Source organism: Kangiella marina (assembly GCF_039541235.1).
GTDB classification, from domain to species: domain Bacteria; phylum Pseudomonadota; class Gammaproteobacteria; order Enterobacterales; family Kangiellaceae; genus Kangiella; species Kangiella marina.
On record NZ_BAABFV010000001.1, the window covers coordinates 1,268,626 to 1,383,968 of the forward strand.

General features: G+C 44.6%; 108 protein-coding genes (2 of these 108 only partly in view). 43 read left to right on the top strand and 65 right to left on the bottom strand.

Annotated elements, in window-relative coordinates; genetic code table 11:
- A protein-coding gene (locus tag ABD943_RS05680; RefSeq protein ID WP_345292211.1) for a serine hydrolase domain-containing protein crosses the window boundary here: on the bottom strand, positions 1 to 138 show its 5' portion. It extends 1,548 nt beyond the left edge of the window; 138 of the gene's 1,686 nt are visible here — the first part of the coding sequence; its start codon is at positions 136 to 138; the stop codon falls past the left edge of the window.
- Between the two features lie 449 nt (positions 139 to 587).
- Here ABD943_RS05680 and ABD943_RS05685 point away from each other — a divergent pair, with 449 nt between their 5' ends.
- The 8 genes from ABD943_RS05685 to ABD943_RS05720 all read left to right on the top strand — a co-directional run bounded on the left by ABD943_RS05685 (position 588) and on the right by ABD943_RS05720 (position 10,062).
- Complete coding sequence (locus tag ABD943_RS05685; protein WP_345292212.1) at positions 588 to 1,154, top strand: TRAP transporter small permease subunit; 567 nt, start codon at positions 588 to 590, stop codon at positions 1,152 to 1,154.
- Positions 1,147 to 2,517 (top strand): TRAP transporter large permease, encoded by a 1,371-nt coding sequence (locus ABD943_RS05690; RefSeq protein ID WP_345292213.1) that lies wholly within the window; start codon positions 1,147 to 1,149, stop codon positions 2,515 to 2,517. Before ABD943_RS05685 ends, ABD943_RS05690 begins: the two co-directional genes overlap by 8 nt.
- A gap of 16 nt (positions 2,518 to 2,533) precedes the next feature.
- Positions 2,534 to 3,319 carry a glutamate racemase gene (gene murI, locus ABD943_RS05695; protein WP_345292214.1) on the top strand — a complete coding sequence of 262 codons (786 nt, stop codon included), beginning with the start codon at positions 2,534 to 2,536 and terminating at the stop codon, positions 3,317 to 3,319.
- Between the two features lie 152 nt (positions 3,320 to 3,471).
- A complete protein-coding gene (locus tag ABD943_RS05700; protein WP_345292215.1) occupies positions 3,472 to 4,806 on the top strand; it encodes a DUF4123 domain-containing protein in 1,335 nt (444 codons plus the stop codon).
- A gap of 9 nt (positions 4,807 to 4,815) precedes the next feature.
- Positions 4,816 to 7,659 carry a toxin VasX gene (locus ABD943_RS05705; RefSeq protein WP_345292216.1) on the top strand — a complete coding sequence of 948 codons (2,844 nt, stop codon included), beginning with the start codon at positions 4,816 to 4,818 and terminating at the stop codon, positions 7,657 to 7,659.
- On the top strand, positions 7,659 to 8,432 hold the full coding sequence (locus ABD943_RS05710; RefSeq protein WP_345292217.1) for a hypothetical protein: 774 nt from the start codon (positions 7,659 to 7,661) through the stop codon (positions 8,430 to 8,432). The genes ABD943_RS05705 and ABD943_RS05710 overlap by 1 nt, the downstream gene beginning before the upstream one ends.
- Before the next feature lie 7 nt (positions 8,433 to 8,439).
- The gene (locus ABD943_RS05715; protein WP_345292218.1) at positions 8,440 to 9,228 is read left to right on the top strand and encodes a hypothetical protein; all 789 of its coding nucleotides are present in this window, start codon (positions 8,440 to 8,442) and stop codon (positions 9,226 to 9,228) included.
- A 183-nt stretch (positions 9,229 to 9,411) separates the two neighbouring features.
- The gene (locus tag ABD943_RS05720; RefSeq protein WP_345292219.1) at positions 9,412 to 10,062 is read left to right on the top strand and encodes a hypothetical protein; all 651 of its coding nucleotides are present in this window, start codon (positions 9,412 to 9,414) and stop codon (positions 10,060 to 10,062) included.
- 279 nt (positions 10,063 to 10,341) lie between these two features.
- On the opposite strand, the gene tssC is transcribed toward ABD943_RS05720, so the two are convergent.
- From tssC to tagH, 10 genes are read right to left on the bottom strand one after another with little or no spacing between them, the layout of a single operon-like run.
- Positions 10,342 to 11,832 carry a type VI secretion system contractile sheath large subunit gene (gene tssC / locus ABD943_RS05725; RefSeq protein ID WP_345292691.1) on the bottom strand — a complete coding sequence of 497 codons (1,491 nt, stop codon included), beginning with the start codon at positions 11,830 to 11,832 and terminating at the stop codon, positions 10,342 to 10,344.
- A 2-nt stretch (positions 11,833 to 11,834) separates the two neighbouring features.
- A complete protein-coding gene (gene tssB / locus ABD943_RS05730; protein WP_345292220.1) occupies positions 11,835 to 12,347 on the bottom strand; it encodes a type VI secretion system contractile sheath small subunit in 513 nt (170 codons plus the stop codon).
- Positions 12,348 to 12,381: 34 nt separating this feature from the next.
- Complete coding sequence (gene tssA, locus ABD943_RS05735; RefSeq protein WP_345292221.1) at positions 12,382 to 13,476, bottom strand: type VI secretion system protein TssA; 1,095 nt, start codon at positions 13,474 to 13,476, stop codon at positions 12,382 to 12,384.
- Positions 13,477 to 13,485: 9 nt separating this feature from the next.
- Positions 13,486 to 14,280 (bottom strand): PP2C family protein-serine/threonine phosphatase, encoded by a 795-nt coding sequence (locus ABD943_RS05740; RefSeq protein ID WP_345292222.1) that lies wholly within the window; start codon positions 14,278 to 14,280, stop codon positions 13,486 to 13,488.
- The gene (gene tagF, locus ABD943_RS05745) at positions 14,267 to 15,034 is read right to left on the bottom strand and encodes a type VI secretion system-associated protein TagF (protein WP_345292223.1); all 768 of its coding nucleotides are present in this window, start codon (positions 15,032 to 15,034) and stop codon (positions 14,267 to 14,269) included. Before tagF ends, ABD943_RS05740 begins: the two co-directional genes overlap by 14 nt.
- Positions 15,016 to 18,588, bottom strand: a complete 3,573-nt coding sequence (tssM, locus tag ABD943_RS05750) for a type VI secretion system membrane subunit TssM (protein WP_345292224.1) — start codon at positions 18,586 to 18,588, stop codon at positions 15,016 to 15,018. The genes tagF and tssM overlap by 19 nt, the downstream gene beginning before the upstream one ends.
- A 14-nt stretch (positions 18,589 to 18,602) precedes the next feature.
- The gene (icmH, locus tag ABD943_RS05755; protein WP_345292225.1) at positions 18,603 to 19,958 is read right to left on the bottom strand and encodes a type IVB secretion system protein IcmH/DotU; all 1,356 of its coding nucleotides are present in this window, start codon (positions 19,956 to 19,958) and stop codon (positions 18,603 to 18,605) included.
- A gap of 15 nt (positions 19,959 to 19,973) precedes the next feature.
- A complete protein-coding gene (gene tssK, locus ABD943_RS05760; RefSeq protein WP_345292226.1) occupies positions 19,974 to 21,314 on the bottom strand; it encodes a type VI secretion system baseplate subunit TssK in 1,341 nt (446 codons plus the stop codon).
- 9 nt (positions 21,315 to 21,323) lie between these two features.
- A complete protein-coding gene (gene tssJ, locus ABD943_RS05765; protein ID WP_345292227.1) occupies positions 21,324 to 21,794 on the bottom strand; it encodes a type VI secretion system lipoprotein TssJ in 471 nt (156 codons plus the stop codon).
- A 30-nt stretch (positions 21,795 to 21,824) separates the two neighbouring features.
- Complete coding sequence (gene tagH, locus ABD943_RS05770) at positions 21,825 to 23,264, bottom strand: type VI secretion system-associated FHA domain protein TagH (RefSeq protein WP_345292228.1); 1,440 nt, start codon at positions 23,262 to 23,264, stop codon at positions 21,825 to 21,827.
- Positions 23,265 to 23,607: 343 nt separating this feature from the next.
- Here tagH and ABD943_RS05775 point away from each other — a divergent pair, with 343 nt between their 5' ends.
- Positions 23,608 to 25,803: a serine/threonine-protein kinase gene (locus ABD943_RS05775; protein WP_345292229.1), complete on the top strand. Its 2,196-nt coding sequence runs from the start codon at positions 23,608 to 23,610 to the stop codon at positions 25,801 to 25,803.
- Between the two features lie 54 nt (positions 25,804 to 25,857).
- Here the strand turns inward: ABD943_RS05775 and ABD943_RS05780 are convergent, their stop codons facing one another.
- Positions 25,858 to 26,964, bottom strand: a complete 1,107-nt coding sequence (locus tag ABD943_RS05780) for a TRAP transporter substrate-binding protein (protein ID WP_425559465.1) — start codon at positions 26,962 to 26,964, stop codon at positions 25,858 to 25,860.
- A 117-nt stretch (positions 26,965 to 27,081) separates the two neighbouring features.
- Here ABD943_RS05780 and ABD943_RS05785 point away from each other — a divergent pair, with 117 nt between their 5' ends.
- Entirely contained in the window at positions 27,082 to 27,816 is a 735-nt protein-coding gene (locus tag ABD943_RS05785; protein WP_345292231.1) for a 2OG-Fe(II) oxygenase, read from the top strand.
- 294 nt (positions 27,817 to 28,110) lie between these two features.
- Here ABD943_RS05785 and ABD943_RS05790 read toward each other — a convergent pair whose 3' ends face one another.
- The 4 genes from ABD943_RS05790 to uvrD form a co-directional block, all read right to left on the bottom strand.
- The gene (locus ABD943_RS05790) at positions 28,111 to 29,244 is read right to left on the bottom strand and encodes a S8 family serine peptidase (protein WP_345292232.1); all 1,134 of its coding nucleotides are present in this window, start codon (positions 29,242 to 29,244) and stop codon (positions 28,111 to 28,113) included.
- A 228-nt stretch (positions 29,245 to 29,472) separates the two neighbouring features.
- Complete coding sequence (locus ABD943_RS05795; protein WP_345292233.1) at positions 29,473 to 31,104, bottom strand: S8 family serine peptidase; 1,632 nt, start codon at positions 31,102 to 31,104, stop codon at positions 29,473 to 29,475.
- A 307-nt stretch (positions 31,105 to 31,411) separates the two neighbouring features.
- A complete protein-coding gene (locus tag ABD943_RS05800; protein ID WP_345292234.1) occupies positions 31,412 to 33,712 on the bottom strand; it encodes a S8 family serine peptidase in 2,301 nt (766 codons plus the stop codon).
- A 248-nt stretch (positions 33,713 to 33,960) separates the two neighbouring features.
- Positions 33,961 to 36,135 carry a DNA helicase II gene (gene uvrD, locus ABD943_RS05805; RefSeq protein WP_345292235.1) on the bottom strand — a complete coding sequence of 725 codons (2,175 nt, stop codon included), beginning with the start codon at positions 36,133 to 36,135 and terminating at the stop codon, positions 33,961 to 33,963.
- A gap of 42 nt (positions 36,136 to 36,177) precedes the next feature.
- On the opposite strand from uvrD, the gene ABD943_RS05810 reads away from it, so the two are divergent.
- Complete coding sequence (locus tag ABD943_RS05810; RefSeq protein ID WP_345292236.1) at positions 36,178 to 36,978, top strand: 2-keto-4-pentenoate hydratase; 801 nt, start codon at positions 36,178 to 36,180, stop codon at positions 36,976 to 36,978.
- A gap of 28 nt (positions 36,979 to 37,006) precedes the next feature.
- Positions 37,007 to 37,954 (top strand): D-2-hydroxyacid dehydrogenase, encoded by a 948-nt coding sequence (locus ABD943_RS05815; RefSeq protein WP_345292237.1) that lies wholly within the window; start codon positions 37,007 to 37,009, stop codon positions 37,952 to 37,954.
- A 104-nt stretch (positions 37,955 to 38,058) separates the two neighbouring features.
- Here ABD943_RS05815 and ABD943_RS05820 read toward each other — a convergent pair whose 3' ends face one another.
- The 9 genes from ABD943_RS05820 to lptM form a co-directional block, all read right to left on the bottom strand.
- Positions 38,059 to 40,491, bottom strand: coding sequence for a hypothetical protein (locus tag ABD943_RS05820; protein ID WP_345292238.1), 2,433 nt, complete (start codon positions 40,489 to 40,491; stop codon positions 38,059 to 38,061).
- Positions 40,491 to 41,138, bottom strand: coding sequence for a hypothetical protein (locus tag ABD943_RS05825; protein WP_345292239.1), 648 nt, complete (start codon positions 41,136 to 41,138; stop codon positions 40,491 to 40,493). The genes ABD943_RS05820 and ABD943_RS05825 overlap by 1 nt, the downstream gene beginning before the upstream one ends.
- A 146-nt stretch (positions 41,139 to 41,284) precedes the next feature.
- Positions 41,285 to 41,941: a response regulator gene (locus ABD943_RS05830; protein ID WP_345292240.1), complete on the bottom strand. Its 657-nt coding sequence runs from the start codon at positions 41,939 to 41,941 to the stop codon at positions 41,285 to 41,287.
- Positions 41,938 to 44,970 carry a ligand-binding sensor domain-containing protein gene (locus tag ABD943_RS05835; protein WP_345292241.1) on the bottom strand — a complete coding sequence of 1,011 codons (3,033 nt, stop codon included), beginning with the start codon at positions 44,968 to 44,970 and terminating at the stop codon, positions 41,938 to 41,940. Before ABD943_RS05835 ends, ABD943_RS05830 begins: the two co-directional genes overlap by 4 nt.
- A gap of 193 nt (positions 44,971 to 45,163) precedes the next feature.
- Complete coding sequence (locus tag ABD943_RS05840; protein ID WP_345292242.1) at positions 45,164 to 45,835, bottom strand: HAD-IA family hydrolase; 672 nt, start codon at positions 45,833 to 45,835, stop codon at positions 45,164 to 45,166.
- Positions 45,836 to 45,839: 4 nt separating this feature from the next.
- Positions 45,840 to 46,736, bottom strand: a complete 897-nt coding sequence (gene xerC / locus ABD943_RS05845) for a tyrosine recombinase XerC (protein ID WP_345292243.1) — start codon at positions 46,734 to 46,736, stop codon at positions 45,840 to 45,842.
- A gap of 16 nt (positions 46,737 to 46,752) precedes the next feature.
- Entirely contained in the window at positions 46,753 to 47,415 is a 663-nt protein-coding gene (locus tag ABD943_RS05850) for a DUF484 family protein (protein ID WP_345292244.1), read from the bottom strand.
- Between the two features lie 54 nt (positions 47,416 to 47,469).
- Positions 47,470 to 48,300, bottom strand: a complete 831-nt coding sequence (gene dapF, locus ABD943_RS05855) for a diaminopimelate epimerase (RefSeq protein ID WP_345292245.1) — start codon at positions 48,298 to 48,300, stop codon at positions 47,470 to 47,472.
- A complete protein-coding gene (lptM, locus tag ABD943_RS05860; RefSeq protein WP_345292246.1) occupies positions 48,297 to 48,470 on the bottom strand; it encodes an LPS translocon maturation chaperone LptM in 174 nt (57 codons plus the stop codon). Before lptM ends, dapF begins: the two co-directional genes overlap by 4 nt.
- 132 nt (positions 48,471 to 48,602) lie before the next feature.
- Between lptM and cyaY the strand changes: the two genes are divergently transcribed.
- On the top strand, positions 48,603 to 48,938 hold the full coding sequence (gene cyaY / locus ABD943_RS05865; RefSeq protein WP_345292247.1) for an iron donor protein CyaY: 336 nt from the start codon (positions 48,603 to 48,605) through the stop codon (positions 48,936 to 48,938).
- A 30-nt stretch (positions 48,939 to 48,968) separates the two neighbouring features.
- Complete coding sequence (locus ABD943_RS05870) at positions 48,969 to 49,646, top strand: alpha/beta hydrolase (protein ID WP_345292248.1); 678 nt, start codon at positions 48,969 to 48,971, stop codon at positions 49,644 to 49,646.
- Between the two features lie 32 nt (positions 49,647 to 49,678).
- Here ABD943_RS05870 and ABD943_RS05875 read toward each other — a convergent pair whose 3' ends face one another.
- From ABD943_RS05875 to ABD943_RS05885, 3 genes are all read right to left on the bottom strand, one after another.
- A complete protein-coding gene (locus tag ABD943_RS05875) occupies positions 49,679 to 50,182 on the bottom strand; it encodes a hypothetical protein (protein ID WP_345292249.1) in 504 nt (167 codons plus the stop codon).
- A gap of 27 nt (positions 50,183 to 50,209) precedes the next feature.
- Positions 50,210 to 50,782 (bottom strand): hypothetical protein, encoded by a 573-nt coding sequence (locus ABD943_RS05880; protein WP_345292250.1) that lies wholly within the window; start codon positions 50,780 to 50,782, stop codon positions 50,210 to 50,212.
- 105 nt (positions 50,783 to 50,887) lie between these two features.
- Positions 50,888 to 52,552, bottom strand: coding sequence for a putative bifunctional diguanylate cyclase/phosphodiesterase (locus ABD943_RS05885; RefSeq protein ID WP_345292251.1), 1,665 nt, complete (start codon positions 52,550 to 52,552; stop codon positions 50,888 to 50,890).
- A gap of 193 nt (positions 52,553 to 52,745) precedes the next feature.
- Between ABD943_RS05885 and ABD943_RS05890 the strand changes: the two genes are divergently transcribed.
- The 6 genes from ABD943_RS05890 (at position 52,746) to ABD943_RS05915 (ending at position 58,850) form a co-directional block, all read left to right on the top strand.
- A complete protein-coding gene (locus ABD943_RS05890; protein ID WP_345292252.1) occupies positions 52,746 to 53,783 on the top strand; it encodes a sensor histidine kinase in 1,038 nt (345 codons plus the stop codon).
- A 22-nt stretch (positions 53,784 to 53,805) separates the two neighbouring features.
- A complete protein-coding gene (locus ABD943_RS05895) occupies positions 53,806 to 54,504 on the top strand; it encodes a LytR/AlgR family response regulator transcription factor (RefSeq protein ID WP_345292253.1) in 699 nt (232 codons plus the stop codon).
- 92 nt (positions 54,505 to 54,596) lie between these two features.
- On the top strand, positions 54,597 to 55,526 hold the full coding sequence (gene hemC, locus ABD943_RS05900; protein ID WP_345292254.1) for a hydroxymethylbilane synthase: 930 nt from the start codon (positions 54,597 to 54,599) through the stop codon (positions 55,524 to 55,526).
- Between the two features lie 13 nt (positions 55,527 to 55,539).
- Positions 55,540 to 56,286 (top strand): uroporphyrinogen-III synthase, encoded by a 747-nt coding sequence (locus ABD943_RS05905; RefSeq protein WP_345292255.1) that lies wholly within the window; start codon positions 55,540 to 55,542, stop codon positions 56,284 to 56,286.
- Between the two features lie 66 nt (positions 56,287 to 56,352).
- Positions 56,353 to 57,618, top strand: a complete 1,266-nt coding sequence (locus tag ABD943_RS05910; RefSeq protein ID WP_345292256.1) for a uroporphyrinogen-III C-methyltransferase — start codon at positions 56,353 to 56,355, stop codon at positions 57,616 to 57,618.
- Complete coding sequence (locus ABD943_RS05915; RefSeq protein ID WP_345292257.1) at positions 57,615 to 58,850, top strand: heme biosynthesis protein HemY; 1,236 nt, start codon at positions 57,615 to 57,617, stop codon at positions 58,848 to 58,850. The genes ABD943_RS05910 and ABD943_RS05915 overlap by 4 nt, the downstream gene beginning before the upstream one ends.
- Here ABD943_RS05915 and ABD943_RS05920 read toward each other — a convergent pair.
- Positions 58,845 to 59,063 (bottom strand): YheV family putative zinc ribbon protein, encoded by a 219-nt coding sequence (locus ABD943_RS05920; protein WP_345292258.1) that lies wholly within the window; start codon positions 59,061 to 59,063, stop codon positions 58,845 to 58,847. The two genes, ABD943_RS05915 and ABD943_RS05920, sit on opposite strands and share 6 nt — an antisense overlap.
- Before the next feature lie 104 nt (positions 59,064 to 59,167).
- On the opposite strand from ABD943_RS05920, the gene ABD943_RS05925 reads away from it, so the two are divergent.
- The 5 genes from ABD943_RS05925 (at position 59,168) to ABD943_RS05945 (ending at position 65,026) form a co-directional block, all read left to right on the top strand.
- A complete protein-coding gene (locus tag ABD943_RS05925) occupies positions 59,168 to 60,526 on the top strand; it encodes a Na+/H+ antiporter NhaC family protein (RefSeq protein WP_345292259.1) in 1,359 nt (452 codons plus the stop codon).
- Positions 60,527 to 60,545: 19 nt separating this feature from the next.
- The gene (gene aroE / locus ABD943_RS05930; protein WP_345292260.1) at positions 60,546 to 61,352 is read left to right on the top strand and encodes a shikimate dehydrogenase; all 807 of its coding nucleotides are present in this window, start codon (positions 60,546 to 60,548) and stop codon (positions 61,350 to 61,352) included.
- A gap of 15 nt (positions 61,353 to 61,367) precedes the next feature.
- Complete coding sequence (locus ABD943_RS05935) at positions 61,368 to 61,787, top strand: DUF6869 domain-containing protein (protein WP_345292261.1); 420 nt, start codon at positions 61,368 to 61,370, stop codon at positions 61,785 to 61,787.
- Between the two features lie 62 nt (positions 61,788 to 61,849).
- Positions 61,850 to 64,555: a DUF2339 domain-containing protein gene (locus tag ABD943_RS05940; RefSeq protein ID WP_345292262.1), complete on the top strand. Its 2,706-nt coding sequence runs from the start codon at positions 61,850 to 61,852 to the stop codon at positions 64,553 to 64,555.
- Positions 64,556 to 64,654: 99 nt separating this feature from the next.
- A complete protein-coding gene (locus ABD943_RS05945) occupies positions 64,655 to 65,026 on the top strand; it encodes a hypothetical protein (RefSeq protein WP_345292263.1) in 372 nt (123 codons plus the stop codon).
- Positions 65,027 to 65,121: 95 nt separating this feature from the next.
- On the opposite strand, the gene ABD943_RS05950 is transcribed toward ABD943_RS05945, so the two are convergent.
- The 3 genes from ABD943_RS05950 to ABD943_RS05960 form a co-directional block, all read right to left on the bottom strand.
- Positions 65,122 to 65,781, bottom strand: a complete 660-nt coding sequence (locus tag ABD943_RS05950) for a hypothetical protein (RefSeq protein WP_345292264.1) — start codon at positions 65,779 to 65,781, stop codon at positions 65,122 to 65,124.
- A gap of 177 nt (positions 65,782 to 65,958) precedes the next feature.
- Entirely contained in the window at positions 65,959 to 66,360 is a 402-nt protein-coding gene (locus ABD943_RS05955; RefSeq protein ID WP_345292265.1) for a VOC family protein, read from the bottom strand.
- A gap of 15 nt (positions 66,361 to 66,375) precedes the next feature.
- The gene (locus ABD943_RS05960) at positions 66,376 to 66,774 is read right to left on the bottom strand and encodes an OsmC family protein (protein ID WP_345292266.1); all 399 of its coding nucleotides are present in this window, start codon (positions 66,772 to 66,774) and stop codon (positions 66,376 to 66,378) included.
- Between the two features lie 127 nt (positions 66,775 to 66,901).
- Here ABD943_RS05960 and crp point away from each other — a divergent pair, with 127 nt between their 5' ends.
- Positions 66,902 to 67,537 (top strand): cAMP-activated global transcriptional regulator CRP, encoded by a 636-nt coding sequence (crp, locus tag ABD943_RS05965; protein ID WP_345292267.1) that lies wholly within the window; start codon positions 66,902 to 66,904, stop codon positions 67,535 to 67,537.
- A 43-nt stretch (positions 67,538 to 67,580) separates the two neighbouring features.
- On the opposite strand, the gene ABD943_RS05970 is transcribed toward crp, so the two are convergent.
- From ABD943_RS05970 to ABD943_RS05985, 4 genes are all read right to left on the bottom strand, one after another.
- Positions 67,581 to 68,435 carry an anthranilate synthase component II gene (locus ABD943_RS05970; RefSeq protein WP_345292268.1) on the bottom strand — a complete coding sequence of 285 codons (855 nt, stop codon included), beginning with the start codon at positions 68,433 to 68,435 and terminating at the stop codon, positions 67,581 to 67,583.
- Positions 68,428 to 69,117 carry a phosphoglycolate phosphatase gene (gph, locus tag ABD943_RS05975; protein WP_345292269.1) on the bottom strand — a complete coding sequence of 230 codons (690 nt, stop codon included), beginning with the start codon at positions 69,115 to 69,117 and terminating at the stop codon, positions 68,428 to 68,430. Before gph ends, ABD943_RS05970 begins: the two co-directional genes overlap by 8 nt.
- 2 nt (positions 69,118 to 69,119) lie before the next feature.
- Positions 69,120 to 69,797 (bottom strand): ribulose-phosphate 3-epimerase, encoded by a 678-nt coding sequence (gene rpe, locus ABD943_RS05980; protein WP_345292270.1) that lies wholly within the window; start codon positions 69,795 to 69,797, stop codon positions 69,120 to 69,122.
- Between the two features lie 114 nt (positions 69,798 to 69,911).
- Entirely contained in the window at positions 69,912 to 70,652 is a 741-nt protein-coding gene (locus ABD943_RS05985; RefSeq protein WP_345292271.1) for a DUF3050 domain-containing protein, read from the bottom strand.
- Between the two features lie 413 nt (positions 70,653 to 71,065).
- Between ABD943_RS05985 and ABD943_RS05990 the strand changes: the two genes are divergently transcribed.
- The gene (locus ABD943_RS05990) at positions 71,066 to 71,536 is read left to right on the top strand and encodes a hemerythrin domain-containing protein (RefSeq protein WP_345292272.1); all 471 of its coding nucleotides are present in this window, start codon (positions 71,066 to 71,068) and stop codon (positions 71,534 to 71,536) included.
- 32 nt (positions 71,537 to 71,568) lie between these two features.
- Here ABD943_RS05990 and ABD943_RS05995 read toward each other — a convergent pair whose 3' ends face one another.
- On the bottom strand, positions 71,569 to 72,702 hold the full coding sequence (locus tag ABD943_RS05995) for a VanZ family protein (protein ID WP_345292273.1): 1,134 nt from the start codon (positions 72,700 to 72,702) through the stop codon (positions 71,569 to 71,571).
- 125 nt (positions 72,703 to 72,827) lie between these two features.
- Between ABD943_RS05995 and ABD943_RS06000 the strand changes: the two genes are divergently transcribed.
- The 3 genes from ABD943_RS06000 to plsB are packed head-to-tail and all read left to right on the top strand — an operon-like array spanning position 72,828 to position 78,206.
- The gene (locus ABD943_RS06000; RefSeq protein WP_345292274.1) at positions 72,828 to 74,408 is read left to right on the top strand and encodes an acyl-CoA ligase (AMP-forming), exosortase A system-associated; all 1,581 of its coding nucleotides are present in this window, start codon (positions 72,828 to 72,830) and stop codon (positions 74,406 to 74,408) included.
- Between the two features lie 33 nt (positions 74,409 to 74,441).
- On the top strand, positions 74,442 to 75,668 hold the full coding sequence (locus ABD943_RS06005) for a pyridoxal-dependent decarboxylase, exosortase A system-associated (RefSeq protein WP_345292275.1): 1,227 nt from the start codon (positions 74,442 to 74,444) through the stop codon (positions 75,666 to 75,668).
- An 18-nt stretch (positions 75,669 to 75,686) separates the two neighbouring features.
- Entirely contained in the window at positions 75,687 to 78,206 is a 2,520-nt protein-coding gene (gene plsB / locus ABD943_RS06010) for a glycerol-3-phosphate 1-O-acyltransferase PlsB (RefSeq protein ID WP_345292276.1), read from the top strand.
- Here plsB and ubiA read toward each other — a convergent pair.
- On the bottom strand, positions 78,168 to 79,040 hold the full coding sequence (ubiA, locus tag ABD943_RS06015; protein ID WP_345292277.1) for a 4-hydroxybenzoate octaprenyltransferase: 873 nt from the start codon (positions 79,038 to 79,040) through the stop codon (positions 78,168 to 78,170). The genes plsB and ubiA overlap by 39 nt on opposite strands.
- Positions 79,041 to 79,052: 12 nt before the next feature.
- Positions 79,053 to 79,592, bottom strand: coding sequence for a chorismate--pyruvate lyase family protein (locus ABD943_RS06020; RefSeq protein ID WP_345292278.1), 540 nt, complete (start codon positions 79,590 to 79,592; stop codon positions 79,053 to 79,055).
- Positions 79,593 to 79,762: 170 nt separating this feature from the next.
- On the opposite strand from ABD943_RS06020, the gene ABD943_RS06025 reads away from it, so the two are divergent.
- A complete protein-coding gene (locus tag ABD943_RS06025; RefSeq protein WP_345292279.1) occupies positions 79,763 to 79,996 on the top strand; it encodes a putative signal transducing protein in 234 nt (77 codons plus the stop codon).
- Positions 79,997 to 80,028: 32 nt separating this feature from the next.
- Here the strand turns inward: ABD943_RS06025 and glpE are convergent, their stop codons facing one another.
- The 5 genes from glpE to ABD943_RS06050 form a co-directional block, all read right to left on the bottom strand.
- Entirely contained in the window at positions 80,029 to 80,340 is a 312-nt protein-coding gene (gene glpE, locus ABD943_RS06030) for a thiosulfate sulfurtransferase GlpE (protein ID WP_345292280.1), read from the bottom strand.
- 10 nt (positions 80,341 to 80,350) lie between these two features.
- Entirely contained in the window at positions 80,351 to 80,965 is a 615-nt protein-coding gene (locus ABD943_RS06035) for a rhomboid family intramembrane serine protease (protein WP_345292281.1), read from the bottom strand.
- Positions 80,966 to 80,970: 5 nt separating this feature from the next.
- A complete protein-coding gene (locus ABD943_RS06040) occupies positions 80,971 to 81,426 on the bottom strand; it encodes a GNAT family N-acetyltransferase (RefSeq protein WP_345292282.1) in 456 nt (151 codons plus the stop codon).
- Positions 81,427 to 81,433: 7 nt separating this feature from the next.
- Positions 81,434 to 82,462 (bottom strand): L-threonine 3-dehydrogenase, encoded by a 1,029-nt coding sequence (gene tdh / locus ABD943_RS06045; RefSeq protein WP_345292283.1) that lies wholly within the window; start codon positions 82,460 to 82,462, stop codon positions 81,434 to 81,436.
- A gap of 158 nt (positions 82,463 to 82,620) precedes the next feature.
- Entirely contained in the window at positions 82,621 to 83,817 is a 1,197-nt protein-coding gene (locus tag ABD943_RS06050) for a glycine C-acetyltransferase (RefSeq protein ID WP_345292284.1), read from the bottom strand.
- Between the two features lie 179 nt (positions 83,818 to 83,996).
- Between ABD943_RS06050 and ABD943_RS06055 the strand changes: the two genes are divergently transcribed.
- Positions 83,997 to 85,016: a hypothetical protein gene (locus ABD943_RS06055; RefSeq protein WP_345292285.1), complete on the top strand. Its 1,020-nt coding sequence runs from the start codon at positions 83,997 to 83,999 to the stop codon at positions 85,014 to 85,016.
- A gap of 47 nt (positions 85,017 to 85,063) precedes the next feature.
- Here ABD943_RS06055 and ABD943_RS06060 read toward each other — a convergent pair whose 3' ends face one another.
- The 15 genes from ABD943_RS06060 to ABD943_RS06130 all read right to left on the bottom strand — a co-directional run bounded on the left by ABD943_RS06060 (position 85,064) and on the right by ABD943_RS06130 (position 100,518).
- Complete coding sequence (locus ABD943_RS06060) at positions 85,064 to 86,581, bottom strand: PH domain-containing protein (RefSeq protein ID WP_345292286.1); 1,518 nt, start codon at positions 86,579 to 86,581, stop codon at positions 85,064 to 85,066.
- Positions 86,559 to 87,053 (bottom strand): PH domain-containing protein, encoded by a 495-nt coding sequence (locus tag ABD943_RS06065; protein ID WP_345292287.1) that lies wholly within the window; start codon positions 87,051 to 87,053, stop codon positions 86,559 to 86,561. Before ABD943_RS06065 ends, ABD943_RS06060 begins: the two co-directional genes overlap by 23 nt.
- An 88-nt stretch (positions 87,054 to 87,141) precedes the next feature.
- On the bottom strand, positions 87,142 to 87,492 hold the full coding sequence (locus tag ABD943_RS06070; RefSeq protein WP_345292288.1) for a rhodanese-like domain-containing protein: 351 nt from the start codon (positions 87,490 to 87,492) through the stop codon (positions 87,142 to 87,144).
- Complete coding sequence (gene thiE, locus ABD943_RS06075) at positions 87,485 to 88,984, bottom strand: thiamine phosphate synthase (RefSeq protein ID WP_345292289.1); 1,500 nt, start codon at positions 88,982 to 88,984, stop codon at positions 87,485 to 87,487. Before thiE ends, ABD943_RS06070 begins: the two co-directional genes overlap by 8 nt.
- Positions 88,984 to 89,766: a thiazole synthase gene (locus ABD943_RS06080; RefSeq protein WP_345292290.1), complete on the bottom strand. Its 783-nt coding sequence runs from the start codon at positions 89,764 to 89,766 to the stop codon at positions 88,984 to 88,986. The genes thiE and ABD943_RS06080 overlap by 1 nt, the downstream gene beginning before the upstream one ends.
- Positions 89,767 to 90,023: 257 nt before the next feature.
- The gene (thiS, locus tag ABD943_RS06085; RefSeq protein WP_345292291.1) at positions 90,024 to 90,221 is read right to left on the bottom strand and encodes a sulfur carrier protein ThiS; all 198 of its coding nucleotides are present in this window, start codon (positions 90,219 to 90,221) and stop codon (positions 90,024 to 90,026) included.
- The gene (locus ABD943_RS06090; RefSeq protein ID WP_345292292.1) at positions 90,211 to 91,275 is read right to left on the bottom strand and encodes an FAD-dependent oxidoreductase; all 1,065 of its coding nucleotides are present in this window, start codon (positions 91,273 to 91,275) and stop codon (positions 90,211 to 90,213) included. Before ABD943_RS06090 ends, thiS begins: the two co-directional genes overlap by 11 nt.
- Before the next feature lie 8 nt (positions 91,276 to 91,283).
- Positions 91,284 to 93,134: a phosphomethylpyrimidine synthase ThiC gene (gene thiC / locus ABD943_RS06095; RefSeq protein ID WP_345292293.1), complete on the bottom strand. Its 1,851-nt coding sequence runs from the start codon at positions 93,132 to 93,134 to the stop codon at positions 91,284 to 91,286.
- A 280-nt stretch (positions 93,135 to 93,414) separates the two neighbouring features.
- Positions 93,415 to 94,011: a hypothetical protein gene (locus ABD943_RS06100; protein ID WP_345292294.1), complete on the bottom strand. Its 597-nt coding sequence runs from the start codon at positions 94,009 to 94,011 to the stop codon at positions 93,415 to 93,417.
- A gap of 110 nt (positions 94,012 to 94,121) precedes the next feature.
- Entirely contained in the window at positions 94,122 to 94,625 is a 504-nt protein-coding gene (locus tag ABD943_RS06105) for a DUF4870 domain-containing protein (RefSeq protein WP_345292295.1), read from the bottom strand.
- A gap of 441 nt (positions 94,626 to 95,066) precedes the next feature.
- Positions 95,067 to 97,064, bottom strand: coding sequence for a tetratricopeptide repeat-containing diguanylate cyclase (locus ABD943_RS06110; protein WP_345292296.1), 1,998 nt, complete (start codon positions 97,062 to 97,064; stop codon positions 95,067 to 95,069).
- An 89-nt stretch (positions 97,065 to 97,153) separates the two neighbouring features.
- Entirely contained in the window at positions 97,154 to 98,314 is a 1,161-nt protein-coding gene (locus tag ABD943_RS06115; RefSeq protein ID WP_425559466.1) for a hemolysin family protein, read from the bottom strand.
- A 69-nt stretch (positions 98,315 to 98,383) separates the two neighbouring features.
- Positions 98,384 to 98,947 (bottom strand): cytochrome b, encoded by a 564-nt coding sequence (locus ABD943_RS06120; RefSeq protein ID WP_345292297.1) that lies wholly within the window; start codon positions 98,945 to 98,947, stop codon positions 98,384 to 98,386.
- 85 nt (positions 98,948 to 99,032) lie between these two features.
- Positions 99,033 to 99,431 carry a DUF2784 domain-containing protein gene (locus ABD943_RS06125; protein WP_345292298.1) on the bottom strand — a complete coding sequence of 133 codons (399 nt, stop codon included), beginning with the start codon at positions 99,429 to 99,431 and terminating at the stop codon, positions 99,033 to 99,035.
- 94 nt (positions 99,432 to 99,525) lie between these two features.
- On the bottom strand, positions 99,526 to 100,518 hold the full coding sequence (locus ABD943_RS06130) for an OmpA family protein (RefSeq protein WP_345292299.1): 993 nt from the start codon (positions 100,516 to 100,518) through the stop codon (positions 99,526 to 99,528).
- Between the two features lie 259 nt (positions 100,519 to 100,777).
- Here ABD943_RS06130 and ABD943_RS06135 point away from each other — a divergent pair, with 259 nt between their 5' ends.
- The gene (locus ABD943_RS06135; protein WP_345292300.1) at positions 100,778 to 101,404 is read left to right on the top strand and encodes a hypothetical protein; all 627 of its coding nucleotides are present in this window, start codon (positions 100,778 to 100,780) and stop codon (positions 101,402 to 101,404) included.
- A gap of 5 nt (positions 101,405 to 101,409) precedes the next feature.
- On the opposite strand, the gene ABD943_RS06140 is transcribed toward ABD943_RS06135, so the two are convergent.
- A complete protein-coding gene (locus tag ABD943_RS06140; protein ID WP_345292301.1) occupies positions 101,410 to 101,856 on the bottom strand; it encodes a hypothetical protein in 447 nt (148 codons plus the stop codon).
- A gap of 76 nt (positions 101,857 to 101,932) precedes the next feature.
- On the bottom strand, positions 101,933 to 102,202 hold the full coding sequence (locus tag ABD943_RS06145; protein ID WP_345292302.1) for a hypothetical protein: 270 nt from the start codon (positions 102,200 to 102,202) through the stop codon (positions 101,933 to 101,935).
- Positions 102,203 to 102,455: 253 nt separating this feature from the next.
- On the opposite strand from ABD943_RS06145, the gene ABD943_RS06150 reads away from it, so the two are divergent.
- From ABD943_RS06150 to ABD943_RS06165, 4 genes are all read left to right on the top strand, one after another.
- Positions 102,456 to 103,421 carry an integron integrase gene (locus tag ABD943_RS06150; protein WP_345292303.1) on the top strand — a complete coding sequence of 322 codons (966 nt, stop codon included), beginning with the start codon at positions 102,456 to 102,458 and terminating at the stop codon, positions 103,419 to 103,421.
- An 8-nt stretch (positions 103,422 to 103,429) separates the two neighbouring features.
- Entirely contained in the window at positions 103,430 to 104,950 is a 1,521-nt protein-coding gene (locus ABD943_RS06155) for a YifB family Mg chelatase-like AAA ATPase (RefSeq protein ID WP_345292304.1), read from the top strand.
- Between the two features lie 92 nt (positions 104,951 to 105,042).
- Positions 105,043 to 105,780, top strand: a complete 738-nt coding sequence (locus ABD943_RS06160) for a hypothetical protein (protein WP_345292305.1) — start codon at positions 105,043 to 105,045, stop codon at positions 105,778 to 105,780.
- Positions 105,781 to 105,838: 58 nt separating this feature from the next.
- Entirely contained in the window at positions 105,839 to 106,735 is an 897-nt protein-coding gene (locus tag ABD943_RS06165) for a surface lipoprotein assembly modifier (protein ID WP_345292306.1), read from the top strand.
- Between the two features lie 32 nt (positions 106,736 to 106,767).
- On the opposite strand, the gene ABD943_RS06170 is transcribed toward ABD943_RS06165, so the two are convergent.
- Entirely contained in the window at positions 106,768 to 108,102 is a 1,335-nt protein-coding gene (locus ABD943_RS06170; protein ID WP_345292307.1) for a S8 family serine peptidase, read from the bottom strand.
- Positions 108,103 to 108,253: 151 nt separating this feature from the next.
- Between ABD943_RS06170 and ABD943_RS06175 the strand changes: the two genes are divergently transcribed.
- The 6 genes from ABD943_RS06175 (at position 108,254) to ABD943_RS06200 (ending at position 112,263) form a co-directional block, all read left to right on the top strand.
- Entirely contained in the window at positions 108,254 to 108,742 is a 489-nt protein-coding gene (locus ABD943_RS06175) for an RNA polymerase sigma factor (protein WP_345292308.1), read from the top strand.
- Positions 108,739 to 109,461 carry an anti-sigma factor family protein gene (locus ABD943_RS06180; RefSeq protein WP_345292309.1) on the top strand — a complete coding sequence of 241 codons (723 nt, stop codon included), beginning with the start codon at positions 108,739 to 108,741 and terminating at the stop codon, positions 109,459 to 109,461. Before ABD943_RS06175 ends, ABD943_RS06180 begins: the two co-directional genes overlap by 4 nt.
- Positions 109,461 to 109,943, top strand: a complete 483-nt coding sequence (locus ABD943_RS06185) for a CC0125/CC1285 family lipoprotein (RefSeq protein WP_345292310.1) — start codon at positions 109,461 to 109,463, stop codon at positions 109,941 to 109,943. Before ABD943_RS06180 ends, ABD943_RS06185 begins: the two co-directional genes overlap by 1 nt.
- 98 nt (positions 109,944 to 110,041) lie before the next feature.
- Complete coding sequence (locus ABD943_RS06190; RefSeq protein ID WP_345292311.1) at positions 110,042 to 111,505, top strand: aminotransferase class V-fold PLP-dependent enzyme; 1,464 nt, start codon at positions 110,042 to 110,044, stop codon at positions 111,503 to 111,505.
- A 57-nt stretch (positions 111,506 to 111,562) separates the two neighbouring features.
- Complete coding sequence (locus ABD943_RS06195) at positions 111,563 to 111,883, top strand: ArsR/SmtB family transcription factor (protein ID WP_345292312.1); 321 nt, start codon at positions 111,563 to 111,565, stop codon at positions 111,881 to 111,883.
- Entirely contained in the window at positions 111,880 to 112,263 is a 384-nt protein-coding gene (locus ABD943_RS06200; RefSeq protein WP_345292313.1) for a rhodanese-like domain-containing protein, read from the top strand. Before ABD943_RS06195 ends, ABD943_RS06200 begins: the two co-directional genes overlap by 4 nt.
- A gap of 17 nt (positions 112,264 to 112,280) precedes the next feature.
- Here ABD943_RS06200 and ABD943_RS06205 read toward each other — a convergent pair whose 3' ends face one another.
- The 3 genes in view from ABD943_RS06205 to ABD943_RS06215 are tightly spaced (at most 9 nt apart) and all read right to left on the bottom strand, a layout consistent with a single transcriptional unit that may run on beyond the window.
- Positions 112,281 to 113,594 carry a hypothetical protein gene (locus tag ABD943_RS06205; protein ID WP_345292314.1) on the bottom strand — a complete coding sequence of 438 codons (1,314 nt, stop codon included), beginning with the start codon at positions 113,592 to 113,594 and terminating at the stop codon, positions 112,281 to 112,283.
- On the bottom strand, positions 113,594 to 114,400 hold the full coding sequence (locus tag ABD943_RS06210; RefSeq protein WP_345292315.1) for an outer membrane lipoprotein-sorting protein: 807 nt from the start codon (positions 114,398 to 114,400) through the stop codon (positions 113,594 to 113,596). The genes ABD943_RS06205 and ABD943_RS06210 overlap by 1 nt, the downstream gene beginning before the upstream one ends.
- 9 nt (positions 114,401 to 114,409) lie before the next feature.
- On the bottom strand, positions 114,410 to 115,343 hold the 3' portion of the coding sequence (locus tag ABD943_RS06215) for an efflux RND transporter permease subunit (protein WP_345292316.1). Its footprint extends 1,580 nt past the window's final position; the window shows 934 of its 2,514 coding nt (coding positions 1,581–2,514); the start codon falls outside the window, past its right edge; its stop codon occupies positions 114,410 to 114,412.

Genomic DNA, 115,343 nt, shown 5'->3' on the forward strand with positions numbered 1-115,343 from the left:
TTCTTCGCTTGAAGCAGCCTTTACGGGAGACTCGTCAGCCGCCACTGAATATGCACTAAAGTAGCTGGTAAAACCCAGGACAAATAGCGCGACAGTTTGCGTTAGTCGCTTAGGTAGATTCATGGTTAAACGTCTCATTGAAGATTCCTTTTTCTAAAATTTTCTAAACTGCTCTTGAGTCAGTTTCGGCTTGCGCTTTTAGTTGACTGTTTAGCAAGATACCTTGATTTAACGAAGAAGGCATAAAATTATTCCAAAAATATTCATCTCTGGTCGTATCTTCTCTAACACATTGGATCTTTAGCATAATTTCCAGTATCTTTGCTTTTCTGTGTTTGATTATTTTTTCCACAAGGGCAGACTTTCTGTGGATAACTTTGTGAAAAAGTTTTGTTAAAGATTATAAATACAGTAAAAATTATACAATCATTGCTTTGGGGAGTAATGAGAGACTTATTAAACCTTATTTATCAATAAGTTATAAAGCCAAGTAAATGCGCTACATTAAGTCACAGCGAGTTCACACTATAACTTCGCTGTGGATAACTTATGGATGATCACTTAAGCACCATCAAAAAGAGATATAAATGCTTAAACCTGTGACACTGAAACTTACCGCTTTTTTGGATGCCATCACTGAGTGGATCGGTCGGACTATTTCATGGCTGACACTGTTTATGGTGTTAACCGTTGTGCTCGTTCTGATGCTGAGAAACTGGTTTGATCTGAGTGCAATTGCCCTTCAAGAGTCGGTGACTTACATGCATGCTTCGGTATTTATGCTTGGGGCTGCTTTCGCTTTAAAACATAATGATCACGTTCGAGTGGATGTGTTTTATCAAAACTTTTCCGCTCGTAAGAAAGCTTTCGTCAATATAGCCGGCTTTCTCTTTTTATTGTTACCGGTCTGTTTGTTCATTTTTATCTACTGCAAGGATTACGTGCTATTCAGCTGGGCCTTGAGCGAAGGCTCAAACCAGCCGGGCGGCATACCTTTGATGTACCTCCTAAAGACTTTGTTGCTCGCTATGCCCATCCTATTGATCATCCAAGGGTTCGCTGACAGCCTCAAGTGCGTCAGCTTCTTATTCGGATGGAGCGATAGCCCAGACTTCATTGAGTCAGCCAATGATGGGGAGCACAGCCATGTTTGAGTTAATGCCACTGTTACTCTTCTTAGCCGTTTGTGCTGTTCTTTTGTGGGGGTATCCAGTTGCCTTTTCTCTCGCAGGCACTTCCTTAATATTTGTTGCTATCGGTGCCATGACGGGAATGTTAGAGCCTGTTCAACTCAACTTTATGGCTGGGCGTTTGTTTAAGATTATGGATCGCAGCACTCTGATTGCGGTACCACTCTTTATTTTCATGGGCTTAATGCTAGAGCGCACCAAGATTGCCGAAGATTTACTGGAGTCAATGGCGACACTTTTCGGCAAACTCCGAGGCGGCATGGGTTTCGCGGTCACTATCGTCGGCATGCTACTGGCTGCCAGCACCGGTATTGTTGGTGCAACGGTGGTCACTATGGGCTTATTATCCTTACCAGCAATGCTCAAGCGTGGTTACAAGCCTGAACTCGCCACCGGTGTTATTTGCGCCTCAGGAACCCTCGGTCAAATTATTCCACCGTCCATCGTGTTGGTCTTGCTCGGCGATGTTCTAGCTAACGCCATGACCGAAGCGAAAAGCCAAGGTTTGCAAACCGAGCAGGTCGCGTCGATTGGCGATCTCTTTATGGGCGCTGTGATTCCGGGCATGCTACTGGTCGTCGGCTATATGATCTATATCGCTTTTGTCGCTTGGCGCCGCCCAACTCACGCGCCAGCTATGGAGATCGATGAATCAGAACTTAAACAGGCCATGTTGCGCGCCTTGAAAAGCCTATCCTTACCGCTGATCTTAATTGTCGCCGTTTTGGGTTCAATTCTTTATGGCATCGCCACGCCTACAGAAGCCGCGGCCATTGGTGCTTTCGGCGCGATTCTTCTCGCTTTGATGCGTAATCAACTGACTCTAAAACGCTTGCGAGACGTGATGCAGTCTACCGTCAAGACTACCAGCATGGTGTTCCTGATTTTGATTGGTGCCTCCATTTTCTCTTTGGTATTTCGTATGTATGGTGGCGATGAGATGATACGCCACTTCTTTACCGAGTTGCCCGGTGGCTTATTTACCGCACTATTGATTGTGATGATCGTGATGTTCTTGCTCGGATTCATTCTCGACTTTATCGAAATCACTTTTGTCGTGGTGCCGATCATTGGGCCGGTTTTACTCATGATGGGTGCCGATCCGATTTGGCTCGGTGTCTTAATCGCCATCAACCTGCAAACCTCTTTCTTAACGCCACCTTTTGGTTTTGCCTTATTTTATCTTCGAGGCGTGGCGCCAAAGCAAATACGAACCGCACAGATATACAGGGGGGTGATTCCTTTCATCGGGATTCAAGCGATTGTGTTAGGCATGATAGCTTTTTGGCCACAGCTTTCGACGTGGCTTCCGGCTTACGTCAACTGATGCAGGACTCAACCTCATGACGACAAATCCAATCGGAGTATTTGATTCAGGTGTTGGCGGCCTCTCGGTTTACCAAGCAATCCGTAAACACCTGCCCAATGAGAATATCGTTTACTTTGCAGACTCGGCCTACGCCCCATACGGGAAATTGCCCAAAGAGAACTTGCATAAACGCTGCCAATATATTGCCGAGTTCTTTTTGAAACACAATGCCAAAGCAATGGTTATTGCCTGCAATACCGCAACGGCACTCATGGCTGACTGGTTACGCGCTGAATACGAGCTGCCCATTATTGCCATCGAGCCTGCCATAAAACCTGCTGCCGCACTGACCCGAAGTGGGCACATCGGGGTTTTTGCGACTGAAAACACCCTTAACAGCACACGCTACCAACGGCTCGTTGCCCAATACGCACGTGATGTCTCAATACACCAAGTGGCATGTCATGGTTTTGTTGAACAAGTTGAAGCCGGGGAGCTCGACACCCCCAAGACTCTAGCGCTAATTGAGTCGTACTTACGCCCTCTGCTCAACTATAAAGTTGATACTCTGGTCCTTGGCTGTACGCACTACCCCTTCCTGGGAAAGAGCATCAAAAAACTCGCGAACTCGGCCCCTTTGAAGCTTCTAGACACCGCCGATGCCGTATCATTACAACTGACTCGTGTACTCGCTACTCATGACTTATTCAATAATGAAGCCCACGAGAACGATCAGTTTTTCACTAGCGCGGACGCCAAAACTGCCCAGGCAGTATTTTCTAAGTTATTGGGAACCAACACAAAAGTTCTAAAAGCTTAACGGCTGTTGGTCCAGCCTCGGAAAACATATCAGATATTTTCAAGATATGTGATATTGTTCACAGTCTACAACAATCAACACTTCTTTAATTAACAGCGCTTACAGCTATCGATAAAATACGCAGGTTGAAACCAGCATGATAGAGGGAAATCTTGCGCCAAGAATATACATGGATCAGTCGCTGCTTAGTCAAACAATCCGACATCAACGGCATTACCCATCGCTACACCATCCAAATTGCCTGTAACGCTAACGATGACGTTGATCTTCATCGTCGACTCCGTGATCTTGCCGCTAACCAGGATTTTGTCATTGAAGCGATTGAATACAGTCGGTTGATCCAAGATCATTTAGACAAGCTGGATTATTATGATCATGAAAGCATCCAGCTCGCTTCCCAGTCAGCGCAACACGGTTATGCGCTGGGCCAGCTTACTGCCACAAATGACACCTCAAGCGGTATCAATCATGATCACCCCTCGTTGCTCAACATCGACGAATACCCGGTTACGCATAAGAAAGACCCGACCAAACCCTCATGGCAACAGCCGTGGATCGATCCCGCTGTAAAAAAAGTTATCTTTGATCACTCCCTCAATGCTCAACTGAAAACGTATCTCCTAATCGACGCCACCAGCCGCAATGCCATCACTTCGACGTTTGATCTTGGTGAATATGATGATCTTCCAATCCAGTCGCTATATTCGGGAGCCTTAGCTCAAGAGCTAAAACAGCAAGCGCCTTACCTGCTTGATGTCACCCTTAACGCTCAACAACTTAGCAACAATGAAGACGTTCCTAGATTTCATCGCGATTTTTTTAGCAAACATTGGGGGCAACATACCGGGATATTTTTTCATAGCTCCGAGCCCATGGATAAGCTGGCGCGACATCTCAAAAAATTCATCAAAATTCGAAATAACGAAGGTCAATGGTTCTACTTTCGTTTCTTCGATCCAAGAACCATGAATCATTATTTACAATCCATTCAGCGCTGGCCACAACGTATCGCTAAATGGTACGGCGCACAACAGGGTACAGAGCTGATCAAAGCCATTCTTTGCGAAGATCAATCAGGTAGCTTACTCAAGCGTTACCAACTTATCCCTGATCATACGCTCAACCACGGCGGACAAATCGAGCTAACGGAAACTGAGTTTCAGTTTTTTCAAGATTACCGCTGGCAACACAACAAACAATTAATCGAGACAGAATTAAAAAACGATTTTCCACTAGAAACTCAACAAATGAGTCATCAACAATTCAGCCTCTGGTGTGACGAAGGAAAGCATAAGGGTTACACCACACCCCGAGCACTGTATGACTATTGCTACTCAGCATTGATGGCTCAAACTCACAACTTTGATCTCTCTGAAATCGAGCACTACTTATCAGAACAAACTACAAGCCACCTAGAGAAATCCAAACTACTGTACCAGAGCACAAAAGACGCCGTGGAGCGTTATACATCAGGAAGCACCCGTTAAGGAACAACTATGCCACGCGAAAACTTATCATCAACACAATCAACCAACGACCCAGTCGCCCCATGCGATCAGAATATCATTCCAATTTTTCCAGTGAGGTTTGCTTTTAAACCCGAAGTTTTAATGGAAGTTGCTAATGAATTTCGTAAAACAGGTGCTGAAGATGATATGCACAATGAAAATGACTATTGTCTTCGACGTATTAGACAAGGTTTCGTCTATATTTACGTTCCTAACACGGTTGACGACCTGGAGTCTTGCTCGGATTGCTCCAAAGGACATTGGCTCGTATTTCGTTATCACACCAGCTCTGAAGATCAAAACTCGTGTGAAATCCGTAATGACACTGAAACTCAAGGAAGCGGTCAATACACCTTCCAAATGTACAAATGGACAGATGGACACGCTGCAGGAAAGTGGGAACTCGATAGCTCAAGAATCTACCCCTATGCTTTTGTTCCAGAAGCCACAACACAAATTGAAATTGGCTATAGCGAGTTTCGCTGGCCATCATACTTCTTTGAAGAAGCCGTACGAAACCCTTCCTTCCGAGAAAATATTTTGACACCTGTAGATCTTAGCGCAGAACAAACCAAGTTTTCCGCACCAATGCGCGATCTTGATCAACATGTTGAAGAATTTAAACCAACGCTTATCGATAAAATATCAGACTATCTAATATCACAAACTGGTATTGCCCCTGAAGATAAAAAAACTGTCGCTTTTTGTGAACATAGCCAAACAAAAGGGCGTATCGTCTCACTTCATGATCCAATGGGACGCATTCTTGACATTAACTCTTTAGCAAAAGTCATTAGTAATACACAGATGAAGTTTGCTTCTGATTATCAATACCCATTAACTATCGCTCAACTCATCGCTAATGTTAAAGATTCCATTGACGAAAGTTGGAACAGTATCAAAGGATGGTTTAGCGATCACCCGATTGATTCTGACACATGGAATAACTTTGTTGACGCTAATGAAAGAATGACCACCATGCAAGAAAACTTGGTCAAACTTCATCGAAATACTCTTTCCCATGATTTAAGTTATTCAATAAAACACCAAAAGACCCAGGCCTTAGAAAACGGTTTTGGTATTAGTGATAAGAGTGACACCGAAATTATCACCTACGTTACCAAGTTAATGGCCCAGGTATCCCTTAATTTGAATAGTTCCAAAGAAGGTTCAAACTATATTCTTGAAACTGTCAATGGAGAAGCCAATCCTGATATAGCAAATATTTACAATTTATTGCTAAGCAAGTGGCACACTATGGCAGCCACAATCCATAAAGGGATTGATACTGGGATGAACGCATCCCTGAGAGCATTAGAGGCGTTTGACTACCTCTTAGAAACAACAGGTACCGAGCTTTCCCGCTCAATGATACAGTTTAATAACACTGTTATCAGGGACGCCACTCTCTCTACTTTTAAGTTTACCGACTTAAATCATAAACCTGTTTCATTAGAAAATGTCACAGAAATATTTAGCGGCCAAACGCCTAGCCTCAATCCAAACTCTGGTACTGTTCAAACGAATCAAATTGAAGTTTTCGCGGATGGACAAAGAATCACTACAGCCAACGCCTCCGCCCAAGAGGTGCATGTACTCCACCTTCAAACCGATGCTGAGATCACCCCTGCTGCAGGATTCCAGAATAAAGCTCTTATACAAGAAAAGTTTCGATTAGCTGGCGCTGGTATAGCTTTCTTTCTAAACTCTGCCACGATTGCCGATTTACACCATCAAAAAAACAATCCATCCAAAGCGAAGACAAATTTTGGCCGGATTGCAGATAACTTCTGGGCTAATATTACTATTGCATACACTTCAGCGGTGACAGATACATACCAAGCAGGAAGAGCCATCTCGCAAGGGGGTTATGCCCAATCTTCAGCAAGAGCCTTAGGTCAGAAACTTTTTCAATCATTATCAAACAATGCCTTGTTCAAAGCTCAATCGACAGTAATCCCAAGATTCTCCCAAAAAGCTATTGCAGTAGCAGACTTTAGCTCCAAATGGCTAGGGCGTCTAGCAGGTGCTGCCGGTGTATTCTTGAGTCTGCTCCAAACAGCAGAAGGTATTAAAACTAGGAACTACTCTAAAGCTTGGGGTAATAGTCTGATCGCGCTAGGTTCGGCTCTCTTCTTATACACTGGATTAACAGGTTACGGAGCCATAGCTGGGGTCGCCCTTATTCTATCCGGTATTGCAATTGAGTATTTCGGCGGATTAAACGACATTGAAGACTGGGCGAAACACAGCTTTTGGGGGTCTTCTGATGAATACTGGGGAGAAGAACGAGTTAAACGAATATCAGACCAAATATTCGAGTCCCGCTCATTCCAGTCAAAAAACGATCCAAAATCTCAAGTTATTCAGGAAGCCTATAAAAAAGAGCTAGAACAGTATCAAAATCTTTTTGATAAATTTATGGTTTTAAAGCCTGAAAGTTCTCAACCGACTACTTTCCAACTCCACTTACCAAATCTTGATCCGACAAAAGGAACCTCTGTATTAGAAGTCGATATAGAAATTGAATACTGGCTCGACTCCTCATACATCTTCGACGACAATATCACCCTCAGCAGGTTTAACTATGAACTTAATTACCAAGAAAAAAAAGCAATAATAGATTTTAGCAAGTTCCTTCCCGAAGGCCCTGGTTACATCAAAGAAATCATTATCAATGCCGAATACCAACAACAAGGACAGTCATCCATGGAAATTGATGATCATCCTCTGTATGAATACAAAGAACCAACAAAAATCATCAGAGACAAATATGATATACAACGCGACGTGCCAAGCAAAATTGTACACATGCCTCAGTGGAGAATATAATGTCAAATAAAGTTAATGACTTGAAGCGCTGCCTTATACCCCGCGCAAGATCGGTCGATATTAAATCTTTTAAAATATTATTTTTTCGATCGAATCATATTTTAATGGGGTTAGTGGTACTAGCTGCACTTTCATACAGCTATTTCTCGGATCCTGAATTTAAAGAATATATCAAAGAAACAATTAACTATGAAGATTCTATAAAGTCTACTTATCAATTTTACAAAGAGGCCATTGACGCAAGAGGAGGTACATACCAAGAATTTTATACCGAACAATTTCCTAATTACTATGATGAATTTATAGCTATTTTTTTGTTGTTTTTTATACTTATTATACCTTGGCTCCTCTACCTTTTCTGGCCACAGCGATGCCCTGTCAGAGTTGATAAAGAGCGTAACCTTATTTACACATGGAGTTGGGGCAAACTATATGCGTCTCGTTTTGATAACCTTAATCCTAAGAAACAAGAAACTGCCCACTTTCTCGAAGTCAGAGGTGGCTGGGGACCATTAGTTATTTCACTCTACCCCGCTGGCTCAAGTAAAGCGAAGCGTGTATCTATCGGTTCCTACATTCCTAAGTTTAATTATCAGAATCATCAACTCTTGGGCTTTATCAAAAACTATCTCAATGGCTTTACTGCTATTCCCAGTGATTTTAAACCCGAACGAGGTCTCCTTGAAAAAACATTGGTTAAAGACAGAGGATTTCCTGAAGAGGAAAAGCTCAACAAAGCCATTAATGAATGGTTAGAAAAAGAATCGAGTTAACAATCTTATGATAAGTAAGACCAATGAATTAGAGCGCTGCCTTATACCCCGGGGAAAGTCAGTCGATGTTAAATCTTTTAAAATATTATTTTTCCGCTCTAATCATATTCTTCTTGGGCTTACCATTCTATCAGTTCTATTATATTTAGTTTTATTCGACCAAGAATTCTACTCTTTTTTATATGACTCCATAAACTATAAAGAGCAGCTTTATTCTCAATTTCTTGAGCATAAAAAAAATATGATATCTTTATATGGTGAAGGTAGCTTTAACACGACTTTCCAGCAATTCCTTAATGAAATGAAAGATACATATATTAATGACTTAATTACCTTGTTAATAATGTCCTTCGTCATTATCTTGCCTTGGCTTCTCTACCTTTTCTGGCCACAACAATGCCCTGTCAGAGTTGATAAAGAGCGCAACCTTATTTATACATGGAGTTGGGGCAAGCTCTATGCTGCTCGCTTTGATGATCTCAATCCTAAGAAACAAGAAACTGCTCACTTTCTCGAAGTCAGAGGTGGCTGGGGACCATTAGTTATTTCACTCTATCCTGCTGGTTTGAACAAAGCCAAACGAGTATCAATCGGTTCCTACATTCCTAAATTTAATTACCAGAACCATCAACTCTTGGGCTTTATCAAAAACTATCTCAATGGCTTTACTACTATGCCCAGTGATTTTAAACCCGAAAGAGGGTTCCTTGAGAAAACATTGGTCAAAGACAGAAGCTTTCCTCAAGAGCAGAAACTTAATAAAGCTATTGATGAATGGTTAGAGCATAAGACCTAATATTATTTATTAATTTGATTATTTAGCATGAAAAACTATAACCACAATTTATTAACTGACTTAGAATTAAAATATGTTAGGCGTGTCTCTCGTTTTCAGATGTGTTTTATCCCAACTGTATTTTGGTGTGGAATATATTTGATCATGTTTTCTATATTTCCAGCCCTTTGGGTGTCAATAGGAATGTCTGTTAGTTTATTTATAATTGGCGCAGCAGTTTTAGGAGTTTGCTTCCTTTGGGGTAGGCCTCACCACTGTGTAATCTATCCAGAAGTTAAGATTTTTGATAGCTATTTTGACACTTATTCAACTGGACTAGGACGTTATAGAAACGTTTATATGACATATGGACATGAATTTATAAAGTGTCATGTAGGGTTTAAGCCAATTTTCTTCGGATTTATGAAAAATGGAAACCCCAATAAAGCACCAAGGCATAAGGAGAGCTTTGAAGCCCGATTTGCTGTTCTTGAGTATAGGACCGGAGACTTTATCAAGAAATTCCACATATTGCTTAACGTTGAAGACTTGTTCTGTATTAAGTGTTTCTATAGAAGCTATCCTTTGGTTAAGCTTTTGATCCCCAGCATAATCTGGGTTATTCAAATTGCATATTCCGGTTTAGTATTCATATTGCCATCAATAATAATTGCTGCCATCTCTTTATCACTCTTAGACGACTTCGACTTAGCTATTGGAATAAGCTCAATTATTGGAATAATAGTGACATTAGGTATAAGAGAGTTCCTGCCTGAGGCTTTTGATAGGCTCTTGATCCGTATACCGACTCCAATCGATAATAAAGTGAAATGCAGAAAAAATCACTTTCAATAATGTTTATTCACAACTTCTATTGTCCCTACAGACATACTCTCCCTTAATATAGTCATATCTATAATTTTCATGTAATTTTTCCTCTTTTCTTTTTTCTAATTCTTTACTGTATAAAGTGAACGCAAAATATAAATAGATACAACCTATAGCTATGGGAACAAAAATATTAATTCTAAGTTTAATATTCTTTATAGACTTTTCTATTTTCAGTTTTTCTAACTGCTCTTTATTCATATAGCAAAAAAGGCTGCCAAAGCAGCCTTTTCTCCGTACAACTCATTATTTATTTTCTGGGATCTTAGCGACTAATCGTAGAGACGTAGAAAGTTCTTCAAGCTGTAGCCATGGTTTTAGCCATGCTTTAGCGTGATAGGCACCTGGATTACCCGGTACTTCTTCAACTTCCACTTTCGCTTCTGCTAATGGATAACGGGCACGAGACTCTTGGCCCGCATCTTCATCAGCGTTGACATAGTTCAAGATCCAACGATTTAACCACGCTTCACAATCTTCTGGCTCCATGAATGAACCAATCTTATCTCGCGCCATTACTTTTAGATAATGGGCAAAACGTGATGTAGCCATGATATATGGGAGGCGTGAAGAAATTTCTGCGTTAGCATTCGCTTCTGGACGATCGTATTTCTTTGGTCTTTGGGTTGTATTCGAACCAAAGAATACTGCGTAGTCCGTATTCTTGTAGTGACATAGTGGCAAGAAGCCTAACTTACTTAGCTCTGCTTCGCGACGATCGGTGATACCTACTTCTGTCGGACATTGCATGTCTAAGTCGCCATCATCGCTTAAGAAGTTGTGCATCGGCAATGAGTCAACTTTACCACCACCCTCGGCGCCACGAATCGCGGTACACCAACCGTACTCCGTAAACGCTTGGGTTAATTTTGAACCCAGAACGTACGAAGCATTCATCCAGCAGTAATCGCTATTTTCTGCATTCTGCGCAATTTTTGTTTCAGGATCGACATTAAGCTCTTCATACGCAAACTCCTCAATTGGGCGAGTCGCTTCACCATAAGGTAAACGCGCTAAAACTCGTGGCGCGGTCAAAGTCACAAAGCGTGAATCTTCTGAGTCACGGAAACCACGCCAGCGGGCATACTCTAGTGAATCGAATACTTTTTCTAAGTCACGAGGTTTAGACAATTCAGTCCAATCGTTAAAACCAAACAGCTCAGGAGACGATGCCGAGATAAACGGTGCGAACGCTGCCGCTGATGCATTAGACACTAACTCTAAAGTCTCAATATCTTCAGGATGATTCGTGAACTCATAATCACCAATTAATGCGCCATAAGGTTCACCACCAGCAGTACCAAATTCATTTTCATAAATTTTCTTAAATAATTGGCTTTGATCAAATTCAACAGCCTTGCTTAAATCCTTGAATAATTCACGCTTACTAATATTCAATATTTTTAATTTCATTGATACCGAAGTATCAGTGTTCTGTACCAAATACTGTAATCCTCGCCATGAACCTTCCAGTTTTTGGAACTTTTCATGTCGCATAATTTGTGACAGTTGGGTCGACAGGGCTTCATCAATCACTTTTATTGCTTCGCGGAAAGTTACAGTCAGATTTTTATTCCATGTCACTGTACCCTTCATCGCTTCTTGCGTTAAGGTTCTCAGCAACTCTTCGGCACGGCTAGATTCAGTTTGTTTTGTTGCTGCAATGGCCTGACCTAAAAGCCCTTCCGCTTCTTCAACAGCAACTTCTTGATTTTCTTCTAGTTTAGTATCAGACATCATTACTCTCCTTTGTCACCGCCAGCGGCCTCAAGTGCCTTCGCCAGCTCATCCAAATCGTCAGTATTTTTGAGAACTTTCTCCATAATTCCTTCAAGCTCTTCAGAACGATCGATTTTAGTCATTAAGTCACGCAGCTGATTTCGTGTATCCATCAGTTTCTTTAGCGGTTCGACCTGCTCTACAATCGCTGCAGGCTCAAAATCATCCATCGAATTAAACTCAAGATTAACCGCCATTTCTGAGCCATCATTTTCAAGTGTATTGTCCACTTTCAAGTTCAAGCCTGGCGACATATTACGCATGACTTCATTGATGTTGTCTTTATCAATTTGAATAAATCGTCTATCTTTTAATGGCTTTAAAGGCTTTGTTGAGTCGCCCGTAAAGTCACCCATAACGCCAACAACAAAAGGTAATTCCTTTTCCAGTACGGCACCATCAGTCTCAACATCATAAGTAATATGAACCCGTGGTTTACGCACCCTTTTCAATCTATCGTGAATACTAGCCATTTCTTATTTCCTCCATAGCCTGTTTAATGAAATTCTATTCTTCCGCTTCCGTTGGAATCCCTGATAACTTAAAGTAGTTCTCTCGAGCATCGTTATCTGGGATCAGTTTTTGTAACAATTCTGGTAAAGGCAGTTGGCTCCACTGCACCGTTTGATTAATCATGTAAGATACTGGCGAATGCGGTTCTGTCTTTCTAAAAAACATCGCAATTTCTTCCAGCCTTTTCAGCGCCTGCTGTCTGTCGGCAACCGCTTTCTGACTATTTGATTGAGTTTCAGGAGTAGGATTCTCACCTTCAGCTTCTAGTGAAGCTTGCTCAATCTCGTCTTTTTGAGCCAACTTATCCTTAGCTAAATGATTTAATGCGTCGTGACATTCTTGTAAGGCATTTTTGATATTGGATGTCGGTTGAGGCAGCTCTTCCGTGACAGCGTCTAATACTTCCGTAAATTTCGCATAAGTTTCCTTCGCTGAGATGAGAGCCTGCTCAAGTGCTTGATAAAACCTTCCATTGGTCGCATTAACGGAACCAATCACTTGATCCAAGGTTGCGCCTCCAGACTCCAGTCGTTTTTGTCGCTTGTCTGGATCGGAAATTTGCTCTATTTGCAGCGATTGCTCGTACTGCCAAACCACATAGTTATTATCTTGAGCAGCGTTAGTCATTGGAATTGACTTGATCGGCATGATCAACGATCCCGCGCCATCGTAACCATTTAAACCACTAATGGGGGATACTCGCGTCATTACTCCATCTTCATCAGCCTCTGGGTATAAACCTTGCTCCCAGTATCGAGTTATTAGCTCTGACGCTAACTCATAACCTTTATTCAACCCCTCGATACCTTGCAAGCGCGTTAATGCTTCGATTAACCATGCCGTAACTTCCAGATCTTTTGTTTTGGTTTTTAACGCTTCTGTCGCTAACTCGGCCAGCTGCTCCCAGCCATCTGCGATATCATCAAAGTTATCGGGGTCAATCAGCGCTTGCCTTTCTTCTTTACGAGCGCTATTGCGGTAATCCCTTAGCTTGTAGTAAATCGATTCCACGCTAGCATCTAAGCGTAAATCTTCACCACAAGGATGCTCTTCAGATATGGGCTGTATTAACTCTTCGACTTCAAACATTTTAAACTCCTACACCATATCGCTTGTTTTTAAGGATTGTGCTGGGATGGTGTAATCATCTTTTTCATCATCCATATCCACTTTGACCGATATTGCAGTAATATTGTCTTTCGCCCCTCGAATAAGCGCGGAATGTATCAACGCCTTATTAATATCGACCACGTTCTCTGTAGTGAAGAATTGCTGTATCTCACCGTCAGTTAACTCTTTATTTAAACCGTCACTACATAACAGAAAGATATCTCCAGAATTGAGGTCTCCATCCAGTCGATCAATATTCAAGTCTTGAGCGGCACCGATGGCTCGTGTAATCACATTAGCCAAAGGGTGTGCCTCCGCTTCATCTTGTGGCAATGCTCCTGAATCAACCAGTTCATTGACATGACTGTGATCTCTGGTTACCTGATCAAGCTTTCCTGAGTTATACAAATACGCTCGACTATCACCCGCCCATAAAATGGTGTATTTATTGTCAAAACACACGAGGACAACGACTGTCGAGCCGACCATGGACTTTTTGCCAAAACGTGAGAATGCCATCTGACGCAGTTTCTGGTTGGTGATACTGAGAGTATCAACAATTTTCTGGATAAAGGCTTCGTTCGAACCTGTTCTTTCTAGTACTGACAGCGCATCAACAACCATTGTGCTTGCGATATCACCCGCGCTATGTCCACCCATACCATCAGCGACAACCCAAAGCCCCAACTCAGGTCGTTCAATATAATTATCTTCATTCACTTCTCGCACTGTCCCCACGTGCGAAGTACCACTTGATATCCATGAGTAATCACTTTGCTGCAAAAGATTCTTCCTCTTCTTTGTTTGTATTATCGTGCCAGCCCCAGTGCGCCCAATCTCCATCGAGCATCGCACTGAATCCTTCAGCAGGCGGCAAACCGCAACAGTATATTAATGATGGCTTGACTGACTTTGATCCTTCTGTCCACCAAATACCTTTACAATGTCTCTCTTCATCACCTTCAAACCAGTAACTCGAAAAACTTTCTCGTTGTTGCCAAAGGTAATTCATAACATCCTTCTCTATGACTCTTTCACTAGCATCTAACCGGTTCAATATTTCAGATACCGGAGGCCTTTCTTCAAACAGTGGAAAACCAGCTTGATTCAAAGCGTCAAAAAAACTTGAGCTTTCACCAGCACCATCAAGTGTGCTTACTGCAAGCTCTTCAAGCTCTTCAAAGCTCTTGCAATGAAGGTCTTCACCACTGAGTTTTCCTTCCTTGAATACTTCAAGCATAAATAATGGATAGTAGCGCCCAACTTTATCGATACTCGGCATCATAAAGCCTACAATATCGGTATCCATTGCTTCATGCTTAATAATGAATCGCCAAATTGGGCTGGTCAGATAATGTTTTAACCAACTCTCTCCAATTTGCTTCTGACTAATATTGATTGCACTCTGTAGCCAGCTATCAAAGTATTCCTGCACTGAATACTCCAAGTTTCTTGAGACAAAATCACCCTTCGCCCGGATCTTACCGAAACAAGCGATCTTCCCTGTCGTCTGCTGCTCTACAAGTTGCTCGGACAACGGAATCCCTCCAACACCGATTTATAAAACGGGTTTTTCACACTGTTGGCCTGCAATTCCAAGATGGCGCTGTAGTCACCTTCTTTAAACTCAACAAAAAATTTGTCGTAAGAAACTGACTCACGAACATCACCCTTATCAAGCAATCGGAACAAACTCCAGAAACCCTTGCCTTGAATGACTTCATTTTTAAAGCCACTTGCTGGCGTAAAAGTCACCGTCGCTAACCCACTGCTATCAGGACCCGGCCAGCGCATCGAATACTGTCGAGCCGGCCCATGACGATAGGACAGAACCTGCCCTTCCATTTCTAGGAAAAACTGCTTCACATTAACGCTTAAACTGGTTGGCTTTAGGGAGAACTTGATATTTGGTTGCTCGCTTCCTTTTGCAAAGAAAGTTTCTCGGATTTTCTTAGCTCGCTCAAACTGACGAAGAGAGTTTCGACTAATTCCAATATCGCGGTGCAGCTTCCAAGGACTGGTCGAAGTATCGACAAACACTTTTAGATGTTGATTGAAGAAGCTATCCATTTTCCCGTAATAGCCGAAAAAGCGACTAAAGTCATCTAATGTAATCTCTTGGGCACTTGACTTATCGACGGGGTAGCGGCCTTCAATAGCGCGACGACATTCCGGCAATAACTCACTGCGCCATGTGTTATTAAGATAACTATAAGTGCCACTCGTGGTTAACGTTTTGCCGCTTTCTTCAATTTTTGTTAACCACTTATTCATCGGCTTCGGCGTTGATCGCGACTGCATTCCGATGTTGTTGATGACGGTCGCAGCTTCAGGGCTACTGGTAGCTTTATACGTTTTTTCTGCTTTGTTATTGGCATTGCTGATCGATTCTAAAAAGGATTTAAGATCTTTCATGGAATCTAGCGTCGTATCCAGTCTTGCTGGCTCATCACTGTCTTTTCCAACGAAATCCACAATATCAACAAAAGCCCGATCCACTACTTTCTCAGGGTTTTCCTCTTGAGAATAAGCATCCATGTTTTTTGGCATCATTCTATTCATTCTAGCGACACGATTACCGACTTTCGTTTGGCGCAATCCTTCTGGCGTATTATTAGCCATTTTAGCCATATCGTTAACGCCACCACCTTCTTCTTTCGATAACATGACATTATCTCTCACTGCACTAAAAATTCTTTTAATGGGTGAGTTCACGCCCGTTAAATCTTCTAGCATCAAAGCACCTTGCGCCGGTGTCGAAAACTCTTGGATTTCGATATCATTGATCAGGTTACGCCATTTATAGATATAATCCTGAAAGTACTTGTTTTGTACCTCTAGTCTTAGTTTCGTGATTTGCCTATTATCCAAAGTCTCGATCTGCTGGTCTGGTAATACCCACGACTCTTCCGCTAACAACTTCGTAATTTTCTCGCTTTCCGATTTAAATACCCCATGATAACCAGCATAGGTAAAGAGCCCCGGAATACCTTCCTCTAAACTCTTGCCACTTTTGCGATAAAAGTATTGCTGCATATTAAGAGGAATATTATTACTCAGCTGGAAACTCGGCATCGCATCGCGGTACTCTTCTTTTAAACGCGCATAAGCTCGATCAACTAAAGACACATCATTTAATTTTCCTTGCGCATAGTTGACCAATTTAATGTCGCGCTTCGGAAATGGAATCTTCAATTCTAGATAGGATGATAAGTGCTGTTGCATATCCTCTCGAAATTGATTGTTTAGTTCACCGCCATGCTCTCGTTTTAGAAACAGCCCAAAAAAGTTTTTAATATCCTGATGGCTCATATGTTCTGTTTCATAGAACATCAAATACAGACGTAACATCTCATAAAGGTAATCTGTATTGTCTTCAGCATTCGCTAACTCGCCCTCAATACTGCTTTGTAAATAAGGCCCGAAAAAATTCTTTAATGCCTTTTGATAGGCTTCTCGTGCCTGACTGCCGAACTTGCTGCCTTGGTATAAGCCAAAACGCATACTCACGGGCGCTTCTTTTTCAGGAGCATAGCCTTCTGGGAATTGTCGCAATACGTTTAAACCATCATTCAACTCAAGAATATTTGAATCAGTTTCTAAGCCTCCCTCAGTCACCGTATCGTACTGCTCGACTAATTGATCAGTGTGCTCAATTAAGTTTTGATTGTTATAGTAACTATTTATCCATAAATAACTGGCGAGAACAGACACTAAAACACAAGCCGCGTAACCGATATAACGAAACAGCTGCTGCCGACGTTCATACCTTATATTGGTCCCAACTAACTCAGACTCTCTAAATATCAAATCGGTAAAGACTTTCTTTATAAAATAGCCTTTACCTGTATTGTCACCATTTTTATGAGCTTTTAATTTAAACCCAAAGTTCTTTGATAAATTACTCGAAATACGATCGATCGGCGATCCTTCTTGAGTCGCACTCACTAAATATATACCGCGCAAGACAAAAGGTTCTTCATACCGGTTTTGCAAAAATACTTCTTTTAGAAAATCATCGATGCCCTTTTGCGCCATCCGTAACTGTCTAGGGAAATTAAAAATCGCTGCTTTTCGTTCAGCATCTCGCTCCTGCTGTAACCGTTTTAAGACCCGAGCCTCAACATCCTTGATTAATTCAACAAAGTAACGGTTGAAGTTTCCGATCGCTCCTTTTTCATGATCGTTATTATCAATGTCAAACGTAAAACCAAAAACTTGCTCACGCTCTTCTTTATTTAAGTCATCAAATGTTTCTTCAAATCCAGCCAATAGATCCGCTTTGGTCAGCATCACATAAACCGGAACATTGACACCTAAGTGGACTTTCAGTTCTTGTATTCGTTGTCGAATTGCTTGTGCATGATCATTTCGCTCCGTCTGTGTTTGACCCGCAATTTCAGCCAAACTAATCGCCAAGATAGCGCCGTTTACCGGACGCATCGGGCGAGTATCTTTCAACAGATTTAAAAAACCATGCCACGCTCGACTGTCTACTTCCTCATAACTATCTTGTGTTGTATAACGGCCCGCTGTATCCAACAGTACCGCATCGTTGGTAAACCACCAGTCACAATTTCGTGTTCCACCAACACCTTTCACGGGTTCTCCACCCATGGAGTCTTTTAGCGGCAATCGGACGCCTGAATTCATGATCGTTGTGGTTTTCCCAACACCCGGTGGCCCTATCATCACAAACCATGGCAGCTGATAAATATTTTTGCCGTTTAACTTATTCTTTTCTAAGACCGATAGCGCCTGCTTCATTCGATCTTGTAAGACATCGACTTCCTCTTTTGAGAGCTTTTCATGTTCATCGTCTTCCAGCGGCTGCTCGACCATGCTCTCGACCAATTTCTTATTGTTTTTATTGGCTTTCGACTTTTGGAAAAAATTGTACAACGCCCATATCATTGCCATTACAAATAAAGTAGCTAATCGCGCAACGTCACTCTCCAATGGCTTAACGTCAGCAATTGAAATTAATGGACCGCCAAACCAAATTAGGGCTACCACTGCTGCGATTACCAATACTGCAACGACCCATTTATTGGTAAAAAATGCTTTTAGTGCTTTCAAAATCTTTCTCATGACATCCGTTTCCTTTACTCGCCTACTGTCTGCGCAGTATTCGCTTCAATTTGCTGGTAATGATTGCGTTGTTCCATAGATACCATGATTTCTACACGGCGATTCTTCGCGCGGTTACTTTCCGAATCATTGGGAAACATCGGCTCGGCATCGCCTCGTCCTTCTGCCGTTATTCGTGTAGCCAGACGATCATTACCACTTAAATACCGTACCACTGAGTTTGCTCTAGCTAATGACAACTCCCAGTTTGAGTGATAGCGTGCGGTAAAGATCTTTTGGTCATCACTGTGCCCAATCACTTCAATGCTCCCTGGTACAGTGGTCAATACTTGCCCGACTTTTTCCAGCAACGGCATATACGACTCGTTTAAGCTGGCGCTAGCAGAATCAAACATCTGACCGTTTAAAATGACGATGCTGACACGGTCAACCTTTTCCACAACTATCAATTTATTTAACTCAATTTCAGTCGACAATAACTGCCGTAATTGCTTGGCATAATCGACATACATCTGACTGTTTTCGGATTCAATCTGAGTTTCAGGTATTAACGTCGCAAATCTTTTATACACAGGGTCCGCTTGTTCACTCAGTTGGTAACTGAGCGTCATATACAACCCAAGCAAAACAGCAGACAGTACTAACCCCACCATCCATACGGGTATGTTTTTACTGCTATTGATAATCTCAGGTACGTTCGATCGCCAACGCGGGGACATCTCTCGATTTAACTCACCCTTTAGTCTTGCTAATTCTCGATATAATCGATCTTTGTATTCGTCCAACTGCTTATAACCGTTCGGATCGACCCTAAATTTTCCCTCAAAGCCTAACTGCAAACACACATACATAAACTCCAGTAAGTTTTTATGCTTTGCCGGGTTTGCCAGTCGCGACTCTAATATTGCGAAAAACTGTTCACCACCCCAGGTTTGCTTGTAAAAAATGCTGAGCAAGCTTTTCGTGCTCCACATACTGTTGGTTCCCCAAGGCGTATTGAGCACCGTCTCATCAATGACCGTACATAAACAATATCGAGCGTCGGCGATATCATCCATATCTACATCCGCTTTGCGCAGTTGGTTTTCAAAATCCCGCATATGGTTAAGGCATTGCTTATGTAGCAAGTCCACATTATTCACCACTGGCGTGTTGCGAAGTTCGACCGCTAAAGCAATTAAGGTAGTCGCCGCGTCCAGGATTGCATTGGTACCAATACCGGACACCGAGAAGGTTGCCCCTAAACTTGTCTTATTTAACTCAGGTACGATGGTTTCATCTTCAGCGGTAGGCTTGGTCACCGCTCTTTGTATACCACCAGGTCTGGGTATAACGATTGTCTTATCTGAGTCATCAAATGTTTGTGTCATGCTATATCCTTATTCCTATTTCCTTACTGCCCAGAACTCTAATTCCAATTCTGGAAACTCTCCTGACACATGAAAGGCAATACCACCAGACGCGCCCAAGTGTTGCCAATGTGGACTGCTTCCATCCAGTTGAAAGTAAACATACTCACGCTTAATCGGAATCTCGCGCGGCGCTACTGGCAAACTGGTTAAACTGATTCCCGGTAATTGGTTATTGACCAAACTTCGTATGTTCTCAACCGTTCCGATTTTGGTTTGTTTAGGGAACTGGTTACGCAAATCATCTATTGGCAGGTCTGCTTTTACTGCTAATACAAATACTGCCTGCTCAAATAATTTTTTATCGTGGACCGTCGCGACTTTGATCCCATAACGCCGTTCTTCTATCGTAATGGGGCTTGCAGCCTCTTCTATCACTGCGCTGAGGTAGTCCTTAAGCACACTATCAATAATCTTATAACTTTGGCTCAGGTCATCGTGCCGGTACATGACGGTGCTATTTCCACGACGACTCGCCGCGTAATAAGTCGCTAACTCACCCTCAAACTGAACCAATAAACGGTACATTATTTCGGGATGCACCAATGGCAATGACAAATAATGCTTAAACAAGCCTTCATATCGATTAAATAGTTGCAGTAACAAGAAGTTTTGAATGGTGTTAGACCCTCCCTGACTCACATTTACCACACGCTCGGATAGCGTCGTTGCCCTCACCGATAATGTTGAAATTAATTGTTTTACAGCCGATAACAGATGGTTGTTCGCTTTGATATCCAACAAAGGAGGAATAAAAGTTTCGTCTAAGATCAAAGAACCGTTGCTAGTGCTTTCTTTAATCTTGGCGATAGGTAACCGAACGTTGCCGTCATCTTTAGTTTGCTCACCTTCTAGAACCAGTTTCACATTAAGGCTTGCTAGCTCCAGCGATTCTGCGGATCGATCACCTTCGTTGTAATCCATCAACTCAATATCAAAGCGGTTGTAGCGAAAACTCTCCTGACTATCCAACCGCTTATTGACCAAGGCTTTATTGTTTTGAAGGCTCGGTACTGCCAAAAATACACGCTTCCCTGCGAGTTGTTTTTCCTCACTCAAATCCAACACCGCCGGCACCGGATCATTTTGCGGTAAATTAAAAACTGTACCGTCTGCAAAAATACCTCTTGCTTCTGACAATGAGACTTGTCCCATGAGCAAAGCATCGGGCTCAATCACTAAACGACGAAACCCCCATTGAAACGGATTAGTCACAGCGACACGTTGGTTCAGTGTGTTTTCAAAGAATCGTTCTTGCTGCTGAAAATGGTGTGGTGATAAAAATATCCCTTCAGCCCATACTACCCTGTTATCCATCAATCACCTTTATAGTTCTTCCGCTGCAACATCGATAGTGACACCCTTTAATGTGAAGACCACCTTGTGTTCCTCACCCGGTATCACCTTGGCGACTGCTCGCCATTTTGCAATTTCTATATCTCGAAAAGCAGCTACAATACCGATATAGTTGGTTTGTGGATCGGTCACTAATCCTTGGTGAATCTCATGTCCCGGGTTCAACTGATATTCTTTCTGCGTCACAATGGCTTTAGCCAAGTCTTTATCAGTCGCATCATAAATCGAGAAAAAGTCCTTTGTTTCAAAAGCCAATTTATCATTCAGTTGATACACTTTGATGACTAACGGTGACGCTCTGCCCGATGGGTCAGGATTAACCTGCTTGTCGACCATAATATCCAACTGTACATCTGCACCATCATCACCACCAAAGAACGAGCAACTTGCAATCATAAGCGATGCTCCGATGATCCAAATACTTCTTAATAGTTGTTTCATTGTTTCCTCTATTACTATTTTTTTCATAAATTAATTGGCGCCTAACTTCTTCAACTGGGCCTCATAAGCCGCAGCAAAATCTTCTGAAAACGTTTTATCCGAGCCTTGTCCCACTTCTTCTTGTACTTCCTTATGCAATGCCGCAAAGACATCCCATAACTTTGCTTTTTTGGTTGCTGGTAAAACTTTATGCAACGCCGATTCGCTTTGATTCGCTCGTGTGATTTCACTTGGATCCAAGGTATCCAGCACCCCTTGTAATGCACCCTGTGTGCCCGCCATGAGTGCTAACTCGTGGGTACTCATGTCTTTAAAGCAACTTTCTATCGCTTGGAACCAAGGCAAAAACCCAGGTACTTGACGTAAAAAGAGGTTTCGCATGGCCTCATCAACGTTGATGGAGAATTTCAAAGGGTTGTTTTCTTGGGTTCTGATGGTCGTCTGCATGACGCGGAATTCACTCTTCATGTCTGAGCGAGCGCGCAATATGTCGAGCATTCCCTGTAACGAGAAACGCAAAGCCCCGCCCATGGCTTCGAACAATGCGGGGGATATTTCCCGCGGCAAATCATCTTCCCGTAACCCTGCTGCATTTAAAAACGCCGTCAGATACGCTTTGGCCTGCTCACTACCGATACTGTCAAAACTGGCTGCAGCATTTGGCGGCGGATGCTGTGGCGTTTGCTGTGAATGTGATCTTGCCCCATAGGCATCAGGCTGTTGTTGTGTTGCAACCACTGACTCTGCGGATGCTCCCTGAGTTGCCGATTGAACTGGGGCGGTCGGCGCCGCTACTCTGGTTTGTTCAGGCGAACTCGCTTCTGTCACTGCCTGCTTTGTTGTGTCAGCAGTATTGTGCTGTTGCACCGCTGAAGGCACTGATTGCTGATCCTCCATCGGCGTATTGAGTTCAGAGTTTGCTCCCGCTTGCGCATCCCAGTCTTCCGGAATTTGTGCCATCGGTGGGGTAAAATTTTCTGCATAAGGATCCTGACTTAATGTCTCAGCATGGCTTGGCTGCGCTTGCTGCGAGTCTACCGTTGTCTGAGCAGCAAAGTCGGGAGCTGCCGCAGCCGGGCGTACCGGCGGTGGTGTATGCAAGTGTTGTGCTTGCCGCGATGGTTGGAGGTCTATCTCGTTGCTTTTTGCTTCAACTACCACTTCGATTTCATAGTCACCAAGCTGCAAATAGTCACCATCCGATAATTCCTGGCTATTTCCCTTACCCAAAGGTTGTACGGCACGATTTACGAATAAACCGTTTGTCGAATTATCGGTAATGTAAAACTGACCTGCTTGATGACTTACATAAGCATGGACACTGGAGATCACTTTATCTGGATCTGGCAATAACCAATCCGATTTAGCCGAACGCCCAATGCTGGCGCCTTGTTCAGTAAATGTTTGCTCAACCACCTGGCCCGGTGTTAAACGATGATAGCTAGTGACCTTTAACTTCAGAATGCTCATCCAGAATATCCCTAATATCTATAAAATATCTTGTATATTTATTGTCCGTTATGGATAAATTTTTATCTAATTAGTCCACATTTTTTAAATTTATTTTAAAACTCGCCCGTTACACTGGCTATAATGCCCGCAAAAAAGCCCCTTGAGATGATTTATTTAAGGCACTTTATGGCTAAAATCCATTTCAAGGCACAGATAATAATATTATGCAAATAATAATCAAGAGCCTATTTCAAATATTGTGAACATATATTCAAGATAAACAAGTAATTGATGATTTTTTTTACTTCATGTAGATTATTGGTCCAATTTGGAAGTCGCTGATCGAAAGTTTGAGGATAAAATGACTGATCAACACCGTAACAAGGAAGAGCAGGCAACATCAGGAAGTACCGAGGAATGTGTCAACGAACGTGGCCAGCAACACGATCAACCGACAAGCCCTATGGAGCAGACTGACCAGGATAACCAGCTCAAGGAAAGCAGCCAACATAGCGCCGAGGAACCGTCGCACAAAGTCACAGCAACTCAACACATCAAGGCTCCACAGCCCGCTTCTGATGACGATGATGATAAAACCATTGTGCAGACTGTAAGTAACCGCTCACAAACAACCCCCATAAACCACGCCAAAATCAGCATCGGCGATACCTTGTCCGAGCGTTACAAGTTGGTGGAAAGCTTAGGCGCTGGCGGCATGAGTGAAGTCTATAAGGCTAAGGACTTGTATGCTGAAAATGCGGGCGATAAAACCCCATTTGTCGCCGTAAAAGTTCTTAGTAACGAATTCGCTGATCATCCTGATGCCGTTACTATTATGCAGCGTGAGGCAAAGAAGACACGTGAGCTATCCCACCCTAACATCGTTCAAGTCTTTGATTTCATTTTCGAAAAGGATTTGTGTTACATCGTTATGGAGTTACTTGAAGGTGAGTCCTTGGATAACTTAATTAAGCGCAGTCGACCCAATGGTCTACCTAAAGCTGGTGTCATGAAAGTTGTTCATCAGATCAGTTCTGCCTTAAGCTTTGCCCACAAAAACGGTGTCCTTCACAGCGATCTTAAGCCCAGTAATATTTTTATAACACACAAACAAGACGTTAAAATTTTTGATTTCGGTGTGGCTCGCGCCTTAAAGCAACAAATTGATGAATACGCCGTTCAGACTCATAGCGATGAACCCGAGTTTGATGTCGGCGGCTTCACACCCGCTTACGCTAGTCCTAATATGCTTTCCAACCAACCTATCGATGTTAGAGACGATGTGTATGGACTGGCCTGCATTACTTATGAAATGCTGACCAGTAAACATCCTTATGATCGCTCCCCTGCAGATAAAGCCTTAGCAAAAGCACTGAAACCTGCTAAATGCAAGAAACTCAATCCGTTTGCCTGGACTGGTCTTAAAAAGGGGCTAGCTTTAAAACATAACGAGCGTGTTGCCACCGTCGATCTGTTTTACCAAGGCTTAAGTAAACAACATGGCAAACCGATCCTTTTGGCGGCAAGTGTCTTAGCGTTAAGTTTTGTTGCCTATAAAATCTGGAGCACAGATCAAACCCGACTCCACCAACTACAGTCTGAGCTTACGGCGCTTCAAAATGAACAGTCGAAACTTGATGCCATTCTTAACACCGAGAGCCATCAGATTGATACCGCATTGAGCAATTTAAGCACTTTGACCGATAACCATAAATCGAGTGCGCTCAACCAATTGCGCCAACCCATTTATCATCACTTTACTGCTAAAGCCACTGAGGCTTTAAAAAATAGTAATGGTAAGTACCCTAATTATCCGGCAGCGCTCGCGGTATTGACACAAGCTGAAGGCTATTTAACGGACTCACAGCAGTTACATGATTATAAGGCCCAGGTTTTATCCAATCGTAACCAGTTACTAAGCAGTATTGAACTTAAATTCAATAACTTACTTGAACTACAAGATTACGCGGTTAAACAAAATGGTGGTGATATTTATAGTTTGCAGGAAGAAATGAAACAAATTGCACCTAAATATCAACCCGACATCAGCCCACAAGCGCAAGAGCTTTTCTTAAGCTCCCTGCAACAGGCGATGGATACTAATAATTTTGTCGAGCTACAGCAATACCAGCACGTCGGCGATAAGATTTTCGCACACAACGACCATTTCCAAACGCTTAAATCCGAAAGCCTACAATACCTTTCGGCTGCGGATAAACTCGGAACATATCAAAAAGATATTGCCGAGAACCCAGAATTGGCCTTCCCTTATGATGCGGCAGCCATCTTTTACAATAAAACCTTCCACAGTTTTGAGCAGCAGATTTCTGAAGCTGAATCGGTCCAAGCTCTTGATAACATTGCACAAGAAATGCAGCCCTTATCGCAGTCTCTACCACCTGACTTCGAACTCTTGGCCGACACACAAACGGCTCTTGGAAATGCTTACATTAAGCTGGCGGATACCTTAAACGGTCGAGGGCGTTATCGACAGGGCGCGAGAACCTTAAAGAAAGGACGAGAAATTTTGGATGGCATCGCTAAAGACCAAAGTTAGGCTCTACAATCAGGAGTGACGAACTTCAGTCACTCCTTTTTCCTCCCACTGGAACTATTGACGTGCTTGATAATAACTTTGTTCGGAAACGCGGTGCCACTCTTTGGCTTGTTCCTTGAACTCGGTAAATGATTTCAAAATTCTTTGGTCAAGCTCAGTTTCCGCCTGCTCGCTAAGCATGCCTTCTGAAATAGCTTCAAGCTCCTGTAATACCTCTTTGGGTAATTCTCGTAGCTCCACACCATGTTTATTGATCAACGTTTGCAACGCCTGATTATTTTTCGCGGTAAAATCAGCCAGTAAATCCGCATTGGCAGTTCGGCATGCCATGGTAACGATTTGCTGCAGGTCTTTCGGCAGAGCTTCATAGGCTTTTTTGTTGATCAAAGCTTCAAGCGTCGTCCCTGGCTCGTGCCAACCCGGGTAATAATAATAACGCGCTGCTTTAAATAATCCGAAGGCCAAGTCGTTATAGGGACCCACCCATTCAGCGGCATCAATCGCCCCAGTTTCGAGCGAGGTAAACACTTCACTTCCAGGCATCAAAACCGGAATGCCTCCTGCGCGTCGCCACACTTCCCCACCGAGACCTGGGATCCGCATTTTCATCCCTTTCACGTCGTCTAACGAATTAATTTCTTTATTAAACCAACCCGCCATTTGAACACCAGTATTACCGCATGGCTCAGGGATCAAACCCAAAGGTTCATACAGTTCTCGCCACAACTCAAGTCCACCGCCATGCAATAGCCAGCCATTCATTTCCTGTGCGTTTAGGCCAAACGGCACAGCGGCAAAAAATGGCGTCATTGGCAATTTTCCTTTCCAGTAATACGACGCACCATGACCTATTTGCGCTGCACCACTAGCCACCGATTCAAACACCTGCAACGCTGGCACCAATTCACCAGAGCCATAGACTTTGACTTCCATCCGTCCGCCGCTTAGCTGGTTGATTAATTTGGCGAGATACTCTGCTCCTTCTCCTAAACCCGCAAAGTTTTTCGGCCAAGTGGTGATCATTGTCCACTTAATGACTTCACCATCCCACTTCTCGACAGGCGCTGTCTGCTCTTGTTTCTCGCCACCTGTGCAAGCACTCAGCCCCGCAACCGCGGCACCAGCCCCTAAAGCCCCAATAAATTTTCTTCTTTTCATGATTAACCTACGTTGAATTTTCCCGAAAACACAAGTTTTTTGGGCGATTTCTGGCATCAATGTACCGACTATACTAAGCTATGGCAACTTTGATTAAAAAAAGACCATGCGGGGGCATTGATGTCGAGTTTTATTAATATTTACGAGCAAGCGCTCGATCCTGAATTCTGTAACAAATGTATTGAGAAGTTTGAAAAAAGTTCTCACAAACGTCAAGGTGAAACCGGCCATGGCGTTGATAAAATCAAAAAAAATAGTACCGATATCACGATTACTCAGTTTCCCGATGAGTGGCAAGAAGAAATGCAGCATATTCAAAATGTTGTTCTTCGCGGCATGATTCATTACGTTCGCCAATATCCGTTCTTATTAGCCGGTGCGGTATCTCTAATGTTCCAAAACCAAGAAGGCGAGATGGAACAGCTGAGCTATGTGGATGTTGAGAAGATGGACGATCAAAGCCTTGCTCAGTTTATTCAGGCAGTTTACCGCTTAGGGCCAGTCAACGCACAAAAATACGATAAAGGCGAAGGGGGTTACTTTCACTGGCACTCAGAACATTATCCTCACCCTAATGATCCAAATCAGGACTCACTGCACCGTACGTTGTTGTGGATGTTCTATCTCAACGATGTTGAAGAAGGCGGAGAAACCGAGTTCTTCTACCAGCAGGTTAAAAGCAAACCCAAGCAAGGCTCTTTAGTCATTGCACCCGCCGGTTTTACCCATACCCATCGAGGCATGAAGCCGGTGTCAGGCGATAAGTATATTTTGACCAGCTGGGTGCAATATCAGCGCGCAGGTGACATGTACGGTCAAAACGCTGATAACAATAATAACCAGACTCAATCTTAAGCGACGCTTCAGTACAATGAGTCTTCAATAAAATGAGTCTCCAATAAAAAGCCCCGCGAAAACGCGGGGCCGAAGACTTTAACACTAAGGGGTAGTATTGGTGTTAAAGTAAAACACTTGTGATGGTTATAAGATAACTTTTATATCCATTATTGTCCCACACCCCTTTATTTTTGAGTCAAATCTGCATTTATTCTGTGATCTCGTTCACCTTTTTCCGCCCATTTCGCGCTTTTGTTATCCTTTAAAAATAAAAAAAGGCCGCCGAAGCGACCTTTTCATCATTCTGATCCGTTACAGGTGAATGATTGGGTCTGGGTTACCGTCTTGGTCATTACCCGCAGTACCGTCTGTGCTTGGATTACCGTTTTTCAACATAATCACAGCACAGGCTGCTGGCGATGCCATAGAAGTACCTGACATGGTTGTTGTGCCACCACCTTTACGCAGAGACAGAATGCTTACGCCTGGCGCTGCATAGTCCACTGGTGGGTTACCATAGTTAGACCATGAAGGCATGTTGTCGTTTGAATCTGTCGCAGAGATTGTGTAAACACGGTTGCCGTTGGCACGTGCTGGCGAGTGATTGCTCGCGTGATCACCATCGTTACCGGCTGCTAGTACGAAGTAAGCACCAGAACTTTGAGCCGCCGCTTTAACCGCGTCATCAAGCTCTTGGCTTACTGGACCACCTAGGCTCATGTTAGCGCAGTCGCCAGCAGATGCATTAGCCGCAACGTGGTCAACACCCGCGATGACGCCTGAGTATGAACCAGAACCGCGAGAGTCTAGTACTTTAACAGGAACAACGGTTGCGCCCGCAGCAATACCAACCACATCTTGAGTGTTGTCGATTGCAGCAATCGTACCCGCTACGTGAGTACCGTGACCGTTACCGTCGTCGGTATCGGCGTCTTTACCTTTAGTGAAGGCGGTAAAGCCACGACTGGTGTCTACATTAAGATCGCCATGATCCGTGTCGATACCGGTATCAAGTACCCATGCTGTATAACCAGCGCCACTTTGAGCGCCACCAACACGAGTCACACTCCAAGGCGTTGTTTGGCTGCCACCGCCGCCACCGCCGCCTGGCTTACCTTTGAAGCTGACGCTGACAACGCCATCAGGAGACATACGCTTAACGTTCATGTTACCGCCGAATGCTTTTTCAGCAGCGTGACAAGGAGCGTTTACCGTGAAGCCTTTGATTGAATTAGTATAAACGTGACGAACCGATGATTGAGCGCGTTGAGCCATTCCTTTTGCTAAACCTTTTACTTCATCACCGTTCAAGCTATCCTGCAACGTGATGATGCAACGATTCTGAACATTTAACTCATCACTTGATGAATACGTTGGTTCCACAGCTAAAGATTGTGTCGATACAATTGCCATGCCTACGGCACTAGCGATTACTGTTTTTTTCATTTGGATATTACCCCATTTGGTTTTTTAGAATTTGGATTTCGCCTGCTATTTTCAGCGTGTTTTTTATAACGAAATCCACACGACTCAAACTTTATAACAACTGGCTATTTTACGATCAAGTATTATTTTTAATTATGCTAACTGGTTGAACCAATTATATTTTTTCATCAATAAAAAAGGCAGGGATAACCCTGCCTTTTGTGTAAGCTTTAACTGTTTAAGCAGTTATTAGCCACATTTTTTAGGACCACCACGACATGGTTCTGGCTCTGGGTCACCGCCGCCGCTGCCGCCGCCGTCAACTGCACCAGTACAACCGTTCGCAGTTAAGTAGTCGCTCGCAAGTTTCGCTTTAACGATACCGTAACCGAAGTAGTCGTCACGTCCTGCTGCACCTTGGTCTTCAGCCGTCGCTTTCATCGCAGTACGAACTTCCGTACCTGAACAGCTAGGATGATTTGACCATACTAACGCTGCAACACCTGCCGCCGCTGGAGTCGCCATAGACGTTCCGCTCATGTAGCCGTAGTCGCTCGCGCCTGAGTTGATGCTTGCATTAGCAGAACCAACGATTGCCGCACGATCTTCAAACGCTGTGCCCACTGCTGGGATACTTGTCGTAACACCAGTAATGTCCATGTTGATAACGCCTTCGCCAGCAACATTGTTAATCACAACAGCACCGATACCACCTGAGTTACCACAGTTGTTGATTTTGTCTGCGAAAGAGATGTTACCACGGTCAATCACACAGACTTTACCGCTAGCGCCTGCGTCAGTTGCTTCAGCTGTACCCATGAAATAAGTTGCACCAGATACTGCGCCTGTGTTGTCAGTTGCCGCTGCTGCTACACCAACACCGTCAACAGTCAAACTTGCAATTGTCGCGCCGCCTGCTGGGTAAGTCGATAGTGTGTTAACACCACCCGCTGTTACTTCTACGCCATAACCGTCATGCGTTTCAGTTGTCGCGTTCTTACCACGACCAGAAGTCATTGTGTTTGATGGGAATTGCGAGAAGTCTGCAATGTTGTTGTTGCCGTCGTTAGCACCAATCATCATCACTGATTTGTAGCCTGCTGGGTATGAACGAACGCTGTTGCCGTCGTTACCCGCTGCTGCCAATACTAGACCACCGTTAGCAGTGAACGTATCGAACGCTGATTCTTCAACGCTGTTCGCTCCGCCGCCACCTAATGACATAGTAATGATGTTTGCGCCAGCTTGAGTACAAAGGTTAGCAGCTTGTGCTAGATCCGATGAATAACCCCAACCTGCAGCGTTGAATACTTTAATGATGTGCATTGGAACGCCAGGAGCCATACCAACAACACCGATACCGTTGTCAGCTGCGCCGACTGTACCAGCTACGTGAGTACCGTGTGGGCCACCGTCACGGAACCAGTCGCCTGTTCCTGAGTCGTTGTCACCGGTGATAACAGACCAATCGAAATCGTTGTTCTTGCCACCAGTCTCACCTTGAGCGCCCGCGATACCAGAATCGATAACACAAACTTTTTGACCGCCCTGAAGCACTAACTGATCCGCTTGTGATTGGTACACAGCATAAGGAGTTAATTGCTGAGCAGTTGGGTCACCTGCGTCATCATTGTAGATAGCCATTGGGAAACGCTTCAGATCTTTTTCCATCTTTTTGAAGCCTTTCTGACCACGGATAGAGCTTTTCCCCTTCTCATCTAAATCTACGGCAAACCAGTTTTTGCCTTGAGCCAATACTTTTTGGCCTTTTTTCAATCCTTGACCATTATCACTATGCGTTACGATTACACGCTCTGCGTGTGCCGCTGTGCCAAGCGCTAAGATAGTCGCTGCACAAGCCATTTTAATTTTAAAATTCATCTCTACCCCTTTGGTATCACTTTAAACAGTATTTCTTTAAACAATAAAAAAGCTCCATCACTATGGGGTGAGGTTTTAACTGTCCATAGTCGATGAAGCTCGTGAATGGATTAAACCAGTTTAGTTAATCTAATGTCAAACAGTATTTTTTCTAATGCTTTAATTTTCGTCAGATTGATACAAAGCGTTACAAAGCATATGTATCTAAGATGCGAGATAAAGCGGTAAGCTATTGTTTTTGTTGGTTTTACCCCACAAAAAAAGGCCGCCGAAGCGACCTTTTTTAGATGCTAATCAAGAGGTCTGATTAGTTTGAGCTACCCGTTAATGTTACTCCTGAGTAAGCACGGTAGCCACGTAACATGATGTGGTAAGTGCCTGCTTGAGCATTTAACGTACAGGTCTCATTGTTACCGTTTCTGTACGGACGGCAATCATAAGTACTTGTTGTTGGCTGGCTGCCATAACGAACGTATAAGTCAGCATCACCAGAACCGCCAGAGATTGAAACACTTACTGAGCTGCGGCCTGCTGGTACTTCTAATGTGAAGTACTGACTGCTGCCCTGAGCACCCGACAAGTTAGACTGGTTAATTGTGTCATTTACTGGCTCACTACCAGCGTCAGTGTAATCTCCAACTAATGTTGTATCAGCATATGAGCTGTAACCACGGATCATAACGTGATAGGTGCCTGCTTGTGGAGAAGCGAACGAACAGTTCTCAGAGTTACCACTCTTATAAGGGCGGCAATCGTAAGTACTAGTCGTTGGCTCTGAACCAAAGCGTACATACATGTCAGCATCACCAGAACCACCTGCCATGTCGAACGATAGGTCAGTTGCGCCTGCTGGTACTTCTAGTGTGTAGAACACTTCAGAACCTTGTGCACCGCTAATACCCGTAACCGTTACACCTTTAGTTAACTCGTTACCACTTGGTGGTGGAGGTGGGTTACCGCCGCCACAGACTGAATCAAGCTCAGCAATCGCTGCTTGTGTCTGGACTAAACCATAACCAGTACGGTCATCACGTCCCGCTACATCAAGGTCAATCGCTGTATCTTTAAGTGCTTGGCGAACTTGAGCCGCTGTACAGGTTGGATGGTGGCTCCATGCTAGTGCCGCAACACCTGCAACGTGTGGCGTCGCCATTGACGTACCGTTGTAGTAAGACCAATCCTGACCACCTTCTTTCGCCATAGTCACGTTTTGACCCGCTTTGTTCGCAAGCTCTAGACCTGTCGCACGATCCACAGAGACCACTGGCGTCGTGCCAATTTTGCTGTTGAAGTCAATAAGGAAAGGATGCTGCAAACCTGGACGGTCAGCATTACTGTAAACCACAACACCTTCAGCGCCTGCGTCCATACACGCATCGACACCACGGTATTCAGGATAGTTATTTTCCGTAGAGCTTGTGTTGTCGCCTTGGTTTTCACCACGCTCAACTAGACAAACTTTACCGGTCATGCTTGGGCAGTTATAAGTCGTGCCTGAAGTCGTACAAACCCCTAGCGTGCCTGACGCAGAACCAACGTTAGCAGCGTTGTCGAAGCTTAGGCTGCTGTTGTAGAAGTTTTGTGGCACAACACCGTTTGCAAAATAATCAACACCGCCAACTTCTAGTTGACCTAGGAAGCCGTCACCGATACCAACCGTCGAAAGAATTGCTTCACCCGGACCGGCTACTTCAACTTGGTTCGTGAACTGCGAGAAATTCGCGTGCTTGTTGCCAGAATCAACCGCTGCAACCGATACTACGGCATCATACGACGCTGGGTAGGAGTGGCTAGAATCACCATCGTTACCTGCTGCTGCGATATTCAATACGCCATTATCAAAATGGTTTTGGAATGCGTTACGCTCTGTCGTAGAAGAACCCGCACCACCTAAACTCATGTTAACCACGTTAGCACCGCTGTTCACACACTCGTCAACCGCAGAGATTAACGACGATGAGTAACCCCAACCTGATTCGTTAAAGACTTTGATCACGTGGATATTAACGTTAGCATTTGGCATCACACCAACAACACCAGAGTTGTTCGTTACTGCTGCAATCGTACCCGCTACGTGAGTACCGTGCGATCCGCCTGGCTCGAACCAGTTACCGGTACCAGAATCGTTAGTACCTGAATGGTTGTTGCTTGATAAATCTGAGTTGTTGATATCGTAACCAGAGTCAATGATACACACTGTACGGTTACCGGCGTTGCTGTCAGAGACAACATCCGCTTGGACACGAGAAATACCCCATGGCTCTACTTCAGTCGTATCAAGATTTGTCGCGTACAACTTACGCTTAAAATCCGGTTCCACATATTCAACATTAGGATTGTTTCGAAGTGCTTCTAGTGCATTTGCAGAAACTTCGATAGCGAACGCATTGTGTTGCTTTAGGCTCACTTTCATCTGGCCGCCAGCTTTCATAGCCATTGCTTTGGCTTGCTTGCCGTGACCAGGTTTGAATTTGACGATAACGCGCTGATTTTCTTTATCAGCCGTAGGCGCTGCGATTGTGGTCTTACCCATTGCGCCTGAGGCATGAGCACTAACGCCCATGGCTAACATTGTGGCTGTGCAAGCCAATTTTAATTTAAAACTCATTAAACCTACCCCTATAAGTATGTGTCTTAATGTAGTGGGATTTTCTTCATAAAGTTTTTCTTTATAAACAAAAAAGCCTTGTTTTTCCCAGAGAGAGTACTTTGACTCTTCCCTAGTCAACAAGGCTGGCACTGATTAAAGCAGTTAATGAATCCACAGATCAAGGATAAGTTTTTATATTTTACAAATTTGCTACCAAGCGTTACAAGACAAATATACCTCAGATTATCTCATTATAAATCAATTACTTATGAAGAAGGCTCTAATTTAGCATATGCTAACATTAGTTTTTTTAACCCATCTTTTTCAAAATTCACCTGCACAGAAGCCTGCGGCCCCTCTCCCTCATAATTAATAATGATGCCCTTCCCGAATTTAGGGTGCTGGACCAATTGACCCAAGTGAAATCCTTCAGGCCCTTTGCGCTTAATCGGTGATTGCTTTTGAAAAACAGGACGTTGTACTTGAGTATTCAAGCGAACCTCCGTCATCAACTCAGCAGGGATTTCATTAATAAAGCGCGATACCGAAGGATAAGTCTCGCGACCCCACATTCGACGCTTTTCAGCATACGTCAGATATAGCTGCTTCATCGCACGCGTAACACCAACGTAGGCCAAACGCCGTTCTTCTTCCAGGCCGCCCGGTTCATCCAACGACATCTGGTGCGGGAACAGCTTTTCCTCCATGCCAGCAATAAAGACCAACGGAAACTCTAAGCCTTTGGCCGAGTGTAAGGTCATCATCTGTACCGACTCTTGATATTCATCCGCTTGGGTATCACCTGCCTCCAGCGAAGCATGCGCGATAAACGCCATTAATGGCGTCATGTCCGGCGTTTCCTCGGGAATCATTTCATCCGGATCAAACTCACGAGTTGCGTTGACCAGTTCCTGCAAGTTTTCCTTTCGCGCCTGCGCCTTTTCGCCCTTCTCTTTACTGACTTTGTCCATCAGACCCGAGTGCTCGATCACCACCTCGGTCTGTTCCCACAAGTCGACTTCCTGCGTGCTCGAATCCAGCTCGTTAATGAGGTGCAGAAAACCTGCCATGGCGGTGCGTGCCCGTGGTGGCAACAATTGATCGACCACCATTTTATTGGCCGCCTGCCATAAAGAGGATTCATCCTCACGAGCTTGTGCACGAATTAAGTCGACCGACTTTTCGCCCAAACCTCGGGCTGGCGTGTTAACCACTCGTTCGAATGATGCATCATCATCACGGTTCGTCATTAAGCGTAAATAGGCCATGGTATCTTTAATTTCCGCACGCTCGAAAAATCGTAAGCCGCCATAAATACGGTAAGGAATATTTCGGTTGAGCATCGCATCTTCTAGGATCCGCGATTGCGCATTACTGCGATACAGGATCGCAATATCGTTATAACTATTCCCCTGCTCTACCCAATCATCAATTCGAGCGGCGATAAAGCGCGCTTCTTCTTGTTCATTAAAAGCTGAGTAAACGGTAATGGGTTCGCCCTCATTGCCCTCAGTCCATAAACTTTTTCCCATGCGGTCGCTGTTATAGGAAATAACCGCATTCGCGGCTTTCAAAATAGTACTGGTCGAACGGTAGTTTTGCTCAAGACGTGAAATTTTGCAGTCCGGGAAATCATTCTCAAATTGCTGAATGTTTTCAATTTTGGCGCCACGCCAGCCATAGATCGACTGATCATCGTCGCCAACAATAGTGATTCGGTTATTGTCGTGGCATAACAAACGGATCCAAGCGTATTGAATGGCGTTGGTGTCTTGAAACTCATCCACCAGAATATGCTGAAAACGCTCTTGGTAGTGCTTTAATAAATGTGGGTTGTTAGCCCAAAGCTCATAGGCACGCAGTAACAATTCATTAAAATCGACCAAGCCTGCCGTTTTACACGCTTCTTCGTAGGCGTAATACACTTTGACCATGGTGCTGACGAAGAAATCGCCATGATGCTGGATATTGCCCGGACGCAAACCATCGTCTTTTTTGGCATTAATAAACCACTGCGCTTGTTTTGGTGGCCACTCGTTGTCGTCGAGGTTCAACTCTTTCATCACACGCTTGATCACGCGCAGCTGATCCTGAGCGTCTAAAATCTGAAAACCTTCCGGCAGACCCGCATCCCGATAATGCGCCCGCAATAAGCGGTGGGCAATGCTATGGAAAGTGCCGACCCACATACCTCGCGCCGGCATTGCGAGCATATCTTCGACCCGCCCAAGCATCTCCTTCGCCGCTTTGTTGGTGAAAGTCACCGCTAAAATCGAGTGTGCCGATACTTGCTCTACTTTGACCAACCAAGCAATGCGGTGTACCAATACGCGAGTTTTACCCGAGCCAGCGCCCGCCAACACCAATAATGCCTTATTGGGCGCGGTCACGGCTTCGGTTTGTGCGTCATTTAACGATTCGATTATGCTTGAGGCATCCATATAGGCTATGCTTGGTCTAATTGTAAATTGATGGGCTATTGTATGAAAAAAGCGACACTATTATTACCCTTTTTCTTATCCTTTTTATTGGCTCCGCTCCTTTTGTCAGGCTGCGGTTCAATGTTAGTGCCATCCGACGAAGAAAAATTGATGCAAGATGCCTATTCTTTACAACGGGTTAGCGTCCTCCAGCATGCCATCAATGATCCCATCGTCGGCTACAAAGCAGGCTTAACCAGCGAAAAAGGGCAAGAGGCTTTTAATGTTGGCGAGCCATTAGTCGGCGCTTTATTCAGAAGTGGCTTTAGTCGCAACCGAGGCGCGTATATTTTAGGTAACTACCACGACTTACGCCTTGAAGTAGAGCTGGGCTATATCTTGAAACGCCCGATCACTCAACCTGTTGAAGCTGACCAATTATCACACTACATCAAAGCCATCGTCCCGATCGTTGAGCTACCTAACCTGCGTTTTGCCCGCAAAGACGAAATGACGGCAGCAACCCTCATCACCAGTAACGTCGGCTCCAACCATTTTATTATGGGCAACACCATGGCTTATGAGCCAGATACAGTGAATCAACTGACCACCTCATTGAGTAAAAACGGCACGATCATCATGCACGGGAAAGCGACTGATGCCATGGGCGATCAACAAGAGGCTCTGGTATGGATGATCAATAAATTACTGGCCATTGGTTACCCGCTCAACCAAGATAACTTGCTGATCACGGGCGCTCTTGGCACAATGTTGCCGGCAGAGAAAGGCCAGTACGAAGCACGTTTCCGCACAGACGCCATGGAAGAGCACGAAACGTACATCATCGCTTTTTCTATTCGCTAATAGACACATTTCAGATTCAGGAGTATTCATGCGCGCCGTATTTCTAGATGCAGACACACTGGGTAACTGGCAAGGCAAATCCAGTCAGCCAGTAGCAGACCTAACACCACTCGCGGAGTGTTTTGACGATTTTGACGTCTATGGCCTGACTAAACCCGAAGAAGTCATCGAACGCTGCAAAGATGCTGACGTTGTTATCACCAATAAAGTCGTGCTAGGTCGTGACACGCTACAGCAGTTACCAAAGCTTAAAGCGATCCAGTTAGCGGCTACCGGCATGAATAATATTGACCTAGAGGCGGCGAAAGAACACAACATCGAATGCTTTAATGTTGCCGATTACTCCACCTTTGCGGTAGCCCAACTGACGCTACAGTTTATGCTCAACTTCGCGACGCGAGCGTGTGAACATTACCAACTCACCGCGCAAGGTGCTTGGCAAAAAAGTCGCATGTTCACCCTGACCGACTTCCCGATTATGGAGCTTGAAGGAAAAACCTTAGCGCTGATTGGATACGGCAACATTGGACAAAAAGTTGAGGAGCTGGCCAAAGCGTTTGGCATGAAGGTTTTGGTCGCCAATATTCCGGGACGCCCGATGCGCGACAATCAAACCACGTTAGAAGAAGCGATACCGCAAGCAGATTTCGTCTCATTGCACTGCCCATTAACGGACGAAACGCAGGAACTTCTGAACGCAGATTTCTTTCAGATGATGAAGAACACCGCTTATGTTATCAATACCGCCCGCGGGCCGATCATTAATGAAGCAGACTTAGCCGTGGCGCTTAAAAATCGTGCCATTGCTGGAGCGGGGCTGGATGTATTATCCGTCGAGCCGCCAACACCTGACAACCCTCTACTGGCTGCTGATGTTCCCAATCTTTCAATCACACCGCATATCGCCTGGGCCAGCCACGAAGCCAAGCAGCGCTTAATTGAAGGCATGGCGAAGAATATCAAAAGCCTGTCATAAGCCAGTAGGTTTTATTCCTATACAAAAAAACGGAGCCCGAAGGCTCCGTAAAAAAGTTAAGGGGTAGGATAACTTTTTAGGGGTTCTACATTTTAGGCCGTGCCTTATTGGACATGCTCACAACGTCCCATTTCTGCGCCAGCTTTTACTTTATTGACAAAGCCGCGAGGGAAACCTGTTTGAATGGATTGACCATTGTCACAAACATAAGCATGATCCATATCAACAAACCAAGTTATTTGTGCACCGGCAAGTCCACCCATCATTTTATTTCCGTTCGCATCAATCGCATACGGGTTGTCCATACCATAAACGGCTTCCACCACACCTTGCGAGGCTAGGAAATTATTCAGGGTAATCCAGCCAAGGCCTTCTAGGTACATCGCACCATGGAAGCCCGTACGGAAGTTGCCTGCACGACCAATCATAACGCTACCATCGTCTGACATATCAGTAACGATCATCGGAGGTATACCCAGCTGCTGTTGCACAAAATCTGCTGGATACTGTTGACACAAATCACCGCCGAAGAACGAAGGTGCGGCAATGTCTTCACAGTATTCTAAGCCACCTATGTTGGTAAATGACTCAGCTGAGTTTGATGGGTTCCACAGAATCACGCCATCACGAATTGTCGTTAAAGCAGTCATTGTGCCATCATAATTTGTACCATAAGCTTCCGTCGCTCCAACCATTTGATTCAAGTTATAAGCCTGACCTTGATACCAACCTACAGCTTTACTGCCTCCGGCGTTACCAACAATCACTTCGCCATTGCCTGAAATAGCATGTGCACGGATCCAAGTATTATTCAAGCCCAGTCCATCAGTTGGCAATTCCGTCATACCTTCTTTCTCGTTCCAGACAAAAGGCACAACTTCTTTCGCAAAGTATTCCTGACATGAGCCATTACCGTTTTTATCCACATAGGCCGTTCCGACAACCGTTTTAGCAGAGTCATCCATCGCCCATGGCGTTGCCGCGTTAATCCCAGTCTGGCTTTGGCCACCACAGGTGTTACCGTTAAGATCACCAAGCAAGGTTAGACCTTTGCCATAGTGATAAATCGCAGGCTCACCGATTCCATTTTGATCCAAGTCAACGCCACCCACTAAGAAGTTCTGGCCATTTCGATCAATATCGGCGCTAGTGGTGCCCCACTCGCTTGGGAATACAGAGAAGCCTTTAACCACATCCCACAAGAAAGCCGTAGGGCCAACATTACCCGCAGCGCGACGACCATTTTTCGACATGTCGGTTAAGAAGCCATTTACGATAGGCGTAAACTGCACACCATCGGTGTAACCATTAAAAATAATATTCGCCTCTTTTTCGACACCTGCTTCGGCTACAATCGCTGTCGATAAGCACGCATTATCATCTGCTGGCGAATGAGTTTCACCGTCATTCCAGTACTCAGCTTCCGACACTAATGCCGTGCGTGCTGTTGGATAACCACCTGAATTGATTTGCTCAATGTAAACAACGTACTGCTCACCTGGTGTTAAGTTACGAATAGTATAACGACCGTCTGGGCCAACTTTACCTTGAGTAGCGCTACCAGACATGTCCGATACAGCATCACCCAATGGGTTATTCACATTACGTGCGATGACGTTGATTCCGCTGTACTCCGTATCGCCGTCTTTAAGCTTTAACGTTCCCGTAATCGTACCTGTCGAAGACGCGTACTCTGGCGTTGGATAAATATTCGAGATCGCCGCGATATCATCAGGCATATCAACAGTGCTTTGAGCACGACCTGCGACACCTCGGTGATTGATGAATGGGAACATGGTTTCGATGTTATTCGGATCCATAGTCTCGCCGACTGACGATGGATAAGCATAATGGTATACCGGATCAACACAGCCTTTCACGCCTGGATATTTTGGTGCAAATAAATAACTTTGATAAGCCATTTGGCCGTTCACTTGTGAGTGTGACAGGTTAATGGCATGACCAAATTCATGCGTAAATACACCAGCAACTTGCTCTCCATTTGGATCGTTCACATCCACGTTCCAACCATTCATCAAAGCTGTTGCTTCAACAATTTCGCCTTTATCATTGGCAAACTCTGGAAACGCGATGCCCAACACTGCTGAACGTGGCACACCAAACATATCTTCCAAAATTGAACCATCAGTGTCGTAGATAACCCAAAAGCCGTAACCGTTCTCGGTGTAATACACTGAGTCCGCATTGTCCGCCGTAATATCAGCAATACCGATTTGCTCTTCAATGGTTCCTGCAATTTGAGCGTTAAATGTTGAGGTAGGAACATTGTTCCACTGATCAAACGCAAACTGCGTGATTTCATTGGCACGCTCAATCGTAATAAAAGGAGTAACGCCATCAAAATCAAAAGTAAAAGCTTCACCACCATCGGTATACACTGGGATTGGGCCATTACTCGTATTCCACTTCAGTGGTTGCGGAGTTTCATCGTCAGTTGTGTACAATGGTCCCGCAGCAAGTGCCGTTCCACCCATCGTTGCTAGGGCGACAGCAGCAGATAATTTCAATAATTTCATTACTTCATCTCCCCATTTTCAATCCAACCTTCAGATACTGCACGGTTCACTAAATTCATGAATGTACCGGCATCAACCGCACCTTCTAACGTCAACATATTTGATTCTTCGCTTGTAAGAAGCGCTTGATCGACATTAACGCCATCAAATAATCCGATGTTGTTAAATTGATTAGAGAGCTTGCCGTTAACCATTGCCAGTTTACCTTGAGCTAGACCGACTGTTGTCTGGAAACCTGTTTTCGATGCTGGCTTATAAAGAAACGCGACTACCGTTTCATCTTTATGCCAACGAGGGAAACCCTCAGGGGCAACGGCCAGTAGTTTTTTACCGTTGTCCATTTCACGTGGCTTGAGTAAGCCAAACTGACGAAAAGTATAGTCACTATCTTTTTTGACTTTCCCTTTCGCGCTATCCGCAACTGAAATAGTAACCTCAGTATAAGGAATACCTTTCTCAGAAATACCATCACTGACTGCTGTTACTGTGCCGTGAATGATGCTGTTAGATTGGTCGATTAATTGCGTCAGGTTTTGTTTTCTAAGCTGAGTGGCATCAACGCTGAATGCACTTAGCAAACCTAACACAATGACGACTTTAGCAAGCATAACCATGCTACTAAGTACTGTGCTTTGTAATTGTTTCATTGACTAACCTCCGTGGGTCTCTCGTGATATGTTTTTTATGAACACATATCACCATAGAGCAGGAGGCTTTCTGAAAATATAGGGGAATCCCTGATTTATTAGAAAATGGGGGATTCCCTTAGAACTCGGATTAGTTAGACTTGTGGTTAACTTTCGTTTTCGATTAGTCCAATACGAATCGCAAAACGCACCAGTCCGGGGACATCGTGAATGCCCAGGCGATCCATCAACTGGGCGCGATGACTTTCAACAGTTTTGACGCTGACAAATAATTTATCAGCAATGTCACGGGTAGCATTTCCTTCAGCGATTAATTGCAAAATCTGACGCTGTCTTGGCGTTAAAATATCGAGTTCTTGGTGCATGCCGCGTTTCTCTTTCGTAAACCGCTTTACCACTTCAGCATCCACATCCTGACTTAAATATTGCTCGCCATTCATCACGGCTTTTATTGCCGTAGCCAACTCCGCAAAAGCTGAGTCTTTAATTAAATAACCATCCGCTCCCGCTTTCCAGGCACGGGCTACATACTCTGGCCCAGCGTGCATCGATAACATTAACACTTTAATGGCTGAATTCTGTTGCTTTATGCGCTGCGCCACTTCTAACCCATTAAGCCCAGGCAGCGTAATATCCAATACGACCAAGGTAGGTGACTCTTGTCGCGCTAAGTTCACCGCATCCAGTCCGTCACCAGTTTCAAAAATTTCACCCACTTCCGGCATTGCTTTGATCAAGGTCTTGATACCCTCTCGTACCAAGGTGTGATCATCTGCCAGAATCAATTTATGTATATGCTTCATCGCGGAATTCTCGCTTCTATAGTGCTACCTTTTCCAGGCTCAGAATATAATTTTATATCGCCGTTAACACCCTTAACTCTTTCCATCATGCCTAATAAGCCTAAATGCTCGCCATGCTTAATCCGTTCATTGACAGCATTAATGTCATACCCATTTCCATCATCAACAATCCGAATACACATCGCTTCATCCTCTACCGACAGACTGATGGTAATCTTTGAGGCATTGGCATGCCGTAACACATTGCTAATAGCTTCTTGTATCACTCTAAAAACAACAACCCTAATATCGTGGGAGTTACCCGAAACGCCCTTGCTAGCCTTAAGCTCAACCACTAAGCCAGTCCGCTCCTCAATAACTTCTAGATAGTACTCTAATGCTGGTACTAGCCCTGCTTCATCCAACAAAGGCGGTCTTAGAGAAAGCGATACATTTCGTACTTGCTCAATCATCCCATCGACCATGCTTATGCTGCGATCCAAACGTTCCTTGATTAAGGCTTCATCATCAAGCGCTCCGATAACCTGTAAATTAATTTTGGTCGCCGTTAGTGTCTGCCCCAGCTCATCATGTAACTCCCGGGAGATATGCTGACGCTCCTCTTCCTTTGCCGTTTCCAATCGATTGGTCAAGTTGCGTAAGCCTTTAAACGCAATCATCAACTCAGCTTCTTTTTCACGAATATCTTGTAACGCCTTTTCCTTTTGCCGTTGCAACGCCATCAACTCTTTATTTCGAGCCTTTAATTTACTGAGTCGCAAACGGTGCAAACTGATAATCAGTGTTGCCAGAATGATTAAGACCAATAGCTTAAACCAATTTTCCATCCAAAATGGTGGTACCACTTCTATATCGATGGATTCTGTCTCGCCCCACACACCAAACACATCCTGTCCACGGATAGCCAGTTGATAGTTATCCGGAGCAAGGTTATAAAAAGTCACTTCGCGTCGCCCACCTAAATCTATCCAAGGTTCTTCTTCACTCATACGATACTGATATCGGTGCGGCTTTTCTGAATAATCTAGCACTGCAAACTCGACTGAAAATACATCCCCGTAATCCATCGTGTGATACTGGGCTACCTGATTCAATTGCTTTTCTTTTGAAACAGTACGTAATTTTTCAATCCCGGTAATCTTTACTGTTGGTTCCGGCGCAGTGATGAAAGGCGTTGCTTTTGGAATCACTAAGACTCCGCCAATCCCTCCAAAGTACAAATTCTTTTCATCCTCTGAAGTCGTTGTTCTATTAAAGTGTGTTATTAACAGACCAGATTCTGCTTTGTAATTTCTGATATTCCCATTTTTTGGATTTAACTGACTTATCCCTTCTCTGCTGGCCAGCCACAATACTCCGTTATCATCCTGCTGGATGCTGGTGACGACATTGGTTGACAAACCATCCGCCTCTCCCCAAGCTCTAAACTGAATCGTACTTTGATCGACCAGCTGATACACACCTGCACCATTGGTCGCGACCCAAACTTCACCGTTATGCGTTTGATGCACATGGGTTATATTGTCGCTTAACAAACCATGCCTAGATTGATTATGCATACCTAATCGCTGGCAACTCCAAGGCGTGATTCTGCACCGGTTGAGCCCTGACGATCGCGTACCCACCCAAAGTGTATTATCATCGCTTTGAAGTATCGTTGTTATGTAGTAGCCGCTGAGAGAGCTTGGATCGTTAGCCTTATTTTTAAAAGATTTAAATTCATCATCTTCATGATTTTTCCAGTACAAACCGTCGGTGCCGGTACCCACCCAGACGCCTTCATTGGTTGCGACTAAACTGTTGATGTATCCGTTGCCAATCGACTTTTCATCATCAATAGAGTGCTGATAATATGTTCCTTGGCCATCTTTTATCTGCCATAAACCGGTAGAAGTTCCCGCATATGTCCAATCACCATATTGCGTGATTGCCAAGACCCCCTCAGTTTTAAAGAGTTCGTTAGTTGCTAACTGCTCGGAAACGGCTCCCGTGTTGACATCAAGTCGCTGCGCTCCGCCACCGAAGGTTCCGACTAGCTGCTCAGTATTATCTTGATACAGTGCTGTCACATTGCGATTATCTAATCTATAACCATCACCGCCATTGCCTAGTACTCTAAAAGGGAGCTGCCCGAGGCGTGCCACATAAACTCCACCACCCCAAGTTCCTACGAATAGTTTTTTGTTGTAATAGTGCAAGGCTAATACGGGTAATGCAGGTAACTGGCCAGCACTGCCGAGTGGGTTTGAATTAAAGGGTTCGTAGCGATTATTCGCTTTATCGTAACGCAATATTCCTCGTTCAATGGTTCCAACCAACAGCTGGTTGTCATCCGTTGTCGCCAGTGTTACCACTCCCGGACGAATCTCACCGGCCTCAATGTCTACGGTTTGTACTTCTCGGGTTTGAGGGTTGTACTGAATAAGGCCCCGGCGTGTTCCTAAATAAAACCCGCCATTAGCTGCCTCTTTTATCGCAAAGACCTCATCATGAAAACTATCACCGGTTATCTCGCTAATCCTGTGACGAATAAACCGGTCTTCACCTTTCACTTTTTTGTTTATGCCACCTCCGACGGTGGTCACCCATAAGTCATCGTTATCATCAATATAGAGGTTATAGATATAATCATGGCTGATGCTGTTTGGGTTATCTTTTTCGAAGTAATACCGTTTAAAAGTATTTGTAGCGCTGTCTAGGTAATTTAAACCAATATCGGTACCAACCCAGTAATTGCCCTCTGCGGTTTCGATGATGTCGTAAACGCTGTCATTACTGATGGTTGTGTGATCGCTGGCATCGTGCCGGTAACGGGTGAATTTTTTAGAGCTGGGATCGTATCGATTTAAACCCGCGGTATTGGTGGATACCCAAATGTTTCCTTCGCTATCTTCATAAAGATTCCGGATATCCGTATCACTGATGGTTTTTTCGTTATTAATCTCGGGCTTGAAGTGAGTTGCGGTATAGCCATCATAGCGAAACAAACCTTCTCTGGAACCAACCCACAAAAACCCTTGTCTATCCACGGTCAAACTCGAGACCACTTCAGCCTCAAGCCCTCGTCCCTGTCCTAAAGGCTGATATACAATCTCTGCATGCAGTAGATTAAAGCCTACTTGAGCTAAGGTTAAGGCAACACATATTATAGATTTGATGATATTGATAGACGTTTCTCGATAAAGGCCTTTATTTGAATATAAGTGAAGTGGTTCATAAAGGTCAATCTAAGAAGTTTTTGAATGCCTCTATCTGGCGATAGTCAATGTGTAAATGTTGGCAGTCAGCGTTGATACTACTTTGGATATCTGTTGCATGACTATCACCAATATGAAGCAACTCTTGTGGCGTGATGTTTTTTAACTCACACACTTTATGCAGCATGTCTGCTGATGGCTTAGCGCGTCCATCAATACCCGCAATAAAATGCTTTTCAAAATAGTCCATCAACCCTAACCAGTATAAATTAGAATTGCCATTACTCACCGCGAATAGGCTGTAACGCTGCTTCAGTGTTTCTAAGAGCTGATAAGTCATCGCTGGGATTTGGATCTGATTGCGCCAATAGTAAAACACGCCAAACGCCTGGTTAACTAAGTTTAAGTCACCAGCGGTTTCTAATAACATATGTTCAATGACAGCTTTACGTAAGGTCGTCATATTCTCAAAATGTGGTACATCTTGAGCGATTAATTGTTCTGATACTCGGTGCATTGCTTCTTTAGAATAATGCTCTGAAAATACGGTATGGTTTCGACATAAAAAATCATACAACTCAGACTCACACTTTTCTATAACGCCTGAGTTATCCCACAAGGTATCATCGAGATCAAAGCTGACCACTTTAACTTTTGCCCAATCTATGGCTCTTAATTGTTCTTGAATGTCTTGCACAATTTTAATCTTTTTTCTTTTTCGCTCTTGGGTGGGCCGCGTCATAGGTTTTCGCGAGATGTTGAAAATCTAAGTGGGTATAGATTTGCGTCGTCGCGATACTGGCGTGACCGAGTAACTCTTGTACAGCACGCAAGTCACTCGACGACTCTAAAACATGAGTGGCACAAGAGTGGCGCAATTTGTGAGGATGCAAGACATCGGTTAAACCTTGACGCTTGCCCCAATAATTTAAACGCTGTTGAATAGCTCGGTTGCCTAAACGCTGGCCTCGGCTACTCAAAAATAACGCTTTCTCCTTGTGGTCTTTTAAAAATACCACACGGCTTTTGATCCATTTTTTTAATAATTTAGAAGCAGCATTGCCGAACGGCACTTCACGAATTTTTCGACCTTTACCTAACACTCGAAGCGTTTGGTCGCTGAAACTAATTGAATCTAGATCCATAGACGACAATTCTGTCAAACGAATTCCCGCTGAATATAACAGTTCGATCATTGCTTTATCACGGATTTCTATCGGCTCTTTTTCAGGCAGACTATCAATAAAATGATTGAGACTATCAACGTCAATATTTTTCGGAAGGCGCTTCGCTTTTTTCGGGCCTCGTAAACCTATCGCTGGGTTCGTTTTTATTGTTTTTTGCGCGACCAAGTAATCCAAAAAACCACGCAGCGAAGATAGCTTTAATCCTATGGTCGCAGCAGAAGCTCCGTTTCGATGATGATGCGCCATCCACAGTCGAATATCTTGACTGGAGACGGTCTGCCAATCAGAAACTCTTTCTTGGATATAGTTCGTGAAGTCTAAAATCTGGCGCTGGTAATTCGAAACCGTATGCTCCGAGTATTGCTTCTGATGCAATAGTCGGTCGCAATACTCTTTCACCACTTTTTTCATGGGGGTTATGCTTAGCCTACTTGGTTAAGCAGGCTTCCGCTACATCTCCAATGAAGCGCAAGAACAAGGTCCCCATATCCGCCGTGAACAACTCGACGTTATGGCTACCTAACGCAATAATCCCGACTTCTGCACCCTCGCCTAGAGGAATCAGCGCATAAGACTCTAGCGGTTTATCGCTTTCAAAAAGTTGTGCGATGCTTTCGGTGACTCGCCCACAGACTGGGTCGTCTTGAATAAATTGTTGGTCGGTAAATTTTCTCAGTGTATCAATATCTGAGGCCTGTACTTTTTCCAGGTTGTCTTTATTGTTGCAAAGCCAGACTTGGCAGTCATCAATATCAAAATAATCGTGCATTTGTTCGATCAAAATATCGATAACCTGCTGCTTGCTTTCTGCTCGAATCACATTGACCGCCAGCTCCGAACACTTGACTAAAAGCTCACTGTTCACATGAGCATTGTCCATCATTTCGTTTAGGCGACTTTGCATGGTTTCTGTTCGTTGTCGCAAATTCAAAATTTGACGCTCAACTAAAGATACCGAACCATAAACCCGGTGGTTAATTTTCAATTCTTCCAAGAGCTGCGGATGGCGCTCAAAAAACTCCGGATTTTTTTCCAAGTAATTTGCAATCTTTCCTTCCACTCGTATTAAGTCTTCAGCAGCTTTGCCCATCTTTCTCTCTCATTCACTTCTTAACGACATTCATTGTTAAAAACAATGCCTGGATTAAACATCAATTTGACCTTCAAAAACCACCTTAGCTGGGCCGGTCATATACACTTGATGCCCTTTACCTGCCCATCGGATCCATAAACTTCCACCCGGCAATGTCACTTTTACTTTTTCATCAAGTAGATTTTGCAAGCGACCAGCAACCACTGCAGCACACGCGCCGGTACCACAAGCCAACGTCTCGCCGACTCCACGTTCGAACACCCTTAGTTTGATTTCATTCGTTTGAACCACTTGCATAAATCCCACGTTTGCTTGCGCTGGGAAATAACTGTGATTACTGAGAATAGGCCCGACTTTTTCCACCGGTGCCACATCCACATCTTCGACCTGTAACACACAATGTGGGTTTCCCATCGATACTGCGCCTACTTTATAACGAATGCCCTCAGCGTCGATCATATAGCTATCCGCTTGCTCAGCAAAACGTAAAGGGACTTTCTCAGGCTCTAGTCGAGGCTTGCCCATATTAATGGTAATCAAACCATTATCTTCGAGCACCGTACTCATGGTCGCCGTATTGGTCGATAACCTCAACTCACGCTTCCAGGTTAATCCTTTTTGACGGACATATTTAGCAACTGCTCGCGCTCCATTGCCACAATGTCCCGCCTCACTGCCGTCCGCATTGAAAATTCTAAAGTGAAAATCTGCTTCGGGATGCTGCGGTGCTTCAATCATCAACAGCTGATCAAAACCAATACCAAAGTTGCGATGCGCTAATTGATTGATCTGACCTTGATTCAAATACACTGGCTGTGAAATCGCATCCACCACCATAAAATCATTACCGATACCTTGCATTTTGGTAAAAGGGACTATCATGGAGCCTCCTTTTGATGCTCGTCTTGATTCACTTCATCAGGTTCAGGTTTTTGATTTTCTGAGCTTTTTTCAGGCTCTTCCTCAGGCATATACAAAGGTCCTTTCTGCCCACAAGCGGCCAAGATCAATACGGTCAAGCTCGCTAATCCCAGCAGCCGTACACGTTTCATCGTCATCATTATCTTTTTTCTCGGAAAATATGTCTTATCTTGCAATAGCTTGGTTTTGACTGCAAGCAAGATTGCAATCAACCTCACATCTGGCACAATATTCAGCCAATTAAGACGCAATAGGTTCATTTTATGAGTACGCTGACTGAATCTGAATTTAACGACAAGATGGATCAGACCATCATTGCCATCGAAGAGGCTTTAGATGAGCTCGACGACTTGGATATCGATTACGAAACCAGTGGCGGCATTTTAACCATCACGCTGGAAAACGGCACTAAAGTTATTATTAACCGTCAGACGCCACTGAAGCAGCTATGGTTAGCCGCCAAAGATGGTGGTTATCATTTAGACTGGAAAGACCAACAGTGGCAGACCGATAAAGAACAAGAGCCGCTTGAAATCTTATTAAACCGAGTCTTAAGTCAGCAGTCAGGCGAAACGGTTGAACTTTCGCTCGACCTATAACCGTATCAATTAAAGATTTTTAGGATATTTATGAGCCAATCACACTCAGAATTATTACCTTGCGTCACAGTAAACCCTTCAGCAGAACACAAAGCTACCGTTATCTGGCTACACGGCCTTGGCGCTGATGGGCATGACTTTGAACCGATTGTTCCTGAGCTTCAACTGCCAGCAGAGCTTGGTGTGAAATTTCTGTTCCCACATGCCCCAGTGATGCCAGTCACCATCAACGGCGGCTATGAAATGCGCGCTTGGTACGATATTCGCGATGCTGACTTAGCTAACCGAGAAGATAAAGAAGGGGTGCGCCAGTCTGCAAACTTGGTCGAAAAGCTTATAGATGCCGAAATTCATGTCGGTATTCCAAGCGATAAGATCGTGTTGGCTGGCTTTTCGCAAGGTGGGGCAATTGCATTACATCTAGCGACTCGTATCAGCCATCAGCTGGCTGGCATTGTTGCCTTATCAACCTACCTCACTATGCCCGAAAGCCTCGTTGATGAGCAGTCCAAAGCGAATAACACAACGCCTATCTTCATGGCTCACGGCTCTCAAGACCCCGTTGTACCAATGCAGCGCGGTCAATACAGTGCCAAAGTACTGCAAGAGAATGGTTTTGACGTTCGCTGGCAAGATTACCCGATGGCCCACGCGGTTTGCTTAGAAGAGATACAAGCTTTGGGGAGCTTCTTAAAAACTATACTTTAAGGGTTTCGGTTTGCCGTGATCATGCCTTATGATCACGGTGCAGCAAACTTGCAGCTGGATTCAACCTCATAACCCAGATAATAATACTCTTGCCAGAACGGCTTTTGCTCGCCAGTCTTATCATCCCATGCATAAAAGTTCATACCTTCTGAAGTAGTACAGTAACTGAATTTATCCGACATCCCATTATCGTTAACATCTAGCCCCTGGGTGATATTTTTTTCAGTTGTTACGACTACAACACCGAGGTTTTCTTCCTTTAGATCCAGGCCACTGACAGATCTTACTTGGTAGAACACATAACCCTCAGCGAGATTAGCTTGCCCTCTATCCCCAATCAAAGGTGCGCAAGACTCTTCCGAAGCTTTGCCTCGGGCGATTACTTCCACATAATTTTGGTCGTTGGTTACTAAAAAGATATGGTTATCTGATTGTAACCCTTCATTAATAGCGACACAGCTACCATGATACCAAGCTAGTTTATATCCACTTTTACCTGCAGAGCGGTCATCCTGACACCCTGTCAAAAGCACCATTACTATAATAATTACGAATCTCAAACTCTATCTCCCGTTATATGACCAATGCGGCGCATCTGACTTAAGCTTTTTAACACCGTATGACTCGCCTAATTTATGCAACATGCTATTACCGTTAACATTTTGCATATATGCGATCGTCATTACTGTTCCGTCTTTTTTCTTAACTTTAAGGTTATTTTTCCAATTAATGGTCATATCAATGGCTTTTCCTTGGATATGATTGCTCGACAATGACGGAGGAAAAACACTCCTAGGTGGAACAGCTAAGCCAAAACCACGAACCATTTCTAATGCTCCAGCTTTGCTTTTAGCCGCATCGCCGTGATCCCAATCAATATCTACCCCAACCATACTTTTTGCATCTTGGGGTTTACACTTTCCTTGTGATATTTTCCATGACCAATGAAATAAGTAAGCTCTTTTGGGACTACGCTTGGTTGTTGATACTGTGACCGTTGCACCTGCATCCTTTAGCGCTTTTATGAATGCATTTATTTTTGGCTGGAATGTTGAATCTAAATCTGAAATTGAATTGCTATTGAGTGCGTTTGAGTTCGCCCAAGTGACCCAATATTTACCACTTTTCGTTGCCATGTGCTTCCCTTCACAAATTTTTTTATTTTATACGTTACATTCCCTTAACACTCAACCTTATATTTATCTTAAATTCATAAATGAGACATAATTCTCGACAAGACCTCACCCCAAACTGGCATAGGTTCCGTTTTGATTTAAGAACCAGCGGCTGAATCTATCTTGTGGTATCGGCTTGGAGATGAAGTATCCCTGAGCCATATCACAGTCGGTTTGTCTTAGGTAATCATAGACTTCCAATGTTTCTACCCCCTCGGCTATGGTCTTGACCCCCATTTTCTGGGCTAGGGTTACCGCAGCATCGACAATATACACGGCGCCTTTATCATGCGGTAGGCGTTTGATGAAAGACTGATCGATTTTAATCAGTGAAGCTGGCAGTCGATGCAAGTATTGCAACGAGGAGTAACCGGTACCAAAGTCATCAATCGAAATTGAGAAATTCGCTTCCGCTAGTTGCATGAGTGTATCTATTGCCTGCTCCATATCCACCACGAGCGCCCCTTCGGTGACTTCCAGCTCAATCCACTTCCCATCCACTTTATATTCTCTTAATAATCTCATTGCTATTTGTGGGAATTGAGGATGAAGCAAGTTTCGAGTGGAGATGTTCACTGAAATGGGGATTTCTACTCCCTGCATACTCCAGACTTTGTGCTGCTTAATCGCTTCTCTTAGTGCGAACTCGGTAATGGTTTGAATTAAGGTGCTTTGTTCAGCTCTAGCGATAAACGAACCCGGCGTCAACAAGCCTCGCCGCGGGTGTTGCCAGCGCAACAATGCTTCTGCGCTACAAATATCTCCAGTTCTCAAGTCGATTTTTGGCTGATAATAAAACAGTAACTGCTCATCATTAATGGCAGTTTGCAATTCTCCTAGTATCGAGATATTTGCTTCTTTTTGCGTTGCCATAGCAGGGTTAAATGCAGTCATGTCAACGGACTTTTCTTGAACTAAAGACAGTGCCGCCTCAGCGCGATGCAAATAAACCTCAGGAGCCTGTTCGACACGATTAAAACTGACATACCCAACACGAGTTTCAATATGTACCGAAATATCGTTATAAGTCACGGCTTCTTTGAGTAACACACTCAAGTTATCTAGAAACCGTTTGTTAGTGATATCGCCTTTGTCTAAAACCATAGCGACTTGCGCTGAATCCGTATGATAAATATCGTCACCACCATTTAGCGCTAGCCGACGGGCCATCTGACGCGTAGCATCATCAATCACGCCAAAGCCGAAAACAGATTTCAGTTCTAAAATATTGTCGATCGCAACAACCGCTAAAATGATCTCATCACCGGTTTTACTTCCTTTTTCCAAACGCTCCATATCCTTAAACAAGGCATGACGATTTGGCAGTTTGGTGGTTGGGTTGTAATTTGATAACCAATGTAAACGCTTGGTATATTTAATAACACAATCACTAGCAAACCCACTTAGCGAACCGATTAAGACAAAAAAGCCCATTCGATATAGCCAATTAGCTGTTTCCTGCATCTCACCACTCACGACGTCAATCGGCATAAAGGGACCAAGTATAATGCCAGCCATTATTGCCATGGCGATACCGCCCTTAGTGCCAAACACTAAGCTCGCGAGTAAAATCGGGATATACATGGAATGTGAATAGACATACTTAATGCCGCCGGTGAAGAACACCAGCAGATAGACAAGCGCGGCCAAAGTTATTATCAGTGGAATCATTAAACGGCGAATTATTATTTTGTGCCGTTCTACCCAGTCTAGGACTTTAGGGGCTTCCATAACCAACCTCCTAATGGCAACTGAGCAGCATCCTTCAGCTATGAGAAACACTGCTACTAATACCATACTAGATCCATGTTTCAGCCTTTACAACCCTTTGCGCTATAAAAACATGCTTATTTTCAAAGGGTTAATTATCACTCTCTATTCATATGTGTGGATTTTTTTACCGATTTAAGCGACTATTAGTCTCATGAATGATGAGCCTGAAACACAGTCCAACGCCACTCAGCTCCCTGATTTTTGTCAGGCAGCCACGGTATACCTGACAATTATTGCCAGTGTACTACTAGCATTATTGCTAAGCCTAGTTACTCCACAGTGGCATACCGGCTTTTGGTACAACCTGAGCTTACACTCGTTATTCGTGTTATGGGTCTCGCTCACCAGCTTAGGAACCTTGTGTTTTTTAAGGCATTACCTTCCGGCGAAAACGTTAAAAAAACTTTCCCTTAAACGCTTTTCGAGCTTGGCTATTGGGGTCATTTTATTGGTAACCCTGTGTTACAGCTTATTGATCAGCTTTTACTTGAGCCAAGAGCCATCGTTATGGTTTTTGCTGCGTAATATTATTATCGCCTTTATCGTTAGTGGCGTACTGTTCCGATATTTTTACCTAAAAGAAGAAAGCGTCCGTCGTATTCGCTCTGAAGCCGAAGCGAGAGTCCAAGCATTACAGTCGCGCATTCGTCCGCACTTTTTATTTAACAGCCTTAATACGCTGGCGAACCTAGCGGCGGTCGATCCGGAAAAGACGGAACACATGATTTTAGACATGGCCGATATTTTTCGAGCCAGCATGAAACGCTCAGATGTGTTAATTCCTTTTTCCGAAGAAAAGCAGCTCTGTCACCAATACCTCAGTCTTGAAACGCAAAGACTGGGGGATCGACTGCACGTTGAGTGGCAGGTCAATCATATTGCTGACAATCTTTTGGTTCCGCCTCTGCTACTTCAACCACTGCTTGAAAATGCGGTCTATCACGGTATTCAAAAACATCCCCAAGGCGGTACTATTCGCATTAAGGGAATCAGTTATCAAAAGCATATTCAGTTGGAAATCACCAACCCTTTGCCACCTTCAGATGCTATCGCACATAAAGGAAACTCGATGGCTTTAAACAATATTCGACAGAGATTAGAAGTGCTCTATGGTAATAAAGCGCAACTCTCGTATCATCAAGGACAGACCGAGTTTTACTGTATCTTAAAAATTCCAAAGCAACTGTAAGCGTACCGGGGAACGCCTAGTTATGTTAAAAACGATCATTGTTGATGACGAACAACCTGCTCGCCAACGTATTCATCGATTGCTTAAGACTTACTCTGAACTAACGGTTGTCGCCGAAGCGAGTAATGGCGAGGAAGCACTCTCATTGATCCAGCAGCACCACCCAGATTTGGTGTTTTTAGACATTTCCATGCCCGTCATGAATGGCGTCGAGTTAGCAAGAATTCTCAGCGATGACTTCCCTCAACTGAAAATTATTTTCACCACCGCCTACGATCAATACGCATTAGAAGCTTTTGATGTTAACGCCACTGATTACCTGTTAAAACCGATCCGTAAAGAACGCCTTGCTAAAGCTTTATCGAAGCTGATTAAACCTCAAGAGCAAGAAGACTTTATTACGGTTCGTGAGCGCGAGGTAGTGCGCAAAGTTTTACTGAAAAACATTCTGTTCTTACATTCGGATCAAAAATACGTCGAGATTCATCTGGCTGAAAAAACCCTACTCAGCAATGAGAGCCTAAAAGATCTGGAAACACGCTTCGCACAGCACTTCTTGCGCATTCACCGCTCGACCTTAATCAACCGCTTGCACTTCTATGGTATTGAACAAGACGATGGCCAATATGTCGCGCTGTTGCGCCATACCGATACCAAGCCAGTCATCAGTCGTCGCCATCAAACTGAAGTCCGTCAATTTTTACAATCTTCCGATGACTAACAGGCTGAAATTAGGCGAACTTGGCGTAATTTATGCTAAACTTGCACCAAATTTCGTAGCAATTATTGGTCTCATCTAACCGACCATTTTTTATGAGCATATCAACCATTCGTATCGCCACTCGACAGAGCCCACTGGCTCTTTGGCAAGCAGAATATATCCAGCAACGACTACAATCCATTCATTCTGGGCTGAGCGTAGAGTTAGTGCCAATGACCACCAAGGGCGACAAAATTTTGGGTACTCCCTTAAGTAAAATCGGTGGTAAAGGCTTGTTCGTAAAAGAATTAGAGCAGGCCATGCTGGAGGATCGGGCTGATATCGCTGTTCACTCAATGAAAGATGTGCCTTATCGCTTTCCAGAAGGCTTAGAACTGAAGGTCATTTGTGAGCGCGAAGATCCTAGCGATGCTTTTGTCTCAAATAACTATCATACCTTAGAAGATCTGCCGGTTGGCGCCACTATCGGTACTTCAAGCTTACGCCGAAAAATGCAAATATTGGCGTTGCGCCCCGATCTTCACATTACCGATTTACGCGGTAACGTCGGCACACGCTTATCTAAGTTGGATATGGGTCAATACGATGCCATCATCCTTGCTTCAGCGGGACTTATCCGATTGAAACTGGCTGATCGTATTGCCAGTCGTTTTGAACCCGAGCAATTACTGCCCGCTCCTGGACAAGGAGCTGTCGGTATTGAAGCTCGAACCAACAGCCCTGAACTTGATCAACTGCTGGCGCCTTTGCAGGATGATGAAACCGCTTTTCGAGTTAAAGCTGAGCGTATCATCACGCAAACCCTTCAAGCCAGCTGCTCCGTTCCGATTGCGGCTTTTTCTACGGTTAATGATGGCCACTTGTCGTTGCGGGCTTTAGTCGGCGGAATCGATAACCAGATGATTGAAGCGACCGCTGATGGCGCGCTTACCGATGCTGAGGCTATTGGTCAAACGGTTGCTGATTCATTACTCGCTCAAGGCGCTAAAGAGATGATCGCAGCCTTGGGTACTGACGCGTAACCCTGGTTTTCTGGTGGTGAGTACTCAGCTGAAAATTGTTGTCACTCGCCCCTCACCCTTTGGTGAGGCGTTGTGCAGTGAATTAGAGCCTGAGAATTTTTTCTGTATTCACTGTCCCTTAATTGATTTCCAGCCTGACAGCAGTTACGACAAAGACCAACGGCTGATACTTCTAAAGCAGTCTCAAACTTGGATTTTTATCAGCCGCCAAGCGGTTAACTTTTGCTTCGAGGTCTTTTCTGAAGCAGAGCAAGCATCCCTACATCAACTCAGTGCCGACAAAAAGATTATTGCCGTTGGTTCAGCGACCGCTGATGCCCTTGCTCAACTTGGTATCGAGGCCATGGTTCCTACGACACCGAACAGTGAAGGCATAATTGCCCTCTTAGGTCAGCATCAACTTGCAACACAAGCCACCCTTTTAATTCGCGGCAATCAAGGCAGAGCGTTATTACAAGAGTATTTCTCGGAAGGACATTTATCCATTCTTCCTGTGTATCAGCGTCATACCACTCAACACCGGCTTCAACCTGTCGATCAAGCCACCGCAATCGTCGTTACTAGCGGCCAGCTCATGGAGTTAGTCGCACAGCAGATCACTGAGCAACAACAACGCCGAGATGTCACTATCATTAGTGGCAGTCAAAGAATCAGCCAAATCGCACAACAATTTGGCTTTACAAATTGTTATACTGCAGAAAATGCTTCAAATACTGCCTTAGTAAAAAGCTGTATTTTATGGCGAAATAGCGTAACTTAACGTCATGATGTAGAACAAAGCGTTGGTTCATCCATAACCATGAATTCATAACTAGAGAAAGCACCGATGAGCAATAAGGACAACCAGACAGAATCACAAGAGCCTCGTCTAGAGGAGCAATCTCAACCATCGACTGATACCACTCAGGACCATCAAAAAACGTCAGAGGCCGATCAAGCGGCAGCAGATTCTGCGTTTGATGAGCCAGAGAAGGGCTCCGATCAGGCTGCCGATAAGCCTCCCAAAAAACCACGGAGTAGTGGTAAATCAGGCACTGGGCCAATTAAGTGGTTTATATTCTTGATCCTGTTTGCCGCCATTGGTTACGCCGTTTATTTTGGCTGGCAAAAGTGGCAAGACTATCAAACTAATCTCAAAAAAGCTGATCGTATCGATCACATTGAGCAACAGCTTTCGCAACAGCAAAGCCGCATTCAATCAAGGTTCTCCGAGCAATCTCGACAACTGACGACACTGTCTACTGAATTGGAGCAAAGCCAGCGCTATATCAGCCAACTGCAAGACCAGTTACGCACTACGCAACGTAAATTTCAGGCTTTAAGCTCGGAAAAGCAACAAGACTGGCTGCTGAATGAAGCTGAATATCTGATTCGCGAAGCTTCTTACAAATTAAGCTTTACTGATGACGCCGCTTCCATTATTGCGTTATTACAAGCCGCCGACGCACAGCTTGCTGAATTTAATGATGGCTCATTAACGCGAATTCGCCAAGCCATCAGCGACGACATCAACGCGGTTCGAGCCAGTGGCAACCTCGATATCGAAGGCATTGCCATTTCGCTTGAGACCTTAAAAACCAATCTCAACCAGCTAGAGCTTGCCAGCATTCAGCTTGATAGTCAGTCGCACATAGAAGACGCGCCTAACAGTGACGAAGAAACTTCCCGTTGGCAGCATTTCAAAAATTCACTGTCGAATGCCGCAAGCAAATACTACACGGTTCATCATTTCGACGAGTCTGCCCAACCTTTTATCAGCCCGCAAAAAGATCGACTTTTACGCGAAAATATACTGCTTAATTTGCAAACAGCCCAGCTAGCGGCACTGCAGAGTAACCAGACTTTGTATCAGTCTAATCTGCTCAATGTTAAGCAGTGGGTTGAACAATACTTCAAACAACAGCCAGCGACGACACAGGCCTACTTGGAGCAAATTGATGAGCTGCTTGCACGCTCGGTTGAACTGGATCTGCCACAATCGTTGCAGTCTTACCAATTGATAAGCCAGCTGTCACAACAAAAAGTGAATCAATGGTTAGAATCGCAAGATAACTCAGAAGACACCACCAACGACGAGGAGCCATCATCATGAAATTGAAGTGGGTTATTCTTCTCGCGCTTTTTGGTGGCCTCGTCTTGGGCCCATTAATCAGCAATGTTCCTGGCTCAACCTATATTTTACTTGATCAGACAGCGATCGAATTTAAAAACAATTTTGCGCTAGGTCTGCTTTTATTATCACTCTTTGGGCTGTGGGTGCTATGGATTCTCGTGCGCTACCTTCTCAAAACCAGCAATATTACTGTCGGCTGGTTTGGCGATCGCAACTTGCGTAAAGCTCGCCAGCAGACCATCGACGGCATGATTGCGCTGGCTGAAGGTCATTGGAAAACAGCAGAAGATTTATTAATTAAGGGCGCTAAATTCCGAGACACCAAATTGATCAACTATCTCGCCGCCGCCCGCGCTGCACAAGAACAGGACGACGATAAAAGCCGCGACCAGTACCTGCAAGCAGCGGCCAAAGCACAACCCGATGCCCATATTGCGATTGGCTTAACGCAAGCTCAATTGCAGATCCAGCACCGCCAGTTTGAACAGGCATTAGCGACATTGACCCATCTTCGCGAGATGTCACCGCACCACCCTTACCTGCTTAAATTGTTGCATCAACTCTACACGCGTCTATTTGAATGGGGACAAGTTTTAGAGTTATTGCCAAAACTGCGTAAGTACCGCGTTTACTCTCCTGAGCGTCTGGATGATCTTGAGGTCATCGCTTGGGCTGAGCTGCTGAGTGTTAAAGCTCAACGTGAAGGACTTCCTGCAGTTAATGATCAGTGGCTTAAACTGCCGAAAAATGTTCGTAAGCGCCCACAAACACAGCTGGCTTATGCTGAGATTTTGGCCAAACATCATCAATACGATCAGTTGGAATTACACATCAAAGACTCGATGAAGCATCAGTGGCAAGAGCCTCTGGCCAAGCTTTATGGCCATATTCAAAGTGAAGAGCCATCGCGAACACTCGCCACCGCTGAGTCTTGGCTGAAGATTAAACCGGGAAATACAACTTTACTAACCGCGCTTGGAAAGCTGTCGCTACGCGCACAATTATGGGGCAAAGCTAAAAATTATCTTGAGCAAAGTATCGCACAAAAACCGACCGCTGAAGCTCATTATTATTTAGGGCAAGCTTATCGTGAGTTAGGCCACCCAATCCAAGAGCAAGAAGAGTATCATCGAGGATTAGCCAACCTGATCCAGCCCGATGCCATACCGCAACTTTCGCCAGCACAACATCCGGAAGATAAAACGCTATAACTCTTTAATTTTGATCACCTGAGCCGGAGTTACACTCGACTTCGGCTCAGCTTCCACCGTTTCATCATCCGTAATACGTTCCACAAAATCGCACTCCACACATTCCCGTATGAAAACGTCATCTTGGTAAAAACAGACAATGGTGTCCATCGCTTTACACTCGGGACATCGAGCGCCAGCGACGAAACGTTTTGGCGTAGTTTTATGGTTCATTGAATTTACTGACCGATTACTATAAGGTGCTTTTTCGACCCTGATTTTTCGCCTCTTAAAAAGAGACGTTTAGGCCCACTAGTCTAACATAAAAACACATACCTATGAGCTGGTTAAGCATTCTACCGCCTATCGTGGCGATTATTTTTGCCATCTGGAAACGTGAAGTTACCATCGCCTTACTGTTGGCTATTTTTACCGCCTCGCTAATTTTCGTCGGCGGCAATCCAGTTTACGCCTTTACCGATACTGTTGATCGGATCATCAATGTCTTCTCCAGCGCGTATAACACCCGTATTTTAATGTTTAGCCTGCTAATCGGCGCTCTGATCCAGCTGATCAAAATATCCGGTGGTGTTACAGCCTTGGTTAACTGGCTAACACAACGAAGTTTAGTTAATAACCAACGCAAAGCAGGCATGCTACCGACGGTTCTGGGCAGCTCAATCTTTATTGATACCAACATGAGTGTGTTGACTGCTGGCCTTTCGTCGCAAGCCCTTTTTGATAAATTTAAAATGAGCCGCTTGCGCCTGGCCTACATTATTGACTCAACCTGTGCGCCGATCAGCGTTCTCATCCTACTTAACGGCTGGGGCGCAGCCATTTTGGGCTACGTCGAAGAAACCGCCGTCACCGACCCAACTTCAGTCATGTTGGGCAGTATCGGGCTAAACTTCTATGCTATCGTCACCCTGCTTATCGTTTTCTACACCGTATACAGCACCAAAGTTCATGGCCCCATGCGAACCATGGAGCAAACCATCGAGACAACCGAGCCAGTCGAGCAATCATTGCCAGAAGCCACCAAAAAGCGTTACATGCTGCTACCGCTTGTCTTCATGGTTGTTAGCATTCTGGTCTTTATGTTTATCACCGGCGATGGTGACTTGCGTAAGGGTTCTGGCTCTGAATCCGTTCTTTGGTCAGTGATTCTGTCCACACTTCTAGCATTCGCCCTGCTGCGTTTCGACGCCAAAAAGCCAACCAAAGAGCTAATGGCACAAAGCTTTAAAGGACTCGGCAATCTCTTACCTTTAGTTACTTTGGTACTGCTTGCCTTTGCGCTATCGTCCGCTATGGGTGATTTAAAAACCGGCGAATTTGTGGCCCAGGCTGTTGGCGAATTTATTCCGCTGTGGCTTATTCCTGCATTAATTTTTGTCCTTGCAGGCTTTATCTCTTTTACCACAGGAACCTCGTGGGGTACCTTCGGGATACTCATCCCCATCGCTATTCCACTAGCGTTAGCCTTAGGCATTTCGCCAAGCTTGGTGCTAGGAGCTGTGTTGGGCGGTGCCGTATTTGGCGATCATGCCTCACCGATTTCCGACACCACCGTGATTTCGTCATTGGCCGCCGGGTGTGATCTACTGGATCACGTTAAAACTCAGTTGCCATATGCCTTAACCGCTGGCGGAATCAGTATTGTGCTGTATATTATTTTTGGTATTTTTCAGTAATTAAGAATTTTAATTTGTCATGAGCAATCCACTATTACGCTACGGCGTGGTCGGTAACCCGATATCACACAGTATGTCGCCGCAACTGCACCAGCAGTTCGCGCAGCAAATAGGCATCACTATCGTCTATTCAAAATACTGCCCAAGTAGATTGGGGTTTAACCGTGTGCTCAATGATTTTTTCCAGACAGGCGGCAAAGGCCTCAACGTAACCGCGCCTTTTAAGCTCGACGCCTTAAACTATGCAGATTTAATTACTGATCGGGCCAAAGACTCTAACAGCGTCAACACACTGGTCTATACGCTCGAAGGTATTCTCGGCGATAGTACCGACGGTATTGGCTTTCTGCGCGACTTATACGCCAAACAAAAACAGCACAGCATCGACTTTCAGAATAAACGAGCCGTTCTTCTTGGCGCCGGTGGTGTCGCCCGTTGTATCGCCCAATCACTATTACTTGATGGTTTCGAGGTTTACCTAATCAATCGCACCCAGAGCAAAGCTGAGCAGCTAGCAAAAGATTTGTCACATTTGGGTACTATTGAGCTATACGAATTCTCTACTCCCAGAGAAGCGATAGCCGTAGACCTCATCGTCAACTCCGTCAGCTTTAACGCCGACAAGTTTCTAACTCAAATTCACTTTGCCGAAAGCGCCGTCGCCTACGACCTTAATTATGGCGACAAAGCCGGCCAGTTCCTAGAAGCCGCAAAACCCCACACCAATCACCAATTTCATGGCCTTGGCATGCTGATTGAACAAGGTGCTGAATCGTTTGGACTTTGGACGGGGAAGTATCCGGATACATCAACTATCAAGCTATAAGAATAGCTCCTATTTATGACAGAAATCGAATTAGAAACTATTGCGAACGACTTTATTAAATATTACGAAGAAGCCGCTGATACACAGACAGCTAATCTCTATAACCTATCGCAATCCTCTCCGTATTTCTGGGCAGAAGAACTTATTATGGATCTCACTTTTGAATCCCCAGACAAGCTTTGGCCAATAATCCTCGCTATTTTCGCAAAAAAACCACCGCAATCAGTCATTGAGGTCTTAGCCGCAGGTCCACTTGAAGATTACCTTGCCACCAATAATGAAGAATTTATTGTTAATGTCGAGAATCGCGCTAAAGAAGATCCAAAATTTGCATCTTTACTAGGAGGCGTTTGGCAAAACGGTATGACTGAAGAAACTTGGACACGCGTGCAGAAGGTTTGGGATCGTTCTGGCTGGGACGGTGTTCCAGAATAACCATTCGCAAAACACGGTAAAGTTTAGTATAAAAACATCATTAGGATAATGAAGGTATAAAGATGGATGGAATAATAGGGTTTCTGCTCTTATTGGCTTTATTTGTAGTGCTCGGTGCTATTTTCGGTTGGGTTGCTTTTTTTCGGACTAGCAGACTAGATGAGGCTTATCAAAGACTTGCTGCCGACTATAAAAAACTTAAGCAACAAGTCAGGGAACAATCATCAACTTCACAACAAACTGTTGATAAAACTAATCAAACCCTAAAACATTCTCCCAGCTCTATGTCTGATAAGCCTAATCCCGAACGTTTGGCTACTAAAGCTGTAACACAACCCACAGCAACAGCATCGACTAAACAGACAGCCCCAAAAACAACTCAAGTACCGTCTACCTCGGCAAAACCTACGAGCACAACACCACCCAAAAAAACCAGTCGCCAACCGAAACCTCAAGCGGATTGGCAGCGTTCCTTGGTCGAAAACTGGATGATCTGGTTAGGCGGTATCTCGGTCGGTTTGGCTGGCATTTTCATGGTCAAATACAGCATCGATGCCGGCATGTTAGGCCCTAAAACACAAATTAGTATGGCCATTATCACCGGCATTGTGCTGCACATAGCCGCGGAATGGCTTCGTCGTCGCAACAAAGGCAGCGACCCAGTGTTCGCTTCGCTCGCGGGCGGTGCCAGCATTACGCTGTACGCTGCTCTATTGGCTGCATTACATGTTTATCACTTGGTTGAGCCCGGAACCATTTTCATCGCCTTAGCGATAGTTTCGTTATTCACAATGGGCATGGCGTTATTGCATGGCCCTGTACTTGCCATATTAGGCTTAATCGGTGCTTACGTTGTGCCTATTTTAGTCAGTACCGGTAGCGGTAACATGGTCGCGGCTTTAATTTACACCCTGATCATCAGTGCTTCGGCGCTACTGCTCACCCGCTATGTTTTCCGAAATTGGTTGTGGTGGAGCATTATCGCTGGCTCATTAGGCTGGTGGGCACTATCCCTCACCACCAATCAGGCAGATGACTTCCGCGCCATCTACTTAGCAATTTTGGCATGGGCGCTTCTCGCCATTCCTTACTTCGACTGGTTGCTCAGCGGTAAGCGAGACTCAAACGAGCACCAGACACTAACGCCTACTATCTCTATTGCCAGCCGCTCTTTTTCTGTGCTGCAACTAGTCCTAAGTCTTATCTTACTCGCATGGGGTATCAGCATGTACGCCGAGGGCTACGGTGCATTAAGGTTTGCCTTATGGTCACCGCTAATTATTGTAAGTTTTTTTGCAGCCCAAGGTCGCAAGCAACTATGCCTGCTACCTTGGCTCGCGCTGGTGATTCAATGGTTCGTTTGGTTTGCCATCGGCTTTGAACAGCAAACTGGGCATGCTGCTTATCAATTCCGTGCCTTACCCGATAATCTCACACAACACTTTCTAACTTTTGCTGGACTGAGCGCATTGCTCTATTCCGGCTTTGCTGTTTGGCAGTGGTTGCGTCAGGGCTTTTCTCACCCTAGAGCATCGTTGGCACTACTTGCGCCGCTTATCTGGTTATCCTTGTCCTATTTACAGGTTCATGGGCATACCCAGTCGCTGTACTGGGGATCGGTCGCGCTTGGCATAGGGCTTAGCTATGCCCTGATTGCCGGGCTTCGCCTTAAGCGCAGTAGCACTGATGACGTTGCATTATGGTTTACGCTGTCAGCCCATTTTGCCTACTCTCTGGCCGCCGTATTATTCTTCCGCGAAGCCATGCTCTCGCTCGCATTAGCCGCGCAAATGGTATCTTTGGCTTGGTTAACGAAGCGTTATTCGTTTCCTTGGTTACAGCTGTTATTAAAAGTTGTGGTTTCCGCTGTGGTCATACGCCTAACGCTAAATCCCTGGCTCGCTGATTACCCTACGGATATCCATTGGTCGATTTACACTTATGGTGGCTCAACTGCCTTCGCTTTCTTGGCCAGCCGTCTCTGCTCCGACGGTGGAAAGATCAAGCTTTGGTTAGAAGCAGCCAGCTTACACCTACTGGTACTAACGCTTGGCACCGAGCTTCGTTATTGGCTTTACGATGGTGCGATTTTCTCTGAGCAATACCATCTCACTGAAGCTGCGATCAACACTTCGCTATGGGCAGGGTTATCGCTTGTTTATTACCGCCGAGCCACTATCAGCGATCAGTTAGCGTCTTTTTACCGATTGTGCTCAAACATTCTATTGATATTGGCCTCAGCCAGCTACGTTATCGCTGTCATCCCTAAAAACCCATGGTGGAACAGCAATGTCATCAGCGACACACCAATATTTAACTTATTGTTATTAGCCTATGGCGCTCCTATCATCCTTGCGTTGTTAGTCGCACTTTACCACCAGCCTAAGTCCCGGTCGTTCGCCTTCAAAGTCAGTGGATTCGCGCTCTTTCTTTTCATCACGCTGGAAATTCGCCACCTGTGGAAAGGCAGCGACATGTTGTTGACATACTCCACCGGCCATGGCGAGCTCTATACCTACTCTGTCGTCTGGATGCTTCTAGCCATAGCCGCAGTCTTGTTTGGCGCAAATTGGCAGAATAAGCTTCTCAATAAAACCGGCATGGCCTTACTCGCCGTAGTCATCGGTAAGATATTCCTTATTGATATGTCAGGACTCGACGGACTTTGGCGCGTCGCCTCATTTATGGGATTAGGTTTAGCGTTACTTGGGCTGGCGTGGTTGTATCGTAGGGTTACCACTGACACAGATAATAACACTAGTAGTTGATTACAAACGGTATCTAGTTATAGTTTATCCAGCATATTCCATTGTAGTGAAAACGACGGTAATATGCTGGTAAAGCCAGCTTGAGCGTTAGTGTTATCCATGAAACGTTTTTTAAAAGAAATTACCTCTAGTAATGAAATTGATCACAGCCCTCACTATTTGTTGAGTCAAGAGCTTGAGTTTGAATTCACAAAGTCCATTTTAACTTTTGCTTTGGCATTTATCGGGGGAATTGTTTCACTAAAAACAGTCCTAACTATCGAAAGCGCCTCCGAAGATCATTTTTTTTATGCCATAGCAGCCGCAATACTTTCAGCTTTATTTGCTTTTGAGTCGCAACAAGGAATTATTAATGATTTAAGGGTAGGGCGTAGTCCCAGTCGAGCTAAACGTTTCTATCGCCGAACAGCAGCACCAATAATGCTTGGTACCGCTATTGGCTTCGCCGTTACCTACTTTGAAGTCATTTAAACATAAAAAGTTAAACGGCCACTCTAATGAGGAAATCTTGATCGTCATTCAATCTTCCGTAACCTTATGAGCTTCGGAGTACCCTATTGACTACGCTAGTAATAATAGTACTCCAAGTTTCTTCCTTCAAAGTCATTCGTGATGATGGCTTCCATTTCCTTTAATAGCTCGAAGTCCGCAAATTCAGTGGCAATAGAATGCATTTTGGGCATTCTGCGCTTCATGTTGTCATCCGTGTCGCTAACTTCGAACCGTAACTTACAGGCCGCTTCCCGACACTCAACCCCTGAAAATATGACGCCTTCTTCAGCTAGCTTATCGTAAATACCATTATCATGGATATAGTTATTGATTGTTGCTTGCTTGGCGCTGCTTTCGGGCGTTTGGTTACTCTTTTCGAAGGCATCGACCACTGATTCTACAGTTTCTGTGATTTCGTCCTCAGACATTGCCTCCCTCAACACCCTTTCAGCCATTTGAACCTCAGCCTTGCTCACGGCAGCATCCAGCTCTTCTTTTGTGTATAACCTTTCCTCTGGTTCACTAGGGGATTCATCTTTAATTACATCGCTTGCACTTTTTGTTGCTTTAGGGCTATGCAAGTAGCTAGGTTTTTTATCTTCTGTAGGCTGCTTAACAACATCGCCATTCTTTATTTGCTCACCCTTTTCACTGACTTCCTTTGGCTTGACTAACAAAACCGTTACTCCGCCGATTAATGCAACGCCTAATAACAACACAATGATTTTCTTCAAACTTTATCTCCTTTTCCTTGTTAATTTTTAGATAATTTTTTTAACTCAATTATTCCAACAGTAGAACACTCTAGCTTCTGAGCTAGGGCAAGGCGCGGAAAAACAGTATGAGAATGCGGAGCGTACTTGAACTACGTGAGCACATTCGAATACTGTTTAATAAAGCGTTGCCGACGATCAGGAGCCAGCAATCGGTGGATGATGAATCATCTGTACTCTATTCCCATCCGGATCAAGACAGTAAAAACTGGTTGCGCCGTCGCGATGTCTGCGTGGTTCAGTCAGCATTTGGACGCCATGTTCTTTCAAAAATTCAAACCATTGCTCCACCTCTTCGGCGTTATTCATAATAAAACCGAGGTGATCGAGCTTTTGACCACCAGACGTGTCTAAATCAGGCTGTTTACGATGCAGCGCGAGGTTGTCGTGGCCTTTCGAGGTTAAGTAGACGTTGTCCTCATCTGGACGCCATTCGACGTCCATACCGAGCAACTCGACGTAAAAATGCTCTGCGGCAGCTAAGTCATCAACAAATAGAGCGAGGTGGCGCATACCAAGATGCTGTGCTGGTCGTTTCATCTGTTTTAAATCCCGTTACACTGGCACGATTTCATAGCTGGTCTTGACCGGCATGTTCGGATCCAACGAGTGCATCACCGAGCAATATTTTTCTACCGATAAATCCACCGCTTTTTTGACCTGCTTAGTGGATAAGTCTTTACCCCGCACCACGAATTTAAGCGTTAATCCTGTAAAGCGACGAGGCGGCTCGTCGGCACGCTCTGAGTCAACTTCACAGTGACAACCGGTAATGTTTTGGCGTGCTTTTTGTAGAATCATCACCACGTCGACCGATGAACAAGCACCGATAGACATTAATAGATTCTCCATCGGTGAGACGTAATCGCCTTCCCCACCGAACATAACGTTTTGTCTTTTGCTGTTTTTGCCAATAAAATTGAGGTCGTTGACCCAGTCGACAGTTACTTTCATGTGATTTGTGACCCAGTTTGAACTTTTAGAGGCTATATAGTGCCACAACAAATTTGATTTTAAAGAGGCACGGCACTAAGATTTCATGCTATATTTTGAAAGATTACAACAAAATAGGAAATAATATATGGCGTTACCTTATCATTTGGCTCAAGACGAGACCATTCAGTGGTTTCTTAATCATTGTCAGAGACGCCGTTTCCCTACTAAAAGTACCCTGATCTACGCAGGCGATTCTTCGAACACCCTGTATTTTCTTCTAGAAGGCTCGGTTACCGTTCTAATTGAAGATGATGAAGGTCGTGAGTTAGTACTCGCTTACCTTAATCCTGGTGATTTCTTCGGCGAAATGGGCTTGTTTACCGAAGAGCATGATCGTACCGCTTGGGTCAGAACCAAAACCGAATGTGAAGTAGCGGAAATCAGCTACGATAAATTCCGCCAGCTGACCAAAGAAAATCCTGATGTCTTATTTAAGTTAGCCACTCAGTTAGCGAACCGCCTGCAAAAAACCAGCCGCAAAGTGGGCGACTTGGCATTCCTAGACGTCACAGGTCGTGTTGCACACGCCTTGTTAGAGCTAGCGAAAGAACCCGATGCTATGACGCACCCTGATGGCATGCAAATTAAAGTCACGCGCCAAGAGTTAAGCCGTATCGTTGGCTGTTCTCGTGAAATGGTTGGGCGTGTCTTGAAAGCACTTGAAGAGCAAGATCATATCCATGTAAAAGGAAAAACCATGGTGATCTTCGGCGCTCGCTAGCCGCAAAAGCTCAATATTTTTAGCCCTGTATATGCAGGGCTTTTTATGCTTGTTTCGCAGACTCAATAAAATTCTTCAGCAACTGATGCCCTTTTTCGCTCAAGATCGATTCTGGGTGGAACTGGACACCTTCCAGCTTTAAGGTTTTGTGCTTAATGCCCATGATGTACTCCAACTCACCTTCTTCGTCTTCGGTCCAAGCGGTAATTTCAAATTCTTCAGGCAAACTTAGTTTATCCACAATAAGCGAATGGTATCGCGTGGCTTCGAAAGGATTTGGTAGACTTTCAAAGACACCGGTATTGTTATGATAAATCGGCGAGGTTTTACCGTGCATGACTTGCTTTGCTTGAATGACTTTGCCGCCGAAGACCTGCGCCATGGCCTGATGACCAAGGCACACTCCCAGTATCGGATAGTCACTGGCTAACTTTTCCAAAATATCGAGCGTAATACCCGATTCGTTGGGAGTGCAAGGACCCGGCGAAATCACGATATAGTCTGGTTTTAAAGCTTCGACTTCCGCAATCGTCAATTCATCGTTTCGTTTGACTAACACTTCAAGCCCTAACTGCCCGAAATACTGCACTAAGTTGTAAGTAAAGGAATCATAGTTATCGACCATCAATAACTTTCGCCGGCTGACCGGTGGTGTTTTTATGACTAGGCTGACGATCAAGAACCCTAAACTTAAAAGCAACATGGTCACTAATGGCCAATGGTTGCCGACAAAGCCCTTGTCACCCTCATAGATCGACTTTTGTGAACAATAGTCATCGTCATAGTGGAAGCTTCCATCGGCCTCAAGGCACTGCTCAATGGCACTCTGATCGCTGACGTAATGGCCAAAAGTTGCAATCACCATCAGCGCTGCAAATATCCACCAAATCTTACGCATAAGCATTCGTCTCCACTGAGATTAAAGGAATCAATTGTTCTAAATTATCGACGACCGTATGAGGGACTTCTTGCGGTCTTATATCGCTTGCCATTAAAGCGTAGCCATAGCTAACGCCTACAAAAGGCATTTTAGCGTTAGCCGCCGCTTGGGAATCTTTCGATGAATCGCCAACCATCCAGCTGTTTTCAGGCTTAATGTCTAACTGACGACAAACGTGCAATAGTGGTTCTGGGCTAGGCTTCTTCTCAGCTAAGCTATCGCCACCCAACACCACTTCAAAATAGCGCTCGATATCAAGATGCTTTAGGATCGGCTCTATTAGCTCATGCGGTTTATTGCTAACCACCGCCATTTTAATATTGGCTAGCTTTAAGCACTGAATAAAACCCTGCACGCCCTCAAACATGATGGTGCGATCGGCAGGTAAGGCTCGGTAGCACTGCATAAAGAGTTCATACGTTTTTTCGAACCATTCGTTTTTGCCAAAATGGTGTAAAGCCTGTTCGACAAAAACCTGAGCACCACCGCCTATCCAGCGTTTAATTTGGGTTAAGGGTTGCTCAGGTAAGTCTAATTCTAAGAACGTATGATTAGCCGCGATCTGAATGTCCGCGGCACTGTCGACGAGCGTCCCATCAAGATCAAAAATGACCAGCTGGGGCGATTTCAATGAGGTCATAATTAGCGTGAAATGCCTTTTGACGCATTGGCTTTCATTTGTTCAACCGTCGCTTGATAGTCATCCGTATTGAAAATGGCCGAGCCGGCAACGAAGGTATCGACGCCACATGCAGCAATTTCTTCAATATTGTCGATTTTAACGCCACCATCAATTTCAAGACGAATATCGCGACCGGTTTGATCGATCAGCTGTCTCACTTCTTGGCACTTGCGCAGCGTCGAAGGAATAAAACTTTGCCCGCCAAAACCAGGGTTAACCGACATCAACAACACTAAGTCTACCTTGTCGATAATATACTCCAGTACGCTCACCGGTGTAGCAGGGTTGAGTACTACGCCAGCTTTGCAGCCATGCTCTTTGATCAAACCAATGGTCCGATCCACATGCTTTGATGCTTCTGGATGGAAGCTGATATAAGTCGCGCCGGCTTTAGCAAAATCAGGAATGATTCTATCCACAGGCTCAACCATCAGGTGTACATCAATTGGCGCGTCAATGCCATAATCTCTTAGCGCTTGGCAGACCATAGGGCCAATCGTTAAGTTAGGAACGTAGTGGTTGTCCATAACATCAAAATGGACCCAGTCTGCTCCAGCCTTTAGGACATTTTCAACTTCTTCGCCTAGACGGGCGAAGTCGGCAGAGAGGATAGAAGGCGCGATAACAATATTCTGCATAATAAAGCCGTTCATTAATTTTTCGACTATTCTACAGAATCTTTATCACGACTTCTATTTTACCATTGAAAGCCTCCCTGCTCTTCAACTTATCAATTGTGTTGAGAAAAGGAGTTATGCCGCTTTTTCTTGCTGTCGATTGATCGCATCAAGTACCGCATTCCAAAGATTAGAGCGTAACTTTAAGCTTGTTACCGCAACCTCTTCAGCACTTTGCCACTTCGCAGCATCCTCACCACACAAGGCTTGCAGACACTTCTCAGCTAATGGCCCATGCTCATCGCCATCCAACTCAATATGACGCTCTAGGTAATAGATCAGGGTTGGGCAATTGACGTTTTCATTCGACATCACATCCTTAATCGCCGTAAACATATCCGGAATTAATTTTTCACGACCGTATAAGAACGCCGAAGCGACTTCGACATCGGTCCCCTCACGAGCTGTTTTTAAATTGTAATCGACGAACTCACGGGCTCCTTCAGGAATCAGGCTCATATCTTGAGTCTTAATAAATTCCTTAATGTGGCTCGTATCAGCACCGACTTCTTCCATTGCTTTCAAGTACAGCGAGTAGTGGCTGATCGCATTGCCGTCCGGATCCAGATCGCTTTCTTCACCAATAACAATTTCATTAATGAAGCGTACAACTTCAGGATCTTGCTTTGACTCAACCCATGGCACATCAACACACGTTAGACGTTGTTGTAGTGACTTAAGTAAGCTCATAAAATCCCAAACGGCATAGATATGATATTCCATAAAAGTACGGACACTATCTAAGCTATCGAGCGATTTATACGTTTCGTGGTTGGACAACTCTTTATTTAAGTCTTCTAATTTATCTTTTAACATGGTGGCTCCTCACAGTGGTTAGCATTCATCTCCCATCAGATGATGCATATTTGACTTTATATTATTCCCTGAACATTTTTTTTAATGTTCTCTTTCTAATAATCACACCACCTCATAAAAATCTATATTTATAGGACTCTTTTTTTATTTTTTTATGACCTGGTTATCATTTAATTTTTATAAACGCCTTTTTCTGCAAATATGAATAGATGTTTATGCAATACTGCATAATGCAAATCCGCATTATTTCCTTATTTATTAATGGGTTATAAATATTGAAAATACACTATATTTAGTGTCTACTAAGAGAATACTAAGACCAAATAAATTTATTTTTAATTAGCTGAGGATCTACAAAAATGGGGTTTATCAAAGATTTTTTTTCTAAGAGACCTAAGGTTGAGCAAAGGCCCATGTCTCCGCCTCAACCAAAGCCAAATGATGCGTCTCCCAAAAAAGGCATTCAATTTGATCCTGGATTAGTCGACAACCTTAAAAATGATCACAGTCACCTAGTAACGCTTTTCGGACAAATGTGGGAACTTGGATATCAAGCCAACAATCCGAAAAAACTGGCCGACTTAGTGACTCAATTTAAGCGTGACTTTCAGGCACACCTTCTTAAAGAAAATGTTAAGTTCTACGTTTATCTTGAACAAAACTTATCGGACGACAGCACTTCAATGGAGCTGGTTCGTGACTTTAGAACGGAGATGAATGACATTGCTCATGCCGTGGTTAAATTCTGTAAGCGTTATTCAAAACCATATGACATGAAAGTGTTACAGAAACACTTCCCGAATGACTACCAGCAAGTCGGTGAAGTTCTTACCCACCGTGTCTCTCTTGAAGAAAACGAGCTGTACACTTTGTATCAACAGTAAGCTCTATTTCAACATAGCCGCTGAAAGGGAGTTCAGCCCGCTCGACTGATTGATTGTAGTCGAACGAGTAAAATACCGATCACTAACGCCATCACGAATAAAGTGATGTCCGGTTTCTTCCCGACAATAAATAACTGCAAAACCGTAATTCCAACCGATAGCACCACTAAAAAGCTTGCCGCCCAAGGATAATTCCGCCACCACTTTGCGTAAAAGTAACCCACGGAAGCCAGTAATAATGATTCCTCGATCAACTCACTCAAGTTATACCAAGTTGACCCTTTCAAGAAATCATCAAAAGGCAACCACTGAAAGCTGTTAATCCCAGATTTAAAAGTCAGCGGATACCAGTTACTCCACAACAAAAGTCCCGTGCTACTGATTGCGATTAATGGAATCATTAGACCGCGTTTTAGTTGGTGGTGGAGCAATATCGCAAGCGGCAGCGCAGTCACTTCACTCCAACCCATCTGCGACCGATACATTGCTAATTTAATAATGATCACAAATACCGAAACCAGAATAATAAAATTCAAACGGTACTCTTTACCCAGCACGCGCTGCACCAAGTGGTAAAAGACTAACCAGAAAAGTACATGCTGTAACCATACCGACATCGACCAGGTGCTTTTTACGATGGTATCCAGACTCTCTCCAAACTGCTTACTTTCAAATACTGGAATGTATGGAAAGAATTGCCACCCGATCCATAAAAACAACACCAGAAACGCTGGCGATATACCCAAGCGCAAACCCTCAGGGATCATTCGTTGAATACGCTGACTGTTAGAGTAAGCAGCGAGTGATATACCAATTAAAATTCCGATCGCATTTAGTAGCGCATCCGCAGCATGCGACACTCTCGAGGGTAGGTAAAATTGAATAAACTGTAAGCAAAACGCAAATAAGATACCCACCGCTAGCATCAACAAGATAGACAGCAGCGTATAACGTCGTTGCTTTTGCTGCACGGTTAACGCGCCAAAGAAACCATAAGGGATGAATAGCAGAATATTGGCAATAACGTCCGAGCGAATGGTTCTCTGCTGCCAATTCATGAGCCATGCACCAAGATCGGCCGGTAATGGGCGTGAGAAATCAAAGTTGAACGGGTACAGGGAGCCGTACGCAATAAATACTATGACGATGTACCAAATCAGTCTCATTTCACTTCCTTCTCTTTCCTCTCACCCTGCCCCAGAGGATGTAATTTTTATGGTGTTTAGCTGACGCAGTTGTCCTAAACCGCTAAAATGTCTCTCAATAACTTATTCATAATAACGGAATACCGATGCTTTACCAGTTTGATGATATCGTTTCCACCAGCTGTCAGCAGTCTGCTGAGCGTATTGCTGTGGACGACAATAAGCAACAGCTTAGCTATCACCAGCTGAATAAAGCCATCGATACACTCACAGATTACTTTCTTAGTCTCGGTCTCGACGCTAACAGTCGTGTCGGTATTTATCTGCCTAAGCAAATCGAAGCTGTCGTCAGTTTTTTCGCCGCGAGTCGCGCCGGACTGGTTTTTGTGCCCATTAATCCGTTGCTGAAAGCACCACAAGTAAGTTACATCGTACAAGACTGTAATATACAGTTGCTTATCACCAGCGCTCAACGAGGCACGATACTACAGAGCATTTATGCCGAATGCGAGGATTTGCATCACCTTTTGCTGGTCGATGAATCGACAAAATTCACAGCGCCCGACGCGTTGGCGACCCATTACTGGTCACAGCTGCCAGCAGCGACAAGCCCTCGTCATCGTCGCCGAATTTCGCGCGATCTGGCTGCGATACTCTATACTTCTGGATCAACTGGCCAGCCCAAGGGCGTTTGCCTCTCTCACCACAACTTAATTGCCGGCGCACAAAGCGTTAGCCAATACCTGCACAATTCCGCAGAGGATGTATTACTGGCTGTATTACCACTTAGCTTTGATTACGGTCTTAGCCAAGTGACCACGGCCCTGCTGGTCGGCGCCAAAGTGGTTCTGATGGAGTACCTCTTACCACGGGATGTCATCCGTCAGGTCGAAAAGCATCAAATCACGGGCTTAGCTGCAGTTCCTCCTTTATGGATACAGCTGGCTTCTCTGGAATGGCCAGAATCTGCTCAACGCACGCTTCGATACCTTACCAACAGTGGCGGCGTTATGCCTGAAGCAACCCTGAGCCAACTCAGACACTCTTTGCCAGATACCGCGCCTTACTTGATGTACGGACTAACCGAAGCCTTCCGCTCGACCTATTTAGAGCCCGCTGAACTGGAGCATCGTCCAAGCTCCATGGGAAAAGCCATTCCTGATGCTGAAATTTTGGTACTTCGGGAAGATGGCAGCGAATGTCAGCCGAATGAAGCGGGAGAGCTGGTACACCGCGGGGTGCATGTGAGCCTCGGTTACTGGAATGATCCCGCGAAGACAGCCGAACGCTTTAAGCCGCTTCCTGGCAAAGCACCTCACTTGCCCGAACTTGCGGTCTGGTCTGGCGACACAGTGAAACGCGACGAAGAAGGTTTTCTGTATTTTATTGGTCGCCAAGACGATATGATAAAATGCTCAGGTTACCGAATCAGCCCTGCTGAGCTTGAAGATACACTTTATCAGTTGGAGCTGATCAGCGAAGTGGTTGCGCTGGGAATTGCTGACGCCCAGCTAGGTCAGGCGGTTCTGATAGCGGTCAAGTTATCAGCGACAGCCCAAGCCGACGACAATGCCACCAATAGTATCAAGCGATATTGTCAGCGTGAGCTGCCCAATTTTATGCAGCCTAAATACATTGAGTTTGTCGATCAATTGCCACGAAACCCCAATGGCAAAATCGACCGCAAAGCACTACAACAAGAGTTCCACTATTTAGCGAACGCTTGAACCGTAACAAGTCCTGATAAATAAGGTTTATCCATGACGACAAAAACACACGCACCCATGACTCAGTTTTCAAACCAAAACAACGAGTTGTTGATTGCAGGAAAGACGGCGAGCCAAGTGGTGATGATTGCCGGTCAGACCCCTTGTTACGTCTATGATAAGGCTGTTATTAAAAGCAATGTGGATCGTTTGCGTCACTTTTTCCCCGATATCAGCATACACTACGCGATCAAAGCCAATCCTTATGCACCACTGGTGTGTTACCTGTCTGATCTGGTTGATGGACTTGATGTTGCTTCTGGACAAGAGCTAGCGCTCGCTTTAGGTACCTCAACTGACACCAACAACCTTAGTTTCGCTGGCCCCGGCAAGTCTCAACAAGAAATAGCCATGGCCATCAGTAGTGGCATTACCTTAAACGTCGAGTCACTCACCGAGTTGCAACGCATTATTGAATTGACCGAGCACACTCAATCGACCGCCGATATAGCTTTACGCCTTAATCCAGATTTCGAGCTGAAGTCCTCAGGCATGAAAATGGGTGGCGGCTCTCAGCAGTTTGGTATCGACGTCGAACAACTGGGCGCAGTGCTCGAATTATTACAACATCCTCGCTTAACGTTACGCGGACTGCACATTTTCACCGGGTCACAAAATCTTCGTCATGAGTCGATTATCAGTGCCCACAACAATATTTTTGCCTTAGTTAAACGTCTGATCGAACAATATAAACTCGAGATTCATCATCTCAATATCGGCGGCGGGTTTGGTATTCCTTACTTCCCAGGCGACACTGAGCTCGATCTTGAGCCTATCGCGCAAAACCTCAATCAGCTACGCCAGCAACATATTCAACAATTCGGTGACTGCGAAATCATTTTAGAGCTCGGCCGCTACTTAGTCGGTAACGCTGGCATTTATGTGTGCCAAGTAACGGATACTAAGATTTCAAGGGGTAAGCGCTTTTTAATCACAAACGGTGGCTTACATCACCACTTAGCCGCTTCCGGTAACTTCGGACAAATTATCCGTAAGAACTACCCTTTAGCCGTGCTTAATAAGATGGACGTTGTTGAAACGGAGGCGGTTGATGTTGTTGGTCCACTTTGCACACCGTTGGATATTTTAGGTAGCAATATTGAGCTACCCGCCGCCGAGATTGGCGATATCATCGGTGTCTTTCAGTCTGGAGCTTATGGTTTCAGCGCCAGCCCGCGCGATTTCTTAAGTCATCCACATCCTGTACAATTACTTCTTTAAAATTGGTTACTTAAGCTTATGTCCTTGTCATCGAGCCTGAAAAGCTTTTCCTTAGCGGTATTGCGTCTTCCTCTAAAACTATTGGTCAGAGAAAAGCGCGCGCCTTCAGATCCCGTTTCCGAGTTTCAGCTATCGGAGCAGGATCACATTGTTTACGTTCTACGCACTCAATCCATGACATCGATCGAGCTGTTACGGCGTCAAGGCGAACAGCTGGGCCTGCCAAAAGGCGCCGCTACCGATTACAAGCGCAATGTTCCATCGAAAGGAAGCTGTTTATTTTTAAACAAACGACCAAGCTTTTTTCGCCGCAACAGAGTCAATGCCGATCATAAGACCAGCTTGGTTAAGCTTTTAAACGCTCAACAAGCGAACCCAAATATCAATTACAAGCTGGTTCCCGTATCGGTTTACTGGGGACGCAACCCTGGTAAAGAACGATCCTTTTTCCGCTACTTCATATCCAGCATCGAAGAGTCGGGCCGTTTCGGTAAGTTTCTAATTATATTATTCTCGGGCCGCCAATGTTTATTACAATACGGTCAACCCATTGCGCTGAACTCTCCCGAACTTGACCTAGAAGCCGACCCAAGTCGTAATGCCCATAAATTAAGTCGTATAATGCGCATTCACTTCAATCGCGCTTGGGTAGCTACGGTGGGACCTCGTACTGAAAATCGTCGTGAATTGATTGCCGGTATCGTCGCTTCTGATCCGGTGCAGCACGTTATTCAGCGTGAAAAGACCAAGGGCAAACGCTCTGAACAGGATCTTAAAAAAGAAGCCGGTAAATACGTCAAAGAAATTGCTGCCAACTTTAGCCCGCGCATGATCCGCTTTCTTTCCAGCATCCTAACCCGCGTGTGGTATAAGATTTATGCTGGCATCGAAGTTAACAACTTAAAGCAAGTGCGGCAGATGGCCAAAGATCACGAGATCATCTATGTGCCCTGCCACAGAAGTCATGCCGACTATCTTCTGCTGTCTTATCAGCTGTATCATGAAGGATTAGCACCGCCGCACATTGCTGCCGGTATTAATCTTAACTTCTGGCCTGCCGGTTCAATCCTGCGTCGCGGTGGCGCTTTTTTCTTACGCCGCAGCTTCCGCGGCAACCGTCTTTACGCCGCCGTTTTTAACGAATACCTCTATCGTCTATTCAACAAAGGTACTCCTGTAGAATATTTCCAAGAAGGCGGAAGAAGCCGCACGGGACGCTTGTTGTCACCCAAGACTGGAATGTTAGCGATGACGGTACAAAGCCTGTTGCGCGGCCTTAAAAAACCAATTCTTTTTGTCCCGGTCTATATTGGTTATGAACGCATGTTCGAAGGCAAAAGCTATGTTGGCGAGTTACGCGGAAAAACCAAACAGAAGGAATCATTCGGCCAATTACTCGGCGTGCGTAAAGCGCTAAAACGCTTTTACGGCAAGGTCTATTTAAACTTTGGTGAACCCTTTAAGCTTCAAGACTTCCTTGATCAGCGCGAGGTGGATTGGCGACAAGCTTCGCTTGACCAAGATGATCGCCCTGAATGGCTATCGAATGCTGTAACTGCCCTTGGCGATGAAATCAATCGACGTATCAATGCCGCAGCCAGCGTCAACAGCGTTTGTTTGGTCAGTCTCAGTCTATTAGCAACACCGCGCCAAGCAATGGACAAACAGGAGTTAGTGTCGCATCTCGATATGCTGCTAACGCTCGCCAAGTCCGCGCCATACAGCGTCTACACCAACTTACCGGAAAATAGTGGTCTAGAACTTTTAAATACCGCGCTTAAACTAGGCATGGTGCAAGAACTGTCCGATCCTGCTGGCGATGTGGTTTTTATTGAAGGTGATGAAGCCGTACTCTCGACTTATTACAGCAATAATATTTTGCACATTTACGCCCTCCCATCGTTAATAGCAGCTATCTTCCAGCGCCATGAACGAGTTTCGCGCATCCAAGTCCTTGACTTAGTCAAACTGATCTATCCTTTCTTGTACCAAGAGTTGTATATCCGCTGGACGTACGACGAGCTTGAGCAACAAATAACGACCATCATTGATAGCTTCATCGCGCTTGGCATGTTGCTTGAAAAGGATAATGAACTGACAGTTCCTGCAGACGAAGATTCAAACTGGTCAAGATTGATGACCTTGGCTCAAGCAGTACAACCTGCCCTACAACGTTATGCCATTAGCTTAACCTTGTTACACAGCCTCCAAGAAGGCGAAACCCTGCGCCGAGCAGAGCTTGAGCAAGAGAGCCAGAAGCTAGCCCAACGCATAGCGGCCTTACACGGCATTAACGCGCCAGAATTTTTTGACAAAAACCTATTCAGGAACTTGGTCAAAGTACTTAAAGATGAGGACTGGGTGGATCACACCGAAGGTGCGGGTATGCGCCCAACGGACGCTTGTTTGCTACTTTACAATACCGTTCTAAGCTTGCTTAGCGTGCCGGTGCAACAAGGCTTACAGCAAGCTTTACGCAGCTTGCAACAAACAAAACAGTTAGCCCAGCCAGTAGTGGAAAGCGAGCCCAAGGAATAAGGCCATTCCAACATAATTATTATTTAAAAAGGCGTTGAAGCATTCGGTCGGATGACGTTTGCGACAGCGCCACATCTGCCGCACAATCAGCGCCGCAGCAATAATCCAACCAATGTAGTAATAAAAAGACAACTCTAATTGCTGTCCCACAAGTAACATGCCAAAGAGAAACATCCCTTGTATGGTGCTTATCAACGCCAAATCCATATCGCCAAACAGAATTGCAGTCGACTTTAAACCGAGCCTTAAGTCATCATCTCGATCAACCATGCCGTATAAGGTGTCATAGGCAAGCACCCAAAGCAGTGTCGCCACATAAATTAACCACACCAAATTTGGTACGTCGCCAGTTATCGCGGCGAAAGCCATCGGGATTCCCCATGAAAACGCTGCGCCTAGAACCGCCTGTGGATAATAGGTATAACGCTTCATAAAGGGATAGGTTGCCGCTAGTAATAGCGCCACTACGCTCAAGCCGATAGTCAACCAATTCAACGTTAATACCAGTGCTAAAGCACATAACACCAGTAACAAAAACAAGGTTACGGCTTCACTACTTGCCACTTTGTTTTGCGCTAAAGGTCTCGATTTCGTGCGCTCAACATGCGCATCAAAATCCCTATCAGCAAAATCGTTAATCACACAGCCGGCAGAGCGCATAAAAAAGACACCCAAACAAAACACGACTAAAATCCACCAATTAGGAATGCCTTCGGCAGCGATCCATAATGCCCATAAGGTTGGCCACAGCAAAAGATACGTGCCGATCGGCTTATGCAACCGCATCAACTGCGCGTAATGTTCCCAGTGTTCTTTTTTTAAGAGTAGTTTCATGATGATAACTTATTAACGGTATAGGGGTGAGTCGGGTAAAAAAACCTCTAACAGCAATAACACCTTTTGTGACTGGGCATTTGACCACAGTGAGCGTCGTGCCCACAGATCGCTAACCCCATCGTTAAAGTTCGCATACTGTTTTGCCATTTGATACAAGCGATGCTCTGGCGTTAGCTGCATCACTTCGAGTGATTCCCTTCTTAACTCGCTCGACGTAAACAGTATGCTGCCCAAAGGCTTCGTACCCAAATCCAGAATTAACTGACCTTCACTCGCCGGCACTAACGTTCGCGCAAAAATCCAAGGCTCTTTTGGCCCATACAGCATAACTTCACGAACTTGGCTCTCATTATCCGTTAAAGCCAGTAACTCAGCTTCTTTCTTTGTCGCCTTTTCGGTCGCTTCTTTCAGTAAATCCAAGCGAACTTCGGGCACATAGTGACTCAGCTTCTGGGTCAAAGATCCAAATTCGGCCACCCACTCAGCAACCTGATAAGGCAATTCACGAATCACATCATCATTGGCACTACGCCATACCTTTAAATCCATGCAGTTATTATGCTCACCCAAAATTTCATTGTCGATTATTGTACTGGATTCATTCTGTAAACCCTAGCCGCAATCATGCTGCAAGCTTCTCATCCATAGCTTGAACTTCTTGAAAAACACTGGCCTGCGTGCCTTAATAGGTAGAGTGAGAGGTTTTACAGGAGCTCATTATGGCGTTAACAAAGGTAGAAAGCTATACGGACAATATGCAAGCGCACATTGCCAAAGGATTACTTGAAGCCCATGGTATAGAAGCAACCATCTTGCACGATGGCTTCCACAGTACTTATGGTTCAGCGATTGGCGAAGTACCTTTAATGGTGGACGAAGAGAACCTGGTTCGTGCCAAAGAAATCCTTCATCAAGAACTCAAGGACGATAACCTGGACTCCTTCTCAGCTTAAGACTAACGGTCGGCTAAGACGGTGCCATCCCTTTAAACTTCAACCGGGTTATTCAGTTTCCACACTTCAAAACCACCATCCATGCTGTAAACCTCTTTAAAGCCCTGAGCAGCAAAGTACTGTGCCGCCGGTTGGCTGCTATGGCCGTGATAGCAAACCACCACTAACGGTGTTTCTTTGTCGGTACTGTCAATATAATCCGCCGCGTTCTGATTATTGATATTCACCGAATCCGGCATATGGCCTGCGGCAAAAGATTGCGGATCACGAATATCAATCACATGGATCGATTGCTTTTCGCTCATCCGATTGACGTCATCAATACTGATACATTTAAAATTCATAGTCAGACTACTAAAACGCTTTTATCTTTGAAGTTAACACACCGAGAGCTCCACCCGATACCAAGCCGATTAAATGTGCCGCGTTGGCAATGCCCATCATGCCTGTAGAGTTGAGCACAAAGCCTAGTACTAACCAAATCATCATAAATTGCATAATTCCTGGGTGCAGCTCGACTCGGAAGAATGGATCAAATTTACGGCGCATGAAGATGAACCCAAGCAACCCATACACCACACCCGACATGCCGCCAAAAATATACCGTGGGCTGACATAGCCTTCCATTAAATACTCAGCAAAATATTGTGCCATGTTAGATGCGATGCCGATCACCAACACCAAGCCAAGCAAGTACCAAGGCCCGCGCTCTTTTTCGATTGAACCACCCAGATCCCATAACCACATCATGTTAAAAATTAGATGAATCGGCAGCGAACCAATCATAAAATGTAAAAAGATTGGCGTCACCAGTCGATGAACTTGGCCCTGTAGTATCAGCTCCCAGTTAAACGTGAAATAATCGGTGACGCTATTGGTACCAGACAAAGTGACAATACTGACCACAACGCTGATGGCGACCAATAATTTAGTCATCCATCCTGCCCGCATTAAAAAGTCTTTCAACATAGCAATTACTTCTCTCTTACCATTCTAATGTGTGGGATTCCATCTTCGAGATACGGCTCTGAAACGGTGTCAAAACCCAGTGACTGGTAAAACGTTTCCAAATACGCCTGAGCACTGACAGTAATCGGCCGCTTAAACTTATGATCAATATGCTCAATCGCACGCTCCATAAGTATTCGTGAAATTCCTTCACGGCGATGAGGCTGAGCCGTACAAACACGACCAATCGCACAGTAGTCTTTTCCCGCTAACCGAGTGTCATACATTCTGGCGTAAGCCACTAGGTTCTCACTGTCATCGCGTACCAACAGATGGGTCGCAGCAGGATCTTGACCATCCACATCTTGGTAAGCACACGCTTGCTCGACCACAAATACTTCAGAACGTAACGCCAAAAGCTGGTAGAGCTCGATGGTATTCAGCTCTTCCCAGCCCTTTATCTCATACAGGTAATCAGCCATTAAACGCTTAAGAATCCCAGCTCAGTACCACTTTACCTGACTGGCCACTCGCCATGGTTTCAAAACCTTCTTCAAACTTATCGATCTCAAAACGATGGGTAATCACTGGCGACAAGTCCAAACCCGATTGCAGCATGGCAATCATCTTGTACCAGGTTTCATACATTTCACGACCATAAATACCTTTGATGATTAAGCCTTTGAATATCACTTGGTTCCAGTCAATCGCCATATCGCTTGAAGGAATACCTAGCATCGCAATTTTACCGCCATGATTCATGGTGTTTAACATCGAAGCGAAGGCTGGTGGTGCGCCAGACATTTCTAGTCCAACGTCAAAGCCTTCGGTCATACCTAATTCATTCATGACATCTTCAAGCTTTTCTTTGGTCACATTAACCGTGCGCGTGGCGCCCATCTGTTTTGCTAAATCCAGACGGTAATCATTCATGTCGGTAATCACAACGTGGCGCGCGCCAACATGCTTAGCAATCGCAGCAGCCATCATGCCAATTGGCCCAGCACCCGTGATCAGAACATCTTCTCCCACTAGGTCAAACGATAAGGCAGTATGCGCAGCATTACCAAATGGGTCCAAAATCGAGGCGACATCATCTGAAATGTCGTCTGGAATCTTGTAAGCATTTTCAGCAGGAATTACCAAGTATTCACCAAAGGCTCCAGGACGGTTAACGCCAACGCCTTCAGTGTTTCGGCATAAGTGACGGCGGCCTGCACGACAGTTACGACAGAAACCACAGGTAATATGACCTTCACCTGAAACGCGATCACCCACTTGGAAGCCTTTAACTTCTTGACCTACTTCTTCGATGATTCCGACATATTCATGACCCACCGTCATCGGCACAGGAATGGTTTCTTGCGCCCACTCATCCCAGTGGTAAATATGCATATCGGTGCCGCAAATTGCAGTCTTCTTAATTTTAATCAACACATCATTGTGCCCAAGCTCTGGCTTAGGATGGTCAACCATCCAGATTCCTTTTTCCGCTTTAGCCTTACTCAATGTTTTCATAGGATTCTCTGCTGTTAATGGTTTCTCGTAATAGCAACCATATTTACACTGTCATCCTGAACTTGATTCAGGATCTTTATAATCGTTAGAGTGCGCCAAACGAGATCCTGAATCAAGTTCAGGATGACACTCTGTTTTGGCTTCACTCTCACAACAATTTACTGTATTACGCCCAACTCTTTGCCCACTTTCTCGAAGGCAGCAATGGCGCGATCAATATGTTCAATGTCGTGTGCTGCTGACATTTGCGTACGAATTCTTGCCTGCCCTTTCGGCACCACAGGGAATGAGAAGCCTATCACGTAGATACCTTCTTGCAGCATTTTATCGGCAAAATTACTGGCTAATGATGCATCGCCCAACATTACAGGAATAATCGGGTGTTCGCCTGGGACTAAATCAAAACCCAAAGCCGTCATCTTTTCACGGAAGTATTCACTGTTATGCTTTAATTTCTGGCGCAATTCATCACCGCTTTCCAGCATATCCAACACACGCAAACTGGCTGATGCAATCACCGGCGCTAATGTGTTTGAGAATAAGTAAGGACGCGAGCGCTGACGTAACCACTCCACAATTTCTTTACGCGCAGAAGTATAACCGCCCGAAGCACCGCCTAACGCTTTACCCAATGTGCCCGTAATAATATCGACACGATCCATGACACCACAATGTTCATGCGTACCACGGCCTTTATCGCCGATAAAGCCAACCGCATGCGAATCATCAACCATCACCAACGCATTGTATTTATCCGCAAGATCGCACACGCTTTCTAAGTCAGCGATAATGCCATCCATTGAGAAAACACCGTCGGTCACAATCAATTTATAACGCGCACCATCAGCATCCGCCTGTTTTAACTGTTTTTCCAGGTCTGCCATGTCGTTATTGCTATAGCGGTAACGCATCGCTTTACACAAACGCACCCCGTCAATAATCGAAGCATGGTTTAACGAGTCAGAAATAATGGCGTCTTCTTTCGACAAAATCGTTTCGAACAAACCAGTATTGGCATCAAAACACGATGAATACAAAATCGTATCTTCCATCCCAAGGAAGTCGCTGATACGGCTTTCTAATTCTTTATGGACATCTTGTGTACCACAAATAAAACGCACCGAAGCCATACCATAGCCTTGCTTATCAAGCGCGGCCTTGCCCGCTTCAATCAATTCAGGACTGTTCGCCAAGCCTAGATAGTTGTTGGCACAAAAGTTTAGAACGCTTTCACCAGAAGTGACGTGGATATCCGCGGCCTGCTGCGAATCGATCACACGCTCTTTCTTGTATAAGCCTTCGGACTTAACGTCCTCAATTTGAGACTGGAGATGACTTAAGAAATCTTTATTCATGGAACACCCTTATGAAATATTACGATCTGACCAACCTTGTAGCTCCGCCAGACCCCTGAAGGTTTACTAAATTGCCGTTATTCTAACATTGATACACCCTAGATTCCTTAGCCTCAATACTTTTTATTGACAGATTAAGATATCTAATTACACTTTCTACTGTCTAACAAGGAGAATATATGGGAACCATTTTTCAAATCATAGGAATCATCGTCGTTAGCCTAATCGTTTTACTCATTTTAGGGTATTTTGGACTCAAATATTACATAAGGCTTAAGGTTGGTAAGCAGCTGTCAAAAGTTATAGAGCACGGCCCCCTCGATCAGCCTGCACGAATCACTTTGGAACAAGCTTTAAAAGATGACATAAAGTCATCGGAATTCCACCAATACGTAAACACCGTTAAATCACTGGATATGATAGAAGTTGGATATTTCACTATACCCCAACTCAATGACACGCAACTTTACGCGGCTTATTCCCCTGATAAAAAAGCTTGTATCGTCATTTATTCCCATATTATAGGTTGTTTCTTTGATGTCGTGGCACCGCTTTCAGACGGCACCAACTTAACCTTCAGCACAGCCCCTTTCGCAGAGGGCATGGATTATCCGCCGGGCGAGGAAAAGCACTTTCTCCCCCAAGAAACCACAGTTAATGAAGCCTATCAAATGCTGTTGGATGATGGTCGCCAGCGTTTGACCCTTGAATTACCGTTTAAAGACTATTTTGAGCAAGCCTATGCTAAAGAGATGGACTGGCGTTTAACCCAAGGAATGACTGAGCATGAAATCCGTAATCAAGCGGCTTTAAATGGTCAGCAGGTATCAGAAGAAGATATCTACGCTGCTCTTGAAGAACAAAATCAACTCTATTCCGAAGAGCTAGATAAGTTAGTAATTGCCAACTTCCTCGATAGCGACCATATTACGGCTAAAGAATGGAATCAGTATCAAGATCATTTATTAGTAGTACACGAGAAGACTTCTTTGGAGTACTTACAGGAAGTTCTTCACTGGCATATCAATGACCTTTCCCCGAATAATACCTTTGCCAATATTATTGATAGAGCAAAAAATTGCTTTGAACTTATTTCAGAGTTAAACAATTATTTGCCCGAACAAAAGCAATTACAACTCATTGGACAGGTGCAAGATCCAGTAGACGCAAAATTCTACTATAACCCTAACTTCTTTTGATAGCTGACTTTCTGTGCCTCACTCAAAACACGCCGTGAGGCACTTATTCACCAAACGAACTGTTTGTTGCTGACGCGATCTACCAATTTATTCTGTATCGTTAATGCGTCGTCCAACATGATATAAGGAATGTCGATATGGTGTGCCCCAACTATCGCTCCCGCAGTATCCACTTCTAATTTAGCCATGCCATAACGGCGGTCAAAGAGACTTTCCTTGACTTGAACGGTTTGGATTTTGCTTAAGCGGACGTAGGTTTCTTTTTTGAAAATAACACCACTTTTGAAGCCGATCATGTCTTGATCGAGGCAATATGCCGTATTTTTAACGTAAGCCTTGGCGTAAAAATAACTTAAGATCGCCAACACTAGAAAGGCAGGAATGATCCAGCCCCAGTGCACCAATGCCAGTGGCGCCGACAACACCGCACTGATCAATACGAGTTTCTTAGTAATTCTTTTTACAGCTAAAGACTCAATGCCCTGCCACTCGATCGCTTGCCAACTAATGTCTGGCTGAATGTCATTGAGTATTTCTGGACGACGCTCTTGTGCAAACAAAGGCGCAACCTCTTTAATCGCCAACCCCTGATTTTCGTGATTTACTCCGCCAGCCGTTTCAACACTCACGGTTAAACGCTTAAACCACCGGTGTAACAGCGAATTGCGTACCGTTAAGGTCTGAATGCGTGACATCGGGATGGTCGCTTGCATTCGTGTCAACAAACCCATGGTCGCCTGCAACTTCCCTTTATTTTTCAGTAATTCGAAATCGTGCAACTTAAACAAAGCAAAGGTAATCGATAGCAGCCATAACCCTAATAGCCCCATGACCGCTAGCACTAGACCATAAACCACGATGGTTAAGGCTCCAAAGTCACCTAGCACACTATCAAAACTGGCGGTTAACCAATTGGCAATGCTGACAATCTTATTTTCAATATAGTCTTTTAACGCACCATCGCTTAACTGCGACAGGAAACCAAACACCACCGCCAGAATCACTAAGCCCTTATTAGTAATGACTCCATAGCGCACAATTTCACTAAAAGGCATCCGCAGCAGCGAGGGTTTGGATGGCGTCACACCCTCGTCTTGTGTTTGCTCATCTTCAGCTTCGCCCTCCTCACTTCCATGCACCAGGCGTTTCAGCTCCTTCACCGCCGCCATATCCACGACATTGATCACCGCTTCAGGCTTGCCCCCCGATGCTGACTCTAACTGCACCGTGACCACGCCCAAAATACGATGTAATGGGTTTTGCGTCAGGTTTAAATTTTGAATACGCTTATAAGGCACCTGACGTTCATTCCTGAAAATAATCCCTTCTTTGACGCGTATCTGGTTGGGCTCAAGCCAATAACGATAAAACCGATACTGAATAACCGAGGCTAGACTCACTAACAGGGCAATCGCTAGCGCAATGTATTCCCAATAACTGCCACCAGGTCCAACTAAAGCAATCAATACCGGAAATAGGATCTTCTTGATATTATCCAAGAGGATAAAAATAGGCGATGTTTTATGGAGCTTTCGTTCTTCCTTAGACTGCATCATCGTCGCCATCTTGTCTGAGTTGCTCCCTGAGATCGTTTGCAACCTCAAATTCCAAGCCATCCAACGGCACTGAGGCATCACGAGTACCGGCGGTATAAACCACCAGCTTGGCCAGCTTATATTTGCGCTGCAAAGGGCCTTGAGCCACATCAGTATGCTGAATACGATTTCGTGGCACTAGTGTTTTTCGACGCCATAATACTCCTCGCTGAATATAGAGGCCTTCCTCCGTCAGCCAATACCAAGTGTACTGATACGATTTTCGCGCCCACACAAACCCCAGCAAAAAGATAAACAACACCGCGGCAGCTATTATCCCGCAAAGTAGCCAACTTGCTGCAATAAACGAGACCACGCCCCCTGCAATCATCAATATCGCAGCGAAAATACCGTGGCTTATTCGTGAGGCTTTTATCGAATCGGGATGCAGCTGTAGCGACTCTTCTGGCCTGACATCAATAAGTGATTGTTTTTCTGACATTATTCTCTCCTTTGAAGGCCATATTATAGTCAGTGATAGACTCTTGACCAGCGCCTAAATGTTACAGTGTTTATCTGACCTAAGGGTCTTAGCGATCCCTCTGTCTTTGTCTCAGCCAAGCTTCAAGACCGCCATGTAAGCTGTAAACACAGCTATAGTCTGACTCAATCAATCTATGCGCGGCATTAAAACTCTTTTGGCCGAGCTGACAAACAATCACCACAGGCTCGTCAGGATCAAGCTCATTAATCAGGTTTGCAAACTCAGTAATCGGGGTTGATAGCGACTTATCAGCAACTAGCTGACTCTCGTCGAGCGCCTGCTCATCACCAGTGACATTGATCACCAGCGGTGCGTCCGACTGCTTCAACCACACTGCCAGCTGTTGCGGCTCAATAAACTGTACCGCTTCGGATTCTTCGGCAACAAACTTAGCCATTCTTCAACAACTCCAACATCGTTCGCGTAACCTCTTCCGGTTCATCAGCATGAGTAATCGCGGAAATCATGGCAATCCCTGATACCCCAGTGTTCATCACTTGTGGCAGTCGCTGGAGATTGATGCCGCCAATTGCCACCCACGGATAATCTGGCAACAAATTCTTCCACTTCATTAAATTATCAATACCATGTGGTATCCACGGCATGTCTTTACTATCGGTGTGGTAAACAGGTCCGCATGCCAAGTAACTCGGCTTAATCGCATGAGCACGAGCCACTTCATAATAGCAGTGCGTGCTTAACCCTAAGCGCAAGCCGGCTTTAGCAATGGCTGTGAGATCAGCCGTTTCCAAGTCTTCTTGCCCCAAGTGCACACCATATGCTCCATGCTGAATGGCGAGAGACCAGTAATCATTAATAAATAATCGTGCTTGGAAATTCTCAGCTATCTGTATCGCCTTTTTGATTTCATCTTCTAAGGCTTGGCCCTGTAAATCCTTCACACGCAATTGAATCGTTGTGACGCCTAATGGTAACAGCCGCTCTAACCAGTCAGCGCGATCAACTACGGGATACAGACCCAACGCACCCTGCTCCGTGCAGCGAGGAAAATCATAGGGGATAGGATCGCTCATATCAGCAGTAAGCAGAGGAACATCTCGCGCCTCATGCGGCCAAGTCAAAGGTTTGAGTGGCCCTTTTTGCTCCCCTCCTTGGCTGGTAATACTGTAGCCGTGTCGTAATCCTTGATTCAGTAACATCTTACCAATGACCACCGAGTCCTCTAGCGTATTCTGATGGGCTAATGCGGCTGTCATCGCTGACGCTAGCACACAGCCAGTGCCTCGGGTATTGACGGTGTTTTGTTTTTTACTGTGCAACCAAAACGACTGTTGATCGGTCACAAAATAGTCGTGTAAAAAATCATCCGTTGCCGTTTCTAAAGATTCCGTATGCCCACCCTTGACCAGCACCGCTTTTACGCCACGATCCAATAATACTTCGGCTGCTTGCACGATCGTTTTTTCGTCTTTAACCTCGACACCACTCAACACACTGAGTTCTGGAATGTTAGGGGTTAACAAACTTGCGTGCGGCAATAACCCTTTGTATTGCACCATGGTGTCTGCATCCACCAATGGCTTACCCGAACTGCTGATCAGCACCGGATCGATAACAACCGAGCCCGAATAGCTTTCGACAAAATCCAGTAACGCCTGAAGGGCGTCTTGAGTTGGAATCAAGCCAACTTTAATTGCAGCTGGGAAAAAGTCAGTTTTGAGCGCTTCAAACTGCACAGCAATCTGTTCGTAAGTAAGAGGGTTTACCGCAATGACGTGGTGATTATTCTGCGCGGTGACGGCAGTGGTTATCATACAAGGATGCACACTCAAAGCTTCCATTGCTCTAACGTCCGCCACTTGACCCGCTAATCCTGCAGTATCCGAACCAGCGACCGTCCATACCACCGGCTTATGATCGGCTACCATTAACCCTCGCCTTTATCCTGTTGCCAAAAAGGAGTTCCCAAAACGGGCGTGCTTGGTTTCGCCATATCCCTTACCGGCATAGCACCCGCTTCAAAAGCTTGGCGGCCCGCTTCCACGCCAGCTTTAAAAGCGCCAGCCATCATCACAGGATCTTCTGCCTGCGCCACGGCTGTATTGAGTAGCACCGCATCAAAGCCCATCTCCATTGCTTGCGCAGCATGCGATGGTAACCCTAATCCAGCATCAATCACCATCGGAACATCTGGCAACCTTTGACGTAGCGTTTGCAAGGCATAAGGATCGCTTAAACCACGTCCAGTACCTATTGGCGCGCCCCAAGGCATTAAAATATGACAGCCAGCATCGAGTAAACGCTGACATAACACCAGATCATCCGTGCAATAAGGAAAGACTTCAAAGCCACGCTTAACCAGTTCTTTGGTCGCCTCGACCAACTGAAACGGATCCGGCTGTAAATTGTATTCGTCACCAATAACTTCTAACTTGATCCAGTTCGTCTGAAACAACTCACGCGCCATTTCAGCCGTAGTTACTGCTTCTTTAACCGTATGACAACCCGCCGTGTTTGGGAGCCAGTGACAATCCAGTTGATTAATTTGTTTCCAGAAATTTTCCCCGCCTTGTCCTTCACGTCGCACTGACACGGTAACAATGTCCGCACCCGAAGCACGTATCGCATCCAGCATGATCTGCGGCGACGGATATAAAGCCGTACCTAAAAACAATCGACTGTTAACATCTTTACCACCGATTTTTAGCATACTTTTCTCTTTAAATATTCTTAAGACCAGACTTAGCTCAAGCCTTAAAGCTAACTCCTAATCCCCTTATATTGAGCTAAGGTTTGTGTAAAACATAGCAAACCGCAGGAAGTCATGTTTACATGACCTCAATATCGGGGTGGCCTTCTTTTGGACACTTTTCTTGGCCAAGCAAGAAAAGTGTCAACTAAAAATTTGATTAGAACAGATTATTCATAATCGACTAAGCCCAAATGCCGGTTAAGCGATTTAAAATTTTAGCCGCCCTGCATCGGCTGAACAATCTCCAACTTATCATTCTCTTTCAACACCGTTTCACCATAAAGCGATCTCGGTACGAACTCCATGTTCACTGCAATCGCAAAATTCCCTTCTTGCTGATACCATTCAATAAATTGTGACAAGGTCATACCTTGTTCAATATCCAACACTTCATCATTCACTTCAATTTGCATATTGAACATTTCCTATTTCTTGATTCACTTCTTGCTCAAACTCTTTAATCGCTTGTTCTACCACTGCCGGTGCTAACAAAATTCCATGGCGATAAAGCCCGTTGATTTTTGTTATGCCACTTTGGGTTTTTACCCAAGGCAAATTATTGGGTAATGCAGGTCGGCAATTGACGACACTATTAATAATTCTTGCTTCACCAAAACCCCGATGCACACTATAAGCAGCGGACAGCAGCTCTAAACTTGAACGCACCGACACTGGGCTATAGTCCTCGCTTTCAATTTCTGTCGCACCAATCAAATACAGATTATTCGGCCTTGGCACTACATAGATTCGATAACGAGGATGAATGAGTCGTGTTAAATGCTTAATGCTCACATCTGGTGCTTGTAACCACAACAACTCGCCGCGAACCGCACGAAGCGGTAAATCATTTTTAGCGCCCAGTCCGCGACAATCAAAAACCCAATCAAACGCTTCAGTAGTTCCTTCTGCTTCGATCTGGCCGTTGCTAAGGGTGCTAATACGCTTCCCGTAATGAATCGTGACGCAATCACTGTGTTCCAACTCATTCATCACACTATGCATCAAACCAACCGGATCAATCTGCCCTTCCGTAGGTAAATATAAACCGTCACCCAAATGGCTAAGATCCTCTTCTTTTTCAGCAACGGCTATTTTCTTAACCAGTGTTTGCGAAGCCTTTTCAGCACCAAGTTTTCGTTGTATCACACGATAAAAATGATCCAGCTCTACCCTGTCGCTGCCATGCGCTGTAACCAATGATCCGGTTTGACGATAAAACACTGGAGTAGTTAACTGTTTTAACCACTGTGGATACAGTTTCATCGAGTGATTACCCAATTCAAAAATATCCAACTCCGCCATTTCAAGTTCAGCCAGCGGTGACAAGATCCCGGCAGCCGCAAAAGAGCAAGCACTTTCCTCACCCTTTTGTTGCTTATCGTAAAGCGTTACTTGATGGCCGCGCTTTGCCAGACGCCATGTTAATAAACGTCCAGCAATTCCAGCGCCGATAACAGCTAGCTTCATCTCAAATGTTAGTCCGTTAATTCAACGTAAATTTCGCCACCCTGCTTTTTAAACTCTTCTGACTTTTCTTGCATCCCTTGCTCGATTTTTTTCTTTTCTGCCGCATAGTCACGCACGTCCTGACTGATTCGCATCGAGCAGAACTTTGGTCCACACATTGAGCAGAAATGCGCTACTTTTGCAGAGTCTTTCGGCAGAGTTTCATCGTGGAATTCACGTGCTGTATCCGGATCCAAACCTAAATTAAATTGATCTTCCCAGCGGAATTCAAAGCGCGCTTTAGATAATTCATCATCACGGTAGCGAGCGCCTGGATGACCTTTCGCGACGTCTGCTGCATGAGCCGCTAACTTATAAGTAATGATCCCGGTTTTCACATCATCACGATTTGGTAAGCCTAAATGTTCTTTCGGCGTCACGTAACATAGCATCGCACAACCGTACCAGCCGATCATCGCTGCACCGATACCTGATGTGATGTGATCGTATCCCGGTGCGATGTCGGTCGTTAATGGTCCAAGCGTATAGAAAGGCGCTTCATCACAAGCTTCTAATTGCTTTTCCATGTTTTCTTTAATCATGTGCATTGGCACATGACCAGGCCCTTCGATCATCACCTGAACATCATGTTTCCATGCAATTTTCGTCAACTCGCCCAGCGTTTCTAACTCGCCAAACTGCGCTTCATCATTGGCATCCGCTAATGAGCCTGGACGCAAACCATCACCTAATGAAAAGCTCACATCATAAGCTTTCATGATTTCACAAATTTCTTCGAAGTGGGTGTATAAGAAGTTTTCTTTGTGATGTGCGATACACCATTTCGCCATGATAGAACCACCACGCGAAACGATTCCCGTGACACGCTCAGCAGTAAGCGGTACATAGCGCAACAAGACGCCTGCGTGAATCGTAAAGTAATCCACCCCTTGCTCTGCTTGCTCAATCAACGTATCTCGGAAAACTTCCCACGTCAGATCTTCCGCTACACCATTTACCTTTTCTAGCGCTTGGTAAATCGGCACAGTACCAATCGGCACTGGTGAGTTACGCAAAATATAATCGCGTGTGGCGTGAATGTTTTTACCGGTCGATAAATCCATCACAGTGTCACCACCCCAACGCGTTGACCAAACTAATTTTTCAACTTCCTCTTCGATGCTCGAAGTCACCGCAGAATTACCAATATTCGCATTAATCTTAACTAAAAAGTTACGACCAATAATCATCGGTTCTAATTCGGTATGATTGATATTAGCAGGGATAATCGCACGACCTTCTGCAACCTCTTTACGTACAAACTCAGGGGTAATCTCATCCGGTGTATTAGCGCCAAACGAATTACCCTTTAATCGCTTTTCGCGTTCTTCAGAGGTTTCGGCTTCTAACCACTCTTGGCGACGTTGATTCTCACGAATCGCAATATATTCCATCTCAGGTGTAATAATGCCTTTGCGAGCATAATGCAGCTGAGTAACATTTTGTCCCGATTTAGCACGCAATGGTTTTCGCTGTAAATCAGGGTTGTGCGTGGCGAAGGCTTTATCGCCATCAGTGTAGCCATTATCAATCGGCTTAATCTCGCGGCCTTCATATTCTTCAACGTCACCACGACCGACGACCCAGCCACGACGAGTTTCTGCTAAGCCTTTGCGGACATCAATCTCAGCATTGGGATCGGTATAGGGGCCTGAAGTGTCGTAAACCGTGACTTTACCTTTGTTGGTTAGCTGAATTTCACGCATCGGCACACGAATATCTTTATGGATTTGGCCCTCGATATACACCTTTTTAGATGCCGGAAGGGGGTCGCGTGTAATGGTATGTTGATTTAATTCAATCGGATCGTTCTTTGCCATGTTGGTCTCCAAAAACTAGGTCTCTACTATTGAGGCTCCAACCGTTGTGACCGACGCAAAAAAGATAATAGGACAAGGGACCGTTCGGAATGTTATTTCACCCTTGAGGCTACTCTTCCCTACGCCGATGCTAATCGGATCAGGTAATACGGGTTCCGAGCTTCATCCTATGCTAGGACTTAGCTCGAGTCTCAGCCTAACGCACGCTCACTTTAATTAAGCATCCACGCTCCGGCACCCCGAGAGATGCAATCATTATAGGGGTTAAGTCGTGGGAATTCTATCCGTCTCGTACGATTTTTATACTTTCGACATAAACCAGTTCACAAGCACCGCCGCCGGTATCATCGCGCTTTAACGAGCTTCTCCACTTCCAGCCATTTTCTCCGTGGACCTCGACCAATTGGCCTTTTATCGTCACAATCTGCCCAGGCTTTACAGCATCTAAATCATCTTTTATCCAGCTTTGCGCTGGGATCATGTGCATATTGGCGCTGTGAGTCTCGATTTCTTTTTGCGGTATTGGCGCTGTTTGATAGCGATAACGATACCAACGTCCCGATTGGCTGAAATTTATGTGCTGCAATACCGCTTCGTCCGACATTCTTCCCCAGCCTAACGCCAAGTCTGTTGGTGAAATAGCGGCACCATCATCAAAACGATAATCTTCCCTCAATATCACTTTAGCTGTGATTGAAAACTCTGCTAATGGCTTGACTTTGAAACCCTTATAGTTAAATTCGATGGGTTGCTCGATCATCACTTGCTCGGGCGCTTGCGGTGCGAACACACCATCACCCAACACCACCTCTTTAGAACTCAAGACCCATATCAGAAGCGCCAGGCCAATCATGACTCCCAAGACTTTTTTCAACATCGCGTTTTAGCCACCTCATTCACTATTTTCAGCGCTTATCATAGCAAATAGAAAGGCGACCGAAGCCGCCTTTGTTGGTGTTAACTAACGTAAGGGAGAGAGTTTACGGGCTATTTCACCAAGTTCATCGAAAATGGATATTTATAGACGCCACCTTCGCTCGCTTTTATAGCCGCCAATATCGTCACGATAAAGTGGAATATAATCAATCCAACCATGATTGGAATTCCGATCAGGATGAAGCACAGCACAAAAGCAATACAGTAAGCGATAAACATCGAGATATTAAAGTTTATGGCTTCAATACCGTTTTGTGCAACCAACGGCATTTCTTCTTTCTTAAATAACCACACAAATAGTGGTCCAAGAACCATGCCAATCAACGGGATTAATGGGACTAAAGCCGCAAATGCCGCGATATGGCTAAGCATTGCCCAATTCTTTTCTTCAGGACTCGCTGCTTCACCGCTAAGCACTTCCGCCTCTCCGTCTACCACATTGTCATCCTGACTGGCTTTTGATTGATGATTGTCTTTCGACTCATCACGTGTTTCTTCGGGTTTACCGGGCTCCTTTTCAGGGCCATTGGTATTTTTGTCATGTTCGTTTGTCATCTGTATGTCTCCTCAATCAATCGACATATTCAGATTACCAATAATTTATATTTCAATGTGTTACCAAAAGTCATGGTTTTTGACGACAAATTCCTACTTTCATTTTGTCACTTTCATGTTTAGAGTTACACTTGTAACCTGTTGAAATACATACGTTTATTATCCTAACGAACATTCGGCCCTAACTATTAGTCAAGGTTGATTAGCGCTTTAGTTTCTTATTAACCTATTGATATTAAAAAGAATAAAATTTTTTTATATGGCCTAACCCAGTCGCAAAATGGGCTAAGTTGTTGTTTTTAATGAAGCTGTGGTGATGAGAAGAGTGCGGCATATCGGCTTTAGACTATTATAATAGCGTTTGCTGCATTCCGTTTCTGGGCAAAAAGCCGTTTCTACCCTAGCCTTATTTGGCAGATTTTGTCTGTTTTTCCATCAATTCTAAGCGCTGGCTTGGTTGGTTCTATTACGACCTTCTTCCTTTGCGGCATACAGTGCTTTATCCGCGCGTCGAATCATCTGCTTCATGGTTTCACCCCGATTAAGTTCCGCGACACCAAGACTGATGGTTAGACTGAGCGACTCTTCACCAGCATCAAACTGTAGTGACGCCACACCGTTTCGTAAGCGCTCAGCCACTTGATAGGCATCTTCCCGCTTTGAGTTTGGCAACACAACCATAAACTCTTCACCACCATAACGGCCGAGTTTATCTTCCTGCCTTAACGCCATTTCACAGAAGTTAGTTAGCCGCTTCAGTACTTCATCACCAACCTCATGGCCATAGTCATCATTGACCTCCTTGAAATGATCAATATCAAACACGATCACGCTAATTGGATTATCGCCCTCGCTGGCATCTTTAACCACACCCTCACCGTATTGCTCAATGTGACGACGGTTAGCAATACCGGTCAAACTGTCAGTCATCGCTAAGCGTTTCATTTTTCGGGAGAGAGACCATTGCTTTAGTGCAAACACCAATAATAAAAGAATAAGAACTAAGCCGAGGATGGTTGCGATCGTTTGCCAGTTTCGAGCCTTGCGTAAGCTTTCGAGCTCTCTATTTTTTAACTCTTGTTCAGCTTGTAGGCGCTTATTCTCCAACTCTTGACGTTCATTATCAAATTGATAACGCAATATTAAGGTCTGCTGTTTGTTCTTCTCTTGATTCAACTTTTTAGACAGTTCTTTATGCTTATCTAAAGCTTCCGCCATTTCCTTATCTTGGCCAAGACTTCTATAATTTTCTGCACGCGCTTCATACAGCCACACCAAGTAGCGATCGTTTCCGCTATCTTTCATCAACTGCTCGGCAGTTTCAAAATGCTCATAAGCCAGCTCAGGTTTTTCTAAGCCATTCAAGGCAATCCCAGCTTCTAGCTCAATCGACTCCATTTTTTCTTTGTTGCCGTAACGAGCATACTGGTTCTTAGCTGCCTCTAATTCTTCCAAGGCATCACTGTAGCGCTTTAACTCATTTAGAGTAGCTGCTTTTGCTTCATGAATACTGCCCAAGTCGAAAAATATCAGATTGTCTTCCGACAGACGCAACGCCTCATTTTGCAATTCCAGGGCTTTCTCAAACTCTTCTTTGGCATGGTGGACGTAGCTTTTCTGAAGTAAGACCTGAATTTTTCCTTCGGTTAAGCCATCCTCTTCGGCGTAACTCAAAGCATCATCAAAGTAGATCAAAGCCTTGTCATAAAAGCCCACTCGTCGATAAGCAATGCCAATATCAAACAGCACTGTTTCAGCGGCCTCTTCGCCCATAACATCTTCAAAAATTGCTTTAGCTTCTAAACAATCTGCCAGTGAATTGGCGTATCGACCGATCAAAGACTCGATAGAACACCTCAAGGCTAAGCTCTGCGCCAGCAAATCATTCTGCTCAATCTCTCGCGCTAAATCGACGGCTTGAGTCGCGGCTTCAACGGCTCGAGACCACTTGGATTCGCCTAAACGAGCACTGGTTAAGCAATAATAAAAGCGTGCGGCGCCTAACTTATCGCCATTTTTTTTCGCCTCAGCAATAAGCTTCGGAACGGTTTCTTCTGGCGTTTCAAAGTCTTCGCCATAACCGGCGAGGCACGCATAATATTGATATTGCCTTTCTCGTTTGGCATCGCCTTCAGGGATGGCTTTTCGCAACTGTTCTAAATAGAAGACAAGCCGATTGATGGTGGATATATCCACTTCTTCATTTTCAACTTGTAAATACAGCTCATCGAAAGTTTCTTGTGGGGACTTTTCTACAACCTCTTCGGCTGCCATAGCGGTGTTCGAGACTATGAGTAGGGTGATAAAAGCTAGCGCGGTTGTTAAGAAAAGTGCTTTCAAGGATCGTGTGGCAGGGCTTTTTAAACCGAATAGGCGGTCGACTGGCGCTTGTTCAACCAATGCTTGGGATTGTGAAATATATGTGTAACGCCTTGACATGTAATAAAAACCTTTCAGTTCTCTCTATGTAACAATAGCACAGTTTCTGTCAAAGGCAAGAGTCACAGTGTCAATTATTTTTACACATTTTATTCCTGGTTTTCCTTCTTTTCCTCTAGCTCATCGACCAATAAACCGCGCTTTTGAGCTCGGTAGAGCCATTGTTCTCGGGCCAGTTTCTGCATGTCGCGAACTTCGTCCATTTCATCCATGATCTCCATTCCTAGTAGCGTTTCCACCAGATCCTCCAGCGTCACCAACCCTCTGGTATCGCCGTACTCATCCACCACCAAAGCAATATGCTGTCGCTGATTGAGCAAAGACTCCAGTAAATTAGGTAATGTCATTTCATCCAGCACACAGACAATTTGTCGTTGAATTTCCTTTAACTCCAACTCATTCTTACCTTGAGCCTGCGCCATCAAAACATCGTCTTTTAGGACAAATGCCGTTATATCGTCGATATCATCACTATAAATTGGGATGCGTGAGAAGTTAGTGCCGACAACGTACTCAAAGATGTCCCCTATCTGATCATTCTCTTGTAAATACTGAATCACGCGCCGCGGGGTCATAATATCTTTGGCTTTTAACGAGCCTAAGCGGAACAGGTTGTCGATAATCCTCGACTCGTGTTCATCTATATCCCCCGTTTTCTTGCCCAAGCCAGCCATCGCAAGAAACTCTTCACGACTAAAGATATGTTGCTGCTTCCCTCTTGAGATGAGCCGAGTTAAGCCCTCTGAAACCCAAATTAATGGATACAGTACCTTAGTCAGCCATCTCACCAGCACCGCGGTGATCGGCGCTAGCTTTTCCCAATACACTGCGCCAATGGTTTTTGGAATGATTTCTGAGAAAAAGAGAATCGCCAGCGTCATCAATGCTGAAAAGAGACCGATCCAAGCATTGCCGAAAACCACCGTTGCCTTAGCACCCGCTGCAATCGCCCCCACCGTATGGGCGATAGTATTTAACGTTAAAATAGCCGCTAACGAACGATCGATATTATCCAAACGCAATTTTTTTAATAGCTCAGCGCGCTTCGGACGCTCCTGTTGCAGACGCTCAATATAAGAAGGCGTAATACTCAGTAAAACTGCCTCAGCAATAGAGCAAAAAAATGAAAACAGTAACGCCACCAGGATATAAACCACTAACAAAATCCAGTCCATGCTGGTCGCTACGGGACTATTGGTGACTTCAGCCGCCACAGATACCTGGGGCAGAAACAGAGCTATCAATACCATTATTTTCGTCAAGATGTGCTTAACCTTATTCAATCTATACTCAAACCGTTCTTTTAACTGACTGCGACATTATTTGTCGTCCCGGCCCCACATTCGAGGCAGAACATTCTCACCTTTTGTGCTGTATTTATGCCAAAAAACCATGCCAATATGGCCAATGATGAATGCCAACAATATCCAGCCTAAAGTGCTGTGAAGCAGACTGCCTAAATCGATCATCCACTGTATTTTTTCACCCTCAAAGCCAGAAAACAACGGTATACCAAACGGCTCGAAACTTCTGCCTGACCCATATTGTCGCAACAGGGCTACTGTCGGGATGGCTAACAAGAATGCATATAAAGTGAAATGCCCTAGACGTGAAATTAGACTCACTGCTGATGGACGATTGGCCATGTTGACCAGAGCCCACACAACACGAACACTCATCAGTAACAGGATTAAAACACCAACAGGTTTATGGGTTGGCCAAAAGAAGGCTTCGATTGCCGTCTCATCAAAGAAGAAGTGCGCCGCCGCACTTAAAAACTGCCAGATGATTAAGAGTGCGATTCCCCAATGCAACAACCGGCTGACTTGGCCATAGCGCGCTTTAGTATCTTTTAGTGCCATCGTATCCTCTTTTTTCGTCATTGTTTCTGCGTCATTTTTTCTACGTCATTTTTTTTACATCATTATGGTTCAATAAATTATAGTATTCGCTATCAAATAACAATCTTCACCTTCGTTTCGGCGGAAAGACCACCCACGTTATTATCACCACTAACGCAAAACCGGTATACAGCATTAAGAATACCCAACTTGGAAAATCCCAGTAGAGCAACTGTTGTAACCAATACTCGATAAAACTTCCGTCATAAGTGGCGCTACCAGCCGATTCCCTTAACCACATTTCGAATTGTGTTAAAGGACATACCACTCCCAACCACGCTTCAGCGACAACAAAGAGTATCGTCCCTAAATGCAATAGCCGAAACCACCAACGGTTGACCCAAGTCCAATGCCGTATATTGCCAACGATGATCAGAATCAATCCGACAACGACAAACAGCACCACAGTAACATGCAGTACTAAAATCGCATCGGCGAGTATCTGAAATAGTAGTTTTTCATCCATCCCTCTAGTCTAGCACTAGAAGCACAGATGTCAGCAGGAAGCTGTGTTAACAATGGAGCCTTAACTCCATTGTTAATCATTTGAAAGGATACATTTACTGAGCAACTAATTCGACCCGTCGATTTTTCGATCGACCGTCATCATCACTATTACTTGCTACTGGAGCTGCGTAACCTACCCCCCAAGGCTTAAGACGTGATGCATTGACGCCATAATCTTCGACCAACGCCTGTTTTACGGAAGCCGCACGACGTTTCGATAAATCCACATTGTAATCAAAGTCGCCCTGGTTATCGCTGTGACCAACAACCAATAGCTTTAAGCTTGGGTTTTCTTTCAGCAGCTTGGCTATTTCATCAAGGGTCGGTTTAGACGCAGCCTTAATCGTCGCCTTATTCGTATCGAAATAGAGACCGTACAAAGCCACCTTACCGCTTTGATCTATTTGCTCTGCCATTTCGCTGGCTTTAATCATCACGACTTTACTTTGCTGAGCTTTTTCCTCGATCACATCCACTTGTACAAACGCTCGTTCGCTGTCTTTTTTACTATTAGTTCGTGCATTCTGGATCACATGCACCGAAATATACGCATCACCTTCTGGACGTGATTTCTTCGCCACCAAATAACGAGTTTGTTCATTCTGCGCGTTCATAAACAACAAGGTAATCGCGCTATATCCTGGCGCAGCATACTTAAAATTATTTCCACTACCTTTGCTAGTACAAGATTGATCGCCGCTGTTGCCGCTGCACTGAAAAACAATCTCTGCATCGTGTTCAACTAACGCCTCTTGGTATGCTCTAAAAACTGCCAAGCTACTCGCGCCCTCTGGTGCACGATACGTAATTCGGGTCAACTTTCCCTCTTTACGCATCATGTGTTGGCCATGCGCATTTTTGTCGTTTGATGTTAGCGGCTCAATAATAAACTGATACTCATCGAAAGCTCGCTCTTCATATTTAATGATTTCTGAACCTTCAAAGCGTCCTGTTAAAGGGTGATCTTTTCCACCGTCAATATCTTCGGCATGGCTGCTTACCGCACCCCCTAAACTCACCATAAAAACAATAAATACCCGCAACATATCCTAACTCCTTGTGGCTGCTTGTTGGTTATCTTTTAATCAGATACAACAATATAGCAGAGCAACACCCTAGAAACTTGGAAAACTCCGCAAATTTTCATATTAGCTGATACACCATAGACCTAAGCGCTTTAGGCCTTTTCATTGCAAAATTTGATAGTTTACTCAGACCGATTTATTTGGACATGCTATCTTGAGCTAAAAATCACTCGTACAGACCAATCTTATAGTGGGTAAATAGCTATAAAAGGAGTTTCACATGAACCGAGTCTCTCAACTTCCTTATAAATGCACAGGGTCGTCTTCAGCACTCATGGCATTTATTTTTGCAGCGCTTATCGTTATAGGTGGCGTGGTGTATTTTGTAAAAGGCAGCGACAATGAATCGCCCTCAGCTCAGCAAACAACCCCACCAAAAACCACCACAGCACCACAAGCCACCCAGCAGTCTAAGGCTCAAAGCCCTAAACCTGAGCCAGTGACTAGCATTGATCCTGATACTTTCTGCGAACGAATTGCGGCGGTAGGCGACATCTTTGGTACCGAGCTCACAGGAGCAACAAGCCGAGAACGAGTCTCCTTCGGACCACAAGTCGGATGCTCTTGGTCCGGCCCATCGGTCTTAGTATTTTTTGGCGACGACTCTTACGAAAGAAGAAACACCGGTTTTGGAGCTGAGAACCTTGTTGCCTATGAAGAGACTGATTTAGAAGCCGTCAAAAAAGATAAGTACGCCATACGATCAGGGTTTGAAATTGAAGTTAAGTCTGACAAAGGCTTGGCATTTAGGGTTAGCCAAGGCACCGGCCGCCAAATTAACCTCACTGCCGAAGAGTATAATCAAATAGCGAATATCGTTAACAATGTTTTGAATGAGTATTATTAACGCCTTTATAACGGGCCGCGTTGCTGCGAAGCAGCGCTTTTAGCGGTCCAGCCCGAAGGGCGATCGTTGATAAACTTGTTAGCACTTTTGCTTGCTACGAATTTCGTTACTGTTACACCTTTACTAACTAGAAGCTGCTGATACTTTGAGAACTCTCGTTCAATGTACGGGATACCCTCGGAGCTGCTGCAACCACCCCTAAGTTCAGTAAACCCTAGATAGACGGAACTACCCTGTGAGCCTAGGTAAGCGAACGTAGAGTATTGATGATGTTGATACTCCTTTAATCCGTTTACTTCTCCGACCTCATTAAAACCTTGGGACCGGAGGAATTCCTCGGCAAGCTCAACAGCCACTATTGGGTCGCTGACTTCTAATGAGTACTGAATATTCCCGCTACTCGATGCACCAAGCGTAAATGTTAATAAAATTAGTAATGCTATCCGTTTCATGTATGAGTGCTAACGCCCAGCACATTGGCGGAGCAACTTGTTGCGACGTCCATTCATGCTGCTGCTTGTTATGTGTTTAGTTGAAATTACCATACATATCTTGGCCTGTTAGTTCGTTAACTTTTTGAAGAAGTATTTCAAAGCTACTAATAGCTGAATAGTTTGCCTTTTTACTTGCGAAGTCCATTGATTCAGACCGCAATTTAGCAGTAAGTGAGTATAAAGACTCTAAAACTTCTTTGTTATTGGGATCTGACTTTAAGACTGTCTTACCTACCAAGTAAGCTTTCTCATATTTTTTCTTGCGAACGAGATTCGCAATTTCTTGCGCTTGCTGATTTTCCATATCTCTCATCTACACATAACATAAGAATACACGAATTCGCTTGTAACTTATTAATTTACTTGAAGTTTTAATTTAAGTTCCAAAAAAGTGGCTAATACCCTAGTAAAGGCGGTCCTGAAGTGCAGTATCGCTCTGAATTCCGATCTTTTAGCGACTAAATGGCTTTTTTCCTACAAGCTAATCCGATAAGTCTTATTTTTGTTTGATTAAATTAATCTTAAGATTACTGTATGTTTTTTATTGAGTCAAAGGAATGGCTAAATCTCCATGTATTCGAACTGTTCGAAATACCTTGCGCGCCAATCATTACAGCTATCAAACAGAAAGGAGCTATATTTTCTGGATTAAAGACTTTATTCGATTTCATAAAATGGAGCACCCGCAAAACCTTTCTGAACAGGATATCAGCGATTACTTGACCTACTTGGCGGTTTCTAGAAACGTATCTTCAAATACTCAAAATCAGTCGCTTAATGCTTTAGTTTTTCTTTATAAGCAAGTGTTAGGCAACCCTTTTGGTAAGTTACCGAGTATTCAGCGCGCAAAGAAGCCTAAAAGATTACCCACTGTTTTCTCTAGAAAAGAAATCGCTTGTATTTTTGCATGTCTCGAGGATGAAGCTCTAACCTTTGCTTCTCTATTATATGGGAGCGGACTTAGAATCTCGGAAGCATTAAGGTTGCGCGTTAAGGATATTGATTTTACAAACTCAAGTATCACTGTTAGAGCAAGCAAGGGAGATAAGGATCGGACCACGATTTTATCAGGTCACTCTACCTCTCTATTACATACCCAGCTGCAAAACAGTCAAAGAGTTTTTATCCTGAACAAGCAAAACAGTCATTGGAATGGAGTCCACTTACCCAAAGCGCTTGGTAAAAAATATCCCAATGCCCACTATCAATGGGGGTGGCAGTTTGTTTTTCCTTCGCGCACCAATCCTCCCGATCTCATCACGGGGGTTCGTCGAGGCTTTCATCGTCATCCAAGAACCATTGGTAAACTACTAAACACCGCTTTTAAACAAGCAAATATTACTAAACACGCTACTAGCCATGCCTTTCGGCACTCTTTTGCCACTCATTTACTTGAAGATGGTTACGATATTCGAACTGTTCAAGAATTATTAGGGCATAAGAATGTTGAAACCACTCAGGTTTATACTCACGTTATGAACAAAGGGGCAAATGCCGTTAAAAGCCCTCTTGATAATTTATAAGGATATTTATGTCACTTGCTGTTGTTTTTTCCCGTGCAGGGATGGGGATCGAGGCACCTTTGGTTACCGTTGAAGTTCATTTATCGCATGGCTTACCCTGTTTGAATATTGTGGGGCTTCCTGAGGCGGCGGTTAAAGAAAGTAAGGATCGAGTGCGTAGTGCGATTATTAATTCTAACTTTGAGTTTCCCGCTCGGCGTATCACGATTAATCTCGCACCAGCTGACTTACCGAAAGATGGTGGTCGTTTTGACTTACCGATTGCGTTAGGGATTTTAGCGGCCTCCGAGCAAATTCCGACAGACAGACTCACGCATTTCGAGTTCATCGGCGAGCTTGCCTTAACGGGTGAGCTTCGCCCTGTTAAAGGTTCACTGCCAGTGGCTTTAGCGTGCACTGCTTCCAATCGCACACTCATCGTTCCCAAAGATAATGCCGATGAAGCCGGACTAGTACCATCTAACAATTCACAGTATGCCTCGCATTTGTTGGAAGTCTGTAAGAGTCTAAGCCAGCAACAGACTCTTCCCGCTTGTGAGTCTAAGACTTCAATCAATGGGCAGGATTTTTCAGTTGATATGGCTGATGTGATTGCCCAAGAGTCGGCTAAACGCGCCATGTTGATTGCCGCCAGCGGCAAGCACCATTTGATGTTTATTGGTCCGCCCGGCACGGGGAAAAGTATGCTAGCTTCTCGAATGCCGACCATTTTATCTAAAATGTCTGAAGCTGAAGCTAAAGAATCAGCCTCTATTTATTCCGTCAGTCACTTAGGGTTCGATGCTCAGAAGTTTTTTAGTCGAAAATATCGCGACCCACATCATTCTTGCTCGGCACCAGCATTAATCGGTGGCGGCAGCCAGCCAAAACCCGGAGAAATCAGTCTCGCTCATAAAGGCGTCCTTTTTCTAGATGAACTGACCGAGTTTTCTCGCCAAGTCCTCGATAATTTACGCGAACCTCTCGAAACCGGTCGCGTCACGATTTCTCGTGCCGCGCATCAGGCTGAATACCCAGCTGACTTTTTGCTGCTTGCAGCGACTAACCCTTGTCCTTGTGGTCATTTTGGTAATCAAAAACAACACTGTCGCTGTACTCCCGATCAAATTCGACGTTATCTTAGTAAGATCTCTGGCCCGCTGCTTGATCGGATCGATATGCAGGTCGAGGTCCCCCTTATTTCGCAAGATGACTTACTTAACGGCAAAAACTCACGCCACATTACCAGCTTCGACCTTCGGCAAAGCGTTGAAGCCTGCCAACGTGTTCAACTGCAACGCCAAGGCCGTCTTAATGGTCAGCTTGAATCATCGGATATCGATGACTTTTGTGTTTTGGCTAAAGGCTCCAAAGATTTATTGACCAAAGCGCTGACCCAACTTAATTTATCTGCTCGCTCCTATCACCGGATATTAAAAGTCTCGCGAACAATCGCTGATCTTGAGCAAGCCCCGCTAATCGAACCAAAACACATCAGTGAAACACTAAACTATCGGAAAATGGAGCGCTATCTAGCACAACTTCCTTAGAACCAGTTCACATTTTTGTATTCTTTGCTGAATAAACTCGAACGCTAGCTCGTCAGCTTAGTGAATTCAGTTGAAACAACGAGGAATACATTATGAAAACTTTTAAATACTCAACACTTTTTATTGCTTTAGCCTTTTCAAGCCATGCTGCAATTTCAGCTAATGCGGACGTCAATGCTGATGTTCAAGCTGAAACCAATGCCTCGGCTAGCACACAAGCACAACAAGAAGCATCGCAAAATGTTGATTCACTGGTAACGACAGGTGCAGAAACTGCTTCTAATGCCTCTGCAACAGCTCAATCGATGGTTGACTCGACTCGCTCTGAAGCAGAACAAGCGGAGGCTTCAGCTAACGCTACCGCGGATGCTGGTCTTGATGCTGCTGGTGAAGTTTCAAATCAGGACTCTGATTCATCAGGTTCAGCGTCGCTCGGTTTAGGCACTACTGCTGATACTGCTGTTAGTGCTCAAAACGGTAACGAAGAAGACGATGAACAAGCTGCAAACAATGCTATTGAAAACAGTACTTCAGTGGTTGCAGAGACTACTCAAAGCGTTACTGGCACTGCCGAACAAACCGTTGATTCGGGCGTTGATACCGCTACTAACGTCATAGCTACTGCTGATGATGCAGCCTCTGACATTTCAAACAGCACTAGTGTCGAAGCCAGTGCAGACGTTAACGCTGAAGTTTCTGCGAACGTTGAAGACTCCGTAGAAAGTAGTGTTGATGCGGCAGTTAACTCTGAGATTACAAACTCAATCACCGACGCTGTTGATGACAATATTACTGATAGCATCACAGACGGTCTTCCGCTAGATAGATAATCCACCATTCAAGGCCAGCTCAGCTGGCCTTCCCTTTTTCATACAAACGGAGTTACTTATGAAGTATGTACTGACCCCAATTTGTTTATTTTGCTTTAGCTCAAGTGTTATTGCTAATACCGAAAGTGATTATGGTGTCACTCTTGAAGCTGGCGCTACTCACAACTCTGAACTTGTTGTTGAAGAAATTGATCAGCGCAGCGCCAATGGTGATCTTGGCCGTTACTTGTCGCTTGATCTTAACGGAGAGCTGACTTTTCAGGAGAGTTTTTCCGTCAAGGCCGGTTACAACATTTCAGATACCGATTACCAAGACACTGATGATTTTGATTTAACGATTCAACGCTTATACGGCGATGCCTCTTATGAATTTTCCGGCTTTACGGTCGGCGTTAACCAGCATCAAATCCTTGCTGATTTAGCAGGCCAAGAGTTTTTAGATATGGATCGTTCCGGCATTTACCTTTCAAAGTTATTGAATAATCGTATTTTTATTCGTTCGGAGTACACCACCACTAATAAAGAGTTTGATGATCTTCCTGATCGCAATGCTTCTAATGATGCTTTAGGAATTGATACTTATTTCTTTTACAACCAAGCTAAAGCTTTTTTTAGCGTCGGTTACACTTCCGAAGACGAGCAAGCTAATGCTAGCGAGCTCAGCTATGACGGTGACGTCTATCGAGCTACCGTATCCAGCAAGTTTGGTGATAATGATGCCCATAAACTGCAACTTAAATGGCGTTACTACAACCGTGATTATCAAGGGCTTTTACCTGAGCTGAACACGCCAAGAAACGATGAGCGTCATGCAGTGACTTTTTCTTGGGATTACTATTTCACGCCAGAGTTTGCATTAGCTACTCAACTTCAAAGAACGACATCGGACTCTAACGTTGAGTCTGCGGATTACACCGCTAATGAAATTGAATTACTGCTTAGGCTAGAACTTTAATTTTTATAGACGTTTAGCAGGGACGCTTTTTTTTATTCCAACTTACCATAACCGTAAATTCGGTCTTTTCCAGGTTCTCCTAAATCTATCACTTCTTGCTGTAGCCGCTCTTTACTGGTTCTAATACTTTTCGCTTGTTGCAATTGGCATGCTATCTTTGCCGTGACTATCGGCGTTGCCATTGAGGTTCCACTTTCGTATCCATACTCATTATTCATTCTTGCCGTTTTGATTGCCACGCCCAGTGCCGAAAAATCAACATACTCTCCTTGGTTGGCCCAACGATAAATTTCATTAGCACTATCCACAGCAGTGGCTGCAATGACGCCTTCATAGGCAGCAGGATATCTTGGTGATGCTGCTGGGCCTTCATTACCAGCGGCCGCAATAACGCCAATGTTTTTTTCAACCACCTGACTGATTGCCGCTTGTAGTAATGGATTGTCTGGCCCCGTTAAACTCATGTTAATAACGCTCACATTCTCTCCTAACAACCAGTCTAGCGCTTTTATGAGATGCATTAATGTAGCGCCTTGAGAGTATTTATTACGCGGATAAAACACTGACGCCGCATACAGTTGTGACTGCGGCAGTAGAGGAACCAGCTGATCCTTGCCGACCAACAAACCTGCCACTGCGGTGCCGTGTGCCTTTGGGACTGAGACACCTTTTTGCATAAAATTTCTTTGCGTCAAATTAGCAGTTTCAAAGGCAGCATGCTCCTCATTGATCGCTGTATCGATCATTCCTACCTTAATCGAATCCTTACAGGTACTTTGCTTTACACCGTTTCCAGCATTATCACTACTGACAGTACTGCTGGCTTCGTATACATGATTTCTACCGAGTTGTTTTGCTATACGATCAGGCAGCTGCCCTCTGATTTTTTCTTCACTTTGATCTTTTGGAATTTTAAATCTAACCACCGTCATGCCTAAATGACTTAACTGTTGTTCTTCCTCGATTTCTACAGCCAGTTTTTTTAACAGTTCAAGATCTCCGTCCTCAATCGTCACTAACCATTCCCTTTCTATGGCGCGCCAGCCATCTTCAACTTCCACCTCGACAAAAATGGTTTCACCTTGAGTCGTCATAATTTGCAGAGCTTCACTACCCAACCTCAATGGATTAAGGCTGTTCTCTGCCAGACTGTCTAATTGATCAATGTTCTGATTAATCTTTTCTAACACTTCATCCGGTACTGCTGGTGTGGTTTCCCTAATTCCTTTTAGCTGATCTTTGAGCACGGTCTGATCCATTATTTTGTCATTAATACCGCCCACTGTTTTACCAACAACATCTGCGGCCGCACCCGCTTGCAAGGATGACACCACCATGACGATACTGAATACGATAGAACTCTTCATATTGATTCCTACATGATTTCTATTAGCACTTTATATAATAACGTCTCTTGTCTGCAATAAATTCTCAACTTCTGTGAATAAAATCTGGAGTTGATACGTCAACTTGATATAGGGTATCAATGTTATAACGTATATGGGTAAAACAGTCGCTATGAACAAAGAACTTAAAGAGCTTATACCGGTGATTAGGCGTTTCGCCTTTTCTTTGACAGGCTCTGACCATGATGCGGATGATTTAATGCAGAATACCTTGGAGCGCATTTTAGATAAAGGCGTTCCAGATGATGCCAATCTCACTAAATGGGCCTTTCGAGTTTGTCGCAACCTGTGGATTGATGAATATCGCTCGCGCAAAGTTCGTCAAGAAGCCACCCAAAAACCCGAGTTACAAGAATCGGCCATCGATGGCGATAAAGTTATTACCAACCAAATTACCATTGCGCAAGTTCAGCGTGCGATGAACCAGATGCCTGAGGAGCTTCGCTCGATACTGTCACTGGTCGTGGTCGAAGGTTTAAGTTATAAGGAAGCGGCCAACACTCTCGATATCCCTGTCGGAACGGTCATGAGCCGAATATCTCGCGCTCGCGTGGCTATGGTTAACTGGTTTAAAGACCATGATATGAGGATCTTCGCATGATGATTACTGACGAACAGTTGTGTGCTTTTATAGACAACGAGCTCTCTAGCAAAGAGATGGACGCTATCCGCGATCAGATTGCTCAAGATGAGTCAGTAGCAGATCGAATTGCTGAACTTAGCATGGTTGACCATGTCGTCAGCTCAACACTGCATGCGATTGACGAAAAACCCTTGCCACAAGCGACCCAGGATTTGTTAACAGGCTCTCCTTCAACGTCAACCTCCAACGTTGTAGAGATGTCGCTTTGGCGAAAAGCAACCAATACGGTGCGTCAGCATAGCGCTTTAGCCGCCGTACTTATCCTTACTTTTGGACTAACCTTGGGCGTTTTTTGGGGTTCAAATCCAGACAGCAATACGCCACAGTGGAGTACAATTTCTCAACACTTGGCGAACAACACCAGCGATCAAAGCTTTGCCCTCGATTCACAATGGCACTTAAGCCTTAAGGCCAGCTTTATCAACAAACAAGATCGTTATTGCCGTCTATTTGCATTGCAGTCAAGCTCCAACGCGCATATGAATGTCGCTTGTTTTGAGGATAATGCTTGGCAGCTGCACTCGCGTACTCCTATGGACGCTACCGATCCTAACTCTTACCGTACTGCCTCTGTCGATCCTGAGACTAATCAGTTGATCGACTCGATGATTAAAGGATCATTCCTTAATCGCTCAGAAGAGACTAATGCCATAGATAATAACTGGCGGGCACAATAATGATGACACTGATCTATCGTTTATTATCTATTGCTGCTTTCGTTGTATTCATAGCGGGGTGCTCCACTCAGTACCCCTATACCCCCACTCACTCCATAGGTCACGGCAATTTCTCGGAGAAAGTAGGTGATAACCTCTATCGTGTTCATCATAAAATCCTTATCAACAGCCCAACGCAAGCACAACAATTAGCGGTTAGTCACGCCCGCTCACTGACTCGCGACATGCAATTAGATTGGTTCGTTATCGTACAACAGCAGCTTGTCACCGAAGTACTGATTGATCCCCACAACAATACTGTTCAGCGTAATCAGTGCAGTCAGCAGAACTGCCAGCAATCAAGCTACCAAAATCCTTATTTTAAAACACAATTTAAGTCTAGAGATGACGCTGCCACGACGGAAGCTATTCTTCATATCCGCATGGGCAAAGGCTTACGACCAGATGATGTTCAGAGCTATGACGCCCACACTTCGACTTAGCTAACAAACTACTCCAACCATCCTTTAATTAGCTTGCTTCGCTGACCATCAATGATGTATATTAGAATTTATTAATATTAATCCACTCTTGATGTCTTATGACTTTAACCGAGCACTTCTCTCGCTTTCGCAAACACATTATTGGCGATGGCCACGATTACTCCGAGACGAGTATTAACGGCAATATTCTTTACGCTGACTGGACTGCGAGCGGTCGACTTTATGGTCCTATCGAAAAGTTCATCAGCCATCATCTGGGCCCTTATGTCGCCAACACTCATACCGAAACCACGCTGACGGGGACGACTATGACCGAGGCGTATCATGATGCTCAAAAAATCATTAAGCAGCATGTCAATGCCCACGACAGTGATGTTCTGATCGCCGCCGGCTCTGGTATGACTTTGGTCATTAATAAATTCCAGCGGATGTTGGGGCTGCGCGTTCCTGAAAAATGGCGCGAACGATTGCAAATCGCTGAGCATGAAAAACCCTTGATACTGGTTACTCACATGGAACACCACTCCAATCAAACCACTTGGCATGAATGCGAGGTCACTTTAGAAATTGTTCGCTCTGGTGATGATGGTCGTCCAGACTTAAATCATATGCGCGAATTGCTGGAGCAATATAAGGATCGCCTTATCAAAATTGGCTCCTTTACCGCGTGCAGCAATGTCACTGGAATCACCACGCCTTATCACGAGATGGCAGAGTTGATGCATGAGTATGATGGTTTGTGTTTTGTCGATTTTGCTGCGTCAGCACCTTATGTCGACATTAATATGCATCCCGAAAATCCGGCACAACGACTAGATGCCATTTTCATGTCCCCGCATAAATTCTTGGGCGGACCTGGTAGCAGCGGCATTTTGATCTTCGATGATAAACTCTACGACTGTAAAGTGCCCGATCAGCCGGGCGGCGGTACGGTCTCTTGGACCAATCCATGGGGTGAGCACCGTTTCTTCGATAACATTGAAGCGCGAGAAGATGGCGGCACACCCGCTTTTTTACAAACCATAAAAGCTGCCTTATCCATCAAACTAAAAGATGCCATGCAGGTTTCTAAAATCGAGCAACGTGAACAAGAGTTAGTTAAGATTTTACTCAACGGCTTACGCCAGCACCCAGATATTCGCATTCTAGAAGATCAGCAAAATGACCGCTTATGCATCGTTTCGTTTTATGTGCTTGGCATTCATCATAACCTGCTGGTTCGTTTGCTGAACGATCGCTTTGGCGTCCAAAGTCGTGGCGGCTGCTCTTGTGCCGGAACTTACGGTCACTTACTGCTCGGCGTCGATCAGCTCAAGAGTCATGAAATTACAAACCGTATTGATCAAGGCGACTTAACCGACAAACCTGGCTGGGTACGCATCTCGCTTCACCCAACCAATACCGATGAAGAAGCGCAGTTTTTGGTCGAGTCGATTATCAAGGTTATTGATAACGCAGAAGATTGGTCACTGGACTATGACTTTGAGCAAAGCTCTGGCGAGTTTCGTCCCAAAGATAGTGGTAAAACTCTAAAATCGCTATCTGACTTTAACCCCTTATAATTGCGAAAGCATTATCGATAAGGCACAATTCATTTATACTTTCAGACTGGTATTGGGATGGAAACACACAGTATTACAGATGCAATGCAGCAAAACTCTGCCCAGGCAGCGCGCTTTTTAAAGAATATCTCTAATGAGAAGCGTCTTCTTATCTTGTGCATTTTGCATGAAAAAGAACTTTCCGTCGGTCAGTTGAACGATATGCTGCCCAATCTAAGTCAATCAGCCTTATCCCAACATTTAGCGCTTCTTAGAAAAGAAGGACTGGTTTCCACGCGCAGAGACTCGCAAACGATTTTCTATCGCTTATCCTCAAAGGAGGTAGCAGAAATCATTCACTTACTCCATAAACTCTACTGTCAGGAGGGCTGTTCATGAAACCTTGTGTCGTCGACTATATTGCAACAATAAAAAATCAAATCACGGAAGTTTCTTGCGAAGATATTAGCAATAACTTACCCAAAGATGCGCTCCTTATCGACGTAAGAGAGCCTGCTGAAACACAACAAGGCATGATCCCTGAAGCGATCAATATTCCACGCGGTGTGTTAGAGTTCAAACTGTTTGGACATGACGCAGTTGCTGGCATTGATGACCAAGCTTTATTTAACAAACCCATCTACCTGTACTGTGCTTCAGGCGGACGCTCAGCATGCTCCGCTCTTGCCTTACAGCAGTTAGGCTTTAATCATGTTTATTCAGTAGCGGGTGGTTTTAAAAGCTGGTGTGACAGTGGCGGCTCACAAGTTAAGCCGTAAACACTCAAGCCACGACTTTAATTAAAATTATACCGTACTCTGACATAAGCATTGCTGGCGTCTTTAAACTGACCAAAAAATGTATGGTCATCTCTTCCTGAAAAAATATTGGCGCCAGCAGTAAAAGCCCATTCATCACTAAACCGATAACTCACGCTAGGCCGGATATAACTATCCTTATCACTTGGCGAGTAAAAACCAAACAAAGACCAAATCCATTCATCTTTTTGTGAGCGGTAGGTAAGTCGTGTTGTTACTAGATGCCTTTTTTCAGTGACTTCAAATTGCGGGTAAGGTGAGTTTTCAAGTAACTCATCATAATCTTGTGTCCATTCGAGATAATACTGCAGGCCTAAAGTGAGCCGTGTTGCCACCTCTCTTTCGTATCCGATCAGCCACCGAAGTTGTGAGTTACTGACTAGAGGGTTGGTTCCATTGCCATCTTTTTTTGCATCATGATAAGCCAGCTCTGTGTGATAGAGTCCGCTAGCAACAGCTCCTCTTATGCTTGCGCCGACAATATCTTTGCGATGAAACGTAGGCTCTGAATCGTCCGTCAAACCAACCGGCTGCTTATCAAATCCTCGATAACCATAAACAGCGTACTCAACACCATCAATATTTTTATATAAGCGTAAAGCTAGTTCGCTATTACTCAGTGTCTCTTTGGGTTCAACCGGATTTACTCTATCTTGCCCGCCAACTTGCTGACCAGCCAAAGGATTAAAAAAAGAAAAGCGCTCGCCGTCAATATAGTGATCCGCGGTAAAGACTGGTGTCCATACAAAGTCAATATTAATCGCTGAAAAATAGCTGGTCACTCTGAGACTGTTGCTTGACGCTTTTAAATAGGTGTCATCCCTTCCAGCAAAAAATGACTCCCAATCTTTTGGAAAGAGATCATTGAGAAATACTAAATCACCCGTTCCCCAAGTAATAACTTGTCTGCCTAGTTTAATGTCCGTATTTTCAAGAGCTGAAATATCGACAACAAACTCACGAATATCGTACTCTTGTTGTTCCGTAACACCGTCATACCAAGTATCACCTGCAAACGAAAACTCAAAGCCTGTAGCGGTATAATCTAACTCTAAATGACCTCTAACCTCTTCTAAGGTTTCAGGCCTTTCAAACAAAACGTCACTCTGTAGCCGTTTTCCATAAGCGACCTCAACAAAACCCGCCACACTCCACGGAGAGGTTTCTTCTTCCTGCCAGTTTTCTCCCCATACTTCATCGCCCCACATATCCTCAGTTTTTTCATTAGCCGATTCCACGCTGAATGCAACTGCCGATAACGTTAGTAGCGCGATAATTGTCTTGAATGTCACTATTTAGCCTCTAACCATTGGCGTGGCGGTGATCGTAACGACCGTGTTGTAAAAACATCATCTGGAATACCAAGGTTATAACGTGGCTTCCTAAATTGAAGTAGTGTTGTACTGCCCGTTTCCAGGTTTTTTACTTGAGACTTGATAACCGTCGGGATTCCCTCAATCTCTTTGACCTCAACTACCTCCACTTTACGGTAAAGCTTATTGTCGTCGTTAAAATACTCTACTGTCATTGGCAAGAATGTCTCTTTGCTGATCGTCGATTGATAGTAACTAAACTCAACCTCACCACTTTCTTTCGGAACACTTTTTAGCAGGTAAGTATCTTCTGTTTGATTGATGATGTGATGTGAATCGAGCGCTGGGTTACGCCCTGATACATCCTCATAATAATAATCCGTACCAACAAAACTGGTTCTCTTGTCACCGGCTGAAATTCTTTTGACTAGATCAAGCCCCGGAAGATATAACCATCGATCATCGTCACTCTTCACTTTCTTATCGACCAAAAATACCGTGTCTTTCACATCCGTAGGTCGACTAAAGACAACCAAAAAACTTTGATCACCTTCATCTTCTCGATCTTTTCTTAAGATCACGAACTGCCTTAACTGCTTATTACCATCCTTGTCTATCACAATCATCCGAGCGTCACTGCGTCCATCATCACCAGCATAGTAAGAAGCACGATTGACATTACTCACCAAATCATCCACCGAGACTTTGTCTTTAGCATCACAGTGGTTCCCAACCAATAATGCAGCAGTCATCGTTATGCTAATTATCACTTTAGTTATCATCATCAGTCTCCACTAATCCTTAAAGGCAAAGCGCTTTGTTGCTTGTAATAGTACCGGTAACAATATCAAGGTCACTAGCGCTGACACGACCATGATAGTCGCTAGGAAAAATCCAACTGTTATATAGGGCACTAACGGCGCAAACAATAACGGTGTAAATCCAATAGCAATAACAATAGCGTTACGCGAAATTGCCGAGGCAGGTTCTTTAAACATGGAATTGATAGTTTGTTTAAAGCTACCCGTTTGCTTGTAGATTGCACGACTTCTTTCCAAAAAGTGAATCGCAAAATCAATGGATAAACCCAGTGTTAATGATGACAACACTGCAATCGGCATATCATAGTCCTTGCCAATCCACCCGATAAGCCCATAGATAAAGAGTATGGTTATACTCAAGGGTAACATTGCCAGCACACCAAACAACACACTTCTAAATAGCACCACCATCATGATCAGCACTACCACAAAAGCGCTCACCAAACTTTTTAACATCCCAGCCACCATTTCATCTTGCCACACCATGTTGAGATAACTTTTTCCGGCCCATTTCACAGAGACGTTATCCGGCAACGGGTTTGCCGTTAAGTATTCATCAACATGGTTTACCACTTTCATCATGTCTTGATTATCCCCACTCTTAAGCTGTACCCATAGCGCGGTTGAGGCATAATCTTTAGTGACCATGTGCCACAAGTCTTGAGGTCGATGAGACGACTGGTATTGAAGCAATGCTTGAGCAACTCCGGCTTGAGACTGCGGCACTTTATAGTCTTCTGCTTTGCCACTTTTAAGTTCTCGGGTCACCGTTTTCACCACATCACTCAAGGTGTTTGTTTTGCCGACAAAACCACTGTCCTTTAATGTCTGTTGCAACCCATCTATCAGGCGTAAAGCATCAGGCTGTTGGAAGTAAGCTTGTTCACTTTTAATGCTATCGATCTGC

Excerpts from the sequence above, each read along its gene's own strand:
- crp (WP_345292267.1), top strand. The coding sequence starts at position 66,902 with ATGGCGTTACCTTATCATTTGGCTCAAGACGAGACCATTCAGTGGTTT.
- ABD943_RS05945 (WP_345292263.1), top strand. The coding sequence starts at position 64,655 with ATGAAACGTTTTTTAAAAGAAATTACCTCTAGTAATGAAATTGATCAC.
- ABD943_RS05825 (WP_345292239.1), bottom strand. The coding sequence starts at position 41,138 with ATGAAACAATTACAAAGCACAGTACTTAGTAGCATGGTTATGCTTGCT.
- thiC (WP_345292293.1), bottom strand. The coding sequence starts at position 93,134 with ATGGCAAAGAACGATCCGATTGAATTAAATCAACATACCATTACACGC.
- ABD943_RS05820 (WP_345292238.1), bottom strand. The coding sequence starts at position 40,491 with ATGAAATTATTGAAATTATCTGCTGCTGTCGCCCTAGCAACGATGGGT.
- ABD943_RS06200 (WP_345292313.1), top strand. The coding sequence starts at position 111,880 with ATGAAACCTTGTGTCGTCGACTATATTGCAACAATAAAAAATCAAATC.
- ABD943_RS05960 (WP_345292266.1), bottom strand. The coding sequence starts at position 66,774 with ATGAAAGTAACTGTCGACTGGGTCAACGACCTCAATTTTATTGGCAAA.
- ABD943_RS05705 (WP_345292216.1), top strand. The coding sequence starts at position 4,816 with ATGCCACGCGAAAACTTATCATCAACACAATCAACCAACGACCCAGTC.
- tssK (WP_345292226.1), bottom strand. The coding sequence starts at position 21,314 with ATGGATAACAGGGTAGTATGGGCTGAAGGGATATTTTTATCACCACAC.
- rpe (WP_345292270.1), bottom strand. The coding sequence starts at position 69,797 with ATGCAGAATATTGTTATCGCGCCTTCTATCCTCTCTGCCGACTTCGCC.
- ABD943_RS05915 (WP_345292257.1), top strand. The coding sequence starts at position 57,615 with ATGAAATTGAAGTGGGTTATTCTTCTCGCGCTTTTTGGTGGCCTCGTC.
- ABD943_RS05880 (WP_345292250.1), bottom strand. The coding sequence starts at position 50,782 with ATGGCAACGAAAAGTGGTAAATATTGGGTCACTTGGGCGAACTCAAAC.
- ABD943_RS05970 (WP_345292268.1), bottom strand. The coding sequence starts at position 68,435 with ATGCGTAAGATTTGGTGGATATTTGCAGCGCTGATGGTGATTGCAACT.
- ABD943_RS06165 (WP_345292306.1), top strand. The coding sequence starts at position 105,839 with ATGAAGTATGTACTGACCCCAATTTGTTTATTTTGCTTTAGCTCAAGT.
- ABD943_RS06060 (WP_345292286.1), bottom strand. The coding sequence starts at position 86,581 with ATGGCGACGATGATGCAGTCTAAGGAAGAACGAAAGCTCCATAAAACA.
- ABD943_RS06175 (WP_345292308.1), top strand. The coding sequence starts at position 108,254 with ATGAACAAAGAACTTAAAGAGCTTATACCGGTGATTAGGCGTTTCGCC.
- ABD943_RS05910 (WP_345292256.1), top strand. The coding sequence starts at position 56,353 with ATGAGCAATAAGGACAACCAGACAGAATCACAAGAGCCTCGTCTAGAG.
- ABD943_RS05720 (WP_345292219.1), top strand. The coding sequence starts at position 9,412 with ATGTCTGTTAGTTTATTTATAATTGGCGCAGCAGTTTTAGGAGTTTGC.
- ABD943_RS06005 (WP_345292275.1), top strand. The coding sequence starts at position 74,442 with ATGACGACAAAAACACACGCACCCATGACTCAGTTTTCAAACCAAAAC.
- ABD943_RS05795 (WP_345292233.1), bottom strand. The coding sequence starts at position 31,104 with ATGAATTTTAAAATTAAAATGGCTTGTGCAGCGACTATCTTAGCGCTT.
- ABD943_RS06110 (WP_345292296.1), bottom strand. The coding sequence starts at position 97,064 with ATGTCAAGGCGTTACACATATATTTCACAATCCCAAGCATTGGTTGAA.
- tssJ (WP_345292227.1), bottom strand. The coding sequence starts at position 21,794 with ATGAAACAACTATTAAGAAGTATTTGGATCATCGGAGCATCGCTTATG.
- tagH (WP_345292228.1), bottom strand. The coding sequence starts at position 23,264 with ATGAGCATTCTGAAGTTAAAGGTCACTAGCTATCATCGTTTAACACCG.
- ABD943_RS05990 (WP_345292272.1), top strand. The coding sequence starts at position 71,066 with ATGTCTCCGCCTCAACCAAAGCCAAATGATGCGTCTCCCAAAAAAGGC.
- ABD943_RS06190 (WP_345292311.1), top strand. The coding sequence starts at position 110,042 with ATGACTTTAACCGAGCACTTCTCTCGCTTTCGCAAACACATTATTGGC.
- tssA (WP_345292221.1), bottom strand. The coding sequence starts at position 13,476 with ATGTTTGAAGTCGAAGAGTTAATACAGCCCATATCTGAAGAGCATCCT.
- ABD943_RS06160 (WP_345292305.1), top strand. The coding sequence starts at position 105,043 with ATGAAAACTTTTAAATACTCAACACTTTTTATTGCTTTAGCCTTTTCA.
- thiE (WP_345292289.1), bottom strand. The coding sequence starts at position 88,984 with ATGGTAGCCGATCATAAGCCGGTGGTATGGACGGTCGCTGGTTCGGAT.
- uvrD (WP_345292235.1), bottom strand. The coding sequence starts at position 36,135 with ATGGATGCCTCAAGCATAATCGAATCGTTAAATGACGCACAAACCGAA.
- ABD943_RS06210 (WP_345292315.1), bottom strand. The coding sequence starts at position 114,400 with ATGATGATAACTAAAGTGATAATTAGCATAACGATGACTGCTGCATTA.
- ABD943_RS05955 (WP_345292265.1), bottom strand. The coding sequence starts at position 66,360 with ATGAAACGACCAGCACAGCATCTTGGTATGCGCCACCTCGCTCTATTT.
- ABD943_RS06125 (WP_345292298.1), bottom strand. The coding sequence starts at position 99,431 with ATGGATGAAAAACTACTATTTCAGATACTCGCCGATGCGATTTTAGTA.
- xerC (WP_345292243.1), bottom strand. The coding sequence starts at position 46,736 with ATGAAAAAAGTGGTGAAAGAGTATTGCGACCGACTATTGCATCAGAAG.
- ABD943_RS06040 (WP_345292282.1), bottom strand. The coding sequence starts at position 81,426 with ATGGCTGATTACCTGTATGAGATAAAGGGCTGGGAAGAGCTGAATACC.
- ABD943_RS06035 (WP_345292281.1), bottom strand. The coding sequence starts at position 80,965 with ATGTTGAAAGACTTTTTAATGCGGGCAGGATGGATGACTAAATTATTG.
- ABD943_RS05890 (WP_345292252.1), top strand. The coding sequence starts at position 52,746 with ATGAATGATGAGCCTGAAACACAGTCCAACGCCACTCAGCTCCCTGAT.
- ABD943_RS05935 (WP_345292261.1), top strand. The coding sequence starts at position 61,368 with ATGACAGAAATCGAATTAGAAACTATTGCGAACGACTTTATTAAATAT.
- ABD943_RS05685 (WP_345292212.1), top strand. The coding sequence starts at position 588 with ATGCTTAAACCTGTGACACTGAAACTTACCGCTTTTTTGGATGCCATC.
- hemC (WP_345292254.1), top strand. The coding sequence starts at position 54,597 with ATGAGCATATCAACCATTCGTATCGCCACTCGACAGAGCCCACTGGCT.
- ABD943_RS05800 (WP_345292234.1), bottom strand. The coding sequence starts at position 33,712 with ATGAGTTTTAAATTAAAATTGGCTTGCACAGCCACAATGTTAGCCATG.
- ABD943_RS05985 (WP_345292271.1), bottom strand. The coding sequence starts at position 70,652 with ATGTTAAAAGATAAATTAGAAGACTTAAATAAAGAGTTGTCCAACCAC.
- murI (WP_345292214.1), top strand. The coding sequence starts at position 2,534 with ATGACGACAAATCCAATCGGAGTATTTGATTCAGGTGTTGGCGGCCTC.
- tdh (WP_345292283.1), bottom strand. The coding sequence starts at position 82,462 with ATGAAAACATTGAGTAAGGCTAAAGCGGAAAAAGGAATCTGGATGGTT.
- ABD943_RS05715 (WP_345292218.1), top strand. The coding sequence starts at position 8,440 with ATGATAAGTAAGACCAATGAATTAGAGCGCTGCCTTATACCCCGGGGA.
- ABD943_RS05940 (WP_345292262.1), top strand. The coding sequence starts at position 61,850 with ATGGATGGAATAATAGGGTTTCTGCTCTTATTGGCTTTATTTGTAGTG.
- gph (WP_345292269.1), bottom strand. The coding sequence starts at position 69,117 with ATGACCTCATTGAAATCGCCCCAGCTGGTCATTTTTGATCTTGATGGG.
- ABD943_RS06130 (WP_345292299.1), bottom strand. The coding sequence starts at position 100,518 with ATGTTGCGGGTATTTATTGTTTTTATGGTGAGTTTAGGGGGTGCGGTA.
- ABD943_RS05775 (WP_345292229.1), top strand. The coding sequence starts at position 23,608 with ATGACTGATCAACACCGTAACAAGGAAGAGCAGGCAACATCAGGAAGT.
- tssM (WP_345292224.1), bottom strand. The coding sequence starts at position 18,588 with ATGAGAAAGATTTTGAAAGCACTAAAAGCATTTTTTACCAATAAATGG.
- ABD943_RS06000 (WP_345292274.1), top strand. The coding sequence starts at position 72,828 with ATGCTTTACCAGTTTGATGATATCGTTTCCACCAGCTGTCAGCAGTCT.
- tssC (WP_345292691.1), bottom strand. The coding sequence starts at position 11,832 with ATGTCTGATACTAAACTAGAAGAAAATCAAGAAGTTGCTGTTGAAGAA.
- ABD943_RS05920 (WP_345292258.1), bottom strand. The coding sequence starts at position 59,063 with ATGAACCATAAAACTACGCCAAAACGTTTCGTCGCTGGCGCTCGATGT.
- ABD943_RS05885 (WP_345292251.1), bottom strand. The coding sequence starts at position 52,552 with ATGGAAGCCCCTAAAGTCCTAGACTGGGTAGAACGGCACAAAATAATA.
- ABD943_RS06135 (WP_345292300.1), top strand. The coding sequence starts at position 100,778 with ATGAACCGAGTCTCTCAACTTCCTTATAAATGCACAGGGTCGTCTTCA.
- plsB (WP_345292276.1), top strand. The coding sequence starts at position 75,687 with ATGTCCTTGTCATCGAGCCTGAAAAGCTTTTCCTTAGCGGTATTGCGT.
- icmH (WP_345292225.1), bottom strand. The coding sequence starts at position 19,958 with ATGACACAAACATTTGATGACTCAGATAAGACAATCGTTATACCCAGA.
- glpE (WP_345292280.1), bottom strand. The coding sequence starts at position 80,340 with ATGAATTTTAAATGTATCAGTATTGATGACGTCAATCGGATGAGCGAA.
- ABD943_RS06120 (WP_345292297.1), bottom strand. The coding sequence starts at position 98,947 with ATGACGAAAAAAGAGGATACGATGGCACTAAAAGATACTAAAGCGCGC.
- tssB (WP_345292220.1), bottom strand. The coding sequence starts at position 12,347 with ATGGCTAGTATTCACGATAGATTGAAAAGGGTGCGTAAACCACGGGTT.
- ABD943_RS05810 (WP_345292236.1), top strand. The coding sequence starts at position 36,178 with ATGAAAAAAGCGACACTATTATTACCCTTTTTCTTATCCTTTTTATTG.
- ABD943_RS06145 (WP_345292302.1), bottom strand. The coding sequence starts at position 102,202 with ATGGAAAATCAGCAAGCGCAAGAAATTGCGAATCTCGTTCGCAAGAAA.
- ABD943_RS05815 (WP_345292237.1), top strand. The coding sequence starts at position 37,007 with ATGCGCGCCGTATTTCTAGATGCAGACACACTGGGTAACTGGCAAGGC.
- ABD943_RS06140 (WP_345292301.1), bottom strand. The coding sequence starts at position 101,856 with ATGAAACGGATAGCATTACTAATTTTATTAACATTTACGCTTGGTGCA.
- ABD943_RS05785 (WP_345292231.1), top strand. The coding sequence starts at position 27,082 with ATGTCGAGTTTTATTAATATTTACGAGCAAGCGCTCGATCCTGAATTC.
- ABD943_RS05895 (WP_345292253.1), top strand. The coding sequence starts at position 53,806 with ATGTTAAAAACGATCATTGTTGATGACGAACAACCTGCTCGCCAACGT.
- ABD943_RS06025 (WP_345292279.1), top strand. The coding sequence starts at position 79,763 with ATGGCGTTAACAAAGGTAGAAAGCTATACGGACAATATGCAAGCGCAC.
- lptM (WP_345292246.1), bottom strand. The coding sequence starts at position 48,470 with ATGAAACGTGTACGGCTGCTGGGATTAGCGAGCTTGACCGTATTGATC.
- ABD943_RS05875 (WP_345292249.1), bottom strand. The coding sequence starts at position 50,182 with ATGGTGCTTTTGACAGGGTGTCAGGATGACCGCTCTGCAGGTAAAAGT.
- ABD943_RS06185 (WP_345292310.1), top strand. The coding sequence starts at position 109,461 with ATGATGACACTGATCTATCGTTTATTATCTATTGCTGCTTTCGTTGTA.
- ABD943_RS06020 (WP_345292278.1), bottom strand. The coding sequence starts at position 79,592 with ATGGATTTAAAGGTATGGCGTAGTGCCAATGATGATGTGATTCGTGAA.
- ABD943_RS06115 (WP_425559466.1), bottom strand. The coding sequence starts at position 98,314 with ATGGTATTGATAGCTCTGTTTCTGCCCCAGGTATCTGTGGCGGCTGAA.
- ABD943_RS06070 (WP_345292288.1), bottom strand. The coding sequence starts at position 87,492 with ATGGCTAAGTTTGTTGCCGAAGAATCCGAAGCGGTACAGTTTATTGAG.
- ABD943_RS06195 (WP_345292312.1), top strand. The coding sequence starts at position 111,563 with ATGGAAACACACAGTATTACAGATGCAATGCAGCAAAACTCTGCCCAG.
- dapF (WP_345292245.1), bottom strand. The coding sequence starts at position 48,300 with ATGATAGTCCCTTTTACCAAAATGCAAGGTATCGGTAATGATTTTATG.
- ABD943_RS05850 (WP_345292244.1), bottom strand. The coding sequence starts at position 47,415 with ATGGGCAAAGCTGCTGAAGACTTAATACGAGTGGAAGGAAAGATTGCA.
- ABD943_RS05870 (WP_345292248.1), top strand. The coding sequence starts at position 48,969 with ATGAGCCAATCACACTCAGAATTATTACCTTGCGTCACAGTAAACCCT.
- aroE (WP_345292260.1), top strand. The coding sequence starts at position 60,546 with ATGAGCAATCCACTATTACGCTACGGCGTGGTCGGTAACCCGATATCA.
- ABD943_RS05925 (WP_345292259.1), top strand. The coding sequence starts at position 59,168 with ATGAGCTGGTTAAGCATTCTACCGCCTATCGTGGCGATTATTTTTGCC.
- ABD943_RS06050 (WP_345292284.1), bottom strand. The coding sequence starts at position 83,817 with ATGAATAAAGATTTCTTAAGTCATCTCCAGTCTCAAATTGAGGACGTT.
- ABD943_RS06055 (WP_345292285.1), top strand. The coding sequence starts at position 83,997 with ATGGGAACCATTTTTCAAATCATAGGAATCATCGTCGTTAGCCTAATC.
- ABD943_RS05710 (WP_345292217.1), top strand. The coding sequence starts at position 7,659 with ATGTCAAATAAAGTTAATGACTTGAAGCGCTGCCTTATACCCCGCGCA.
- ABD943_RS05830 (WP_345292240.1), bottom strand. The coding sequence starts at position 41,941 with ATGAAGCATATACATAAATTGATTCTGGCAGATGATCACACCTTGGTA.
- ubiA (WP_345292277.1), bottom strand. The coding sequence starts at position 79,040 with ATGAAACTACTCTTAAAAAAAGAACACTGGGAACATTACGCGCAGTTG.
- ABD943_RS06105 (WP_345292295.1), bottom strand. The coding sequence starts at position 94,625 with ATGACAAACGAACATGACAAAAATACCAATGGCCCTGAAAAGGAGCCC.
- ABD943_RS05995 (WP_345292273.1), bottom strand. The coding sequence starts at position 72,702 with ATGAGACTGATTTGGTACATCGTCATAGTATTTATTGCGTACGGCTCC.
- ABD943_RS06150 (WP_345292303.1), top strand. The coding sequence starts at position 102,456 with ATGGCTAAATCTCCATGTATTCGAACTGTTCGAAATACCTTGCGCGCC.
- ABD943_RS06155 (WP_345292304.1), top strand. The coding sequence starts at position 103,430 with ATGTCACTTGCTGTTGTTTTTTCCCGTGCAGGGATGGGGATCGAGGCA.
- ABD943_RS06080 (WP_345292290.1), bottom strand. The coding sequence starts at position 89,766 with ATGCTAAAAATCGGTGGTAAAGATGTTAACAGTCGATTGTTTTTAGGT.
- cyaY (WP_345292247.1), top strand. The coding sequence starts at position 48,603 with ATGAGTACGCTGACTGAATCTGAATTTAACGACAAGATGGATCAGACC.
- ABD943_RS05790 (WP_345292232.1), bottom strand. The coding sequence starts at position 29,244 with ATGAAAAAAACAGTAATCGCTAGTGCCGTAGGCATGGCAATTGTATCG.
- ABD943_RS06100 (WP_345292294.1), bottom strand. The coding sequence starts at position 94,011 with ATGTTGAAAAAAGTCTTGGGAGTCATGATTGGCCTGGCGCTTCTGATA.
- ABD943_RS06180 (WP_345292309.1), top strand. The coding sequence starts at position 108,739 with ATGATGATTACTGACGAACAGTTGTGTGCTTTTATAGACAACGAGCTC.
- ABD943_RS06090 (WP_345292292.1), bottom strand. The coding sequence starts at position 91,275 with ATGAAGCTAGCTGTTATCGGCGCTGGAATTGCTGGACGTTTATTAACA.
- ABD943_RS05690 (WP_345292213.1), top strand. The coding sequence starts at position 1,147 with ATGTTTGAGTTAATGCCACTGTTACTCTTCTTAGCCGTTTGTGCTGTT.
- ABD943_RS06170 (WP_345292307.1), bottom strand. The coding sequence starts at position 108,102 with ATGAAGAGTTCTATCGTATTCAGTATCGTCATGGTGGTGTCATCCTTG.
- thiS (WP_345292291.1), bottom strand. The coding sequence starts at position 90,221 with ATGCAAATTGAAGTGAATGATGAAGTGTTGGATATTGAACAAGGTATG.
- ABD943_RS06065 (WP_345292287.1), bottom strand. The coding sequence starts at position 87,053 with ATGTCAGAAAAACAATCACTTATTGATGTCAGGCCAGAAGAGTCGCTA.